At 72.4% G+C, this 113,129-nt stretch carries 98 protein-coding genes, 1 other RNA gene and 1 pseudogene (1 of these 100 running past the window's edge); 51 read left to right on the forward strand and 49 right to left on the reverse strand.

What is annotated here, in order from left to right:
- Positions 1 to 46: 46 nt before the first annotated feature.
- A complete protein-coding gene (glnA, locus tag E6R60_RS03545; protein WP_136324925.1) occupies positions 47 to 1,408 on the reverse strand; it encodes a type I glutamate--ammonia ligase in 1,362 nt (453 codons plus the stop codon).
- Between the two features lie 243 nt (positions 1,409 to 1,651).
- Here glnA and E6R60_RS03550 point away from each other — a divergent pair, with 243 nt between their 5' ends.
- The 6 genes from E6R60_RS03550 (at position 1,652) to E6R60_RS03575 (ending at position 8,304) form a co-directional block, all read left to right on the forward strand.
- The gene (locus E6R60_RS03550; protein WP_168713532.1) at positions 1,652 to 2,329 is read left to right on the forward strand and encodes a DUF3105 domain-containing protein; all 678 of its coding nucleotides are present in this window, start codon (positions 1,652 to 1,654) and stop codon (positions 2,327 to 2,329) included.
- 131 nt (positions 2,330 to 2,460) lie between these two features.
- Entirely contained in the window at positions 2,461 to 3,120 is a 660-nt protein-coding gene (locus tag E6R60_RS03555) for a DUF305 domain-containing protein (protein WP_240802416.1), read from the forward strand.
- A gap of 204 nt (positions 3,121 to 3,324) precedes the next feature.
- Positions 3,325 to 3,750: a CBS domain-containing protein gene (locus tag E6R60_RS03560; protein WP_136324927.1), complete on the forward strand. Its 426-nt coding sequence runs from the start codon at positions 3,325 to 3,327 to the stop codon at positions 3,748 to 3,750.
- Between the two features lie 97 nt (positions 3,751 to 3,847).
- Positions 3,848 to 5,407, forward strand: a complete 1,560-nt coding sequence (locus E6R60_RS03565; protein ID WP_136324928.1) for a multicopper oxidase family protein — start codon at positions 3,848 to 3,850, stop codon at positions 5,405 to 5,407.
- 248 nt (positions 5,408 to 5,655) lie between these two features.
- Positions 5,656 to 7,410: an NAD+ synthase gene (locus tag E6R60_RS03570; RefSeq protein WP_136324929.1), complete on the forward strand. Its 1,755-nt coding sequence runs from the start codon at positions 5,656 to 5,658 to the stop codon at positions 7,408 to 7,410.
- A 249-nt stretch (positions 7,411 to 7,659) separates the two neighbouring features.
- Positions 7,660 to 8,304 (forward strand): hypothetical protein, encoded by a 645-nt coding sequence (locus E6R60_RS03575; RefSeq protein ID WP_136324930.1) that lies wholly within the window; start codon positions 7,660 to 7,662, stop codon positions 8,302 to 8,304.
- A 159-nt stretch (positions 8,305 to 8,463) separates the two neighbouring features.
- On the opposite strand, the gene E6R60_RS03580 is transcribed toward E6R60_RS03575, so the two are convergent.
- Both E6R60_RS03580 and E6R60_RS03585 read right to left on the reverse strand, forming a co-directional pair.
- Positions 8,464 to 9,675 carry an MFS transporter gene (locus E6R60_RS03580; RefSeq protein WP_136324931.1) on the reverse strand — a complete coding sequence of 404 codons (1,212 nt, stop codon included), beginning with the start codon at positions 9,673 to 9,675 and terminating at the stop codon, positions 8,464 to 8,466.
- A gap of 224 nt (positions 9,676 to 9,899) precedes the next feature.
- Positions 9,900 to 10,922: an endonuclease/exonuclease/phosphatase family protein gene (locus tag E6R60_RS03585; RefSeq protein ID WP_136324932.1), complete on the reverse strand. Its 1,023-nt coding sequence runs from the start codon at positions 10,920 to 10,922 to the stop codon at positions 9,900 to 9,902.
- A 332-nt stretch (positions 10,923 to 11,254) separates the two neighbouring features.
- On the opposite strand from E6R60_RS03585, the gene panB reads away from it, so the two are divergent.
- The 3 genes from panB (at position 11,255) to E6R60_RS03600 (ending at position 14,147) form a co-directional block, all read left to right on the forward strand.
- Positions 11,255 to 12,139, forward strand: coding sequence for a 3-methyl-2-oxobutanoate hydroxymethyltransferase (panB, locus tag E6R60_RS03590; protein WP_136324933.1), 885 nt, complete (start codon positions 11,255 to 11,257; stop codon positions 12,137 to 12,139).
- Between the two features lie 134 nt (positions 12,140 to 12,273).
- On the forward strand, positions 12,274 to 13,293 hold the full coding sequence (locus tag E6R60_RS03595; protein ID WP_136325524.1) for an ATP-binding cassette domain-containing protein: 1,020 nt from the start codon (positions 12,274 to 12,276) through the stop codon (positions 13,291 to 13,293).
- Positions 13,290 to 14,147, forward strand: a complete 858-nt coding sequence (locus E6R60_RS03600; RefSeq protein WP_136324934.1) for an ABC transporter permease — start codon at positions 13,290 to 13,292, stop codon at positions 14,145 to 14,147. The genes E6R60_RS03595 and E6R60_RS03600 overlap by 4 nt, the downstream gene beginning before the upstream one ends.
- Before the next feature lie 93 nt (positions 14,148 to 14,240).
- Here E6R60_RS03600 and E6R60_RS03605 read toward each other — a convergent pair whose 3' ends face one another.
- Entirely contained in the window at positions 14,241 to 17,585 is a 3,345-nt protein-coding gene (locus E6R60_RS03605) for a BTAD domain-containing putative transcriptional regulator (protein WP_136324935.1), read from the reverse strand.
- A gap of 211 nt (positions 17,586 to 17,796) precedes the next feature.
- Between E6R60_RS03605 and E6R60_RS03610 the strand changes: the two genes are divergently transcribed.
- A complete protein-coding gene (locus tag E6R60_RS03610; RefSeq protein WP_136324936.1) occupies positions 17,797 to 18,594 on the forward strand; it encodes a site-2 protease family protein in 798 nt (265 codons plus the stop codon).
- Between the two features lie 9 nt (positions 18,595 to 18,603).
- Here E6R60_RS03610 and E6R60_RS03615 read toward each other — a convergent pair whose 3' ends face one another.
- Positions 18,604 to 18,783, reverse strand: coding sequence for a hypothetical protein (locus E6R60_RS03615; protein WP_136324937.1), 180 nt, complete (start codon positions 18,781 to 18,783; stop codon positions 18,604 to 18,606).
- Positions 18,784 to 18,868: 85 nt separating this feature from the next.
- A complete protein-coding gene (gene npdG / locus E6R60_RS03620) occupies positions 18,869 to 19,579 on the reverse strand; it encodes an NADPH-dependent F420 reductase (RefSeq protein WP_136324938.1) in 711 nt (236 codons plus the stop codon).
- A 138-nt stretch (positions 19,580 to 19,717) separates the two neighbouring features.
- Between npdG and E6R60_RS03625 the strand changes: the two genes are divergently transcribed.
- Together E6R60_RS03625 and E6R60_RS03630 are read left to right on the forward strand one after the other, a co-directional pair.
- Positions 19,718 to 20,320: a hypothetical protein gene (locus E6R60_RS03625; RefSeq protein WP_136324939.1), complete on the forward strand. Its 603-nt coding sequence runs from the start codon at positions 19,718 to 19,720 to the stop codon at positions 20,318 to 20,320.
- Positions 20,321 to 20,509: 189 nt separating this feature from the next.
- Entirely contained in the window at positions 20,510 to 21,823 is a 1,314-nt protein-coding gene (locus tag E6R60_RS03630) for an MFS transporter (RefSeq protein ID WP_136324940.1), read from the forward strand.
- Positions 21,824 to 21,882: 59 nt separating this feature from the next.
- Here the strand turns inward: E6R60_RS03630 and E6R60_RS03635 are convergent, their stop codons facing one another.
- The gene (locus E6R60_RS03635) at positions 21,883 to 22,116 is read right to left on the reverse strand and encodes a hypothetical protein (RefSeq protein WP_136324941.1); all 234 of its coding nucleotides are present in this window, start codon (positions 22,114 to 22,116) and stop codon (positions 21,883 to 21,885) included.
- 58 nt (positions 22,117 to 22,174) lie between these two features.
- On the opposite strand from E6R60_RS03635, the gene map reads away from it, so the two are divergent.
- Entirely contained in the window at positions 22,175 to 23,032 is an 858-nt protein-coding gene (gene map / locus E6R60_RS03640) for a type I methionyl aminopeptidase (protein ID WP_136324942.1), read from the forward strand.
- 62 nt (positions 23,033 to 23,094) lie between these two features.
- On the opposite strand, the gene E6R60_RS03645 is transcribed toward map, so the two are convergent.
- Entirely contained in the window at positions 23,095 to 23,790 is a 696-nt protein-coding gene (locus tag E6R60_RS03645; protein WP_136324943.1) for a PhzF family phenazine biosynthesis protein, read from the reverse strand.
- 234 nt (positions 23,791 to 24,024) lie between these two features.
- On the opposite strand from E6R60_RS03645, the gene efeO reads away from it, so the two are divergent.
- From efeO to E6R60_RS03665, 4 genes are read left to right on the forward strand one after another with little or no spacing between them, the layout of a single operon-like run.
- Positions 24,025 to 25,161 (forward strand): iron uptake system protein EfeO, encoded by a 1,137-nt coding sequence (efeO, locus tag E6R60_RS03650; RefSeq protein WP_136324944.1) that lies wholly within the window; start codon positions 24,025 to 24,027, stop codon positions 25,159 to 25,161.
- Positions 25,162 to 25,184: 23 nt separating this feature from the next.
- Positions 25,185 to 26,462, forward strand: a complete 1,278-nt coding sequence (gene efeB / locus E6R60_RS03655) for an iron uptake transporter deferrochelatase/peroxidase subunit (protein ID WP_136324945.1) — start codon at positions 25,185 to 25,187, stop codon at positions 26,460 to 26,462.
- Positions 26,463 to 26,492: 30 nt separating this feature from the next.
- Complete coding sequence (gene efeU / locus E6R60_RS03660; protein WP_136324946.1) at positions 26,493 to 27,476, forward strand: iron uptake transporter permease EfeU; 984 nt, start codon at positions 26,493 to 26,495, stop codon at positions 27,474 to 27,476.
- Positions 27,409 to 28,341, forward strand: a complete 933-nt coding sequence (locus E6R60_RS03665) for a hypothetical protein (protein WP_240802381.1) — start codon at positions 27,409 to 27,411, stop codon at positions 28,339 to 28,341. The genes efeU and E6R60_RS03665 overlap by 68 nt, the downstream gene beginning before the upstream one ends.
- An 86-nt stretch (positions 28,342 to 28,427) precedes the next feature.
- Here E6R60_RS03665 and E6R60_RS03670 read toward each other — a convergent pair whose 3' ends face one another.
- Positions 28,428 to 29,174, reverse strand: a complete 747-nt coding sequence (locus tag E6R60_RS03670) for a bifunctional DNA primase/polymerase (protein WP_136324947.1) — start codon at positions 29,172 to 29,174, stop codon at positions 28,428 to 28,430.
- A 351-nt stretch (positions 29,175 to 29,525) separates the two neighbouring features.
- On the opposite strand from E6R60_RS03670, the gene ddaH reads away from it, so the two are divergent.
- Positions 29,526 to 30,341 (forward strand): dimethylargininase, encoded by an 816-nt coding sequence (gene ddaH / locus E6R60_RS03675; RefSeq protein ID WP_136324948.1) that lies wholly within the window; start codon positions 29,526 to 29,528, stop codon positions 30,339 to 30,341.
- Between the two features lie 59 nt (positions 30,342 to 30,400).
- On the opposite strand, the gene E6R60_RS03680 is transcribed toward ddaH, so the two are convergent.
- Entirely contained in the window at positions 30,401 to 31,399 is a 999-nt protein-coding gene (locus tag E6R60_RS03680; protein ID WP_136324949.1) for a small ribosomal subunit Rsm22 family protein, read from the reverse strand.
- Between the two features lie 288 nt (positions 31,400 to 31,687).
- Between E6R60_RS03680 and E6R60_RS03685 the strand changes: the two genes are divergently transcribed.
- Positions 31,688 to 33,037 (forward strand): hypothetical protein, encoded by a 1,350-nt coding sequence (locus E6R60_RS03685; RefSeq protein WP_206309308.1) that lies wholly within the window; start codon positions 31,688 to 31,690, stop codon positions 33,035 to 33,037.
- On the opposite strand, the gene E6R60_RS03690 is transcribed toward E6R60_RS03685, so the two are convergent.
- Positions 33,019 to 34,371: a multidrug effflux MFS transporter gene (locus E6R60_RS03690; RefSeq protein ID WP_136324950.1), complete on the reverse strand. Its 1,353-nt coding sequence runs from the start codon at positions 34,369 to 34,371 to the stop codon at positions 33,019 to 33,021. The two genes, E6R60_RS03685 and E6R60_RS03690, sit on opposite strands and share 19 nt — an antisense overlap.
- Before the next feature lie 79 nt (positions 34,372 to 34,450).
- On the opposite strand from E6R60_RS03690, the gene E6R60_RS03695 reads away from it, so the two are divergent.
- Complete coding sequence (locus E6R60_RS03695) at positions 34,451 to 35,455, forward strand: Gfo/Idh/MocA family oxidoreductase (protein WP_206309309.1); 1,005 nt, start codon at positions 34,451 to 34,453, stop codon at positions 35,453 to 35,455.
- 22 nt (positions 35,456 to 35,477) lie between these two features.
- Here the strand turns inward: E6R60_RS03695 and E6R60_RS03700 are convergent, their stop codons facing one another.
- The gene (locus E6R60_RS03700) at positions 35,478 to 37,106 is read right to left on the reverse strand and encodes an alkaline phosphatase D family protein (RefSeq protein WP_136324951.1); all 1,629 of its coding nucleotides are present in this window, start codon (positions 37,104 to 37,106) and stop codon (positions 35,478 to 35,480) included.
- A 261-nt stretch (positions 37,107 to 37,367) separates the two neighbouring features.
- Here E6R60_RS03700 and E6R60_RS03705 point away from each other — a divergent pair, with 261 nt between their 5' ends.
- From E6R60_RS03705 to E6R60_RS03715, 3 genes are all read left to right on the forward strand, one after another.
- Positions 37,368 to 38,141, forward strand: coding sequence for an SDR family oxidoreductase (locus tag E6R60_RS03705; RefSeq protein ID WP_136324952.1), 774 nt, complete (start codon positions 37,368 to 37,370; stop codon positions 38,139 to 38,141).
- Between the two features lie 164 nt (positions 38,142 to 38,305).
- Entirely contained in the window at positions 38,306 to 38,773 is a 468-nt protein-coding gene (locus E6R60_RS03710; protein ID WP_136324953.1) for a lamin tail domain-containing protein, read from the forward strand.
- A 101-nt stretch (positions 38,774 to 38,874) separates the two neighbouring features.
- Complete coding sequence (locus E6R60_RS03715) at positions 38,875 to 39,759, forward strand: PhzF family phenazine biosynthesis isomerase (RefSeq protein ID WP_136324954.1); 885 nt, start codon at positions 38,875 to 38,877, stop codon at positions 39,757 to 39,759.
- A 9-nt stretch (positions 39,760 to 39,768) separates the two neighbouring features.
- Here E6R60_RS03715 and E6R60_RS03720 read toward each other — a convergent pair whose 3' ends face one another.
- Together E6R60_RS03720 and E6R60_RS03725 are read right to left on the reverse strand one after the other, a co-directional pair.
- Complete coding sequence (locus E6R60_RS03720; protein ID WP_136324955.1) at positions 39,769 to 40,701, reverse strand: NAD-dependent epimerase/dehydratase family protein; 933 nt, start codon at positions 40,699 to 40,701, stop codon at positions 39,769 to 39,771.
- The gene (locus tag E6R60_RS03725; RefSeq protein ID WP_240802382.1) at positions 40,698 to 41,753 is read right to left on the reverse strand and encodes a ScbA/BarX family gamma-butyrolactone biosynthesis protein; all 1,056 of its coding nucleotides are present in this window, start codon (positions 41,751 to 41,753) and stop codon (positions 40,698 to 40,700) included. The genes E6R60_RS03720 and E6R60_RS03725 overlap by 4 nt, the downstream gene beginning before the upstream one ends.
- 125 nt (positions 41,754 to 41,878) lie before the next feature.
- Between E6R60_RS03725 and E6R60_RS03730 the strand changes: the two genes are divergently transcribed.
- Both E6R60_RS03730 and E6R60_RS03735 read left to right on the forward strand, forming a co-directional pair.
- On the forward strand, positions 41,879 to 42,541 hold the full coding sequence (locus E6R60_RS03730) for a ScbR family autoregulator-binding transcription factor (protein ID WP_136324956.1): 663 nt from the start codon (positions 41,879 to 41,881) through the stop codon (positions 42,539 to 42,541).
- A gap of 144 nt (positions 42,542 to 42,685) precedes the next feature.
- The gene (locus tag E6R60_RS03735) at positions 42,686 to 43,063 is read left to right on the forward strand and encodes a VOC family protein (protein ID WP_136324957.1); all 378 of its coding nucleotides are present in this window, start codon (positions 42,686 to 42,688) and stop codon (positions 43,061 to 43,063) included.
- A 175-nt stretch (positions 43,064 to 43,238) separates the two neighbouring features.
- Here the strand turns inward: E6R60_RS03735 and E6R60_RS03740 are convergent, their stop codons facing one another.
- The 9 genes from E6R60_RS03740 to E6R60_RS03780 form a co-directional block, all read right to left on the reverse strand.
- Positions 43,239 to 45,200, reverse strand: coding sequence for an Ig-like domain repeat protein (locus E6R60_RS03740; protein WP_136325529.1), 1,962 nt, complete (start codon positions 45,198 to 45,200; stop codon positions 43,239 to 43,241).
- 250 nt (positions 45,201 to 45,450) lie between these two features.
- Entirely contained in the window at positions 45,451 to 46,098 is a 648-nt protein-coding gene (locus E6R60_RS03745) for an SGNH/GDSL hydrolase family protein (RefSeq protein ID WP_136324958.1), read from the reverse strand.
- A gap of 68 nt (positions 46,099 to 46,166) precedes the next feature.
- Positions 46,167 to 47,021, reverse strand: coding sequence for a TIM barrel protein (locus E6R60_RS03750; protein WP_136324959.1), 855 nt, complete (start codon positions 47,019 to 47,021; stop codon positions 46,167 to 46,169).
- A 130-nt stretch (positions 47,022 to 47,151) separates the two neighbouring features.
- Entirely contained in the window at positions 47,152 to 48,579 is a 1,428-nt protein-coding gene (locus E6R60_RS03755; RefSeq protein WP_136324960.1) for a polysaccharide lyase 6 family protein, read from the reverse strand.
- 48 nt (positions 48,580 to 48,627) lie between these two features.
- Complete coding sequence (locus tag E6R60_RS03760; RefSeq protein ID WP_136324961.1) at positions 48,628 to 50,058, reverse strand: polysaccharide lyase 6 family protein; 1,431 nt, start codon at positions 50,056 to 50,058, stop codon at positions 48,628 to 48,630.
- 48 nt (positions 50,059 to 50,106) lie between these two features.
- Positions 50,107 to 51,456: an alpha-L-fucosidase gene (locus E6R60_RS03765; protein WP_136324962.1), complete on the reverse strand. Its 1,350-nt coding sequence runs from the start codon at positions 51,454 to 51,456 to the stop codon at positions 50,107 to 50,109.
- 65 nt (positions 51,457 to 51,521) lie between these two features.
- Positions 51,522 to 52,388, reverse strand: a complete 867-nt coding sequence (locus E6R60_RS03770; RefSeq protein ID WP_136324963.1) for a carbohydrate ABC transporter permease — start codon at positions 52,386 to 52,388, stop codon at positions 51,522 to 51,524.
- On the reverse strand, positions 52,385 to 53,356 hold the full coding sequence (locus E6R60_RS03775) for a sugar ABC transporter permease (protein ID WP_136324964.1): 972 nt from the start codon (positions 53,354 to 53,356) through the stop codon (positions 52,385 to 52,387). Before E6R60_RS03775 ends, E6R60_RS03770 begins: the two co-directional genes overlap by 4 nt.
- Positions 53,353 to 54,681, reverse strand: coding sequence for a sugar ABC transporter substrate-binding protein (locus tag E6R60_RS03780; RefSeq protein ID WP_136324965.1), 1,329 nt, complete (start codon positions 54,679 to 54,681; stop codon positions 53,353 to 53,355). The genes E6R60_RS03775 and E6R60_RS03780 overlap by 4 nt, the downstream gene beginning before the upstream one ends.
- Before the next feature lie 391 nt (positions 54,682 to 55,072).
- Here E6R60_RS03780 and E6R60_RS03785 point away from each other — a divergent pair, with 391 nt between their 5' ends.
- Positions 55,073 to 56,083, forward strand: coding sequence for a hydroxyacid dehydrogenase (locus E6R60_RS03785; protein WP_136324966.1), 1,011 nt, complete (start codon positions 55,073 to 55,075; stop codon positions 56,081 to 56,083).
- Positions 56,084 to 56,423: 340 nt separating this feature from the next.
- Here the strand turns inward: E6R60_RS03785 and rnpB are convergent.
- The 4 genes from rnpB to E6R60_RS03805 form a co-directional block, all read right to left on the reverse strand.
- Positions 56,424 to 56,825, reverse strand: an RNA gene (rnpB, locus tag E6R60_RS03790) — RNase P RNA component class A.
- Positions 56,826 to 56,887: 62 nt separating this feature from the next.
- Positions 56,888 to 57,457 carry a Uma2 family endonuclease gene (locus E6R60_RS03795; protein WP_136325530.1) on the reverse strand — a complete coding sequence of 190 codons (570 nt, stop codon included), beginning with the start codon at positions 57,455 to 57,457 and terminating at the stop codon, positions 56,888 to 56,890.
- A 115-nt stretch (positions 57,458 to 57,572) separates the two neighbouring features.
- Entirely contained in the window at positions 57,573 to 58,100 is a 528-nt protein-coding gene (locus E6R60_RS03800) for a TetR/AcrR family transcriptional regulator (protein ID WP_136324967.1), read from the reverse strand.
- 167 nt (positions 58,101 to 58,267) lie between these two features.
- On the reverse strand, positions 58,268 to 59,689 hold the full coding sequence (locus E6R60_RS03805) for an RNB domain-containing ribonuclease (RefSeq protein WP_136325531.1): 1,422 nt from the start codon (positions 59,687 to 59,689) through the stop codon (positions 58,268 to 58,270).
- Positions 59,690 to 59,913: 224 nt separating this feature from the next.
- Here E6R60_RS03805 and yaaA point away from each other — a divergent pair, with 224 nt between their 5' ends.
- Both yaaA and eda read left to right on the forward strand, forming a co-directional pair.
- Positions 59,914 to 60,714 (forward strand): peroxide stress protein YaaA, encoded by an 801-nt coding sequence (gene yaaA, locus E6R60_RS03810; RefSeq protein ID WP_136324968.1) that lies wholly within the window; start codon positions 59,914 to 59,916, stop codon positions 60,712 to 60,714.
- A 71-nt stretch (positions 60,715 to 60,785) separates the two neighbouring features.
- Positions 60,786 to 61,409 carry a bifunctional 4-hydroxy-2-oxoglutarate aldolase/2-dehydro-3-deoxy-phosphogluconate aldolase gene (gene eda / locus E6R60_RS03815; protein ID WP_136324969.1) on the forward strand — a complete coding sequence of 208 codons (624 nt, stop codon included), beginning with the start codon at positions 60,786 to 60,788 and terminating at the stop codon, positions 61,407 to 61,409.
- A 192-nt stretch (positions 61,410 to 61,601) separates the two neighbouring features.
- On the opposite strand, the gene E6R60_RS03820 is transcribed toward eda, so the two are convergent.
- The 4 genes from E6R60_RS03820 to E6R60_RS03835 form a co-directional block, all read right to left on the reverse strand.
- Complete coding sequence (locus tag E6R60_RS03820) at positions 61,602 to 62,876, reverse strand: bifunctional RNase H/acid phosphatase (RefSeq protein ID WP_136324970.1); 1,275 nt, start codon at positions 62,874 to 62,876, stop codon at positions 61,602 to 61,604.
- Positions 62,876 to 63,619 carry a C4-type zinc ribbon domain-containing protein gene (locus E6R60_RS03825; RefSeq protein WP_206309328.1) on the reverse strand — a complete coding sequence of 248 codons (744 nt, stop codon included), beginning with the start codon at positions 63,617 to 63,619 and terminating at the stop codon, positions 62,876 to 62,878. The genes E6R60_RS03820 and E6R60_RS03825 overlap by 1 nt, the downstream gene beginning before the upstream one ends.
- Positions 63,616 to 64,452 (reverse strand): Nif3-like dinuclear metal center hexameric protein, encoded by an 837-nt coding sequence (locus E6R60_RS03830; RefSeq protein WP_136324972.1) that lies wholly within the window; start codon positions 64,450 to 64,452, stop codon positions 63,616 to 63,618. The genes E6R60_RS03825 and E6R60_RS03830 overlap by 4 nt, the downstream gene beginning before the upstream one ends.
- Before the next feature lie 172 nt (positions 64,453 to 64,624).
- Complete coding sequence (locus tag E6R60_RS03835; RefSeq protein ID WP_136324973.1) at positions 64,625 to 65,662, reverse strand: iron-siderophore ABC transporter substrate-binding protein; 1,038 nt, start codon at positions 65,660 to 65,662, stop codon at positions 64,625 to 64,627.
- Between the two features lie 197 nt (positions 65,663 to 65,859).
- Between E6R60_RS03835 and E6R60_RS03840 the strand changes: the two genes are divergently transcribed.
- The gene (locus E6R60_RS03840) at positions 65,860 to 67,194 is read left to right on the forward strand and encodes a hypothetical protein (RefSeq protein WP_136324974.1); all 1,335 of its coding nucleotides are present in this window, start codon (positions 65,860 to 65,862) and stop codon (positions 67,192 to 67,194) included.
- Positions 67,195 to 67,597: 403 nt separating this feature from the next.
- Here E6R60_RS03840 and E6R60_RS03845 read toward each other — a convergent pair whose 3' ends face one another.
- The 3 genes from E6R60_RS03845 to E6R60_RS03855 are packed head-to-tail and all read right to left on the reverse strand — an operon-like array spanning position 67,598 to position 70,590.
- The gene (locus tag E6R60_RS03845; RefSeq protein ID WP_136324975.1) at positions 67,598 to 68,539 is read right to left on the reverse strand and encodes a 3-oxoacyl-ACP reductase; all 942 of its coding nucleotides are present in this window, start codon (positions 68,537 to 68,539) and stop codon (positions 67,598 to 67,600) included.
- A gap of 46 nt (positions 68,540 to 68,585) precedes the next feature.
- Complete coding sequence (locus tag E6R60_RS03850) at positions 68,586 to 69,662, reverse strand: Zn-dependent alcohol dehydrogenase (RefSeq protein WP_136324976.1); 1,077 nt, start codon at positions 69,660 to 69,662, stop codon at positions 68,586 to 68,588.
- A 55-nt stretch (positions 69,663 to 69,717) separates the two neighbouring features.
- Positions 69,718 to 70,590, reverse strand: coding sequence for a MaoC/PaaZ C-terminal domain-containing protein (locus tag E6R60_RS03855; protein WP_136324977.1), 873 nt, complete (start codon positions 70,588 to 70,590; stop codon positions 69,718 to 69,720).
- 316 nt (positions 70,591 to 70,906) lie between these two features.
- On the opposite strand from E6R60_RS03855, the gene E6R60_RS03860 reads away from it, so the two are divergent.
- The 5 genes from E6R60_RS03860 to E6R60_RS03880 all read left to right on the forward strand — a co-directional run bounded on the left by E6R60_RS03860 (position 70,907) and on the right by E6R60_RS03880 (position 75,993).
- Positions 70,907 to 71,815, forward strand: coding sequence for an ABC transporter ATP-binding protein (locus E6R60_RS03860; protein ID WP_136325532.1), 909 nt, complete (start codon positions 70,907 to 70,909; stop codon positions 71,813 to 71,815).
- Positions 71,815 to 72,537, forward strand: a complete 723-nt coding sequence (locus tag E6R60_RS03865) for an ABC transporter permease (RefSeq protein ID WP_136324978.1) — start codon at positions 71,815 to 71,817, stop codon at positions 72,535 to 72,537. Before E6R60_RS03860 ends, E6R60_RS03865 begins: the two co-directional genes overlap by 1 nt.
- 11 nt (positions 72,538 to 72,548) lie before the next feature.
- A complete protein-coding gene (locus E6R60_RS03870) occupies positions 72,549 to 73,739 on the forward strand; it encodes a sensor histidine kinase (RefSeq protein WP_136324979.1) in 1,191 nt (396 codons plus the stop codon).
- A gap of 279 nt (positions 73,740 to 74,018) precedes the next feature.
- Positions 74,019 to 75,173 carry a N(5)-(carboxyethyl)ornithine synthase gene (locus E6R60_RS03875; protein WP_136324980.1) on the forward strand — a complete coding sequence of 385 codons (1,155 nt, stop codon included), beginning with the start codon at positions 74,019 to 74,021 and terminating at the stop codon, positions 75,171 to 75,173.
- A 187-nt stretch (positions 75,174 to 75,360) separates the two neighbouring features.
- Complete coding sequence (locus E6R60_RS03880; protein WP_136325533.1) at positions 75,361 to 75,993, forward strand: response regulator transcription factor; 633 nt, start codon at positions 75,361 to 75,363, stop codon at positions 75,991 to 75,993.
- A 14-nt stretch (positions 75,994 to 76,007) separates the two neighbouring features.
- On the opposite strand, the gene E6R60_RS03885 is transcribed toward E6R60_RS03880, so the two are convergent.
- From E6R60_RS03885 to E6R60_RS03895, 3 genes and pseudogenes are all read right to left on the reverse strand, one after another.
- Positions 76,008 to 77,429 carry an MFS transporter gene (locus tag E6R60_RS03885; RefSeq protein ID WP_136324981.1) on the reverse strand — a complete coding sequence of 474 codons (1,422 nt, stop codon included), beginning with the start codon at positions 77,427 to 77,429 and terminating at the stop codon, positions 76,008 to 76,010.
- 100 nt (positions 77,430 to 77,529) lie between these two features.
- The gene (locus tag E6R60_RS03890; RefSeq protein WP_136324982.1) at positions 77,530 to 78,726 is read right to left on the reverse strand and encodes a lipid-transfer protein; all 1,197 of its coding nucleotides are present in this window, start codon (positions 78,724 to 78,726) and stop codon (positions 77,530 to 77,532) included.
- Positions 78,727 to 78,737: 11 nt separating this feature from the next.
- Positions 78,738 to 80,938 (reverse strand): annotated as a pseudogene (locus E6R60_RS03895) (acyl-CoA dehydrogenase).
- A gap of 269 nt (positions 80,939 to 81,207) precedes the next feature.
- Between E6R60_RS03895 and E6R60_RS03900 the strand changes: the two are divergent.
- The 5 genes from E6R60_RS03900 to E6R60_RS03920 all read left to right on the forward strand — a co-directional run bounded on the left by E6R60_RS03900 (position 81,208) and on the right by E6R60_RS03920 (position 87,206).
- Positions 81,208 to 83,028: an MFS transporter gene (locus E6R60_RS03900; protein WP_136324983.1), complete on the forward strand. Its 1,821-nt coding sequence runs from the start codon at positions 81,208 to 81,210 to the stop codon at positions 83,026 to 83,028.
- Between the two features lie 295 nt (positions 83,029 to 83,323).
- Positions 83,324 to 83,968: a class I SAM-dependent methyltransferase gene (locus E6R60_RS03905; protein WP_136324984.1), complete on the forward strand. Its 645-nt coding sequence runs from the start codon at positions 83,324 to 83,326 to the stop codon at positions 83,966 to 83,968.
- Between the two features lie 149 nt (positions 83,969 to 84,117).
- Entirely contained in the window at positions 84,118 to 85,041 is a 924-nt protein-coding gene (locus tag E6R60_RS03910; RefSeq protein ID WP_136324985.1) for an N-acetylmuramoyl-L-alanine amidase, read from the forward strand.
- A gap of 263 nt (positions 85,042 to 85,304) precedes the next feature.
- Positions 85,305 to 86,081, forward strand: coding sequence for a DUF5336 domain-containing protein (locus E6R60_RS03915; RefSeq protein WP_136324986.1), 777 nt, complete (start codon positions 85,305 to 85,307; stop codon positions 86,079 to 86,081).
- 114 nt (positions 86,082 to 86,195) lie between these two features.
- A complete protein-coding gene (locus E6R60_RS03920) occupies positions 86,196 to 87,206 on the forward strand; it encodes an LLM class F420-dependent oxidoreductase (RefSeq protein WP_136324987.1) in 1,011 nt (336 codons plus the stop codon).
- A 5-nt stretch (positions 87,207 to 87,211) separates the two neighbouring features.
- Here E6R60_RS03920 and E6R60_RS03925 read toward each other — a convergent pair whose 3' ends face one another.
- From E6R60_RS03925 to E6R60_RS03940, 4 genes are all read right to left on the reverse strand, one after another.
- Complete coding sequence (locus tag E6R60_RS03925) at positions 87,212 to 88,012, reverse strand: SAM-dependent methyltransferase (RefSeq protein WP_136324988.1); 801 nt, start codon at positions 88,010 to 88,012, stop codon at positions 87,212 to 87,214.
- 236 nt (positions 88,013 to 88,248) lie between these two features.
- On the reverse strand, positions 88,249 to 89,295 hold the full coding sequence (locus E6R60_RS03930) for a PHP domain-containing protein (protein WP_136324989.1): 1,047 nt from the start codon (positions 89,293 to 89,295) through the stop codon (positions 88,249 to 88,251).
- 91 nt (positions 89,296 to 89,386) lie between these two features.
- Positions 89,387 to 90,166 (reverse strand): maleylpyruvate isomerase family mycothiol-dependent enzyme, encoded by a 780-nt coding sequence (locus tag E6R60_RS03935; RefSeq protein ID WP_136324990.1) that lies wholly within the window; start codon positions 90,164 to 90,166, stop codon positions 89,387 to 89,389.
- A 40-nt stretch (positions 90,167 to 90,206) separates the two neighbouring features.
- Positions 90,207 to 90,758: a hypothetical protein gene (locus tag E6R60_RS03940; protein WP_136324991.1), complete on the reverse strand. Its 552-nt coding sequence runs from the start codon at positions 90,756 to 90,758 to the stop codon at positions 90,207 to 90,209.
- A gap of 142 nt (positions 90,759 to 90,900) precedes the next feature.
- Here E6R60_RS03940 and E6R60_RS03945 point away from each other — a divergent pair, with 142 nt between their 5' ends.
- Positions 90,901 to 91,191 carry a hypothetical protein gene (locus E6R60_RS03945; RefSeq protein ID WP_136324992.1) on the forward strand — a complete coding sequence of 97 codons (291 nt, stop codon included), beginning with the start codon at positions 90,901 to 90,903 and terminating at the stop codon, positions 91,189 to 91,191.
- 32 nt (positions 91,192 to 91,223) lie between these two features.
- On the opposite strand, the gene E6R60_RS03950 is transcribed toward E6R60_RS03945, so the two are convergent.
- From E6R60_RS03950 to E6R60_RS03960, 3 genes are read right to left on the reverse strand one after another with little or no spacing between them, the layout of a single operon-like run.
- Positions 91,224 to 92,297 (reverse strand): prenyltransferase, encoded by a 1,074-nt coding sequence (locus E6R60_RS03950; protein ID WP_136324993.1) that lies wholly within the window; start codon positions 92,295 to 92,297, stop codon positions 91,224 to 91,226.
- On the reverse strand, positions 92,294 to 93,070 hold the full coding sequence (locus tag E6R60_RS03955) for a class I SAM-dependent methyltransferase (protein ID WP_136324994.1): 777 nt from the start codon (positions 93,068 to 93,070) through the stop codon (positions 92,294 to 92,296). Before E6R60_RS03955 ends, E6R60_RS03950 begins: the two co-directional genes overlap by 4 nt.
- 58 nt (positions 93,071 to 93,128) lie before the next feature.
- A complete protein-coding gene (locus E6R60_RS03960) occupies positions 93,129 to 94,469 on the reverse strand; it encodes a glycosyltransferase family 4 protein (protein ID WP_136324995.1) in 1,341 nt (446 codons plus the stop codon).
- A gap of 229 nt (positions 94,470 to 94,698) precedes the next feature.
- Between E6R60_RS03960 and E6R60_RS03965 the strand changes: the two genes are divergently transcribed.
- From E6R60_RS03965 to E6R60_RS03995, 7 genes are all read left to right on the forward strand, one after another.
- Complete coding sequence (locus E6R60_RS03965; protein WP_136324996.1) at positions 94,699 to 95,310, forward strand: TetR family transcriptional regulator; 612 nt, start codon at positions 94,699 to 94,701, stop codon at positions 95,308 to 95,310.
- Positions 95,311 to 95,519: 209 nt separating this feature from the next.
- Complete coding sequence (locus E6R60_RS03970) at positions 95,520 to 96,770, forward strand: substrate-binding domain-containing protein (protein WP_136324997.1); 1,251 nt, start codon at positions 95,520 to 95,522, stop codon at positions 96,768 to 96,770.
- 3 nt (positions 96,771 to 96,773) lie between these two features.
- Positions 96,774 to 97,568 (forward strand): ABC transporter ATP-binding protein, encoded by a 795-nt coding sequence (locus E6R60_RS03975; RefSeq protein ID WP_136324998.1) that lies wholly within the window; start codon positions 96,774 to 96,776, stop codon positions 97,566 to 97,568.
- Positions 97,565 to 98,308 carry an ABC transporter ATP-binding protein gene (locus tag E6R60_RS03980; protein ID WP_136324999.1) on the forward strand — a complete coding sequence of 248 codons (744 nt, stop codon included), beginning with the start codon at positions 97,565 to 97,567 and terminating at the stop codon, positions 98,306 to 98,308. The genes E6R60_RS03975 and E6R60_RS03980 overlap by 4 nt, the downstream gene beginning before the upstream one ends.
- Positions 98,308 to 99,195 carry a branched-chain amino acid ABC transporter permease gene (locus tag E6R60_RS03985; protein WP_136325000.1) on the forward strand — a complete coding sequence of 296 codons (888 nt, stop codon included), beginning with the start codon at positions 98,308 to 98,310 and terminating at the stop codon, positions 99,193 to 99,195. Before E6R60_RS03980 ends, E6R60_RS03985 begins: the two co-directional genes overlap by 1 nt.
- Positions 99,192 to 100,301, forward strand: a complete 1,110-nt coding sequence (locus tag E6R60_RS03990) for a branched-chain amino acid ABC transporter permease (RefSeq protein ID WP_136325001.1) — start codon at positions 99,192 to 99,194, stop codon at positions 100,299 to 100,301. The genes E6R60_RS03985 and E6R60_RS03990 overlap by 4 nt, the downstream gene beginning before the upstream one ends.
- Positions 100,298 to 101,182 carry an alpha/beta fold hydrolase gene (locus E6R60_RS03995; RefSeq protein ID WP_136325002.1) on the forward strand — a complete coding sequence of 295 codons (885 nt, stop codon included), beginning with the start codon at positions 100,298 to 100,300 and terminating at the stop codon, positions 101,180 to 101,182. The genes E6R60_RS03990 and E6R60_RS03995 overlap by 4 nt, the downstream gene beginning before the upstream one ends.
- A gap of 49 nt (positions 101,183 to 101,231) precedes the next feature.
- On the opposite strand, the gene E6R60_RS04000 is transcribed toward E6R60_RS03995, so the two are convergent.
- Positions 101,232 to 102,710 carry a PHB depolymerase family esterase gene (locus tag E6R60_RS04000; protein ID WP_136325003.1) on the reverse strand — a complete coding sequence of 493 codons (1,479 nt, stop codon included), beginning with the start codon at positions 102,708 to 102,710 and terminating at the stop codon, positions 101,232 to 101,234.
- A 259-nt stretch (positions 102,711 to 102,969) separates the two neighbouring features.
- Here E6R60_RS04000 and E6R60_RS04005 point away from each other — a divergent pair, with 259 nt between their 5' ends.
- Both E6R60_RS04005 and E6R60_RS04010 read left to right on the forward strand, forming a co-directional pair.
- Entirely contained in the window at positions 102,970 to 103,791 is an 822-nt protein-coding gene (locus E6R60_RS04005) for a 3-hydroxybutyrate dehydrogenase (RefSeq protein WP_136325004.1), read from the forward strand.
- A gap of 32 nt (positions 103,792 to 103,823) precedes the next feature.
- Positions 103,824 to 105,791 (forward strand): GAF domain-containing protein, encoded by a 1,968-nt coding sequence (locus tag E6R60_RS04010; RefSeq protein WP_136325005.1) that lies wholly within the window; start codon positions 103,824 to 103,826, stop codon positions 105,789 to 105,791.
- A 64-nt stretch (positions 105,792 to 105,855) separates the two neighbouring features.
- Here E6R60_RS04010 and E6R60_RS04015 read toward each other — a convergent pair whose 3' ends face one another.
- Together E6R60_RS04015 and E6R60_RS04020 are read right to left on the reverse strand one after the other, a co-directional pair.
- Positions 105,856 to 106,089 (reverse strand): ferredoxin, encoded by a 234-nt coding sequence (locus E6R60_RS04015; protein WP_136325006.1) that lies wholly within the window; start codon positions 106,087 to 106,089, stop codon positions 105,856 to 105,858.
- Positions 106,089 to 107,552 carry an aldehyde dehydrogenase gene (locus tag E6R60_RS04020; protein WP_136325007.1) on the reverse strand — a complete coding sequence of 488 codons (1,464 nt, stop codon included), beginning with the start codon at positions 107,550 to 107,552 and terminating at the stop codon, positions 106,089 to 106,091. Before E6R60_RS04020 ends, E6R60_RS04015 begins: the two co-directional genes overlap by 1 nt.
- Before the next feature lie 263 nt (positions 107,553 to 107,815).
- Between E6R60_RS04020 and E6R60_RS04025 the strand changes: the two genes are divergently transcribed.
- The gene (locus tag E6R60_RS04025) at positions 107,816 to 108,856 is read left to right on the forward strand and encodes an MBL fold metallo-hydrolase (protein ID WP_136325008.1); all 1,041 of its coding nucleotides are present in this window, start codon (positions 107,816 to 107,818) and stop codon (positions 108,854 to 108,856) included.
- Positions 108,857 to 108,875: 19 nt separating this feature from the next.
- On the opposite strand, the gene E6R60_RS04030 is transcribed toward E6R60_RS04025, so the two are convergent.
- Positions 108,876 to 110,390 carry a hypothetical protein gene (locus E6R60_RS04030; RefSeq protein WP_136325009.1) on the reverse strand — a complete coding sequence of 505 codons (1,515 nt, stop codon included), beginning with the start codon at positions 110,388 to 110,390 and terminating at the stop codon, positions 108,876 to 108,878.
- Between the two features lie 227 nt (positions 110,391 to 110,617).
- Between E6R60_RS04030 and E6R60_RS04035 the strand changes: the two genes are divergently transcribed.
- On the forward strand, positions 110,618 to 112,855 hold the full coding sequence (locus tag E6R60_RS04035; RefSeq protein WP_136325010.1) for a bifunctional glycosyltransferase family 2 protein/CDP-glycerol:glycerophosphate glycerophosphotransferase: 2,238 nt from the start codon (positions 110,618 to 110,620) through the stop codon (positions 112,853 to 112,855).
- 241 nt (positions 112,856 to 113,096) lie between these two features.
- On the opposite strand, the gene E6R60_RS04040 is transcribed toward E6R60_RS04035, so the two are convergent.
- Positions 113,097 to 113,129: the end of a hypothetical protein gene (locus tag E6R60_RS04040; protein ID WP_136325011.1), read on the reverse strand. It continues 807 nt past the right edge of the window; the window shows 33 of its 840 coding nt (coding positions 808–840); its start codon lies off the right edge, out of view; its stop codon occupies positions 113,097 to 113,099.

The raw sequence follows: 113,129 nt of genomic DNA on the forward strand, positions 1-113,129 counted from the left end.
CGGCCCCGAGGGCACGTACCCACGCCTCAACGGCGCTGACCTGCGCCTACAGCACCGGCAGCAGCGCCTTCAGTTCGAAGGCGGTGACCTCGCTGCGGTACTCCTCCCACTCCTGCTTCTTGTTGCGCAGGAAGAAGTCGAAGACGTGCTCGCCGAGCGTCTCGGCGACCAGTTCGCTCTTCTCCATCAGCGCGATCGCCTCGCCGAGGTTCTGCGGCAGCGGCTCGATGCCCATCGCGCGGCGCTCCGCGTCGGAGAGGGCCCAGACGTCGTCGTCGGCACCCGCCGGGAGTTCGTACCCCTCCTCGATGCCCTTGAGACCCGCGGCGAGGAGCACCGCGTACGTCAGGTAGGGGTTGGCGCCGGAGTCGATGGAGCGGACCTCGACGCGGGCCGAGCCGGTCTTGCCCGGCTTGTACATCGGGACGCGGATGAGCGCGGAGCGGTTGTTGTGGCCCCAGCAGATGTACGAGGGGGCTTCGCCGCCGGCGCCCGCGGCGCGGGAGGAGCCGCCCCAGATGCGCTTGTAGGAGTTGACCCACTGGTTGGTGACGGCGGAGATCTCGGCGGCGTGCTTGAGCAGGCCCGCGATGAAGGAACGGCCGACCTTGGAGAGCTGGTACTCGGCGCCGGACTCGTAGAACGCGTTGCGGTCGCCCTCGAACAGGGAGAGGTGGGTGTGCATGCCCGAGCCGGGGTACTCCGAGAACGGCTTCGGCATGAAGGTGGCCTGCACGCCCTGCTCCAGCGCGACCTGCTTCATGACCAGGCGGAAGGTCATGATGTTGTCGGCGGTGGAGAGCGCGTCCGCGTACCGCAGGTCGATCTCCTGCTGCCCGGGGGCGCCCTCGTGGTGGCTGAACTCGACCGAGATGCCCATGGATTCGAGCATGGTGATCGCCTGGCGGCGGAAGTCCATGCCGACGTTCTGCGGGGTGTGGTCGAAGTAGCCGGAGCTGTCGGCGGGGGTGGGGCGGGTGCCGTCGACCGGCTTGTTCTTCAGCAGGAAGAACTCGATCTCCGGGTGGGTGTAGAACGTGAAGCCCAGGTCGGAGGTCTTGGCCAGGATGCGCTTGAGCACGTAGCGCGGGTCGGCGAAGGAGGGCGAGCCGTCGGGCATGAGGATGTCGCAGAACATGCGGGCCGTGCCGGGGGCCTCCGCACGCCAGGGCAGGATCTGGAACGTGCCCGGGTCCGGCTTGGCGATCATGTCGGACTCGTACACCCGGGCGAAGCCCTCGATGGCGGAGCCGTCGAAGCCGATGCCCTCGTCAAACGCCTGTTCCAGCTCCGCAGGAGCCACGGCCACGGACTTGAGGTAACCGAGCACATCGGTGAACCACAGCCGTACGAACCGGATGTCGCGCTCCTCAAGCGTCCTGAGGACGAATTCCTGCTGCTTGTCCATAGCCACATCCTTGCAGTTCAGACGGTCCGTGCACCACCGCCCGGGGTAAGGGGGAAAGTCCAGTATCACGACCCCGGATTTCACCCAGATTACGCACCCGGCGTGAGATGGAGCACTCGGCCACCCACTACGATCGTCGGCCATGGTGCGTAAGGGGTGCGGCGGCCTCGCGACTGCCCCGCGCGCACCGGTTCCCGACCCCGTTCCGTCCTCTCCTCGCCCCTTCGCAGAAGGACCCACGACATGAGCTTCGACCGCAGGACCCGCATAGAGCAGATGCGCAAGGCCGACCGGGCGCGTGACCGCCGTACCCGCGTGCTGGTCATAAGCCTCAGCGCCGTCGTCGTCGCAGGTCTCGTCAGCTTCGGCGCCTACACGCTGGTCGACAAGTCGCAGGCCTCGGCCGACCAGAAGGCGGCCGACGCCAAGAACGCCGAGCAGTCGGAGGCGGAGAAGAAGGAACTCGCCGACGGTCCGATCCGGGGCGAGAAGACGTGGGACGCGAAGAAGCTGACCCGCAACCACGTCACCGAGAACGTCACGTATCCGATGAAGCCGCCGGTCGGCGGTGACCACAGCCCCGTCTGGATGAACTGCGACGGCGAGGTATACGAAAAGGCGATTCCCGACATGAACGCCGTGCACGCGCTGGAGCACGGCTCGGTGTGGGTGACGTACACGGACAAGGCCTCGTCCGCCGACGTGGACAAGCTCGCCGAGCGGGTCGGGAAGACCCCGTACTCGTTGATGAGCCCGTACAAGGACCAGGCCGGCAGCATCATGCTGAGCGCCTGGGGCAAGCAGGTCACGGTGGACAGCGCCGATGACCGCCGGGTCGCGCAGTTCTTCGCGAAGTACGTGCAGGGCCCGCAGACGCCCGAGCCGGGCGCGGCGTGCACCGGCGGACGGGCGGCTCCGTGACGGGGACGACGGAGACGACGGAGACGACGGAGACGACGGAGACAGCGGAGGCCACGGACGCGACAGGGGGCACCGCCTCCGGGCGGACGCGGCGTGTCCGGTGGGCCGCCGGTTCCGCCGTCGCGCTCGCGCTGCTGTTCGCGGGCGCGGCGACCGTCGCCTCCGCGCGGGGCGAGGCGGACCCCCACCCGGCCGCCTCCGCCGCGCGGGTCCCGGAAACGGATTCCGCGGACGCCGGCTTCGCCCGTGACATGGCCGTCCACCATCAGCAGGCCGTGGAGATGTCGTTCATCGTGCGCGACCGCACCGACGACGAGGACGTGCGCCGGCTCGCGTACGACATCGCCAACACGCAGGCCAACCAGCGGGGCATGCTGCTCGGCTGGCTGGACCTGTGGGAGCTGCCGAAGGCGGCCCCCGGGCAGGAGCCGATGGCCTGGATGGAGGCGGGACGGCACGCGGGCCACGACATGGCCGGGATGCCGGGCATGGACGGCGGCGGGTACGAGGCCCACGACGGGTCCCTCATGCCCGGCATGGCGACCCGCACCGAACTCGAACAGCTCCGCCGGGCCGATGGCGAGCAGGCCGCGGTCCTGTACCTCCAGTTGATGACCGACCACCACAAGGGCGGTGTCGACATGGCCCGCGGCTGTGCGGACCTGTGCACGGTGACGGTGGAGAAGCGGCTGGCCCGGGGCATGGTCGACGGCCAGCGGTCCGAGCTGCGGGCCATGGCCGCGATGCTGTCGGAACGGGGCGCCGCGCCACGGTCCGGAAAGGCGTCCTGACGGAGGGGGCCGGGGCCGCGTGCGGCTCCGGCCGGGCCCTGGGGCTCTGCCCACCCCGCTCGATGGCGGGGCCGGATGCCCTGCGGACCGGCCGCCCCCTCACCCGGATGGGTGAGAGCGGTCGCGTGCCCCGAACCGGCCCGTGACGATGGGTGCGCTCGGGGTCGTACGGAAGTGCCCGTCGGCACGCAGGAGGAATTCCCCATGACCACCGCCAAGGACATCATGCACAGCGGCGCCACCTGGATCCCGGCGCACGAGACCCTCGACCGCGCCGCCCAGATGATGCGCGACCACGGAGTCGGGGCGCTGCCCATCTCGGAGAACGGCGGCCAGGACCGGATGGTCGGCATCCTCACGGACCGCGACATCGTCGTCGCGTGTGTGGCGGCGGGCCGGGACCCGTCGAAGGTGACCGCCGGCGACCTCGCGCAGGGCACCCCGCGCTGGATCGACGCGCAGGCCGGGGTGGACGAGGTGCTGGAGGAGATGCAGACCCACCGGATCCGCCGGCTGCCCGTGATCGAGAACAAGAAGCTGATCGGCATGATCAGCGAGGCCGATCTGGCTCAGCACCTTTCGGACGACCAGATCGCCGGCTGGGTGGAGAAGGTCTACTCCCGTAACTGACCGGTACGCCGTACGACCGGACGGCCTGCCGCCCCCGCCGCGCGGAGGGGGCGGGCCCTCACCCACCCCCATGCCCGACATGAGTAATGTGTCCGGTATGCCCGCTCAGCTTACCCGCCGCGCCGTGCTCGGCGCCTCGATCGCCCTCGCCGGTACGGGAGTTCTCGCCGACCGCGCCGCCGCGTCCGCCTCCGTCACGCATCATCCGTACCCCGCCGGCACCACCGTCCCGGAGGGGTACGTCTCCCCCGACGGGCCCGAGGTGGCCGCGGCCGAGCAGCGGCGGGGCGCCGGCCCCGAGCGCAGGGCCGCCCTGACCGCGACCCCGTCCCGGCTCGACCTGGGCGGCGGAATCGCCGTCAGCTCGTGGGCGTACGGGGACCGCCTCCCCGGCCGGGAGATCCGGGTCACCGCGGGTGACACGCTCGCGCTCACTCTCGCCAACCACCTGCCGGCCTCCACCTCCATGCACTGGCACGGGCTCGCCCTCCGCAACGACATGGACGGGGTGCCGGGGCTGACCCAGCGGGCCATCGGGGCGGGCACGGACTTCACGTACCGGTTCGCGGTACCCGACCCGGGCACGTACTGGCTCCACCCCCACTCGGGCGTCCAGCTGGACCGCGGGCTCTACGCCCCGCTGATCGTGGAGGACCCGAAGGAGCCCCTGTCGTACGACAAGGAGTGGGTCGTCGTCCTGGACGACTGGGTCGACGGGGTGGACGGCTCCACCCCCGACGCGGTGCTCCGGGAACTCACCGGGGGCAGTGGCCACGGCGGGCACGCGATGGCGGCGCCGCGCGCAGCCGATGCGGGCGGCGGTCCCTCGCGGATGCTGAGGGGCGCGACCAGTGAGCTGCTGGGCGGCGATGCCGGTGATGTGGACTATCCGTACTACCTGGTCAACGGCCGCGTGCCGGAGGACCCGTCCGCCTTCACGGCACGGCCGGGCGACCGCATCCGGCTGCGGATCATCAACGCGGGCGGCGACACCGCCTTCCGCGTCGCGCTCGGCGGCCACCGGATGACGGTGACGCACACCGACGGCTTCCCCGTCCGGCCCACCGGAACGGACGCCCTGCTGATCGCCATGGGCGAGCGGTACGACGTGCTGGTCACCGCCGGGGACGGGGTCTTCCCGCTGACCGCGCTCGCCGAGGGCAAGAACGCCTCGGCGATGGCCCTGCTGCGGACCGGGAGCGGGGCGGCGCCCGGCGCGTCCGTGCGGCCGAAGGAGCTGGACGGCCAACTGGTGACGGCCGGCCGGCTGTCCCCGGACCCCTCCGTGGCCCTGCCCGCCCGCAAGCCCGACCGCACGGTGATGATGCGGCTGACGGGTTCCATGGAGGCGTACGACTGGGCCTTCGACCGGAAGCCGTACACCGCCGACCAGCGCCACCCGGTGAAGGCCGGGGAGCGGGTCCGGCTGGAATTCCGCAATCCGACGGCCATGTGGCACCCCGTGCATCTGCACGGGCACACCTTCGCGCTGGCCGGCGGCGCGGCCGGGGCCCGTAAGGACACCGCGATCGTGCTGCCCCGGCAGACGCTGACCGTCGACCTCGACGCGGACAACCCGGGTCTGTGGATGCTCCACTGCCACAACCTGTACCACGCGGAGGCGGGCATGATGACGGTCCTCGGCTACCGCAGCTGAGTCCCTTCCGGGCGGGCCCAGCTGGGTGCCGGAGATCCTGGCCGGGCTCGCGGCGCGCGGCACGCACATCCGCGGTCCGCGGCGTTACCGACGCCCTCATAGCTCCGCTATGAGGGCGCTCCGGCGCCTTGCGGCTGCACGCATCGAGCGCCGCTCCCTGACCCGGCCAAGATCTCCGGCTCCCTCCCAGCCACTTTTCGCGCGGCCCGCCAGGACATCGCGTCAGTCAGACGATTACACTGGGCGGCGTGCCTCAACTACGCCTCGCACTGAATCAGATCGACTCGACCGTCGGCGATCTCGCCGGGAACACCGAGTCGATCCTCCACTGGACCCGGCACTCCGCCGAACAGGGCGCCCACCTGGTGGCGTTCCCCGAGATGGCGCTGACCGGCTACCCCGTCGAGGACCTGGCCCTGCGGTCATCCTTCGTCGAGGCATCGCGGGACGCGCTGCGTGCGCTCGCCGCCCGCCTGGACGCGGAGGGCTTCGGGGAGCTCCCGGTCGTCGTCGGCTACCTCGACCGCTCCGAGCACGCCGCGGCCCGCTACGGCCAGCCCGCGGGGTCGCCGCGGAACGCCGCCGCGGTACTGCACCGCGGGCGGATCGCGCTGAACTTCGCCAAGCACCACCTGCCGAACTACGGCGTCTTCGACGAGTTCCGGTACTTCGTGCCGGGCGACTCGATGCCCGTCGTGCGGGTGCACGGCATCGATGTGGCGCTCGCGATCTGCGAGGACCTCTGGCAGGACGGCGGCCGGGTGCCGGCCGCGCGCGCCGCCGGGGCAGGGCTGCTGCTGTCGATCAACGCCTCTCCGTACGAGCGGGACAAGGACGACACCCGGCTGGAGCTGGTCCGCAAGCGGGCCCAGGAGGCCGGCTGCACGACCGCGTACCTCGCGATGATCGGCGGCCAGGACGAGCTGGTCTTCGACGGCGACTCGATCGTCGTCGACCAGGACGGCGAAGTGATCGCCCGTGCTCCGCAGTTCGCCGAGGGCAGCGTGATCCTGGACCTCGACCTGCCGGCCGCCTCGCCCGAGGCGCCGTCCGGTGTGGTGAACGACGGGCTGCGGATCGACCACGTGGTCCTGTCCGAGGAGCCGCTGCCGGCGTACGAGGCGGAGCTGGCCGGAGGCTACGCCGACCGGCTCGACGACGACGAGGAGCTGTACTCGGCGCTCGTCGTGGGCCTTCGGGCGTACGCGGCGAAGAACGGCTTCAGCAGTGTGCTGGTCGGGCTCTCCGGCGGGATCGACTCGGCGCTGGTCGCGGCGATCGCCTGCGACGCGCTGGGCGCGCAGCACGTGTACGGCATCTCGATGCCGTCGAAGTACTCCTCGGACCACTCCAAGGACGACGCGGCCGAGCTGGCGCGGCGCACCGGGCTGAACTTCCGGACCGTACCGATCGAGCCGATGTTCGACGCGTACATGGGCTCGCTGGGGCTCAGCGGCCTCGCCGAGGAGAACCTGCAGTCGCGGCTGCGCGGCACGATGCTGATGGCCGTGTCCAACCAGGAGGGCCAGATCGTCCTGGCTCCGGGCAACAAGTCGGAGCTGGCGGTCGGTTACTCGACGCTGTACGGGGACTCCGTGGGCGCGTACGGGCCGATCAAGGACGTCTACAAGACATCGGTCTTCCGCCTGGCGAAGTGGCGCAACCGTGCCGCCGAGGAACGCGGGCAGACCCCGCCGATCCCGGAGGCCTCCATCACCAAGCCGCCGAGCGCGGAGCTGCGGCCCGGCCAGGTCGACACGGACTCACTGCCGGACTACGACGTCCTGGACCGGATCCTGGAGATGTACGTCGACCGGGACCAGGGCCTCGACAAGATCGTCGCGGCCGGGTTCGACGCGGCGCTGGTGGCGAAGACGCTGCGGATGGTGGACACCGCGGAGTACAAGCGCCGGCAGTACCCGCCGGGCACGAAGATCTCGCCCAAGGGCTTCGGCAAGGACCGGCGGCTGCCGATCACGAACCGCTGGCGCGAGTCCGGCTGACGCCGGGAACGAGGCGGTGACCGCGGGCCCGTCCGGCCGGGGATTCGTCCTCCCTCGCCGGCCGGGCCCGCTTTTCGGGTTCCCTGACCGTTCCGCCTCGCACGGGACTTGATTGCCCCTCACCTACCGTTCCCCGCACGTCACTTGTCGTGACGGACGCCGCGTGGAACGATGACCGCTCCGCGCCGAATCTGGTGTCGGGGGCGGTGGGCGTAGGGGCGCCCGCCCATGGCGGGGGGGGAGTCCAGCATGGCCATCAGGTTCGTGGGACTGTTCGCGAGCGACCCGGTCTACCAGGCGGCGCAGGCCCAACTCACCCTCTGCGACCGGCTTCCCGCCGCGGGCGACGCGGCCTGGGGATTGTGGCCGGCGCCCGCGACCCTGGGGACGACCCTGCTGGGCAAGCTGGGAGCCGTGCCCGGAGCCCACGTCATCGTGCACGGCTCCCAGAAGCGGATGCCGGTCGGTGGGACCCAGCTGATCGGGGTGCCGGCGGGAGAGCAGGAGCAGCACGACCTGACAGGGGAGACGGCGGGTTCGTTGCGGGCGTGGCTCGCGGCGCACCCCGGGGCGGCCCTCAGTATCGTGGTGAAGCTGACGACCAGCCCCAGGACCACCTTCGCGGGAACGATCGTCGAAATCCTCAACCACGAACTGTCGGCACACGCCGAGCCGTACGCCGACTTCCTGATCGCGGAGGCGGCCGCCCCGGGCACGGGTGTCGTAGGAACGGCCGACCAGCAGCACCAGGCCCTGGCCGCCGGCGATCCCCGGTACCAGTTGATCGGAGCGGTGTACGTGACGACCCATCTGGCGGCCGACCAGGCGCCGTGCTACCGCACCCGGATGGCGCAGGACACAGTGGCGAACGCGACGCTGCCGCCGGGCGTCTGACCGAAGAACGGTGAGGCGGCGCCGCGTCCCCGGGACAGGGGATCGGCGCCGCTTCCGTGTCCGCCCGCGTGGCGTGGCGCGCCGGGGTGGGCGCCACGGACGGGCGGCGGCCTCGGCGGTCGCGCGGCCGGCTCGATGTGACGGCGGTCGCGCGGCGGTTCAGTGGACGTCCGCTTCGGACTTCCTCGGGGCCGTCGTCGCCGCCCGGGCCACAATCCTCGACGGGGTGCGGTCGCGGTCGAGGACGCCCGCCGTGACGGCGATCGCCAGGCCCGCGACGGTCAGGGCCGCGCCCACCAGGGCCGGGGAGGTCCAGCCCCAGCCGGCCGCGATGGCCATGCCGCCCAGCCAGGCGCCGCCCGCGTTGGCCAGGTTGAAGGCGGAGTGGTTGGAGGCGGACGCCAGGGTCGGGGCGTCCTTGGCCTTGTTCATGACGAGCATCTGCAACGGCGTGGTCGTCATGAATCCGACCCCGCCCAGCAGCACCACCACCACCAGGGCCGCCCACTGCACCTGGGCGACGAAGGGGAAGGCCAGCAGGACGACGGCGAGGGCGCTCAGTGATCCGTACAGCGTGGGGCGCAGCGCCCGGTCCGTGAGCGGGCCCGCGGCGAGCGCGCCCAGGGTCATGCCGATGCCGAAGAGCGCCAGGACCAGCGTCACGGAGGATTCGCCGAAGCCCATCGCCTCGGTGGTCATCGCGGAGAGGTAGGAGTACACGGCGAAGACGCCGGCGAAGCCGAAGACGGCGGTGAGCAGGCCGAGCAGGACCTGGCGGTTGCGCAGGGCCCTCAGCTCGTGGCGGACGTGGCGGTGTGCCTCCGCCGGGATCCGGGGGACGAGGCGGGCGAGGGCGGCCATCGCGCAGAGGCCGATGGCGGCGACCACGAGGAAGGTGGCGCGCCAGCCGAGGTGCTGGCCGAGCAGGGTGGCGGCGGGGACGCCGACGACGTTGGCGATGGTCAGGCCGAGGAACATCGTCGCCACGGCCCGTGCCTGGCGCCCCTCGGCCGCCAGCCGGGTGGCGACGACCGCGCCGACACCGAAGAACGCGCCGTGGGGCAGGCCGGCCAGCAGCCGCCCGGCGATCAGCCAGCCGAAGTCGGGGGCGAGGGCGGAGGCGAGGTTGCCGACGGTGAAGAGCGCCATCAGCAGCAGGAGCATCCGCTTGCGCGGGATGCGTGAGCCGACGGCCGTGAGCAGCGGGGCGCCGACCACGACACCGATCGCGTACGCCGACACGAGGTAGCCCGCGGTGGGGACGGAGGTGCCCAGATCGTCCGCGACGTCGGGCAGGAGGCCCATCATCACGAATTCCGTAGTACCGATGCCGAAGGCGCTCACAGCGAGTGCGAGCAGAGCCAGAGGCATGAGGAGAGACCTTTCCGAAGTGGGCCCCCGCGCGCTCCGGCCGGACCCGGAGGGCCTGCGGGGAGCGGGAGGGGCAGGGGGGAACGCGGCCGTGCGTGCGCCGGCGCGGCCCGGCCGGGGCCGGATCGCACGGTGACGGACCGGCTTCCTCGCCGGCGGCCTTGTTCCCGTTCGGAACAAAGTCTCTCAGACGTTTGAGGCCCGGAGGTAAACGGGCCGTTGCGTCACAGTTTGACGCGGGCGGCGATCGGGAGGTGGTCGCTGTCCGTGGCCGGCAGCGTCCACGACGACATGGGCTCGACGCCCTTCACCATGATCTGGTCGATCCGGGCCATCGGGAACGAGGCGGGCCAGCTGAATCCGAAGCCGTCACCGGCCGCGCCCTGGGTGGAGCGCATCTGGGCGGTGACCCCGTTGAGCGAGCGGTCGTTCATGGTCCCGTTGAGATCGCCGAGCAGCGCGACCCGTTCCAGCGGTTCGTCGGAGATGGCCTCGCCGAGGGCGTCCGCGCTCTGGTCCCGCTGGTTGGCGGTGAATCCGGCGTGCAGCTTGACCCGTACGGAGGGCAGGTGCGCGACGTAGACGGCGAGCGGGCCCTCGGGGGTGGCGACGGTGGTCCGCATGGCGCGGACCCAGCCCATCTTGATGTCGACCGGGCGGGTGTCGCTGAGCGGGTACTTGCTCCAGACGCCGACGGTCCCCTGCACGGAGTGGTACCGGAAGCGGCCGGCGAGCGCCGACTCGTACGCCGCGACCTTGCCGCTGGGGAGCTCCTGGAGGGCGACGACGTCGGCGCCCGAACCGGCGACCTGCTGGGCGGTGCCGGCGGGGTCGGGATTGTCCGCGTTGACGTTGTGGGTGGCGACGGTGAGGTCGCCGCCCGTGCCCGACTTGTCGGTGAGCAGCCCGCCGAAGACGTTGAACCAGACGAGGACGGGCAGCAGCAGGGCCACCAGCGCGGTCGCCGAGCGGCGCACCAGGCCGAGGACCAGCAGCAGCGGGACGAAGACGGCGCACCACGGCAGGAACGTCTCGGTGAGGCTGCCCAGGTTGCCGATGGTGTTCGGGATCTGGGCGTGGAGGAGCATCACGAGGGTCAGCAGGACGGAGCAGCACGCCAGGACGATGCCCCGCCGCCAGATGCCGGGGTCCCTGGTCAGTCTGTCGCGCAGGTCCCGGAAGCGGGTTCCGGTGCGCTGCGGTCCCGCGCCGCCGTTCCCGGTGTCCGTCCTGTACGCCTGCACCATCGCGCTGTCCTCACTGCCTTGCCGTACACATCGCCGCGCCCCACGACCCTAGGGGATGCGCGCCGCCTTTCCGGCCGTCGGTGACGGCCGTTCTGCCACGAGGACGACGCGGGCGGTGCGGCGGGTTCCGGCCACAGGGGGTCTGTGGCGGCTTGTGACAGAACGCTCACACGCGCCCCGGGCCCGGGCGCGTCAGCACATGACCCGGTTTCACCGGATTCGGCGCCGGTCGTGGGCGGGCCCACTTCCCGGAGACGGCTCCGGGGTGTCACCATGGAACCGATCCGGGGACGCCGTCAGGGCGCCTCGAGATGACGAAGGAGCCGTTGGCAATGTCGCTTCAGGCTGCGCACAACCAGTCCCCCACCCCCGCGGGCGCCCCCGCCGACAGCAGCAAGGCGCTGTACGGCGGGAAGAGCAACCGCCGCGTCACCGTCCACGACATCGCCGCCGCCACCGCGCGCGGCGAGAAGTGGCCCATGCTCACCGCCTACGACGCGATGACCGCGTCCGTCTTCGACGAGGCCGGCATCCCGGTGATGCTCGTCGGCGACTCCATGGGCAACTGTCACCTCGGCTACGAGACCACCGTGCCCGTCACGATGGACGAGATCGCCATCCTGTCCGCCGCCGTCGTCCGGGGCACCAAGCGGGCCCTGATCGTCGCCGACCTGCCGTTCGGGGCCTATCAGGAAAGCCCCGTCCAGGCCCTGCGCAACGCCACCCGGCTCATCAAGGAGGCCGGGGTGGGTGCGGTCAAGCTGGAGGGCGGCGAGCGCAGCCACGAGCAGATCAAGCTCCTGGTCGACGCCGGCATCCCGGTGATGGCCCACATCGGCCTGACCCCGCAGTCCGTCAACGCGATGGGCTACCGCGTCCAGGGCCGCGGCGAGGAGGCCGCCCAGCAGATGCTGCGCGACGCCAAGGCGGTGCAGGACGCCGGCGCGTTCGCCGTCGTCCTCGAACTCGTACCGGCCGAGCTGGCCGCCGAGGTCACCCGCACCCTGCACATCCCGACCGTGGGCATCGGGGCCGGTCCCGACACCGACGCGCAGGTGCTCGTCTACACCGACATGGTCGGTCTGACCGGCGGCAAGGTGCCGCGCTTCACCAAGCAGTACGCCGACCTGCGGCAGATCCTCGGCGACGCCGCGAAGGCGTACGCGGACGAGGTCGTCGGCGGCACCTTCCCGGCACCGGAGCACACCTTCCACTAGGCATTCCGCCGGCCCGGTCACGGGACCCGACCGACCACTGCAGCACCACCGACAGCCCGCCGACTTCCCCCATCGGCGGGCTGTCGCCCTGCTGTCGGCGGCCTGTCGGTGCGTTGTCGGTGGCGGCTGGTCTGATGGTGGACATGACGCGAATCGACAAGAACCCCAGGAGCGGCACGAACGCCGTCGAGGTACGGGGGCTGGTCAAGCACTACGGCTCGACCAAAGCTCTGGACGGCGTGGACCTCGACGTGCGCGAGGGCACGGTCCTCGGCGTGCTCGGCCCCAACGGCGCCGGCAAGACGACCCTCGTACGGGTCCTGTCCACCCTGATCCAGCCCGACGCGGGGCACGCCGTCGTGGCGGGCTACGACGTGGTGAGGCAGCCCCGCGCGCTGCGCCGCACCATCGGCCTGACCGGGCAGTACGCCTCGGTCGACGAGAAGCTCTCCGGCTGGGAGAACCTCTACATGATCGGGCGGCTGCTCGACCTGCCGCGCAAGAAGGCCCGCTCGCGCGCCGACGAGCTGCTGGAGCGCTTCTCGCTCACGGACGCGGCGAAGAAGGCCGCGATGGAGTACTCCGGTGGTATGCGCCGCCGGCTGGATCTCGCCGCCTCCATGATCGGCAGCCCGGCCGTCCTCTATCTGGACGAGCCGACGACGGGGCTCGACCCCCGTACCCGCAACGAGGTCTGGGACGAGGTGCAGCGGATGGTCGCGGAGGGGGCGACCGTGCTGCTCACCACCCAGTACATGGAAGAGGCCGAACAGCTCGCCAACGAGCTCACCGTCATCGACAAGGGCAGGATCATCGCCCGTGGCGGCGTCGACGAGCTGAAGGCCAAGGTCGGCGGCCGCACCCTTCAGATCCGCCCCTCCGACCCCGCCGAGCTGGCCGCGATGGCCCAGGCGGTCAGGGAGGCCGGTCTGGACGGCGTGGCGGGCGCCCAGGCGGTCCCGGACGAGGGACTGCTGTACGTGCCGATCCTCAGCGACGAGCAGCTCACGGCCGTCATCGGTCTGCTCGGCACCCGGGGTTTCTCGCTGGCGCACGTCGCCACCGCGCTGCCCAGCCTCGACGAGGTGTTCCTCGCCATCACCGGCGACAAGGCCTCCGTCACCGACACGATCCCCGAGGAGGTCGCGGCATGAGCACGACGACTCTGACACCCGCCCCCGCCGACACGGCCGCGGCCGCCCCGGCCACGAAGGTCCACGACGAGGGCCGGATCGGTCTGCGGAACAACCTGCGCCACATCGGGGCGCTGGTGCGGCGCAATCTGCTCCAGATCAAGAAGGATCCGGAGTCGATGTTCGACGCGCTCCTGATGCCCGTCATCTTCACGCTGCTGTTCGTCTACGTCTTCGGCGGCTCGGTCGGCGGCAGCATGGGCGGCGGCCGGCAGGAGTACCTCAACTACCTGATTCCCGGCCTGATGGCGATGATGGGCATGAACATCGCCATGGCGGTCGGCTCCGGCGTCAACGACGACTTCCGCAAGGGAGTCATGGACCGGTTCCGTACGATGCCGATCGCCCGCTCCTCGGTGCTCATCGCGAAGATCGTGGTCGAGCTCGGGCGGATGATGGTCGCGACTCTCATCCTGCTGGCCATGGGCTTCGCCCTCGGCATGGAGCTGCAGGAGTCGGTGCTGGGGCTGATCGGGGCGATCGCCCTGTCGGCCGCGTTCGGCGCCGCGATCATGTGGATCTTCATCCTGCTCGGACTCACCATGAAGACCGCGCAGGCCGTCCAGGGGATGGGGATGCTCGTGCTGATGCCTCTCCAGTTCGGTTCCTCGATCTTCGCCCCGACGAAGACGATGCCCGGCTGGCTCCAGACCTTCACGGACTACAACCCGCTGTCCAACCTGGCCGACGCGGCCCGCGCCCTGATGATGGGCGGCCCGCTCGCCCACTCGGTCTGGGTGACGCTGGGCTGGACCGTGGTCATCACGGCGGTCATGGCCCCGCTCGCGGTGTCGAAGTTCCGCAAGAAGTCCTGACCCCAGCGGCGGTCAGCGCCTTTCGTCCGGGTCGAGCCGGAGCAGACCCCCCGCGAGCCCGGCAAGATCCGAACGAAAGGCGCTACGTCCTGCTCAGTTCCGGTACGCGTCGACGAGGGCGGTGGCCTCCTCCAGGGAGAGGCCGCCGCCCTCGGCGTACGCGGCCTCGTAGGCGGTGTCCCCGAGCACGGCGCGCACCAGCTCCTCGGCACGGGCGAAGTTCTCCCGCTCCATCGACGTCAGGAAATGTCCCGCCGGCAGCAGGGCCCGGCCGGCGGCCAGCAGCCGCGCACCGAGTTCCGCACCGCGCTCCGCACCGCGCTCCGCGCCGAGCCCGCCCAGCGCCCAGGCCGCGGTGACCAGGTGGATCACGGCCATCTGCGGCGCCACCATCTGCGTCAACGGGTCGCCCAGACGCAGCAGGGCCTGCCGGCAGCGGTCCAGCGCGTCCGCGTAGTTCCCGTCCTGGTTGTCCAGCCAGGCCAGGCCGCCCAGGACGAAGCCCTCGAAGATCGCCATCGTCTGGGACCTGAACTCTTCGAGCAGTTCGAAGAACTGCTCGCGCGCCTCCGTGATCCGGCCGCAGCGGCCCAGCCACAGGGCCAGGAACAGCCGGGCGGCCGGCCGCGCCTCGTGCCCCGCGTGCTGCTCGTCCGCGATCACCTGGCGCAGGATCACCTCGCCCTCCTCTCCGCGGCCGAGTTCGGTGAGGGCGGAGGCGTAGCGGGTGCGGAGCACGGACACCTGGGCCAGGGCGCCCAGCTTCTCCGCGTAGCCGATCGCGGCCTGGTAGTCCTCGGCCGCCTGCCGGTAGCCGCCCGTCTTCTCGTTCGCCTCGCCGCGTGAGGACAGGGCCTCGGCCATGCCCCAGTCGTCACCGAGGCGGCGGAAGAGCTCCAGGCTCTCGGCCGCGTCCTCGTGGGCGGCGCCCGCCCAGTCGGGGCGGTTGGCCAGCACGTTGGCGCGCATCTGGAGCGCCGCGGCGAGCTCCCACTCGAAGGCGAACTCCCGTGCGGCGCGAACCGTTTCGTCCAGCAGGTGCCGCAGGTCCGCGACTCCCCCGGTCAGCATGACGGCGAAGAACCAGAGCGAGGCGGGGCTCCGGCAGGTCTGGGGCTGACCGGCCCGGTAGGCGGAGGCGATTCCCCGCAGCCGCACCATGCTGGCCTCGTTCGTCCACTCGTCCATCGCGTGGTCCATGCTGACCAGCTGGATCAGCCCGACCTGGCGCCGCGCCTCCTGGAGCAGTTCGGGTCCCATGGGCGGGGGCGCGTCGGTGCAGCGTGCGTGGATCGAGGGTGCGGGCTCCACCGGCGGGGCGAACGGGTCGGGGCCGAGGGCCGCTGCGGCGTCGGCCCAGTGCAGGGCGTCGCTGCGCAGATCGCGGATCTGCCAGTACCAGGAGAGCGAGATCACCAGGCACAGGGCCTCCTGCTCGTCACGCGCGGCGACGGCGTGCCGCAGCGCGGTGCGCAGGTTCTCGTACTCGCGCTGGAACAGCTCGATGGCGGCGCGCTGTCCGGATCCGCGCAGCAGGGGGTCGGTGGTACGGGCCAGCTCCCGGAAGTACACGAGGTGCCGGCGTTCGGCGGTCTCCCGCTCCCCCGTCTCGTCGAGCCGCTCCGCGGCGTATTCGCCGACGGTCTCCAGCAGGCGGTAGCGCATCCCGCCGTCCGCCGCGGGTGCGGCGACGACCAGGGACTTGTCGACGAGGGAGCCGAGCAGCCCGGCGACCTCCCGCTCCTGCCGCGGGCCGTCCGCGCAGACCGCTTCGGCCGCTTCGAGGGTGCAGCCGCCGGCGAAGACGGACAGCCGGCGCAAGGTGGTGCGTTCGTCCTCGGTGAGGAGGTCCCAGGACCAGTCGACGACGGCCCGCAGGGTCTGCTGGCGCGGGAGGACGGTGCGGCTGCCGCTGGTCAGCAGCCGGAACCGGTCGTCGAGCCGGTCGGCGATCTGCTGCGGGGTGAGCATCCGCAGCCGGGCGGCGGCGAGTTCGATCGCGAGCGGCAGACCGTCCAGACGGCGGCAGATCTCGGCGACGGCGGCCGCCGTCGCCTCGTCGGCGTCGACGCGGAACCCCGGCAGGGCGGCGGCGCCCCGCTCGGCCAGCAGGCGCAGGGCCGTCGGCTCGGGCAGCGGCTCCACGGGCCGGACGAACTCGCCGGGTACGCCGAGGGGTTCGCGGCTGGTGGCGAGGACGGTGAGCTGCGGGCAGCGGGCCAGCAGATGGTCGGCGAGGGCCGCGGCCGCCTCGATCACATGCTCGCAGTTGTCCAGGAGCAGCAGCATGCGGCGACGCGAGCAGTGCTCGGTGAGCCGGGACAGCGGCTCACCCGCGCCCCGTTCGCCCGCACCCCGTTCGGCGGCCCGCAGTTCCTCGGCGCCCGCGCCGCGCAGCACGGTCTCGCGGGCGCCGAGCGCCCCGAGGACGGCTTCCGCCACCGCGTCGGGGTCGTCGACGGGCGCGAGTTCGGCCAGCCACACACCGTCCGGCCAGGACGCGGGATCCAAGGACTCCGCGGCCTCCTGGGAGAGGCGGGTCTTGCCGGCCCCGCCGGGCCCGAGCAGGGTGACCAGCCGGGCCCGGGAGAGGTCGCCGCGCAGCGCGTCGATGTCGTGCTCGCGTCCCACGAAACTGGTGAGCCGGGCCCGGAGGTTGCCCGGTCGGACGGCCGGGGCGGCGGGGCGGGGAACCGCCGGGGGCGCAGGGCGGGCCGGTTCCTGACGGAGCAGCTCGGCGTGGAGCGCGGTCAGCTCGGGCCCCGGGTCGGTGCCGAGCCGGTCGGCGAGTACGGTGCGCACCTCGTCGTACGCGGCCAGCGCCTGCGCCGCGCGTCCCGCGTCGCGCAGGGCCCGCAGCCGCAGTGCCTGGAGCGGTTCGTCGATGGGGTGCTCGTCGCAGAGGGCCGCCAGTTCCGGAAGCACCTCGTCGGCCCGGCCGAGCGCGAGCGCCGCGGTGAGCCGGGTCCGGCGGGCGTCGAGGCGGCGGGCGGTCCAGCGGGTGGCGACGGCGTGCCGGTCGGGGAGGTCGGCCAGCGCGGGTCCCCGCCAGAGGCCGAGAGCGTCGTCCAGGACGCTCAGGGCCTTCGTCGCATCGCCGGATTCCAGGGCGCGCGTCCCCTCCGCCGCGAGGCGTTCGAAGCGGTACAGGTCGACGCCGTCGGGTTCGGCGACCAGCCGGTAGCCACTGGAGTCCGAGGCGACCGCCGCATGGCCGAGCGCCCGTCGGAGCCGGCCCACGAGTGCCTGAAGGGCTCCGGGCGCGTCCGCGGGCGGGTCGCCGTCCCAGACCTCGTCGACGAGCACCGCGACGGGCACCGTCCGGCCGGTGCGCAGCGCGAGCACGGCGAGCAGGGCGCGCAGCCGCGCCCCGCCGAGGGCGACGGCCGTGCCGTCGTCGCGAAGTGCCTGGGTGGTGCCGAGGATGCCGTAGCGCACGCGCCCATTGTCCGTGACGGGACCGGGGTCATCCACAGCCGCCCGGCCGTACCCGCTCGCCCCGCCCTTATGCCTGCCCGTCATGGCTCCACCCTTCACGGAACCACCGGCCCGACGCGAGACGTTTTCCCCGTGTCGCCTGTACGGTCGGGGCTCGCCGCCCGCCCGCTCTCGCGGTCCCCGGAGTCCCCGCAGCCACAGGAGCCCGCCGATGACCTCCGCACCATCCCGTAGCGACCGGCGGATCAGCCCGGTCTTCCTCGGCATCGCCGCCGTCACGGCGGTGTCCGGCTGGGCGGTGTGGACGGACTTCGCCGAGCAGCCGGGTTTCGCCACGTTCCTGTTCGTCACCGCGGCCTGGGTCGTCTCTCTGTGTCTCCACGAGTACGCGCACGCGCGCACCGCGCTGCACAGCGGCGACATCTCCATCGGCGCCAAGGGCTATCTGACGCTGAACCCCCTGAAATACACGCACGCGCTGCTGAGCATCGTGCTGCCCGTGCTGTTCGTGATCATGGGCGGCATCGGTTTGCCAGGCGGCGCGGTGTTCATCGAACGGGGCCGGATCCGGGGCCGCTGGCGGCACAGCCTGATCTCGGCGGCGGGCCCGCTGACGAACGTCCTGTTCGCGCTCGTGTGCACCGCGCCGTTCTGGCTGGACGCACTGGACGGCGTCCCGGTCGCCTTCCGGTACGCGCTGGGATTCCTGGCACTGCTCCAGGTGACGGCCGCGATCCTCAACTCCGTGCCGGTGCCGGGGCTGGACGGCTACGGGGTGATCGAGCCGTGGCTCTCGCGCTCGTTCCGGCGCTCGGTGGAGCCGTTCGCGCCGTTCGGGCTGATCGCGGTCTTCGGCCTGCTGTGGGTCCCCGAGGTGAACGCGGCGTTCTTCGACGCGGTCGACGCGCTGCTGAGGTCGCTGGGCGTCAGCGAGTTCGACACGTACTGCGGCCTCGACGCCTACCGGTTCTGGCAGACGCCGAATCCGGTCTGCGCGGTGGACGGGTAGGCGCCCGCCCTACGCCTGGGTGTCCGCGATGCGCTGCCGGCGTACGTAGTACCAGGCCATGTTCGACGAGAGCCCGACGAGCAGCACCCAGACGATGCCGAGGAGCCAGCTGCCCTGTACGAAGGAGATCACGGCCGCTGCGACGGCGAGGACGCAGAGGGCGATGGCGTAGAGAGCGAGGCGGGGCATGGGGGTGGCTCCTGTCGGGGGATGATGCGCGGTCCCGTCCAGTGTCCCCCATGCCCCCGCCGGCCGGGATCAGGGTGGGGCCGGCTCAGACGTCCGTGGCGCGCAGTCCGGCGTGTGCCTTGTAGCGGCGGTTGACCGAGATCAGGTTGGCGACGAGCGACTCGACCTGGTGGGCGTTGCGCAGCCGGCCCGCGAAGATGCCGCGCATCCCCGCGATCCGGCCGGCCAGTGCCTGGACGATGTCGGTGTCGGCGCGGGCCTCGCCCAGCACCAGCACGTCGGTGTCGATCTCCTCGATCGACTCGTCCTGGAGCAGGACGGCCGAGAGGTGGTGGAACGCGGCGGTGACGCGGGACTCCGGCAGCAGGGCGGCGGCCTGCTCGGCGGCGCTGCCCTCCTCGGGCTTCAGGGCGTAGGCGCCCTTCTTGTCGAAACCGAGCGGGTTGACGCAGTCGATGACGAGCTTGCCGGCGAGCTCGTCGCGCAGGGACTCCAGGGTCTTCGCGTGTCCGTCCCACGGCACGGCGACGATCACGACGTCGCTGTCGCGCGCGCAGGCGGCGTTGTCCGCACCGCGGACGCCGTGTCCCAGCTCGTCGGCGGCGGCCTGGGCGCGGTCCGCCGCACGGGAGCCGATGATCACGGACTGTCCGGCGCGGGCGAACCGGTAGGCGAGTCCGCGGCCCTGCGGTCCGGTGCCGCCGAGGACGCCGATGGTCAGGCCGGACACGTCGGGGAGGTCCCAGGGGTCCTTGGCGGGGGGCTTGGGGGCGCTGCCGCTGGCATTCGTAGTCATGGCCCCGACACTACTGCCAGGTACGGCGCCGGGACGCTCTGTCCCCGGCCAGGGGGCGGCCCGCGCGCGGGGCCTCGTACGGATGGTTCTGTCCCGTTCGCCGGTGCGGGTTCCCGGTGTGGTGCATGATGCCGGGCCATGGATGCCGTACGTGTGGCGCTGCTGCGTGAGGTGCTGGCCGGGACCCAGTGGCCGACGGCCACGCGGCAGTTCGCCGCGGCCCTGCGCTCGTCCGTCGTGCCGCACGGCGGCGGGCTGCTGCTGGTGGGGACCGAGGTGTACGAGCCCTGGCACCTGGCGGCCCATCTGGTCGACGAGTCCGCCTGGTCGGGGCTGCCGGAACTGACGCCGACCCTGGTGCGCCACCGGGTGGAGCCGGGCGACCCGGCGCACCTCGCGGTGGGGCTCGGCCGGATCGAGGCGGCCGGGCGGGGCGAGACGCTGCTCGTGGTGGTGCCGGAGCGGCCCGGCGAGGGGCTCCTGGAGCGGGTGCACGACGCCCGCCGGGCAGGGGCGACCGTCCTCTCCCTGGACACCGGTGATCCGGAGGTGCGGGGGCTCGCCCATGAGGCGCTGTCCGTGACGGGCGGCGACGACGTGGACCTCGACACGGTCCAGCACCTGGTCAGCGCGGCGGCAGGGGAGAACGGCGCGCCCGTGCAGCGCGGCCGGCGGCGGTTCCGGGACCGGCTCTCCCGGCTCGCCGACCAGCTGACCGCACCGCCGCCGGCCCGGTGGTGACCGGCAGCACCGTCGGGCCGGCCGACCCGTAGCGGCCCGGCGCGCTCCGGCGGCGGGACGGGGTGCCGGGGTGCGGCAGTGCGGGGCGCGGGGTGCGGCAGTGCGGGGCGCGGGGGCCCCGCGAGCCCCGCGAGGGCCCCTCCGAAATCCGGTTGCACCGGGCACGCACCGGACGGACCATGGCTCCTCGTGACCTCCCGCCCCTCCCTCGCCGCCCGGCTGGCCGCGCTGCTCCCCGATCTCTCACCCTGGCGTTCCTCGGCGGACTTCCGCCTGCTGTGGGTGCAGGGGCTCGTCACCTACTTCGGCAGTTTCATGGCGCTGGTCGCGCTGCCCCTCCAGATCAAGGACCTCACCGGGTCCCCGCTCGCCGTCGGCGCGATGGGAGCGGTCGAGCTGGTACCCCTGGTCGTGTGCGGGCTGTACGGCGGTGCGCTCGCCGATGCGGTGGACCGCCGCAAGGTCATCCTGGGCACCGAGGCGGGGCTGGGGCTGCTCGCACTCGTCCTCCTGGTGAACGCGGCCCTGCCCGATCCGATGCTGTGGCCGCTCTACGGGGTGGCCGGCGGGGTCTCGGCTCTCGCCGGGCTCCAGCGGCCCGCGCTGGACTCGCTGATGGCCCGCATCGTGCCGCACGAGCAGCTGGGCGCCGCCGCCGCGCTGAACTCGCTGCGCTGGCAGGCCGGCGCGATCATGGGCCCGGCGCTGGCGGGCCTGGTGGTGGCCTACGCCGGTCACGCCACGGCGTACGCGGTCACGGTGGCCACGTTCGCCGTCTCCGTCCTGCTCTGCCGACGGCTCGCGCCGGCGCCGCCCGCGGAGAAGGGCATGAGGCCGTCCCTGCGGGGCATCGCGGAAGGCGCGCGGTACGCGTGGAGCCGCCCGGTGCTGCTGGGGACGTACGCGATCGACATGGCGGCGATGTTCTTCGCCTTCCCGAACACCATCTTCCCGTTCCTCGCCGACGAACTGGACGCCGCATGGTCGCTGGGGCTGATGTATGCGGCGGGCTCGGTCGGGTCACTCGTCCTCGGCCTGACCAGCGGCTGGACCGCGCGGGTACGCCGGCACGGGCTGTTCGTGGTGTCCGGAGCGGCCGTATGGGGGCTGGCCATCGCGGCGGCCGGCTGGTTCGACGACGTCTGGCCGGTGCTGATCTGCCTGACGGTCGCCGGAGCGGGCGACATGCTCAGCGGCCTCGGCCGCTCCACCATCTGGAACCAGACGATCCCGGAGGAGCTGCGGGGCCGGCTGGCGGGCATCGAGGTGCTCTCGTACAGCGTCGGCCCGCAACTGGGCCAGGTGCGGGCCGGCGGCATGGCCGGGTGGACGGGGACCCGGACCGCGATCTGGAGCGGAGGCGTGGCCTGCGTCGCCTCGGTGGCGCTGCTGGCGGCGGCCCTCCCGAAGCTCCTCACGTACGACTCCGGGACGGACGAGGACGCACTGCGCAGGCGGGCACAGAGCGAGGAGGCCCTGAGGGCGGCGTCGCCGACGGGCTGAGAGCGGGCGCGGGCCGAGGCCGGGGCGAACGGGCCCCCGGCCCCCGCCCTCAACCGCCCTCAGCCGCCCGGGTTCTCGTCCGGGTCCGGGCGGTCGTGCCACTTGGGGTCGGTCTCCCACTCCAGATTCCGCTCCTGCGCGGTCTCCATCGCGTGCTGCGCCTGCTGGCGGGAGGCGTACGGGCCGAAGCGGTCCTTGGCCGGGCACTCGGGGCCCTCCTCGACCTTCTTGTGCTCCAGGCAGTAGAACCACTCGCCCGGCTTGCCGACCGTGCGCTTCTTGAACAGGGCCATCACCGGCTCCTTTCCTCGCTGCCATGGTGCCCCAGACACAGGCTTTAGACTCGCTGGCATGTCTGGCCAGTCGCTGCTCGTACCAGGGGAGCTCACTCCCGTCCGTTCCGTGCCCGGAAACATCCGGCGCCCCGAGTATGTGGGCAAGCCCGCCCCGACGCCGTACAGCGGCCCGGAGGTCCAGGACGCCGACACCGTCGAGCGCATGCGTATCGCGGGACGCATCGCCGCCCAGGCCATGGCCGAGGCCGCGAAGCACATCGCCCCGGGTGTCACGACGGACGAACTGGACCGGGTCGCCCATGAGTTCATGTGCGACCACGGCGCGTACCCGTCGACGCTGGGGTACCGGGGCTTCCCCAAGTCGCTCTGCACCTCGCTCAACGAGGTGATCTGCCACGGCATCCCCGACTCCACCGTGCTGCGCGACGGCGACATCGTGAACCTCGACGTGACGGCGTACATCAACGGGGTGCACGGCGACAACAACGCCACCTACCTCTGCGGCGACGTGGACGAGGAGTCGCGGCTGCTCGTGGAGCGCACCGAGGAGTCGCTGAACCGGGCGATCAAGGCGGTGCGGCCGGGCCGCCAGGTCAACGTCATCGGGCGCGTCATCGAGTCGTACGCGAAGCGCTTCGGATACGGGGTGGTGCGGGACTTCACGGGGCACGGGATCAACTCCTCGTTCCACTCGGGGCTGATCATTCCGCACTACGACAGCCCGCACGCCACCACCGTGATGCAGCCCGGCATGACGTTCACCATCGAGCCGATGCTGACGCTCGGGTCCCACGACTACGACATGTGGGACGACGGCTGGACCGTGGTCACCAAGGACCGCAAGCGCACCGCGCAGTTCGAGCACACGCTCGTGGTGACGGAGACGGGCGCGGACATCCTCACGCTTCCGTAGCCTGGCCGCGCCCACCCGTTCCACGGCCGCCCCTTCCGGGGCGGCCGTTTCCGTCGGGCGGGCTACCCGTGGACGGCCAGCACCACCCGGCCGCCGATCTCCACCGAGCCGTCCGGCGCCGGCGCCGTGAGGATCTGGGAGCCGCGGCCCTGCCTGATGTTGAGCGCCCGGCCCAGCTGAGCGCTGAGCAGCAGGGCCGCCGCCCCCGTCGCCTCGTCCTCCGCGATACCCCCGGAGCGGCTGACGCCGCGCTCATCGAACCTGCGGGGAAACGCCCGCGCCCGCACCCGGCCCGCGGCCTCGTCCTCCCAGGCCCAGGCGTAGAGCCAGCCCTCGCCGGGCGGCGGGGCGGGCAGCGCCTCGACCTCGGCGACCGTCCCGAACTGCTGAAGCGTCCGCGGCGGCGCCCACTCGGGGCGGCCCGCGATCCAGCTGAACTCCCCGTCCTGGCGGGCGAAGACCTCCCCCACCCCCAGCTCCAGGATCTCCAGATCGAGCAGCCAGGCGGCGCCGACCACGGGATGCCCGGCGAACGGCAGGCGGAGATCCGGGGTGTAGATGTCCAGGTGGCCGCGCTCGGGATCGTCCACGAACACGGTCTCGCTGAAGCCGAGCTTCCGGGCGAGCGCCTGCCGGGTGTCGTCGCCGGGGTAGTGGTGGCCTTCGCGTACGACGCCGAGGGCGTTGCCGTGCCGGCCGTCGGGGCCGCAGAACACGCGCAGGACGTCGATGCCGGCGGGTACGTCGTAATCATTCACGCCCGCATTCAAACACCGGGGCCGGACGACAGGGCCTCTTGACCATTGCTTGACCTTTTGTGGGTTCGCTCATGGGTCGACCGTGATCCTTCCGTTCCTGTGCGTCCGCAGTGAGAGCTGAATCACTGCATGGGTGGGTACGAGCTAGGTAAGCCTCGGTTAAGTTAGGTCCGCCTCACCCGCCTTTGTCCGGCCCTTTTCTCACTTTCTCCTTCGTTCTCAAGTGGAGCCCGCATGCGAGCCGTTCGTTTCTCCGTCGTCACCGCTGCCGCCACCGTGGCCGCCCTGACCGCTGTCACGGGCTGCGCCGAGAAGAGCGACGGCAAGGGCGAGGGGGCCGTTCAGGTCGTCGCCAAGGACGACGCCTGCGAGGTCTCGAAGAAGGAGTTGCCGGCCGGCCACGTCGAGCTGGCCGTGGAGAACAAGGGCTCCAAGGTGACCGAGGTCTACGTCCTGTTCCCGGACGACCGCATCGTCGCCGAGCGCGAGAACATCGGCCCGGGCACCAAGGCCACCATCACCGCCGAGATCAAGGCCGGTTCGTACGAGATCGCCTGCAAGCCCGGCATGAAGGGCCACGGCATCCGGCAGAAGATCGAGGTCAGCGGCGGCAAGGCGGCCAAGCGCAGCCCGGAGATGGACCAGGCCGTCGCCGCCTACCGCACGTACGTCCAGGCGCAGGCCGACGAGACGCTGCCGAAGGTCAAGGTCTTCACGGACGCCGTCGCCGCCGGTGACGTCGAGGCCGCGAAGAAGGCCTACGCCGACTCCCGTATCGGCTGGGAGCGCACCGAGCCGGTCGCGGAGTCCTTCGGCGACATCGACCCGAAGGTCGACGTCCGCGAGGACGGCCTGGAGGACGGTCAGAAGTGGACCGGCTGGCACCGTCTGGAGAAGGCGCTGTGGCAGGACAAGAAGCTGGGCGCCGAGGAGAAGGCGCTGGCGCCCACCCTGTACAAGGACCTGCTCGACTGGCAGAAGCGGGTCGGCACGGCGGAGATCACCCCGACCTCGATGGCCAACGGCGCCAAGGAACTCCTCGACGAGGTCGCGACCGGCAAGGTCACCGGTGAGGAGGAGCGCTACAGCCACACCGACCTGGTCGACTTCAAGGCCAACGTCGAGGGCGCGGAGAAGTCCTACGCGCTGCTCAAGCCGATCGCCACGAAGAACGACGCGGCGCTGACCTCCACCCTGGACAAGCGGTTCGCGGAGCTGAACACGCTGCTGGACAAGTACCGCACCGACAAGAGCTCCTACGTGTTCACCTCGTACGAGAAGGTCGGCAAGGCGGACCGCAAGGAGCTGTCGGACGCGGTCAACGCGCTGGCCGAGCCGCTGTCGCGGCTCGCCGCCGCGGTGACGAAGTAACCGGCCGGAAAGGGGCTCCAGCCATGTCCGAGCAGAACCGCAAGACATCCGACGCCGACGCCGTGACCCCGGGCGGCGCCCCCTCACGGCGGGCCCTGCTCGGCTGGGGCGGCGCCGGGCTCGCGCTCGGCGCGGTGGCGGCCGGCAGCGCCGTGGCCGCGGTGCGTTCCGGGGACACCGCCGTGACGGCCGCGGACAGCGGTGCGGCGGTGCCGTTCCACGGTGCGCACCAGGCCGGGATCGCCACGGCCGTCCAGGACCGGCTGCACTTCGCGGCGTTCGACGTGACGACGAAGGACCGCGCGGAGCTGGTCGCGCTGCTCAAGGAGTGGACCCGGGCGGCCGAGCGGATGACGGCCGGCCACGCCGTCGGCGAAGGCGCCTACGGCGGCCCGGCCGAGGCCCCGCCGGACGACACCGGTGAGGCCCTGGGACTCAAGCCGTCCCGGCTGACGCTGACGATCGGCTTCGGCCCCTCGCTCTTCGCCAAGGGGCGGTTCGGTCTGGAGGACCGTCGCCCCGAGGCGCTCGTCGACCTGCCGAAGTTCCCCGGCGACAATCTCGACAAGGCCCGCAGCGGCGGCGACCTGTGCGTCCAGGCGTGTGCGGACGACCCGCAGGTCGCGGTGCACGCCATCCGCAACCTCGCCAGGATCGGCATGGGCCGCACCGCGATCCGCTGGTCGCAGCTGGGCTTCGGCAAGACGTCCTCGACGACGCCCGACGCCCAGACCCCGCGCAACATGATGGGTTTCAAGGACGGCACCCGGAACATCTCCGGCACCGACACCGCCGCCCTCGACCGGCATGTGTGGGCCGGCGCGGAGGACGGCCCCGGCTGGATGGCCGGAGGGTCGTACCTGGTGGCCCGGCGCATCCGGATGCACATCGAGACCTGGGACCGGACCGGACTCCAGGAGCAGGAGGACGTCTTCGGCCGCGACAAGGGCGAGGGCGCCCCCGTCGGCAAGGCGAAGGAGCGGGACGAGCCGTTCCTGAAGGCGATGCTGCCGACCGCGCACGTACGGCTCGCGCACCCCGACACCAATGACGGGGCGACGATCCTGCGGCGCGGCTACTCCTTCACCGACGGGACGGACGGCCTGGGCCGGCTCGACGCCGGGCTGTTCTTCCTCGCGTACCAGCGCGACACCCGCAAGGCGTTCATTCCGCTGCAGCGACGCCTGGCGGCACACGACGCACTCAACGAGTACATCCAGCACGTGGGTTCGGCGCACTTCGCCGTCCCGCCGGGCGTCCGCGACAAGGACGACTGGTGGGGCCGGGCGCTGTTCTCGTAACGGGACTCGAAGCGGAAAGGGAACCGAAACGTGTTCAGTAACTTCCTGATCGGCCTGCGCGAGGGCCTCGAGGCCAGCCTGGTCGTCTGCATTCTCATCGCGTACCTGGTGAAGACCGGCAACCGGCACAAGCTGCTGCCGATCTGGACCGGTGTCGGCATCGCGGTCGTCGTCAGTCTGGCCTTCGGCGCCGGCCTCGAATTCGGTTCGCAGGAGATGACGTTCAAGGCCCAGGAGGCGCTGGGCGGTTCGCTGTCGATCCTCTCGGTCGGCCTGGTGACCTGGATGGTCTTCTGGATGCGGCGCACCGCGCGGCATCTCAAGGCGGAGCTGCACGGAAAGCTCGACGCGGCGCTCGCGATGGGCACCGGCGCCCTGGTCGCCACGGCACTGCTCGCCGTGGGCCGTGAGGGGCTGGAGACCTCGCTGTTCGTCTGGCGTGCGGTGCACGCCGCGGACGACGGCTGGCATCCCATGATCGGCGCGCTGCTCGGCATCCTCACCGCCGTGGTGCTGGGGTGGCTGTTCTACCGCGGGGCGTTGAGGATCAACCTGGCGAAGTTCTTCACCTGGACCGGCGGCATGCTGGTGGTCGTCGCGGCGGGCGTGCTCGCGTACGGCGTCCACGACCTGCAGGAGGCCGAGTTCATCGGCGGTCTGCGCGACCGGGCGTTCGACATCAGCGCCACGATCCCGCCGGACAGCTGGTACGGCACGCTGCTGAAGGGGACGTTCAACTTCCAGCCGGATCCGACCGTTCTGCAGATCACGGTGTGGGCGCTGTATCTGATCCCCACCCTCGCGCTGTTCCTCGCCCCGGTAGGGTTCGGACGGTCAGAGGGCCCTGCGGTGGGGGCGACGGATCAGAAGGCGCGGAAAGCAACGGATGAGAAGCCTGAGGCCGGTTCGGCCGGCGACGGTGCTCGCGGCAGTGACGATGCTGAGTATGACGGCGAGCGGGTGCGTGACGGTGCACGGCGAGCTGGAAGTCGTCCCGGCGGCGACGCGGTCTGAGGCCGCGCGGGCGCTGGCGGACTTCACCAGCGCGTACAACGCGGCGGACAAGGCCTACGATCCCGCGCTGGACGCGGACCAGGTCACCGGTGCGCTGGGCGCGATCAACCAGGCGGGTCTGCGGGCCCGGCAGAAGAACAACCCGCAGGGCAACGCGAACCACCGGCCGCTGGAACTGACCGACACGCACTACGTCATCCCGAAGAAGGCCGGGTGGCCGAGGTGGTTCCTCGCGGACACGGACTCCAACCGTGATCAGGACGGCGGGAAGCAGGACACCCGCTGGCTGTTCGCGTTCCTCAAGTCCGGTCCCGACGCCGGGTGGAAGGCCGCCTACCTGTCGGTCGTCACCCCGCCCCAGCTCCCCGACTTCGTGAAGGACGGCGAGGGGCGGGCCACACCGGTGCCCGCCGACAGCGGCGGACTCGCGGTGGCCCCGGAGGACTTGGGCGCCCAGTACACGCAGTACCTCCAGAAGGGCACGCCGGACGTGTTCGCCCCGGGAACGTCCACCTCGCTCTGGCGCACCACGCGCCTGAACACCCGGCGGGCCGGGTTCTCGTACCAGTACGTCGACCAGCCACTGAACAGCGGGGCGTTCGGGCCGCTCGGAGTGGAGACGGCCGACGGTGGCGCGCTCGTCTTCTTCAGCAGCAAGCACTTCGAGCAGCAGACCGCCGCGCAGGGTCTGCGGCCGGCGGTCTCCCGGGACGTCGCGGCGCTGATGACGGGCGAGGTACGGACCACGCTCACGAAGGAGCGGGTCTCCAGCCAGCTGGTGTACGTGCCGAAGAAGGGCGCCGGCACCGGCAAGGTGATCATGCTGAACCGGGTGCCGGGCCTGACGGCGGCGAAGGGTTCCTGAGGGCTTCCGTCCGCCCGGCGGACTTCTCGGGCGGCCGTCCGAGGGCTCTCCCCGCGGTGGGGGGCCCTCGCCGGTCCGCGTCCCGGTTACCGGCTCAGCGGCCAGGCCACCGACTCGTGGTCGACGTCGCTCTGCTCCGCGGATCCCACGAAACGCGCGCACGCGTCCGTCAGCGTCTCCAGCAGGGTCAGCGGGTCGGGCAGCGGATTCTCCGGGCCGCGCACCCAGCTGACGTCCAGCTCACCGGGGAGCTTGGCCGGCGGCAGCAGCACATAGCTGCCCCGGCAGTGCCACCGGAGCCCGGGGTGCTCGTCCATCGTCTCGGGGTGGCAGTCCAGCTCGCACGGCCACCACTCGTCCTCGTCCTCCGGCGTGCCGCGCGTCGCGGTGAAGAAGAGCATCCGGTCGTCGCCGGACGTGGCCACCGGGCCCACGTCGATCCCGGCGGCGAGGAGCCGCTCCAGCGCCTGCGTGCCGGCCGACAGCGGGACGTCGAGGACGTCATGGATCAGGCCGGTCGCCGTGATGAAGTTGGCGTGCGGCTGGCTGCCGGCCCAGCGCTCGATCTGGGCGCGGTCCGTCGTGGACTGCGTCTGCCAGGCGAAGGAGAGGGGGTGCCTGGCGGGGGTGGGACATCCGACGCGTTCACACGAACATCGGTAACCGACGGGGTGGGCGGCGGGCGCGATCGGCATCCCGGCCTCGGCGACCGCCAGGAGCAGCTCCACTCGCGCGGTGCCGTCGGCATCACCCTGCTGCGGCTTGGGCCGTCGGCGCAGCCAGTGGGAAATCCTGCTCTCTGAGCCGCGAGCACGGCTGAAATCGGTGCCCATCTATCCCCTTACCTCAAGCGTTGCCCCTGCCCATGGTCCCACCATCCTGCGCTCGGGGTGGCCAGAGTCCTGAAGCGGGGTACCGTGACCGATGACCCGACGTGTCCGTTATCGCACTTATTGCCAGGAAATGGCGGGCGAATGTGCGGTGATCGGAGGCCCGGAAGGGGGTGTCCCCCACCCTCAGGGGCGACGGGCCGGTCACACGTCACACAGCTGTACGGAACCACCCGATCGGTCCACTGTGCCCGCGGCCCCGGACGGCGCACCATGGGCTCACGCACACACCCGTGCGACGCACCGGCCGCAGCGGCCACCAATGCCGCCGCGACGATTCGTGAGGAGCCCTCGTTGCCTCGTGAAGCCACACCCCGCCGCTACCTGATGTGCCCCCCGACGCACTTCAAGGTGACGTATTCCATCAACCCGTGGATGGACCCCACCAAACCCGTCGACCTCCCGCTGGCGCAGACCCAGTGGGAGGACCTGCGCGACCGCTACCGTGCCTTCGGCCACACCGTCGAGCTGCTCACGCCCGACCCGGACCTGCCGGACATGGTCTTCGCCGCCAACGGGGCCACCGTCGTCGACGGCCGGGTCCTGGGGGCCCGGTTCGCGTACCAGGAACGGTTCCCGGAAGCGGCCGCCCACCGCGACTGGTTCCACGGCCACGGCTTCACCGAGATCCAGGAGCCCGCCCACGTCAACGAGGGCGAGGGCGATTTCGCGGTCACCTCCTCGTACGTGCTGGCGGGGCGCGGCTTCCGGTCCAGCCCGCTCTCGCACGGCGAGGCGCAGGAGTTCTTCGGGCGGCCGGTGATCGGGCTGGATCTGGTCGACCCGCGCTACTACCACCTGGACACGGCGCTGAGCGTCCTCGACGAAGCGGCCGGCGAGATCATGTACTACCCGGGCGCCTTCTCACCGGGCAGCCGGGCCGTGCTGGCACGTCTCTTCCCGGACGCGCTGATCGCCGACGAGGCGGACGCCGCCGCACTCGGGCTGAACGCGGTGAGCGACGGACTCCACGTCCTGCTGCCGCAGGCCGCCACGGGCCTGTTCGACCCACTGCGCGAGCGCGGCTTCGAGCCCGTCCCGATGGATCTCGGGGAACTGCTCAAGGGCGGCGGCAGCGTGAAGTGCTGCACGCAGGAGCTGCGGCCTTAGGGCGTGTTTTGAAAGTCCCGCCCGCCCTTCGGGCGGACGGCGCTACTTTCGAAACACGCCTAGGGCATCTCCTGCGGGGGCGGCCAGGCGTCGCCCCAGTCGGCGTCCCGGGCGGCGCGGTACAGCTCGCCGTGCCGCTTGGTGACCGTCGCGCGCCGCAGCGCCTCGTCCCGGGTGCAGAGCTCCAGCAGTACCTGGCCCTTGCGGATCTGCGGCCGGCGCGTGACCCGCGCCTCCACGGGCCGGGGGGTGAAGCGGGTGGCGACGACGTAGCTGAACTTCTCGTCCTCGTACGGCAGTGAGCCGCCCTTCACCTTCCGGTGCAGCGAGGAGCGGCTGACCCGGGCCGAGAAGTGGCACCAGTCCGTGCCCGGCTCGATGGGGCAGGCGTCGCTGTGCGGGCAGGGCGCGGCGACGGTGAGCCCTGCGGCGATCAGCCGGTCCCGGGCCTCGATGACGCGGGCGTAGCCGTCGGGGGTGCCCGGCTCGACGACCACGACGGCCTGCGCGGCACGGGCCGCGGCGTCGACGAGCGCGGTCCGGGCCTCGGGCGTGAGCTCGCCCAGCACGTACGAGACGGTCACCAGGTCGGCGGCGTCCAGAGCGAGGTCCTTACCGATCCTCGCCCGTTGCCACTGGGCGGCGCGCAGGCCGGGGAGGCCGGAGACCCCGGCCAGTTCCCGGCCCAGCTCCAGGGCCGGCTCGGCCCAGTCCAGGACGGTGGTCCGGGGCCCGTCCCAGGCCCCGGCGACCGCCCAGCTCGCCGCGCCGGTGCCACCGCCGACGTCGGTGTGCGTGGCCGGCGCCCACTCGGGGGCGGCGTCGCGCAGGGCGTCGAGGGCGGATCGTACCGCCTCGAAGGTCGCGGGCATCCGGTACGCGGCGTACGCGGCGACGTCCGAACGGTCGCGGAGCAGCGGGGCGCCGGTGGGAGTGGTTCCCCGGTAGTTGGCGATGAGCCGGTCGACGGCCTGGGTGGCCTGCTTGGGCGGCAGCCCGTCGAGGAGTGCGGCCAGGGCGGCGCGCAGGGCTTCCGCGGTGGGGAGGGTGGCGTTCACCGAGGAATTGTAGGCGCACGCGTGCGGCCCGGGGTCCGTACGGCATCGCGACAGAACGGCGACGGAACGAGCGTCACATGGGGGGTGGATGCAGGAGCGGGGCCCGGTGCGTGCAGCGGCGCGGCGGCGGTCGGGAGCGGGGAGGAGCCCGGGTGAGGGACCACAACGCCGCAGGTGCGCGTGCCCGGCCCCGCGACGCCGCCCCCCGGGGGCCGGTCGGCCTGGGGCCTCCGCACCAGTTGCTACGCTGACCGGCGCGAGGACGGGGCACGGCTCACCGGGGGGACCATGAGACTGAAGTTCGCGCGCCTGGCTCCGGCCGGCGGCGGGTCCACGCGGCAGAGGGCGGTGCGCCTGGCTCTCGTGGGCGGGGTGCTGGTACTGGCCCTGCTGCTCCTGCTCGCCACCTGCGGAGGCGGCGGGAAGGACGCCGCCCCGCCGGCGAAGCCGAAGAAGAGCACGGGCCCGGCGACGCAGCTGACCGTCCCGCCCGCCTACACGACCCGGCGCGGCTGGGAGCTCGTCGACACCTCTCCCGACTACGCGCTCTCGCGGACCACGGGACGCCTCGGCTATCTGGTGCGGACGGCCGAGGGCGAGTACCGGCTGCGGACCATCGACTCGGAGACCGGGCGGGCCGGCTGGAGCGGGGACGCCTGGCGCCCGCCGGCCGCCGCGCACTTCCCGAAGCTGCTCACCGTCACCGCGGACGGCCGGGAGTACTTCGTGACCTGGTCGTACGGAAAGGTGGGCGAGGACGCGCCGGCGCCCGCCGACCGGATCGTCTCGCTCGACGTGTACACCGTGGAGGACGGCGGCCGGCAGCGCGTCGAGGTGCCGTGGGCCACGGCGCCGACCGTCACCGCCACCGGCCCCGGGATCGTGATCGGTGACGGCGGGACGACGAGCGCGGTGGTGGACCCGGCGACGGGGAGGATCACCAGGGTCCCCGCCAAGGCGCTGAAGTACCCCAAGGGCTGCGCGTCCTGCAAGCAGCTCACGGAGGTGCGCGGGCTGACGTCGAAGGGCCTGCTGGTGAGCGGGGCCCGGGAGTTCTGGGTGCAGGGCGGCTGGTTCAGCCGGAACGTGGCGCCCGCGGGCGCCGACCCGCGGAGCGGCGTCCCCACGTCCGTGTCCCCCGGCGTGCTGCTGGCGAAGTGGCAGCTCGCCAAGGGATCGAAGCGCGCCGCCACCCACGACCTGTGGACCGTGCACGACACGGAGACGGGCAAGGCCCTGGTCTCCGTCCAGTGCCACAAGCCGGCGATCGCGCCGGGCCAGTACCCGCAGGCGGTGGTCTCACCGTCGGGCGGCTATCTGGTGGCCGGGAACCTCGCGTTCGACCTGGAGGCCGGGAAGGGCTTCTGCTTCGAGGACACCGAGGGGTCCAGGACGCTCGCCCTGGCGTCCGTGACCGACAGCGGAACGGCGTACGGGGCGACGAGGGTGCGCAACGCGGCGGACGCGCTGGCCGGGGGCGGCTTCCCCGTCGAGGCCGACGTCTCGACGGGGTCGACCGAGATGCTGGCGCCGAACGTGCGGATGCCCGGCGCGGAGGGCGCCGAGGGGATCGGGCTGTTCCGCTGGTCCGACGACAAGGACCGGCTGCACCTGATCGGCTACCCCCGGGCGGACTGACCCCCGGAGGCGGACGGACCGGCCGTTCGGTCTCCGGCCCGCTGCCAGGGCCGGCACAGACCGAGGAAGCACGCCATCGCGCCCACGGCGCACACCAGCTGCACCACGGCCATCGGGACGGCCGTCGCCTCCCCCGCGATGCCGACGAGCGGCGAGGCCACGGCGCCGATCATGAACTGCGAGGTGCCGAGCAGCGCGGAGGCGGAACCGGCGGCGTGCTTGGTGCGCATCAGCGCCTGGGTGTTGGTGTTCGGCATCGCCAGGCCCATCGCCGACATCAGGACGAACAGGCCGGTCGCCACCGGCACGAGCCCAACCTTCCCGAAGACCCCGGACGTCATCAGCAGCAGCGCCGTCGCGGCGAGCACGATGACCGCGAGCCCGAAGCCGAGCGCCTTGTCGAGGCTGACCCGGCCGACGAGGATCTTGCCGTTGATCTGGCCGACGGTGATCAGCCCGATGGAGTTGATGCCGAAGAGCAGGCTGAACGTCTGGGGCGAGGCGCCGTAGATCTCCTGCACGACGAACGGAGAGGCGCTCACGTACGCGAAGAGCGCGGCGAAGGCGAGGCTGCCCGCGATCATGTAGCCGCTGAAGACGCGGTCGGCGAGCAGCCCGCGCATGGTGCGCAGCGCCTCCCCGATGCCGCCGGTGTGGCGTTCCGCGGGCGGCAGCGTCTCGTGCAGCCACTTCCGGACGACGAGGGTGAGCAGGAGGCCGATGACGGTGAGGACGGCGAAGATGCCCCGCCAGTCGGTGATCCTCAGGACCTGTCCGCCGATGACGGGGGCGATGACGGGCGCGACGCCGGAGATCAGCATCAGCGTCGAGAAGAACCTCGCCATGTCCTCGCCCTCGTACAGGTCGCGCACGACGGCCCGGGCGATGACGATGCCGGCCGCGCCGGCGAGACCCTGCAGCAACCGGAAGCCGATGAGGAGTTCGGCGGTCGGGGCGAAGACGCAGATCGCCGTGGCGAGTACGTAGACGATCATCCCGAGGAGCAGCGGGCGGCGCCGGCCCCAGCGGTCGCTCATCGGGCCGACGACGACCTGGCCGAGGGCCATGCCGGTGAGGCAGGCGGTCAGGGTGAGCTGGACCGTGGCGGCGGGTGCGTGCAGCGAGTCGGTGACGGCGGGGAGCGCCGGGAGGTACATGTCCATGGACAGCGGCGGGAGCGCGGTCAGTCCGCCGAGGACCAGGGTGACGAGGAGTCCGGTGCGCCGGGTGGTGGCGGCGGGGCCGGGAGGAAGGGGGACGGGCGTGACGGGAAGTCCGGCCCCGGTGTCGGGCGTGGGTATCTGCTGGGCTCGGCTGACGCCGCTCTCCGGCATTCTCATCTCCATAGTTGTGGAATCCGCCTCTATGCTCTCAGCTCAGCCGGAATGGTCGACACCTTTTGTGGGAGCGTGCATGAGCAGGACTGTCCGTTGGGGCGTGCTGGCGACAGGTGGGATCGCGGCGACTTTCACCGCTGACCTGCAGGCGATGCCCGATGCGGAGGTGGTGGCCGTGGCCTCCCGTACGGACGCCTCGGCGCAGGCGTTCGCGGAGCGGTTCGGGATACCTCGGGCGTACGGGAGCTGGGCGGGGCTCGTCGCCGACGAGGAGGTCGACGTGGTGTACGTGGCCACACCGCACTCCGCGCACCGGGAGGCGGCCGCCCTCGCCCTGGAGGCCGGGAAGCACGTGCTGTGCGAGAAGGCGTTCACGATCAACGAGCGCGAGGCCCGGGAGCTCGTGAAGCTCGCCCGGGACCGCGGTCTCTTCCTGATGGAGGCGATGTGGACGTACTGCAACCCGGTCATCCGGCGGATGACGGAGCTGGTGCGGGACGGGGCGATCGGTGAAGTCCGCAGCGTGCAGGCCGACTTCGGCTTCGCGGGTGACATCGACGCCGGGCACCGGCTGCGTGACCCCGCGCTGGGCGGCGGGGCGTTGCTGGACCTGGGGGTCTACCCGGTGTCGTTCGCGCACCTGGCGCTGGGCGAGCCGGACCGGGTGCAGGCCGACGCGCTGCTGTCGCCGGAGGGCGTCGACCTGAACACCGGCATGCTGCTGGGCTGGGAGTCGGGCGCGAACGCCCTGCTGTCCTGCTCGCTCGTCGGGCACCACCCGACGGCCGCCACGGTCATCGGGACGGCCGGCCGGATCGACTTCCCGCAGAGCTTCTTCTATCCGCAGAGCTTCGTCCTGCACCGGGCGGGCGCGGAGCCGGAGGAGATCAGCTCCGGTCCGGGGCCGCAGGGTCTGACGGGGATGCAGTTCGAGGCGGCCGAGGTGATGCGCGCGGTCCGGGCCGGCGAGACGGAGTCGCCGCTGGTGCCGCTGGACGGTTCGCTCGCGGTGATGCGGACGCTCGACGCGGTACGTGAGCGCATCGGCGTCCGCTACCCCGTGGACGGCCTGGCGTCCTGAGGCCCTGAGGACCAGGCCGGGGTCAGGCAGGGGTCAGGCCCTGGTTGCCCACCTCCGTGACGAACGAGGCGGCCGTCGTTACGGGGGCGCCGGGCGTGGTGACGGCCGGCACCGTGCGGTAGTCGGCGCGCGCCTGGCCCTCCTGGAGCGTGACGAGGGCGTATCCGCGCCGCCCGTTGTAGAACTTCATGTGCGGGTTGGCGCTCGTGAGGGCGGCCCAGTTGGCCGGCTTCTCGGAGCCGTTCTTGCCGCTGGCGATGGACGTGGCGACGATCTCGGTGCCGACGGTGCGGGAGGCGGGGTCGTCGAAGTCCCGCTTCAGGTCGAAGGCGTAGCCGACGTGCACGTCGCCGGTCAGCACCATGAGGTTGTCCACCCCGGCGGCCTCGGCGCCCTTGAGGACGCGGTCCCGGGACGCCGGGTAGCCGTCCCAGGAGTCCATGGACAGCTTGTACGCGTCGGTCGGGACGTCACGCCGCCGGGCGAAGGTCACCTGCTGCGGGACGACGTTCCACGTGGCCTTCGAGTGGCGCCAGCCGTCGATCAGCCAGCGTTCCTGGGCGGCGCCGGTCAGGGTGCGCGAGGGGTCCTCGGACTCGGGACCAGGGGTCTGCCAGCCGTCGCCGTACGCCTGGTCGCTGCGGTACTGACGGGTGTCCAGGATGTCGAACTGGGCGAGCCGGCCGAACTGAAGCCGCCGGTAGAGCTTCATGTCCGGTCCGTCGGGCCGCTGCGGGGTGCGCAGCGGCTGGTTCTCCCAGTACGCGCGGTAGGCGGCGGCCCGGCGGATCAGGAACTCCTCGGGCGGCACGCTGTTCTCGGGGGTGTCGCCCGCGTAGTTGTTCTCGGTCTCGTGGTCGTCCCAGGTGACGACGAAGGGGTGCGCGGCGTGGGCGGCGCGCAGATCGGGGTCGGACTTGTAGAGGGCGTACCGCAGCCGGTAGTCCTCCAGGGTGGTCGTCTCCCGGTTGAAGAGGGCCGGCAGGGTGCGGTCGGTGTAGTTGCGGGCGCCGCCGGTCGCGGTGACGGCGTACTCGTAGAGGTAGTCGCCGAGGTGGAAGACGACGTCGACGTCCTCCTGCGCGAGGTGCTTGTACGCGGTGAAGTAGCCGTCGTGGTACGCCTGGCAGGAGACGGCGGCGAGGCTCAGCTCGCGCTTGTGGGCGCCCGGGGCGGGGGCGGTGCGGGTGCGGCCGACGGGGCTGGTCCACTGTCCGGTGCGGAACCGGTAGTACAGGACGCGGTCGGGGGCGAGGCCCTTGACCTCCACGTGGACGCTGTGGTGGAACTCGGGGTGCGCGGTGGCGGTGCCCCGGCGCACGACGCGCTGGAAGCGTTCGTCGCGGGCCAGCTCCCAGCTCACCTGGATGCGGGCGGCGGGCAGTCCGCTGTCGGGCTCGAACGGGCGGGGGGCGAGCCTCGTCCACAGGAGGACGGATTCGGGCAGCGGGTCACCGGAGGCCACACCGAGGGTGAACGGGTCCTCGCCGATCCGACGGGAGTCGAGCTCGGCGGCGCTCGCCGCTCCCGCGGCCGGCAGGCCGACGGAGAACGCGAGTGCGGCGGCGGCTCCGGTGACGGTGAGAAAGCGGCGGCGACCGGTGTGCCGGGCCGCGTCGCGCAACTCCTGCTGGTGCGATGAGTGCGTCATCTGTCCCTCCCCTGACTGGTGATGTGGGGGAAGTCCACCGGGCCGGCGCATCCAGGGGTTGGCGTGCTCACGTCGCACGGGCGTCGCCTGGATGAGGAATGCGGCAGGAATGGATCCCCAGGGGCAAACTCCGCGTACGCGGCAAAACCATGATCATCAACTTTGGGCGCGATCCCCGGGGAATCGCCGGTGCCGCACCGGGAATCACCCCCCGGGACGCGAACGCACCGGGAGGACCGCCGGGGCGTACGCTGCCGCACCATGAGCAACAAACTGTTGAACTCCGCGACGAAGACGGCCGTAGTGACGGGCGCGGGCTCCGGTATCGGCCGCGCGGTGGCTCTGGCGCTGACCGGCGCCGGCTGGTCGGTGGCGCTCGCGGGCCGCCGCCCCGGGCCGCTCACCGAGACCGCGGCACTGGCCGGGGCGGACGCCCGGGTGATCACCGTCCCCGCCGACGTGTCCCGCCCGGACGACGTGTCCGCCCTGTTCTCCTCCGTACGCGAGTGCTTCGGCCGCCTCGATCTGCTCTTCAACAACGCGGGCACCTTCGGGCCGCCGGCCGTGCCCGTCGAGGACCTGGCCTACGACGACTGGCGCGCGGTGGTCGACGTGAACCTGACGGGGGCGTTCCTGTGCGCGCAGGCGGCGTACCGGCAGATGAAGGAGCAGGAGCCGCAGGGCGGGCGCATCATCAACAACGGCTCGGTCTCCGCCCACGCGCCGCGCCCGCACTCCATCGCCTACACCGCGACCAAGCACGCGATGACCGGCCTGACGAAGTCGCTGTCGCTGGACGGCCGCCCGTACCGGATCGCCTGCGGACAGATCGACATCGGCAACGCCGCGACCGAGATGACCGAACGGATGCGGACCGGCACGTTGCAGGCCAACGGCGAACTGGCCGTGGAGCCGGTGATGGCGGCCGCGGACGTGGGGCGGACGGTGGTCCACATGGCGGAGCTGCCCCTTGAGGCGAACGTCCAGTTCGCCACGGTGATGGCGACGGCGATGCCGTACGTGGGGCGGGGCTGACGACGACCGGGGCACGGAACCGGCTTGCTCGACACAAGAACTGACCGCCCCTCACCTTCGGGACGACCGATGCGCGCCGGACAGGCACCCACCCGGTCCGGTAAGCGCGTGCTGCCCTATGCTCGGTTCCTCTTCACCGGAACTCCACAGGAGGAACACACTCCATGCGCATACGCACCGCCGCGCCCCTCGCCCTGGCCGCCACCACCGCCCTCGCGGGCTCACTCCTGCTCGCGGCCCCCGTATCGGCCGCCACGCACCAGGGCGGGGTGCACCTCGGCAGGATCCAGTACGACAGCCCCGGCAAGGACACCCGGTCCAACACGTCGCTGAACGCCGAGTGGGTCGAGATCCACAACAACACCCGGGCGAAGGTGCAGCTGAAGGGCTACAAGCTCAAGGACAACACCGGGTACACCTACACCTTCCCCTCCTACAGCATCGGCGTGGGCAAGACCGTCAGGGTCCACACCGGCAAGGCCAAGAACAGCGCCGGTCACGTGTACTGGAACCGCGGCTCGTACGTCTGGAACAACACCGGTGACAAGGCGCGGCTGATCAAGCCGAGCGGCAAGCTCCTGGACTCCTGCTCCTGGACGAAGTCGGGCACGGGAACCAAGAACTGCCACTGAGGGCTGTCCCGGTCCGGGACATTCCTCCCGTCCCGCCCGGGCGAGGGGGCGGGCGGGATGACGGGGGGAATGCCCCGGGCCGGGGCTCGGTTGTGGTCGGCATGACTGATCTTTCCGCGACAGCCGTCCTGCGCTACACAGCCTTCTCCGCCGACCCGGCGGGCGGGAATCCGGCCGGGGTGGTGCTGGACGCCTCCGGTATGGACGAGGCGGACATGCTCGCCGTCGCGGCGGAGCTCGGCTACAGCGAGTCGGCCTTCCTGACCGGGCCGGCGGAGGCCTCGGAGCCCGGTGCGCGCGGTTACGCGATCCGCTACTTCAGCCCGAAGGCCGAGGTCCCGTTCTGCGGTCACGCCACCGTCGCCACGGCCCTGGCGCTCGCCGACCGGGACGGTCCCGGGGACCTGGAGTTCGCCACCGCTGCGGGCACGGTGCCGGTCACCGTCGTCCGCGAGGGGGGCGAACTGCGGGCGACCCTCACCAGCGTGGAACCGCACCTCGCGGACGTCGCTCCGCAGGACCTCGCCGAAGCGCTGGCCGCCCTGGACTGGCCGGCCGCCGACCTCGACCCGGCCCTGCCGCCCAGGATCGCCTACGCGGGCGCCCGGCACCTCGTGCTGGCCGCCGCGACCCGGGAGCGACTGGGCGACCTCTCCTACGACTTCGCGCGTCTCGAAGCGCTGATGCACCGACTGGACCTCACCACGCTCCAGCTCGTGTGGCGCGCCTCGGACACCGTCTTCCACGTCCGCGACCCGTTCCCGGTGGGCGGTGTGGTCGAGGACCCGGCGACGGGCGCGGCGGCGGCCGCCTTCGGCGCGTACCTGCGCACCCTGTCCCTGGTCCCGGAGACCGCCGCGCTCACCCTGCACCAGGGTGAGGACATGGGCCGCCCGGGCACGCTGACCGTCACCTTGCGGGCCGGGGACCCGCGGGTCCGGGTCAGCGGGACGGGGACGCGCATCCCCGGCCCGGCGGGCGTGTGAGGGCCGGCCTCAGCGGCTGAGGAACTCCCGGTACCAGGGGGCGTGCGCCGCGAAGGACGTCCGGAAGTCCGGGCCCGGCGCACAGCCGAACTCCTGCCCGACGCGTTCGTCGGCGAACCAGTGGTCGAGGGTCAGCATCTCGAAGTGGTGCGTGGCGTACGGGACTCCGGCCAGCCGGCGGCGGGCCTCGTCGAGGCCGATCTCCGTTCCGGCCCAGGGCAGCCGGAGTTCGCCGAGCACCGTGGAGAGCAGGTCCGAACAGGTCACCGGCTCGGGATGGTTGACGTGGTAGACCCCGGACGGCGGCTTCGCGGCGAGCGCCGCCCCGAGCAGGGTGCGGCCCAGCGTCTCCACGTCGATCAGCGAATGGCGGGCGTCGCAGCCGGCCGGCGCCGCCGCCAGGTACCGCAGCAGGGCGACGAGGCCGGGGATCGCCCACCGGTCCCCCGGCCCGTGCACGATGTGGGGGCGCAGGACGGCGCCGCCGGCCGCCAGGACGTGCTGCTCGGCGGCGACCCGGGTCAGGCTGGTGGTGGAAGCGGGGGCCGGCTCGGCCATGCCCGGAAGCAGTCCGGTGAAGGGGCCGCGGCCGTAGACGGAGGCGGTGCTCAGCTGGACGATCCGGCCGACTCCGCTGCGTACGGCCTCGTCGACCAGCGCACGGGTTCCGTGGTCGTTGACGACTCGGGCGGTCTGCTCGTCGGAGCCGATCAGGGAGGCGCAGTGGATCACGGCGTCGACGCCCTCGCAGCTTCCGCGCAGCGATCCGGGGTCGGCGAGATCCCCGTGGACCGTCTCGTGGCCGGTCCCGTCCGCGGGGACGTCGAGCGCGCTCCGGTGGGTCATCAGCCGCAGCCGGACCCCGGGCGTCGCGCGCGCGGCGGCGGCCACCCGGCTGCCGATGAAGCCGGTCGCGCCCGTGATGAGGATGCGGGGGGTCATGAGACGTCCGTTCTGGGTTCACCGCTGCGCGGCGAGCGGAGGGTGCAGGTGAAGGCCGGTTCGCCGTCCTGAACAGCGCGCACGAACACTCCGGCGGGCGAGCCGGGGCCGGCCGGGAGCACGGTGGCCTCGAGGTGGCAGGGGCGGTCCAGCTCCACGTACTGGAGGAAGTCGGCCTGCATCTCCGTCGGCAGGAACACCGAACCGGTGGCGGCGTGCGCGGCCTGCCGGGCCGCTTCCAGCAGGAGGATGCCCGGAACGTGGTCGTTGGGGCGGCCGAAGAGTGTCGTGTGCCGGGTGTCGAGCCGCAGCAGCCACGTGCCCGGGTCCGTGCCGGGCGAAAGGACGACGTCGTTCTCGGAGGTCCTGCCGACCGTGCGCGGTGCGACGGCGGGCAGGAGGGGTATGGGGGTGTCGAACACGGCGCTGCGGTGACCGCGCAGCCGCTGGTACGCCCCGGCGGAGGTGCAGCTGATCCGGCCGCCGCCGGTGGCGAGCACGGTGCCCTGGCGGTGCAGGAGGAGTTCGAGATGCATGGAGCCCAGGCTCCGGCCCCGGCGGCGGATCCGGGAGCAGGAGACGTCCACCGTGACGTCCCAGCGGTCCTCGCCCAGTTCGAGCCGTTCCGACGCGGTGGTGTATCTCAGCTCCCACATCACGAACGCGTCGCCGACCGGCACCCCGAACTGGGCGTGGGCGATCAGCATCGTCGTCTGCCGCATGGTCTCGGCTATGAGCAGGGGGTCCTGGTGGCGGCCGTCGACGGGGGCGAAGAAGCGGTGGGACCGAGGCCAGTGGGCGGGCACCGAGAACTGGGTGTCGGTGAGCCGGGTGAGCCCGGTGGGGAAGACGTCGAGCGGGTCGGTCCGGTGGACCAGCTGTCTCAGCCGGTCGGGCGGTCCATCCCTGCGGACGGGCTCCTCGCCGGCGGAGGCGGCGGTCGCCTCCGGGCCGCCGGGGGCGTCCTCGGCACGGCCGGCGCCCGCGGCGTGTACGGCCCGCTCGACGCTCTCCACCGACATCGAAGCGCTGCGTGAGGTGAGCTGAACCATGAAGTTCCCCCAGGAGGATCCGAGTGAATGGGCCGAGCCGCCCCGCAGTAAGATACTGACAGCCCGGTTTTCCTTTCCAGCCAACCCCCTGTGGCGCCACCCACGCCACCTTTAGAGAGAAGCTGATGGCACAGCAGGCGCGCGCGATCCAGACCCGCAGGTCGATCCTGGTGGCGGCCGCCGACGTGTTCGACGAGCGCGGCTACAGCAGCGCGACCATCAGCGAGATCCTGGCGCGCGCCGGGGCCACCAAGGGGGCGCTGTACTTCCACTTCGCCTCGAAGGAAGACCTCGCGCTCGGGGTGATGGACATACAGCTGCACAGCGATCCGCTGCCGCCCCAGCTGACGAAGCTCCAGGAGCTGGTGGACCAGGGCATGCTCCTCGCCTATCGGCTGCGCCATGAGCCGCTGGTGCGGGCCAGCGTGGGCCTGGCCATGGACCAGGCCGTGGAGGGCCTCGATCGTGGCACACCGTTCCGTGGCTGGATAGACCGGCTCGAAAACCTCCTGGTGGCCGCCAAGGGGCAGGGCGAGCTGCTGCCCCACGTCGATCCGGGCGAGGCCGCGGAGATGCTGGCGGGATCCTTCTCGGGCATCCAGGTGATGTCCCAGGTCCTGTCCAACCGTGAGGACCTGGGCCGGCGCATCTCGGTCCTGCTGCATTACGTGCTGCCGAGCATCTCGACGCCGGCCGTTCTGGCCACGCTGGATATGGCCGAAGATCGCGGTGAGCGTCTGCTCCGCAGCCTCGAAACCGTACCGAGCCAGGCCGAAACCACCGACTGAACTCCGGTGACCTCCGGCGTCCCCCTCATGATCACCGGAACCAGACCGCACGGTACGCAACCGCCTTGTCCGTGGCAGTACTGCGGACGGCAGCCCGCTCCGTAAGCTCGATGGCTCAGCGTCCGTCGCCGACAGGAGCCGCCGATGTCCGTACGCCGCGTAGTCCCGAACATCCCCACCGGTACCGGTGACGCATCCGGGGACGCCCCCGCAGCGATGCGGGCCAACGCCTCCTTCTACGAGCTGCTGGGCTTCGAGGAGGTCATGAACCAGGGCTGGATCATGACGCTCGCGTCGCCCTCCCACCCCACGGCCCAGATCAGCATCATGACCACCGACCGGACCGGCCCCGTCACCCCGGACCTGAGCGTGGAGGTCGAGGACGTGGACGCGGTCCACGCGGCGGTGGTCCGGAGCGGCGCGGAGATCGTGTACGGCCCGGCCGACGAGGAATGGGGCGTGCGCCGCTTCTTCGTACGCGATCCGAACGGGCGCGTCGTCAACGTCCTGAGCCATTCCTGACCCGAGACGCACGGGCGGCCCGCTCGCCGGGTCGACCGCGCTCGGCGAGACGTCACGCAGCCCGATCACCCCCTGCTCCGGAGGCGGAGCGCGCAAGAGGGGACAGCAGTGGGGCGCGTCCCCGGGTGGGAAACGCGCCCCTGACGTCAGCGTCTCGCAGGACGCCGGCCGTGCATCAGCTGGTGAACATGAAGTACGTCCAGCTCCCGTGCGTCGTCGAGTTGATGGTGTCTCCGGAATCGGAGTTGACGTACGAGGAGCGCACGCGGGCGCGGATGCCGGACTTGCCGGAGTGGCCCAGGTTGACGGCCGACTTTCCGTTGGTGCCGAGCTTGAAGTACTCGGTGGCCCCGTCGTACCACTTGCCCTGGTAGTACACCTGGAGTTCGAGCCGCTGCTTGCGGCCCTTGTAGTAGCTCATCGTCGTGGTGGAGATGACGTCGGTGTTCTTGTGGAAGTACCGGTACGTCGTGGAGCCGATCTTGCCGGTCCTGTAGTACTTGGACAGCGCGGTCGAGACCTTCACCCGGGCGTACGCGGTGGACTTGACCGATTTCGGGGCGTAGCGGGCGTCGCCCTTGAATACGGCGGTGACCGCGGTGTCCCGGGTCATGGCCAGGGTGACCGACAGGTTGCCCCGGGAGTTGACCTGGCCGGTCTTCACCCGCCTCTTCGGCTTGTCCGCCCCGAACGGGTCGGCCCAGATCTCGACCGTGCGGTTCTTGTACGTCGTGCCGAGGTGCGCCGTGAACGCGACCTTCTTGGCGTAGCCGTACACCTTGCCGTTGTTGTTCAGCGTCAGTGTGGGCGTGGCGCGGGAAACGTTGACGGTGTCCGAGGCGGTGGCCGGCGTGTGCGTGGCGTCACCGGCGTACCTCACCGTGTACGTGACCTTGCTGCCCACCGGCGGGGTGTCCGTGAAGGAGAACTTGCCACCCGCTCCGAGCCGCTTGGTGCCGAGCGACTTCCCCTTCGGCGACTCCATGTCGGTGCGGGTGACGGCCAGGGGCGTCCCGGCGGGCAGCGCGAGGGCGGCGGTGAGCGAGCCCTTGACGGTGAGCGACTTCGCGCGGGTGGCGCTGGCGGGGGCGTCGACCTTGAGCGTGCCGACGTACTTGCGGGGCTCGTCGATGGCGTGGAACTGGGTGGACTCGGAGGACCCGGTCAGCACGAACAGCTTCCGGCCATCGGCCGACCAGTTCATCGAGTGCCCGAACCAGGGCATCCACTGGTGCGACAGGTTGCGGACGCTGGCGGGCTTGCCGCTGCCGGCGGCGAAGACGTACGTGTCCCCGAGGTCGTCGGTGTCGAGGACGGTCGCCGCGACCGTGCCGTCCGGAGCGACGCTGACCGTCTCCGGCTGGTCGGGGACGGGATAGGTGCGCACCTCTTCCAGGTCCGAGAGCCGGTACTCGGTGAGCGCCCTGCTTCCGGGCCCCGCCACGACGACGTTCTGACCGTCCGGCGTGAGGGCCGCGTCCCTGTAGAAGCCTCCCTTCTCGGCGGACGCGCGGATGACCGGGGTACCGGAGGAGATGTCGTAGACGACGATCGGGCCGGAGCTGATGTGCGCGTCGAGGGCGAGCAGCGTGCCCGGGTCGGCGGGATTCGCGTAGAGCCCGGGCGGGCCTGCGAAGTCGTGTCCGGCCGCCAGGTCCAGCATCACCGTGGGCGTCTCGGCCGTCAGGTCGACGGAGCCGAGCCCGGAGTCCCACTGGTCCCCGTATCCGAACCACAGCTTGCCGTCGGCATAGGCGAGGCGGGAGGGGATGGTCTTGTCGCCGGTCGGGTACTCGGCGGTCTGCGTGAGGGTCGCGGTGTCGAGGGCGACGATCTTGTCGGCGCCGTAGACCGCCGCGTACAGCGTGCCCGAGTCGGGGCTCAGTTCGAGGTCACGGACCCCGGGCAGGCCGGTGAGCGTGGCGACGGCCTTCCCGCTGTAGTCGGTGACGACGATCTTGTCGTTGTACCGGTCGCTGAAGTACAGCCGCTGGTGAACGCCGTCGACGACCGTGTCGTCGGCGTCCGAGACCGCGAGGGGCCTGGTGGTGTCGGCGGACGCCGGTGCGGCGGTGAGTACCGCCGAGCTGAAGAGGACCGCCAGTGCGGTGGCGGCCGGGAGAGTGCGTATACGCAGGATGGTTCGAACCCCCGGAGCGAGTATGGGGCCACTACGTGCGCTATCAGGCGACAGTCGATGTGTGCGACGTGTGCTGCACGTGTGACGGATGAGCGAAGAATAAGTCATGCCACCGACAACATGCGCAGGGGCCCGCCCCAGGAGTCCGTGATCCGCTGGGGGCCCCGCGGACACCCTTCTCACTGCGGACGCGGGCGAGTTCGCGGCGCTGGGCGCCCAGGACGCCGGGGTGCCGGGCGGCGTGATGCTAGCGCTGCGCCGCCGGAGCGCCGGCGCCGACCGCGGCGAGCCAGGCGTCGGCGATCAGCCGGTGCCCCAGGGGGCTCGGGTGGACACCGTCCGGGGCCAGCTCCGCCGCCGGCCGGTCCTGGGCCGCGCGGGGCAGGACGAGGTCGGCACGGACGATCTGGGCCCCGTGGTGCGTGGCGGTCCGCAGGACGGCGTCGGTGCGGGGCGAAAGGTCCTCGAACCAGCCCTCCTGGTCCGGGGTGACCGGGAGCAGGAACGGCGTGATGACGACCAGCCGGGCGGAGAGCTGCCGGACCGTGTCCGCGAGCAGCCGGTCGAGGCACGCCTCGAACTCGTGGACGGGACTGACGAGTCCGCTGTCGTAGAGCCGCCAGGTGTCGTTGATGCCGATCTTCACGGTGACCACGGTGGGCCGGTGGCCGATGACGTCGGCGGCCCACCGTGATTCGAGGTCGTAGACGCGATTGCCGCCGATCCCCCGGTTGACGACCCGGGGGCCCGGTCCGTCGTGCGCCCGCTCGCGCAGGGTCCGCGCGATCTCGTGGACGTATCCATGACCGAGCGAGGTGGAATCCGCACGGTCGCGGCCCGCGTCGGTGATGGAGTCACCGATGAACAGGAGGGTGTCGTCGTCGTTGATCTGCATGTCTGCCGTCCTGACGTCTGGGTGGGGCGGGGCGGGACATCTTTCGAGGCCCGCGCCCGTACAGTCAACTACGTCCGGCCGGAGACGCTTTGCCCGGCCGCCCGCCTCAGGGTCGCGGCCTCGCGTGTCAGCACCTCCGGGTCGTCGCCGGGCACGAACTCCAGGAGCGCCTCGACGCCCCGGCCGTCCAGCATCCCGAGGGCGGCGGTCCAGAGGTCCTCGCGGTCCGCCAGCGGCAGCCGGGTGTTGCCCGGCCACCAGGAGAAGGCGTGCACGGCGGCGACCCGGTCACCGAGTTCGGCGAGTCCCGCCAGCGCCTCCTCGTCGGGGGTGTCGAGCGGCGGCTGCCAGTACGTACGGACATGGTCCGCGTCCACCTCGTCCAGCAGCCGGACGGTGGAGGCGACGGAGTCGGTGAGGGTCCCGCCGTGGAACTCCGTGGCGAGTCCGAGGCCGTGGTCCGCGGCGATGCGGGCCGCCTCCCGCAGACAGCGCACGGTCGCGTGCCGCTGCTCGGGCAGGGTGTACCCCGATCCGGTGGCACCCGCCCACACCCGGACCCGCTCCGCCCCGAGCAGCGTCGCGGCCCGGGCGACGGCGGGGAACCCGGCCAGTTCGCCCGGGGTGGCGCGGAAGTACGAACCGTAGGAACAGCAGGCCAGCCCGTAACGGTCGGACGCCTCCCGGACCGCACGGACGGTGCCGGGCTCCTCCGCGGGCGCGTGCACGTCCGCCCCCCACTCGATCACCTCCAGGCCCGCGTGGGCGGCATACCGCGCGACCTCGATCGCGGGCAGCCGGCGGTAGGTGACCGAACACAGGCCCAGCCCGGTCCGGCCCGCGTCGGACCCGGCCGGGGCGCGGCCCGCCTCGGACCCGGCCGGGGCGCGGCTCGCCCTCTTCCGGCCGCTCTCCTCGTTCATGCCACTGCCTTCCTGCGAGGGGCCCGCCGTGGTGTCATACGGTCCCCCCGGGCGGACGGACGTTCGGGCGGACGGGTCGTACGGTCCGCCCGGACGGGGCGGGCGGACCGTAGCCGGTGGGATGCGCCGCTCAGGCGGCGTTCGGGCCCACGTCCGCGGCCGTGAGAGGGCGCCGGAGCGGGGACGCCGTCGCGTACTCGTCGGCGCCGATGTCCCGGGTGCTGCCGCGCAGGTCCCCGTCGATGTCGTCGGCGACGGCGGCGCCGGCGAACGTGGCGGCCCCGATCGCCGGACTGGCCGACGTCAGCCGCATCACCCCGTCCGCTCCCGCGGCGAGGCGGGGGTCGGCCCGGGTGAAGCCCCCGGCGGGGACGTTGCCGTTCGCGGCCGCGCCCCACAGCAGGTTGCTCTGCCACGTGAAGCCGGAGGTGGCTCCCATCGCGACGAGGCTTCCCGCGTCGCCGACCAGCAGGTTGTCAGCGACGACGACGCCCTGCGGCTCGTACGTCCGGGTCTCGCCTTGGATCGTGCCGGTGTTGCCGATCAGGGAGTTGTGCACGATCACGGCGCGGTCGCAGGCGTCGTTGCCCCGGCGCTCGTCCTCCGTCTCGCCCTCGTGGTGGTCCCGGGTGGTGCCGCTGCCGACCACCAGGGCCCGGCCGGACAGACCGCTGAGGTAGTTGTTGACGATCCTGTGGTCGTTGCCGTAGATCCGCACCCCGTCGGTGCCGTCGATCAGGTAGTTGCCCTCGACCGTGGACCGGTTGCCGTGCCGCAGCACGATGCCGCCGCGGCTGTCGCGGACGGTGTTGTACCGGATCGTGTTGTCCGAGGACTTCACGGAGACGGCCTCGGGGTCGCCGTCGCAGCGCTCGAACAGGTTGTACTCGACGACCGCGTGGGCGCCGGACAGGGCCCGGCCGCTGACGCCGAGGCGGATGGGCTCGCCGCCGTTGGACCCGGTGAAGCTGTGGTCGGAGAAGTGGTTCCGGAAGATGTGGAGGTTCTGGGCCATGGCGGTCGAGCCGGGCCCGTCGACGACGATGAAGATGCCGGCCGTGGTCTTGTCGTGGAAGTGGTTGCGGTCGATCTTCGTGTCGTCCGCCCGTACGACGACCCAGTACGGATCGCCGCTGTCCGCGAGCTGGAAGTCGTTGCGCGTCAGCCGGATCGACGAGCAGTCCGCCGGGATCTCCAGCGTGGTGCTCTGCCGGAAGGAGAATCCGCTGAGGGTGATGTGGCTCGACCCGCTGAGCACGAAGCCGCGTTCACCGCGCAGCACGGCTCCGCCCCGGCTCTTGGAGACGATGGTGATGGGCGCGGCCTCGGTGCCGTTCTTGCCGGTGATGGTGAGGGCGCTCCCCGAGGGGACCGTGTAGGTGCCGTCGGCGACGACGATGCGGTCGCCGGGCGCGGCCCCGTTGATCGCGCTCTGGAGTGCGGCCAGGGAGGAGACCGGGATGTCGGCCGCCGACGCGCTCCCCGTCAGAGAGGTGGTGAGGGGGACGGCGGCGAGTGCGGCCACGGCGGTGCTTCTGAGGAACGTGCGTCGTTGCATGATGCCTCCTGCGTCGGGGGGGAAACGGGGTGGGACGGAACGGGTTGCTCAGGCGGCCCCGGGGCCTACGTCGGCCGGGGTCAGGGGTCCGCGCCTCGGCGCCCGGCGCGCGTGTTCGTCCGCGCCCACGTCCCGGACCCGGCCGCGCGGCTGGCCGTCGATGTCGTGGGTGACGGGCGGCCACCGCAGGGTGCCCGCGTCGATCGCCGGGCTGTCGGCGGCCGGCCGGGCGATGCCGTGCGCGTCCGTCACCAGCCGCGGGTCGGTCCGGGTGCCGCCGCCCGCGGGGATGTTGCCGTCGTCGGCGGCGCCCCACAGGAGGTTGCCCGACCAGGTGAAGCGCACGGTGTCGGCCATGTCGACCAGTCGGCCGGTGTCCGCGACGAACAGGTTGTCGGCGATGGTGACGTCCCGCGGTTCGTGCGGGCGATGGCTCTCGCCGGAGAGGGTGCCGTCGTTGTTCACCAGGGTGTTGTAGGCGATGAGGACGCGGTCGGGGGCGTCGTTGCCGCGGCGCGTCCCGGCCGGCTCGCCGGGCAGGTGGTCGCGCTCCGAACCGCTTCCGACGACCAGGGCGCGCCCGGACAGGCCGGCGAGGTAGTTGTTGACGATCACGTGGTCGTTGCCGTAGATCCGCACCCCTTCCGTGCCGTCGATCAGGTGGTTGGCCTCCACCCGGTTGCGGTTGCCGTGCCGCAGGACGATGCCGCCGGTGCTGTGACGGATGGTGTTGTGCCGGATGACGTTGTCCGAGCTCTTCACCATCGCCTCGGGGTCCCCGTCCGCGCGCTCGAACAGGTTGTACTCCACGACCGCTCGGGCACTGGACAGCGCCCGGGGGCTGACGCCGAGCCGGATCGGCTCGCCGCCGTTGGACCCGGCGAAGGTGTGGTCGGAGAAGTAGTTGCGGTACACGTGGACGCGCTGGGCCATGTCCTCCGTACCGGCACCCTCGATGCCGAGGTAGATGCCGAGCGTGCTCTTGCCGTGGAAGTGGTTGTGGTCGACCGTGCTGTCGTCGGCGCGCACCATCACGTAGTGCATGCCCTCGATGTCGGCCAGCTGGAAGTCGTTGCGGGTGAGCCTGATGTGCGAGCAGTCCGGGGGGATGTCCAGGGTGCTGCTCTGGCGGAAGGAGAAGCCGCTGAGGGTGATGTGGCGGGACGCCTCGATGACGAAGCTGTGGGGGCCGTCCAGGACGACGCCGCCGCGGGTCAGGGCGGCGATGGTCACGGGGGCGCGCTCGGTGCCCTGCTTGTCGCGGATCAGGAGGGGGCGGTCCGGAGGGACGGTGTAGGCGCCGTCGGCGACGACGATCCGGTCGCCGGGCCGGGCCCGGTCGATCGCCGCCTGGAGTTCGTCCAGGGTGCGGACGGCCGCCGGGGCCGGCGTCGCGCCTGCGGTCAGCGGTCCGCCGAGGGGGACGGCGGCCAGCGCCGCCCCTGCTGCGGTGCCCATGAGGAACGTGCGGCGTTGCATGGTGCCTCCGTGAGTGTGGTGGACGGGCGGGCCCTGCGCGGCCGCGGCTCAGCCGTCGGCCGGGCCGGCCGCGCTCTCCAGGAACAGTTCGATGACGGGGACGGGGGTGTCGGGACGCCGGACCGGGATCTGGAGCGTGAGCGTGCCGGCGGGCTGCCCGCCCATCTCGGTGTTGACCGCGGGCCTGCCCGGTTCGATGTGGACCGGGATGATCTCGGAGGCGTCGTTGAGCAGCTGGGCGTACCGCACCCGCCCGGCGAGGCCCGGCAGGTGCAGGTGACGCAGCGGCCAGGCGAACAGGTGGACGTAGAGCCGGTCGCCGCGCTGGGTGTAGCGGCATTCGGCGGGTGCGGTGTACGGGGACGGGCCGCAGCCGCGGATCGACCGCTCGTGCAGCTCCGTCCACCGGCCGATCTCGCCCAGGACCTCGGTGTCGCGCGGGTCGAGATCGCCCCGGCCGGTGGGGCCCACGTTGAGCAGCAGGTTGCCGCCCTTGGACACCCCGTCGACGAGCATCCGGATCAGCAGGTCGGCGCTCTTGCGGTCGAGGTTGTCGCGGTCGTAGCCCCAGCTCCCGTTGAGCGTCTGGCAGGCCTCCCACACCACGGGGCGCCCGTGCTCGGTCATGGGGCCGGAGGGCTGGTACTGCTCGGGCGTGACGAAGTCCCCGGGGAGCCCGGTCCGGTCGTTGACGAGGACGTGCGGCTGGAGCGCGCGGATCATCTCCAGGAGTTTCGGGGAGTCCCAGTCGTCGGGTCCCTTGCCGCCCCACCAGGTGCGCCCGGCGTACGAGAAGTCGAAGAACAGGTAGTCGACGCGTCCGAACGACGTCAGCAGTTCCCGGACCTGGCCGTGCAGATAGCGCTGGTAGTCGTGGATGTCCCGGCCGGCGTGGGCGGCCTTGAACTCCTCGTCGTCGCGCTGCGGATGGGTGCCGTCGACGGGGAAGGAAGGGTGGTGCCAGTCGATCAGCGAGTAGTAGAGGCCGACCTTGAGCCCTTCGGCCCGGCACGCCTCGACGAACGGGCCGACGAGGTCCCGGCCGTACGGGGTGTTGGTGACCTTGTACGAGGTGAGGGCGCTGTCCCACAGGCAGAAGCCGTCGTGGTGCTTGGCGGTGAGGACGACATAGCGCATGCCGGCCGCTTTGGCCGCCCTGGCCCACTGGACGGGGTCGTACCGGTCGGGGTCGAAGTGGTCGAAGTAGACCTGGTACTGCTCGTCGGTCAGCTTCTCCCGGTTCTTGACCCACTCGTGCCGTGCGGCGAGGGAGTACAGGCCCCAGTGGACGAACATGCCGAACCGGGCCGCGGTGAACCAGGCCGTGTCCGGGGCCCCTTCGGGAACCGGGGTCACGGGCGGGTGCGCGTGAGGAGTGGCGCCGGCGCTCGGAGTCATGGGGCATCGCTCTTTCTCGTACGGGGGTTGTCGCACTCGGGTCTCGTACACGGGGCCGGAAGGGCTCAGCCCTTCAGCGCGCCGGAGGACAGGCCGCTCACGAAGGAGCGCTGGAAGAACAGGAAGACGATCACGGAGGGCAGCAGGGCCAGCAGGGAGGCGGCCATCACCACGCCGGGGGTGACGGCGGGGTCGATCCGCAGGGTCCGCAGCGCCAGCGGGAGCGTGTACGAGGAGGAGTCGGTGGACACGAGGAGGGGCAGCAGGTACTGGTCCCAGATCATGGTGAAGCCGAACACCCCGATGACGCCGAGGGCGGGCTTGCACATCGGCAGGATGATCTGGGCGAAGATCCGCAGGTCACCGGCGCCGTCGATGCGGGCGGCCTCTTCGAGTTCGCGGGGGACGTCCTTCATGAACTCGGTCATCACCAGGATGGAGAACCCCCAGGCGCCCAGCGGGACGATCATTCCGGCCAGGGTGCCGATGAGGTTGAAGTGGACGACCGGGAGGTCGGCGAGGATCAGGGACAGCGGCAGGGCCAGGATCTCCTCGGGCAGCATCAGCGTCGCCAGGATGGCGACGAGCACCAGCGCCATCCCGGGGAAGACCTTCCGGGCCAGCGCGTAGCCGGCCAGGACGGAGACGGCCACCTGGAGCAGCAGCCCGAAGCCGACGACGAAGAACGAGTTCAGCAGGTACGTGAGCACCCCCTGGTCGAAGGCGATCCTGAAGTTGTCCAGCGTGACGCCCGACGGGATGACGCTCAGCTGGGTCGGGTCCTTGACGTGGCCGAAGGCGCTGACGAGCAGGGCCAGCAGGGGCCCCGCGAAGACGATCAGGACCAGCAGGTAGATGACGGCCTTCAGGATCCGTCCGCCAGCGCTCCGGCTCTCGGTCAGGCCGAGCGCGGTCTCGGTCCGGGTACTCATTTGCTCTCCCTCCGCCTCAGCAGCTGGACGACGACGGTCAGGATCAGCGTCGCGACGAACAGCAGGACCGCTCCCGCCGCTCCGACGCCGAGCCGGTTCTGCTCGAGCCCGAGCTTGTAGATGAGGGTCATGACGACCTCGGTGGACCCGTCGGGCCCGCCGTTGGTGAGGAGGAACACCTCGGTGAACACCCGCAGTCCGCGGATCGCGGCGAGGATGAAGAGGATCGAGAAGACGGACCGCAGCCCGGGCACGGTCACGTGCCACACCCGCTGCCGCCTGGACGCGCCGTCGACCTTGGCGGCCTCGTACAGGCCGCGGTCCACGCTCGTCAGACCGGCGAGGATGATCATCATGTCGTAGGGGGCGCCCCGCCAGATGCCGGTGAGCATGATCGAGGCCATCGAGGTGTCGGGGTCGTTGATGAACCCCGACGGACCCAGCCCCACCAGCCCGAGGAAAGAGTTGAGCATGCCGTCCCCGGTCGGGTGGTACATGATCCGCCACAGTTCGGCGACGACCGCGATGGGCACCACGACCGGGAGGAACGCCGCCGAACGCACGAATCCCAGGCGGCGGCTCTGTCCCTCCATCAGCAGGGCGAGGGCGAGGCCCAGCGCCATCGAGCCGGCCGTCTGACCGGCGGCGAGGACGACGGTGTGCCACGCGGCTTCGCGGAACCCGTGGGACTGGAGCACCGTGGCGTAGTTCTCGGTGCCGACCCACTTGTTCCCCAGGTAGGGCTGAACCTCCTGGAAGGACATGGTCAGTGCGCTGGCCATGGGGATGAACTTGAAGTACAGGAAGAGGAGCAGAGCGGGGGCGAGGAAGAGCCAGGGCGTCCACCACCGGCCCGATCTGCGGCTGCGTCCCGGTCGTCCGGTGAGCCCGCCGCCCTGGCGGCCCGGTTTCCGGGGGGCGGAACCGGCCGTCGGCAGGGCAGCCGGCTCCGCCTGGTCGAGGCTCATGACGCGGCGATCCCCTGCTCCTCGAGGATGTCGGCGAGCTGCTTGTCGAGCTCGCCCAGCTTCGCCTCGGTGTTCAGGCCGCAGTCGGCCATGAGCGCGTTCACGGTGTCCGCCGTCGCCTGCCGCACCGGGGTCCAGTTCGGGATGGACGGCGCGTAGCGTCCGGAGTCCTCGTACGCCTGGGCGTAGGTCTTCCAGCGGGGGTCGGAGCGCACCTGGGAGACGTCGACCGTCTTGTTGACGGGGAGCTGCACGGTGTAGCCGGTGGCGCCCGCCATACCCGTCTTCTGACCCTCGGCGGAGACCGCGAAGCCGGCGAAGGCGTCCTGGCCCGCCTGGTTGTCGGAGCCGGCCATCAGGTAGACCGAGCCGCCCTCGGCGAGGACGGTGGCGTCCTTGGGTCCCTTGGGCATCGGCACGACTTCGTACGTGTCCTTGCCGAGGGTCTCGTCGAAGCGGGGCAGCAGGTAGGGGCCGACGACGAACATGCCGGTCTTCCCCGCTTCGAACGTCTCGTTCGTCGGCGGGGTGTCCATGGTCACGGCACCGGGCTGGATGGCCTTGTCCTTGCAGCCCAGATCGCGGAACCACTGCATGGCCTTGACCGACGCCTCGCTGGTCATCGCCGGCTTGTACGTGCCCTTGCCGGCCTCGGTGATGAAGTCGCCGCCCGCGGCCCAGAGAAAGTTGGAGAAGTACCAGGAGGCGTACCCGCGCTTGGTGGACAGCGGGGCGGCGAGGCCGGCGGTGTTCTTCCTGCCGTCGCCGTCGGGGTCCCGGGTGGTGAAGGCCTTGGCCATCGCGGCGAAGTCGTCCCAGTTCTCGGGCACGTCGAGCTTCAGCTTCTGCCGCCAGTCCTTGCGGATGAGCAGCGCGGACGCCTGCGCCGAGTACGGCAGTCCGTACTGCTTGCCGTCGACGCTCTTCCCGGAGTCCAGCCCTTGGCCGATGATCTGCCCGCTGTCCTTGATCTTGTCCAGGTCGATCTCCCGGAGCAGACCCTGGCTGTGCATGGCTCCGAGCTGCGTCACGTCGTTCATGACGATGTCGGGGAGCTTCTTCTGGGCCGCGCGCTGCTGCAGCTTGGTCTCGAAGTCGTCGAAGATGGCGGTGACCTCGACCTTGTAGCCCGTGGCCTTCTCGAAGGCGGCGGCGAGTTTGAGCGCGCCCTGCTCCCCCGGCCCGCCCGGTGTCGTCCTGGTCCACAGCTCCAGCGGCGCCTTGGAGTTCTGCTTGGCGTCCACTCCCGCGGGCCCGGAGGAACAGCTGGTGAGAACCAGTGCCGAGGCGAGAACACCGGCACCGACCCATCGTGATCTCTTCATGACAACTCCTGTTTCGCCGCATCACAGTTGGCCGGGAAAGCGCTTGCTGGGACCGTAACGGGGCCTGAATCGGCGGTCAATAGTCCGATGAATACAAAACGCTTCGGGCTTTCATCGAGCCCGCTGCCCCGGAGTGCGCGCCCACCGCCCCCTCAACACCCTTCACATGAGGGATGAACTACCCGGAATCGCCAGTAACGGACATCCGAGCTTTACGCAGACTCCCTTCAGTGATCCGATGTATGGTCCGGGCGGGCCTTCGATCCGAGGAGCGAACAGGCCACACCAATCCCCACCATCCAGTCCGACATTCGTCCCCACGTCCGAGCAGGTACCGCGGCCGCCCGGCCGCCGGTCCGACTCCGGACGGGCCCGAGGAGACCGCCCCGACATGAACGAACCGGCCCCCGCCCCGGCAGCCCTGCTGGTCATGGAGGAAGAACGCCGGGCGGACGTCTATCCGCCCGAGGTGCTGACCGGGATCGACCGGCTCGTGCGCCTGCAGGGACCGCCCCTCACCCGGCAGGAACTCGCCGAGCGCCCCGAGGTGCTCGGCGGGGTCGACATCCTGCTCACCGGCTGGGGTGCGCCCGTCCTCGACACCGCCCTCCTGTCGCACGCCCCCCGGCTCCGGGCCGTCTTCGTCGCGGCGGGATCCGTCCGGCACCTGACCACTCCCGCCTTCTGGGCGCGCGGCATCCCGATCGTCTCGGCCGCCGCGGCCAATGCCGTCCCGGTGGCGGAGTTCACCCTCGCCCACGTCCTCCTCGGGCTGAAGCAGACCCACCGCATCGCGCGGGAGGTGGCGAGCAGCCACCGCTTCCCCCGCGATCCCGACGTCCCGGGCGCCTACCGGTCACGGGTGGGCCTGCTGGGGCTCGGCCACATCGGCCGGCTGGTCGCCGCCCACCTCGCCCGCTTCGACGTCGAGGTCCTCGCCACCGACCCCGTCGCGTCCCCGGACACCGCCCGGCAGGCGGGCGTCCGGCTGGTCCCCGTCGAGGAGCTCTTCGCCACCTGCCACGTCGTCAGCCTCCACGCCCCGCTCCTGCCCGAGACCCGCGGCACGATCGGGGCACGGCTGCTGAACGCGATGGCGCCGGGCGCGACTCTGATCAACACGGCGCGGGGCGCGCTGATCGACGAGCCGGCCGCCGCGCGGGTCCTGCACGCCAGGCCGGACCTCACGGCCGTACTCGACGTAACGCATCCCGAGCCCCCGGCCCACGATTCGCCACTCTTCACCCTTCCCAACGTCATCCTGACCCCGCACCTCGGCGGCGCACTGGGCGCCGAACGCCACCGCCTCGGACAGCTCGTGCTCGACGAACTCGCCCGTTTCACCCGGGCCGAGCCACTCCGGCACGCCATCGACCCCGCACACGCCGCATCACTGGCCTGACCCCACCCGACACTGCACGCGGCTCCCTTCGGCCGGGGACTTCCGGTGTGCGGACGTCCCGCGAGGCGGCCATGCTGTACCGAATCCGAGGCCCGGGCAAGGCCCGCCCGGGAGCCTTTTCGCAGGCACGCAGTCCAGGGGCGCCACGTAAGCGAAACGTCAGCGAAACGTGAGCGGGACGTCAGCCGGACGTAAGCGGAGAGAGGGAAGGTTCACCGCAGACGACACCCTCGACGTCCCGTTCGCCCGGTGCGTTGCCATGGTCCGGCGGCCGTCGCGCGGACGAAGAGGAGACCGGCCGTGGGCCGGAAGGACACCGGGGCAAAGCCGCAGGTGGCGGCAGACGAGTCGGGCTGTACGCCGGGTTCTGTCGCCCGGTCGCCTCGCGGCGGCCGGGGAGACGGCCATCCATCTAGGACCGGCATTGCTGCCGGTCTCGTGCGGTCTACCCGCGAACTCGGGCGGGCCGCCCTCGAACGTTCGCGCAGAGCCGTCTTGCGACGGCTCCTCTTGACCTTGCTCCGGGTGGGGTTTACCTAGCCGCCTGAGTCGCCTCATGCGCTGGTGGTCTCTTACACCACCGTTTCACCCTTACCGGGGACCGAAGTCCCAGGCGGTCTGTTTTCTGTGGCACTGTCCCGCGGGTCACCCCGGGTGGCCGTTAGCCATCACCCTGCCCTGTGGAGCCCGGACGTTCCTCGGGAGGGTCCGAAGATCCTCACGCGGCCGTCCGCCCGGCTCGTCTGCCGTGGGGCCCATGCTACCCGGCCGGGCGGGGCGGGCCCCACAGGGCGGGTGGACGGCTCAGATGAACGCCAGGGTCTCCAGGTCGAGCGCGAAGGGTGCCGGCAGGCGGATCGACTTGCCGAACGGGATCGTGCAGTGCTGGCGGTAGTCGTCCCCCTGCGGATCGCTGAACAAGGTCACCGAGGACTGCTCGCGGTCCACCAGGAGGTACAGGGGAACGGGTCCCCGGGCGTAGCAGTGCCGCTTGCCCGTGCGGTCGGCGGTGGGCTTGGACGAGGTGACCTCGACGACCAGGGCCACTCCCTCGCACGGCATCCAGGGATCCGCTCCGCGGTACAGGCGCAGTTCGGTGGGGGCGAAGGTGCCGTCGGGGATGACGTGGTTCTTGGGGCACCCCCCGCCACTGCGCAGTTTCAGCCCCTTGTTCCCGGAAAACTGCATCCTGGTACGGGAACGGGTGATCACCTGCTCAAGAATCAGGCCGATGCAGTCCTCATGATCCCCGTCCGGCGGCGGCGTCACGACAATCTCCCCCTCGATCAGCTCGGCCCGGAAGCCCTCCGGCGTGTCCAGCGCCAGGAAGCCCTCAAGCAGGACCTCCGCCTGCGAGAGCGGTTCGTGCGGCATGGCAGACATGTCACGCCCCTTCCTCGGTCGCTCGCCGGAGTGGGACATCGGGGGATCCGCCGTCCGTGAGATGGGAGTTGTACCCCCGATCGTGGCACAGGACCGCACGCGGTTGTCAGAGGCGGACCGAGGCGAAGGCCGCGATGCCCGCCGTCCAGGCCGCCGCGATATCGGAGTCCGTGGGGAAGCGGCCGTTGAGCTCCATCACGACCATGCCGTGGGCGAAGGCCCAGGCCGCCCTGGCGCGTGACTCGTCGCCGGCCAGGGCGCGGAGGAGCGGGGCCGCGGCATCCTCCTCCAGGTCCTGCGGGAGGGGCCGGCCGGTGGTGAGGCGGTAGAGGTGGGGGTGGGCCAGGGCGTGGGCGCGGTAGGCGGCGGCCAGGGCGGGGAAGGAGCCGGGCGCCGCGGACTCGGCCGCCTCGAGGACTCCGGCGGTCTCCCTGAGCATCGCGTCGGCCAGGGCGTCGACCACGGACGACTTGTCCGGGAAGTGCTTGTAGAGCGAGGGAGCCGTGATGCCCACGCACCCGGCGAGGCGGCGCATGGTGAGGGCGTCCGGGCCCTCGTGCTCCAGCAGGGCGCGCGCGGCGGCGAGGATCTGGCGGGCGCGGTCGGTGGCAGGCAGGGCCGGGGGATCAGTCATGACGGTCCTCCTCTTCCCGCAGTCTCGGGGTGCGGGCTCGAAGGCGCGATCGTACGAGATGGGGCGGGTGGCGGCGGGGGCCAGGGTTGCCGGGCCCTCGCCCCGGCCCCTGCCGCGGCGTCGGTGCGTCCTTCAGGCCGAGGGTCCGCGCACCGTCGTGGCCGCGCTCACGCCGGGGCGAACAGCACCTTCGAGGATCCCGGGTCCGCCTGGGTGAGCCGGACCCGTAGCCGTCGGCCCAACGGGAGCGCGGCGGTGCCGCCCTCGACGCGGGCGACGATGGCCGGGTCGTCGATGTGGACGGTGCCGGTGGTCGGGTCCTGTTCCTTCACGTCCACCACGTACGCCTCGAAGACCGCGCCGACCCGGTCCTTGAGCAGTGCGGCCTCGACGAGGTCGACGCACTCGCGCTCCACCGTGTTGGCGCGCCGGGTCCCCTCCGCCATCTCCTTGGGCAGGGCGGGGAGCGCGGTCAGGGCCCACTCGGGCGGCTCGCGGTCCGCCGCGGCCGCGAGGCAGAGTTCGCAGGCGTAGCGGTCGACGAGGCGGCGCAGCGGTGCGGTGCAGTGCGTGTAGAGGTCGGCGACCGCGGCGTGGACGGCCGGGGTGGGCAGCTCGCCGTTCTCGAAGACCGTGTAGCCGGCGCCGCGCAGCAGCGTCGTGCACTCCTGGAGGAACGCCGCGTGGCTGGTCCGCCTCGGATCGAGGGAGCGGACGACCTGCGCGTACGGGACGTGGTGCGGCCAGTCGATGTGCAGGGCCTCCGCCGAGCGGCGCAGGCGGGCCACCGCGCCGTCGGGGGCGACCGGGAGCGTACGCAGGATGCCGGTGCCGGACTCCTTCATCAGCCGGGCCGCGGCCATGCCGGTGAGGAGCGAGATCTGGGCGTTCCAGCCGTCGGCGGGGAGCGGAGCGCGGTAGGCGAGTCCGTATGTCCCGGCGCGCTCGATGATCTCCTGCTCGGGCACGTCGAGGGAGATGCCGCCTCGGACGGTCTCCTGCTTCTCGCGCAGGGTGCCGATGTCCTTGAGCAGGGCGAGGGACGTCTCGGCGGTGCCGTTGTCGATCTGCCGTTGCACGCCCGCGTAGTCGAGTCTGGCGCGGCTGCGTACCAGGGCCCGGCGCACCCGGGTGGAGACGGTGCGGCCTTCGGCGTCGAGGTCGATCTCCCAGAGCACGGCGGGGCGGGTCTCGCCCGGCAGGAGACTGGCGGCGCCCTCGGAGAGGGACGCGGGGTGGAGCGGCACCCTGCCGTCGGGGAAGTAGAGCGTGTTCACCCGGCGGTGGGCCTCGGCGTCGAGCGCGCCGCCGGGGCGGACGAAGGCGGCGACGTCGGCGATCGCGTAGTGGACGCGGTAGCCCTGGGGCCGGCGTTCCAGGTGCATCGCCTGGTCGAGGTCGGTGGAGGCGGGCGGGTCGATGGTGAGGAACGGCAGGTCCGTGGCGTCCTCGTGCCCCGAGAGGGCCGGCTTCCGCGCCGCGTCGGCCGCCTCGGCGAGCACGCCGGCGGGGAAGTCGGCGGGGATCCCCAGTTCCGTGCGCAGCGCGCTCAGGGCCGCCCGCAGCGGGGTGTCGGCCGGACCGGTCATGCGGAGGTGGCGGCGGGGCATGGACCGAGCGTAGGGCGGGGCGGTGCGGGTGGCATCCCGGGTGAGGGGAGAGGGCGTCACGGGGCGCCGGCCCGAGTACGGGGAGGGCGTCACGGGTGGTGGGAAGGGGCGTTGGCGGTGACCCGTACGCTGGCGAGAGGGTGGTGAGCCGCTGCCGTGCCGAGCGCGCCCCCCCTTTTCCGTACGTACGAAGGAGAACCGCCGTGCTCGTCCTGTTGCCGCCCTCCGAAGGAAAGGCCGCCTCGGGGCGCGGAGCACCCCTGAAGCCCGAGTCGCTCTCGCTGCCCGGCCTGGCCGAGGCGCGGGCCGCCGTGCTGGACGGGCTGGTGGAGCTGTGCGTGGCGGACGAGGAGAAGGCCCGCGTGGTGCTGGGGCTCAGCGAGGGGCTGCGCGGCGAGATCGCGAAGAACGCCGAGCTGCGGACGGCGGGTGCGCGTCCGGCCGGCGAGCTCTACACCGGGGTGCTCTACGACGCACTGGACCTGACGTCCCTGGACCCGGCGGCCCGTCGCCGGGCCGCGAAGTCGCTGCTCGTCTTCTCCGGGCTGTGGGGCGCGGTGCGGGTGGGCGACCGCATTCCGCCGTACCGCTGCTCGATGGGGGTGAAGCTGCCCGGGCTCGGAGCCCTGGGTGCGTTCTGGCGCGCGCCGATGGCGGAGGTGATGCCGGAGGCGGCGGGCGACGGGCTGGTGCTGGACCTGCGGTCGTCCGCGTACGCCGCCGCGTGGAAGCCGAAGGGTGAGGTGGCGGAGCGCACGGCAAGCGTGCGGGTGCTGCACTCCCAGCTGGTGGACGGGGTGGAGAAGCGGTCGGTGGTCAGTCACTTCAACAAGGCGACGAAGGGGCGGATGGTGCGTGACCTGCTGCGGGCGGGGGCCCGGCCGAAGCGGCCGGCGGAGCTGGTGACGGCTCTGCGGGATCTGGGGTACGTGGTCGAGGCCGAGGCGCCCGCGCGGTCCGGGCGGACCTGGGAACTCGACGTGGTGGTGACCGAGATCCACTGAACGGCCGCCAAGCGTTGCACCCTGCGCAACGCTCGTTGCGCGTGGTGCGGCCTGCGGGGCAGGATGAGGGCATGACCTCCTCGTCCGTGCTGGACCTTGCCCCCGTCGTGCCCGTCGTCGTCCTGGAGGACGCCGACGACGCGGTGCCCCTCGCCCGGGCCCTGGTGGCGGGAGGACTCCGGGCGATCGAGGTGACGCTGCGGACGGCCGCCGCCCTGGACGCGATCGAGGCGATCGCCGCGGAGGTCCCGGACGCGGTGGTCGGCGCCGGCACGGTGATCTCGGCGCGGAACGTCTCCGACACGGTGGCCGCCGGCGCCCGGTTCCTGGTGAGCCCCGGCTGGACGGACACCCTGCTGGACGCGATGAGGGCGTCGGGGCTGCCCTTCCTGCCGGGGGTCTCGACGACGTCCGAGGTGGTCGCGCTGCTGGAGCGCGGGGTCACCGAGATGAAGTTCTTCCCGGCGGAGGCGGCGGGCGGCACGGCGTATCTGAAGGCCCTCTCCGCCCCCCTCCCCCGGGCCAGGTTCTGCCCGACCGGCGGCATCTCGCTCGCCTCGGCGCCCTCCTACCTGTCCCTGCCGAACGTCGGCTGCGTGGGCGGCAGTTGGATGCTCCCCGGCGACGCGGTGGCGGCCCGGGACTGGTCCCGGGTGGAGCGGCTCGCCGCCGGGGCCGCGGCCCTGCGCGGCTGAGGGGGCACCGCGGCGAACCGTCGCGCTCCGCGATGCATACTCCCCGGCGGCCGGGGCACGAGACCTGTAGGCACGTGACCCGGACTCCGGGATCCCGGGTTCCGGCGGGCGATCCCCCGGTCTGCCGGAACCGCCTCGGCCCCATCGGCCTCCCCCCGCCGATGGGGCCGAGCGCTGTTCGGGTGGACGGCCCTACCGCAGGTGGGACGTGTCGTTGAGCAGCCGTACGGAGGCGTTGCCGTCCGCGTAGTAGGCGACGGCCGACACGGATGCCGCCGAGAGCTCCATGCGGAACAAGGACTCCGGCGGTGCGCCCAGGGCCAGCCTGACCAGTGTCTTGATGGGCGTGACGTGGGTGACCACGAGGACCGTTCGGCCGGCGTAGCGGGTGACGAGGCGGTCGCGGGTGGCGGCGACGCGGCGGGCGACCTCGGCGAAGCTCTCGCCGCCTCCGGTGGGGGCCGCCTTCGCGGAGGCGAGCCAGGCATCCAGATCGGCGCCGTACCGCTCCCTGACCTCGCCGAACGTCAGCCCCTCCCAGGCGCCGAAGTCCGTCTCGCGCAGCCCTTCCTCGATCCGGACCTCCAGGCTCAGCCGGGCCGCGACCGCGGCAGCCGTCTCGCGGCAGCGGCGCAGCGGCGAGCTGACGATCTCCTGCACCGTCCCCCGGGCGGCGAAGGCGTCGGCGGCGTGCTGGGCCTGCCCGCGGCCGACGGCCGAGAGCTCGGGGTCGGTGCCGCCGCTGCCGGAGAACCGCTTCTCCGGGGTGAGGGCCGTCTCCCCGTGGCGGAGCAGCAGGAGCGTGGCGGGCGCCCCGAGGTCCGGGGCCGCGCCCCAGCCGACCTGCGGGGTGGCCGTGGTGGACGGTGAGGCCGGGGCTGCCGCGGCGGGGCGGTTCAGCGCGGCTCTGGCCCTCGCCGCCCCGGCCGCCGCGTCGCCGGGCGGCCCGGAGACGGGAGGCAGGGCGGCGGCCACGGAGGATCGCGAAGTGTCGAGGTCCGCCGTCGAGGACGACGGCTCCCACTGCCTGCCGCGCCTGCCCGCGTCCATCGCCTCGTTGGCGAGCCGGTCCGCGTGCTTGTTCTGCGCGCGCGGGATCCACTCGTAGGTGACGGCGGACGCCGGCAGGATGCCTGCCGCCTCGGCCGCGAGGGGCTTCATGCCGGGGTGCTTGATCTTCCAGCGGCCCGACATCTGTTCCACGACCAGCTTGGAGTCCATCCGGACGCGGACCTGGGGGCCGTCGTCCGCCGGACCGTCCGGCATCAGTGCGCGCACGGCGCGCAGCCCGGCGATGAGGCCCTTGTACTCCGCGACGTTGTTCGTCGCGACGCCGATGTACTCGGCGGCCTCGGCCAGGGTCTCCCCCGTCGCCGGGTCGATGACGACCGCGCCGTATCCGGCGGGCCCCGGGTTGCCCCGGGAGCCGCCGTCGGCCTCGACGACGAACCGGCGCGGCCGCGTCATTACAGACCCGAGTCCGCGGTGCGGACCAGGATGCGGTGGCAGTTCTCGCAGCGCAGCACCGTGTCGGGGGACGCGGCCTTCACGTCGTTGACCTCGGTGATGTTGAGCTCGAGACGGCAGCCCTCGCAGCGGCGCTGGTAGAGGCGGGCGGCGCCCACCCCGCCCTGCTGGACGCGGAGCTTCTCGTACAGCTTGAGCAGGTCCGCGGGGACGGAACCGGCGACGACCTCGCGCTCCTTGGTGACCGTCGCGGTCTCCGAGTCGAGCTCCTCGGTCGCCGTGTCCCGGCGGGCGGTGGCGTCGTCGACCTTGGCCTGCACGGCGGAGACCCGGTCGGTCAGCTCGGCGACCCGCTCCTGGGCGGACTCGCGGCGCTCCATGACCTCGAGAACGACGTCCTCCAGGTCGCCCTGACGCTTGGCGAGGGAGACGATCTCGCGCTGGAGGCTCTCCAGGTCCTTGGGCGAGGTGACCGCGCCGGAGTCCAGGCGCTGCTGGTCCCGGGCGGCGCGCTGGCGCACCTGGTCGACGTCGTGCTCCGCCTTGGTCTGCTCGCGGGCGGTGTCGCTCTCCTCGGTCGTCGAGGCGACGAGGAGGTCGCGGAGCTGGGCGAGGTCGGCCGTGAGCGACTCGATCTCGGCGTGCTCGGGCAGGGACTTGCGCCGGTGCGCAAGCTGCGAGAGGCGCTGGTCGAGGGCCTGGACGTCGAGGAGTCGGATCTGGTCGGCGGGCGCGGCGTTCAGTTGGGGGCTCCAGAAGAGTGGTGGGTGGTCCAGGGGTCGGTGACCTGCTTCGAGACGTGGACCCGCAGGTCCCATCCGTGGCGGTCGGAAATCGCGTCGAGCTGTGCCGCGGCCTGCTCGCACCACGGCCACTCGGTGGCCCAGTGTGCGGCATCGACCAGGCCGAGGGACGAGTGCTGGACGGCCTCGGAGGCCGGGTGGTGGCGCAGGTCCGCGGTGAGGAAGGCGTCCACTCCCGCGGCGCGTACGGCGTCGAAGAGGCTGTCGCCCGATCCGCCGCTCACCGCGACGGTCCGCACGAGGGACTCCGGGTCGCCGGCGAGGCGGATGCCCTGCGCGGTGGCGGGCAGCCGGGCGGCGGCGCGGGCGGCGAACGCGCCGAGGGTCTCGGGGTGGTCGAGTGCGCAGATCCTGCCGAGGCCGCGGCGGCCGGCGGGGTCCGTGGGGTCCGGGACGAGGGGCCGCTCGACGCGCAGGTCGAGGGCGCCGGCCAGGGCGTCGGAGACGCCCGGGTCCGCGGAGTCCGCGTTGGTGTGGGCGACGTGCAGCGCGATGTCGTGCTTGATGAGGGTGTGCACGACCCGGCCCTTGAAGGTGCCGGCCGCCACCGTCGTCGTGCCGCGCAGATAGAGCGGGTGGTGGGTGACGATCAGCTGGGCGCCGAGTCCGACCGCCTCGTCGGCGATCTCCTGTACGGGGTCGACGGCGAAGAGCACCCGGCCGACCTCGGCGTCCGGATCACCGCAGACGGTGCCGACCGCGTCCCATCCCTCGGCTCGCGCGGGCGGCCACAGGGCGTCGAGCTCGGCGATGACTTCAGACAGACGGGGCACGGAGGAAAGGCTACCTGGCCTCCGTGCCCCGCATCCCATGGCCGGCCGACCCGTGACCTCGGGCCGCCGGCCGGTCATGAATCGTTACGCCCGGACGCGCCCCCGTCCGCGCGCCGGGTCGCCGGCGCCGCGCCGGACGGCCGGCGCGGCCCGCCGGCCCTCGTGGCCGGGGTCACTGCTTGACGAGGTCCGCCCGCAGGTCGTCGAGGACCAGGTTCGCGGCCGTGACGCCGAGACCGAGGTACCAGGTCTCGTCGGAGACGTTCTTGGCCCGGCCCTCCTTGACGGCCTCGAGGTTCTTCCACAGCGGGTTGGCCTGGGTGGTGTCGCGCTTGGTGGCCTTCACATCGCCGTACACGCCGGTGAAGATCCAGTCGGCGTCCGCCTCGTCGATCTTCTCCGGGCTGATCTCCGCGGCGAGATCGTTGATCTGCTGGTTCTCGGGCCGCGGCAGGCCGGCGTCGTCGAGGATCGTGCCGATGAACGAGGCCTTGGCGTAGAGGCGGATCTTGTCCGGCAGGTAGCGGACCATGGAGATGGTCGGCTTCTTCGGGCCGATGTCCTCGCCGAGCTTCTTCGCGTTCGCCTCGTAGGCGCCCAGCGCCGACTTCGCCTTGGCGGTCCTGTCGAGGGCGGCGGCGTTGAGGAGGTAGTTCTCCTTCCAGGTGAAGCCCGGGCGGATGGAGAACACCGTCGGCGCGATCCTGGACAGCTCGTCGTACTTGTCCGCGGCGCGCAGCTGGCTGCCGAGGATCAGGTCGGGCTTGAGCGCGGCGATCGCCTCGAGGTTGAGGTTGTTGATCGTGCCGACGCTCTTGGGCTCGCCCGCCTCCTTCTTCAGGTACGAGGGAATCGCCGCGTCGCCCTCCGAGGGGGCGTATCCCACCGGCTTCACGCCCAGGGAGACGACGTTGTCGAACTCGCCGACGTCGAGCACGACGACCCGCTTCGGGGCGGCCTTGAGCTCGGTCTTGCCCATGGCGTGCGTGAGGGTACGGGGGTACGTGCCGGCCGGGGCGTCGGTCCCGTACGCCGCCGTCTTCTTCGCCGCGTCGCCGAAGTCCTTGCCGCCCGTGGCGACCGCGGCCTTCTTGTCGCCGCCGGCCTCGGGCTTGCCGGACGCCCCTTCGTCGCTCCCGCAGGCGGAAAGGGACAGGGCGGCCACTACGGCCAGGCCGACTGCGGCGGTGCCGCGGCGACGAAGGGACATCACTTGCTCCAGTCGAGGGTCACACAGGTAACACTTAGGAATGCCTTACCTTAGCCACCCTCACTCAGCAGAGCACAACCACCCCCACGCCCTCAGGCGAATCCGGGCATCGCCACCCTTATGTGTGAAGTGGTGAGGCTCGTGGTGTTCGGCAGCCCGTACGAAAACTAGCTTCGGTGGCCGGAGGTGACGAGTCGATGACTGCCTGTGCGATCGAGGACGGGACCGCTGAGGCGGCGCCCGGGACCGGCGGGACGGTGGAGCCGGAGTCCGACGAGCCGGAGGGGGCCGAGGAGGCCGCGGGACCACAGTCCGGCGAGCCGGGCGGGGCCGCCGAGGCGCCGGACCCGGCCGGAAGCGCCGCCGGCCCGCCCGGGCCGGCGGCCCCGGCCCCCGGCGAAACGGTCCTGCCCCCCTTCATCCTCACCGCCGACGGGGCCTACGCGGCCCGGCTCACCGCCCCCCGTGACCACACCGGCGGGACGGAGGCGGGCGCCTGGTACCCGGAGCGCTGGACGCTGGACGGCCCCGAGCCGTACGCCGTACCGCTCCCGCTGGACCAGCCCGAGGAGGCCGACGCGCAGGTGCTGCCGCTCGCCGACGGCCGGGTGCTGATCGGGCGACGGGTCGCCGGCCGGTACGCCTTCTCGCTGCTCTACCCGACCGGCCCCGGAACCGGCGAACTCCCGCTGGGCGCCGTCGAATGCGCCGGCATGACGCTGCTTCCCCCCTCCCCGGACGGCGTCAGCGCGTACGCCCTGTCGGTGGGCGCGTACTCCACCGGGCTGTGGCTGGTGGCGGGGGGCGCGTACGGTCCGGAGCACCTCGCGGACCTGCCGGGGCGCTGTTCCGGCGGGGTCTGGCTGGACCGGGCGGGCCGGCTGCTGGCCCTGGACCGGGAGCCCGCGGGCGGCGGCCCGGTGAAGGCGGTCGTGGTGGACCTCGGGCGCGGGGCGGAGATGACCCCCCTCCTCCAGATCGTGCCGGAGAGCGACGACCGGCTGCTGCTCGCCGATCCGGACAGCGGTCTGCTGCTCATCCGTTCCGACGCGCCGGGGCACGACCGGCTCGGCTGGGGGGTGCTGGGCAGCTGTCTTCCGGTGCGCTTCCCGGAGTGTCTGCGCCTGCCGGACGCGGCGGTGACGCCCTTCGCCGTGCAGCCGGGTCAGATGCTGATGCCGGAGAGCTGCGCGGTGGCCCTGCGGATCGACGGGGCGGCGGGCAGCTGGGCCGGGATCTGGCGCCCGTCGGGGCGCCGGCTGCACCAGCTCCCCGTGCCCGAGGGCTGGCTGGCGGGCAGCGGGGTCTGGTCGCGCGACGGCGTGCTCAAGCTGCCGTACGCGAACGGGGACACGGCCTGCGCGGTGGCGTACCTGACGGCCCCCGCCGACGCGGAACCGGCCGTGGCCGGGGCCCCGTCGGGCTGCCCGGTAAGCGGTACGCAACCCTCCGCCGCCGTGGCGCCTCCTTCTGTGTGTAGACCCGTTCCGCTGGGGCAGGCGCCCTTCGTGGGACGTACGGCACCTGACTAGAGTGATCCGGGGCCTCACGCAATCGCGCATCACGGTCGCCGACGGTGACCGTTTCCGAGCGGTGGTGCGGGGATCTCGGAGACCACACACAAACGATCACAACGGGGTGAATTCCCAGATGTCTGAGGCGCGATCCGACACGACCCAGATGCGTCCGCCGGGGGCGGACGCGCGACGGGGCGGAGCCGGCGGCTCCGGAAAACACCGAGGGGGCGTGGCAGCGGACGACTCGGCGGCACAGCCGCAGGGCCGCCACCGCCGCCCCCTGGAAGGTGGCAGCAGGGCGGCCTGACCGCCGGGAGATGTGAAAAGGGCGAGTGGTGAGGGAGGAGGGCCCTCGCGGCCGGGCGGCCGCGGGGGCCCTCCTCCGTGCACCGGGACTCCGTGTGCGCCGGGGCGGTGGTCAGCCGCGCTTGAGGCCGAGCACCTCCGCCGCCGCGAACGTCTCGTTCGGCGGGCGGTCCTCGTAGTACGGAGTGATCAGCCCGTCCAGTTCGTCGAAGGTGAACGTCTCCTTCGACGAGTCGAACTTCGCCGCCACTCTGGGGCGTTCGACGATCGCGACCATGCCGCCGTGCACCACGAGCAGCTGTCCGTTGACCTTGGCGGCCGCCGGCGAGGCCAGATAGCCGACGAGTGGTGAGACGTGCTCGGGTGCGAGCGCGTCGAGCCGCCCGTCCTGCGGTTCCTGGAAGCCCGCGAAGACGTCCTCGGTCATCCGGGTCCGGGCGCGCGGGCAGATGGCGTTGGCGGTGACGCCGTACTTGGCCAGCGCCAGCGCGGTGGACGTGGTCAGACCGACGATGCCGCCCTTGGCCGCCGCGTAGTTGGGCTGGCCCGCCGAGCCGGCCAGGAACGCCTCCGAGGAGGTGTTGACGATCCGGCCGTACACCGGGCCGCCGGACTCCTTGGACCTCGACCGCCAGTGCGCGGCGGCGAAGTGCGTGGTGTTGAAGTGACCCTTGAGGTGGACCCGTATGACCGAGTCCCACTCGTCCTCGGTCATCGAGAAGACCATCCGGTCGCGCAGGATGCCCGCGTTGTTGACCAGGACGTCGAGCCGGCCGTACGTCTCGACGGCCAGCGCCACCAGGGCGCGGGCCTGCTCGTGGTCGGCGACGTCGCCGAGGTGGGCGACCGCCCGGCCGCCGGCGGCGCGGATCTCCTCGGCGACCTCCTCGGCGGGAGCGGCGGACGCCTCGCCCGAACCGTCGCGGCCGGGCTGCCCGTAGTCGTTGACGACGACGGCCGCGCCGAGCCGCGCCAGCTCCAGCGCTTCGGCCCGGCCCAGGCCGCGGCCCGCGCCGGTGACGATCGCGGACCGTCCGTCCAGGGGAAGTGACATCGGTTCTCGGGGTCCTCTCGGGAGGGGCGGGCTGTGCCGCGGGCGGTCAGAGTTCGATGCAGGTGCGCAGCGACTCGCCGGTCCGCATCTGGTCCAGGGCGTCGTTGACGCCGTCGAGCCGCACCCGGTGGGTGATCATCGACTCCAGGTCGATGCGGCCGGCCCGCCAGAGGGCGATGGCCCGCTCGTACGACCGGAGGACGTCCCCGCCTCCGTACATGGAGGGCAGGATCCGCTTCTCGTCGAAGAACAGCTCGAACATGTTGACCTGGAAGTCGTCGTCCATGGCGCCCGCGCCGACGATGCAGAGGGTGCCGCCGCGCCGGGTCTGTTCGTACGCGGTGCGGGCCGTGGCGGACTTGCCGACGACCTCGAAGACGTAGTCGAAGCCCTCGCCGGCGGTGATCCGCTGCTTGGCGTCGGCGAACCCGTCGGGCGGGACCGCCTCGGTCGCGCCGAACCGCAGCGCGGCCTCGCGCCGGGAGGCCACCGGGTCGACGGCGACGATCTGGGCGGCGCCCTGTACCCGGGCGCCCTGGATGGTGGAGATTCCCACGCCGCCGCAGCCGATCACGGCGACCGACGAACCGGCTCGCACCTGCGCGGTGTTGATGGCGGCACCGAGGCCGGTGGTGACCCCGCAGCCGATCAGCGCGGCGATCTCGAACGGCACGTCGTCGGGGATCGGTACCGCGCAGCCCGCGCCGACGACGACCTCCTCGGTGAAGGTGCCGGTTCCCGCGAAGCCGAAGACGTCGGCGCCGGGGCGCTTGAAGTTGGGGGTGCCCGCGTTCATGAAACCGGCGAGGCACAGGTGGGTCTGGCCGCGTTTGCAGGCCGGACAGGTGCCGCAGGCGGGCAGCCAGCAGACCAGCACCCGGTCACCCGCGCTCAGCCCGGTCACCCCGTCGCCGACGTCGAGGACCTCGCCGGCGCCCTCGTGGCCGGGGATGAAGGGGGCGGGCTGCGGCAGGACCCCGCTCATCGCGGAGACGTCCGAGTGGCACAGCCCGGTGGCCCGGATGCGGAGCCTGACCTTCCCGGGGCCGAAGCCCACCGCCTCGACGTCGTCGAGGACCTCGAGTTTGTCCTGGCCTATCTCGTGCAGTACGGCTGCGCGCATGGTGCGGCTCCCCTCACGGGCCTGCGGTGTCTGTCGGGTGGGTTCGGATGCGGGTTCAGGAGTGCTCGACGAAGGTGTCGTCGAGGACCGGGGCGTTGTCCCGCTCCACGGCTCGCACCTCGACGCGCACCTGGTCCGGGGAGGTCCACATCTCGATGCGGAGGGTCTCGCCGGGGAAGACGACCCCGGTGAACCGGGTGCGGTAGGAGCGGATACGGGTCACATCGCCACCGAGCACGGTGTCGGTGACGGCCTTGAGCGTCATGCCGTAGGTGCACAGGCCGTGCAGGATCGGCCGGCCGAAGCCGGCCTTCGCCGCGAAGTCAGGGTCGGCGTGGAGCGGATTCCAGTCCCCGGAGAGGCGGTACAGCAGTGCCTGATCGGGGCGGACCGGCCGTTCGACCACGTGGTCGCCCGTGACGGCGGGGTAGGCCGTGCGCGCGGACGGGCCGCGCTCGCCGCCGAATCCGCCCTCCCCGCGGACGAAGATCTGGGAGTCGCTGGTCCACAGCGGCCCGTCGTCGTCGGCCGCCTCCGTACGCAGCACCAGCACGGCCGCCTTCACCTTGTCGTAGACCGCGGCGACCTTCGAGGTGGTCACGGCACTGCCCCTCACCGGGACCGGCCGGTGCACCCGCACGCTCTGCCCGCCGTGCAGGACGGCCGCGAGGTCGACGTCGACGCCGGGTACCGAGAGGCCGCCGGCCAGGGCCGCGCCCGCCCCCGCGACCGTGGCGAAGGACGGCAGCACCTGGAGGCGGGACTCCAGGGTGTAGCGCAGCTCGCCGGGGTCGACGGCGGGGTCGGCCAGTCCCGGGCGCGCGCCTGCTCCGATCCCGAGGTGGTAGAGCTGAACGTCCTTGTGGTCCCAGCTGATCCGGCTGGTCCGGGGTTCGGCGGCGAGAGCTTTTTCGGCATCAATGGGCATGGGGAAGCTGCTCCTCGACGGTGAGAGACCTCGGTGCGGCCGTCCGCACCGTCGGCCGCACCGAGGTCGTGCGGGGACCGGAGCCCACGTCCGTTCTAGAACGCGTTCTAGCCGGTTGGCCTATGTATAACGCAGCGCCCAGGAGTTGGGAAGACTGCTGACGTATCGTCAGTTCGACTGTGCGACAGGCTCTCTGCCGCCCCTCGCGGGCCGATGACATTTGTCATCGCCGACTGCGTACATGCGCCTCTGCCCCGGCGTATCCGGGCTCCGTAGCGTCGTACGCATGACGCAGACAACGGGGAACGGGGCCGCGGTGGTCTTCACCGGGGCGGTGAAGACCTTCGGCGGACCCGGACAGCGGGTACGGGCCGTGGACGGGATCGGGCTGACCGTCGGACGGGGCGAGACCGTCGCCCTGCTCGGGCGGAACGGGGCGGGCAAGTCCACCGCGATCAGCCTCCTGCTCGGGCTGAACGAGCCGGACGCGGGCAGCGTGCGGGTGCTCGGCCTCGCCCCGGCGCAGGCCGTGCGGGCGGGCCTGGTCGGGGCCATGCTCCAGGACGGGCGGCCCATCCCGCGGGTCAGCGTCCGGGAGCTGGTCGCCTTCGTCGCCTCCACCTACCCGCGGCCGCTGCCGGTCGCCGAGGCACTGGCCCTGGCCTGCGTGACGGAGTACGCGGACCGGCGGATCGACAAGCTCTCCGGCGGCCAGATCCAGCGGGTCCGGTTCGCCGTGGCGCTGGCCGGGAATCCGGAGCTGATCGTGCTGGACGAGCCGACCGCGGCGCTGGACGTGGAGGGGCGGCACGCGTTCTGGGAGTCCATGCGGGCCTACGCCCGCCGCGGCAACACGGTGCTGTTCTCCACCCACTACCTGGAGGAGGCCGACGAGAACGCCGACCGCATCGTGGTCCTCGACCGCGGCCGGATCGTCGCGGACGGAAGCGGCGATGCCATCAAGTCCGCGGCCGGCCACAGCCAGGTCTCCTTCGACCTGGCGGCCCGGCCCACCGAGGGCCTGGACCTGCTGCCCGGAGTCGTGACGGTCGAGGTGACCGGCGACCGTGCGGTGCTGCACACGGACGACTCGGACGCCACCGTGGTGGAACTCGCCCGGCTCGGCCTCGTCCGCGGCCTCCAGGTGTCCCGGGCATCGCTGGAGGCCGCCTTCCTCTCCCTCACCGCGCCCGCCGCCTCCCGTGCCGAGAAGGAGTCCGTCTGATGTACCGCTACATCGTGCTCGAGATCCGCCGCACCCTGCGCGACGGCCACTTCCTGGTCTTCGGAACCGCCATGCCCGTGATGATGTACCTGATCTTCACGAACATCGGCGGCGGCGACGGGGCCGACGGCTGGAGGACCGCCTCCATGGTCGGCATGGCCGCGTACGGGGCACTGGGCTCCGCCATGTCGATCGGCACGGGCGTCGCCTCCGACAAGTCCCTGGGTTGGCTCCAGCAGCTGCGGATCACCCCGCTGCCACCCACGCACGCGGTCGTGGGCCGGGCCGTCAGCGGCTCGGTGACCGTCCTGCCGGCGATCCTGAGCGTGCTGCTGGCCGGCGGCCTGGTCAACGGGGTGCGGATGGCGGCCTGGCAGTGGGCCGCCCTGCTCCTGCTGCTCTGGATCGGCGCACTGCCCTTCACCCTGCTCGGCCTGGGCAACGGCTACCGGCTCACCCCCCAGGGCACCGGAGTCGTCAACATCGCCTGCCTGATGGGCTTCGGCGTCGTCGGCGGGCTCTGGTTCCCGCTGGAACTGCTTCCCGAGTGGCTGCGCTCGGTCGGCAGGTTCACCCCCGCCCACCGGTTCGCCGACCTGGGCCGGGCGGTCACGGAGGGACACGCGCCGGGAGCCACGACCGTCGCCGTGCTCACCGCGTGGCTTCTGCTGTTCGGTGCGTACGCCGTCATCTCGTACCGTCGGTCCGCGAGGACGGTGTGACGGGAGTGAACATGTTCGGGAGCGGAAGAGCGGCACGGAGGGAGCGGCGCCGGCTGCGCAAGGAGGACCGCCGCCCCGGCCCCCCGGGGCCGTACGCCCTGCTGCCCTGGCTGCTGATGGGCCTGGGCTCCTTCTCCAACCTCTTCCAGGGCGAGACCCCCAACCCCTGGGTCGGCGGCCTCGGGCTGCTGGCCTTCAACTCCCTCTACGTCTCCGTGGTGTTCCGGGGCTTCGCCAAGGAGAAGCGCGAGAGCCCGGTGTCGTACGCCCTGCTGGGCGCGATGGCCGTCATCACCTTCGGCCTGGCGATCGGGTACGGCGGCAGCTGGCTGCTGTTCTTCCCGCTGCTCTCGCTGGCGTGCGGAACCATCCTGCGCCACCGCCTGCTGGGCGCCGGGCTGTTCGGCCTCGCCGTGGCCGCGTGCCTGATCGCCGTGTGGCGCGACGACAGCACGTCGACCCCCTGGACCCTGGGGTACGGAACGTTCATCTCGGGCGCGGTGACGGCGGCGATCCTCACCCTGTCGGAAACGGTGATGGAGCTGCGCTCGACCCGGCAGGAACTGGCCCGCACCGCCGTCGAGAAGGAGCGGCTGCGCTTCTCCCGCGATCTGCACGACCTGCTGGGCCACACGCTCTCGGTGATCGTCGTCAAGTCCGAGGCCGCGCGCAGGCTCGCGCCGCGCGACATCGACGCGGCGCTGTCCCAGGTCGCCGACATCGAGTCCGTCGGCCGGCAGGCGCTCACCGAGATCCGCGAGGCGGTCACCGGCTACCGCGAAGGCAGCCTGGCCACCGAGCTGGACCGCGCGAGGTCCGCGCTGAGCGCCGCCGGGATCGAACCGTCCGTGCGCCGCTCGGGCCCGCCGCTCGCCCCGCAGACCGAGGCGCTGCTGGGCTGGGTGGTGCGGGAGGCCGTCACCAACGTCGTCCGCCACTCCACCGCGACCACCTGCGCGTTCGTCATCGAGGGGACCCCGGGGCGGGTGCGCCTGACCGTCACCGACGACGGCCGCACCCCGGCCGCCCCGCCCGCCCCCGGCATCGGCGGCACCGGGCTGAAGGGCCTCACCGAACGCCTCGCGGTGGCCGGCGGTTCCCTGGAGGCGGGCCCCGGAGCGGCCGGCGGCTTCGTGGTCACGGCCGAACTCCCGGCGGACGCGGCGGGAGCGCCGGAGGGCGGTGCGGCCGTGGACCGCTGAACGGTGGCGGGACTCGCGCCGCAAGAGGGCGAACGCCTCGGCACGAAGGCCCGGCGTGGGGCCGCTCAGCGCTCCGGCCGACCTTGCCCGCGGTTGCGGAGCCCGCCCCGAATGCGACGGTGCGTGCCTGCGTGCGGCTGCCGCGGGTGGTGCGGACGGCGCTTGTCAGCTGAAGGGCCTGGGGTGGGCGCCCCTCACGGCACCCGGCCCGAAGGAGCGCTGCCGACCACGTCCGCACGCTTCGGGGTGTGTTAGACAGGTGGTAATCAGAGGGGTATTTTGCAACAGCTCAGGCTCGGAATCATGTCGCAGGCTCGCAAAGAGAACGAGCACCGCCTGCCGATCCACCCAGCTCACTTCGAACGCATCGACGGCGACCTCCGGTCCAGCATCTATCTGCAGACCGGTTACGGAGAACACTTCGGCGTTTCGGACCGTCAGCTTGCACCGCTGGTCGCCGGTTTCCGCTCACGCGAGGAACTGATCGCAGAGTGTGACGTCATCCTGCTGGCCAAACCCCTGCACGAAGATCTGGCGGAGCTGCGGGACGGCCAGGTGCTGTGGGGCTGGCCGCACTGTGTGCAGGACGAAAAGGTCACGCAGGCAGCCATCGACCGCAGGCTCACCCTGATCGCCTTCGAGGCGATGCATCACTGGACCCGGAAGGGCGGATTCGGCCTGCACGTGTTCCACAAGAACAACGAGCTGGCCGGCTACTCGTCGGTGTTGCATGCCATGCAGCTGACCGGGACGACCGGTGACTACGGGCGCCGGCGGCGTGCGGCGGTGATCGGTTTCGGCGCCACCGCCCGCGGCGCGGTGACCGCCCTCAGCGCGCTGGGCGTGCACGACGTGGACGTGCTGACTGCCCGCGGCACCACAGCCGTCAGCTCACCGATCCACTCCGCGCGGATCGTGCGCTTCGACCACGACGTGGCCGACGACACCCAGGACCCCCGACGCAGCATCGCGCTCACCGAGGACGGCCCGGAGCAGCTGGCCGACTTCCTGGCCGGGCACGACATCATCGTCAACTGCGTGCTCCAGGACACCGCTGCACCTCTGACGTTCCTCATAGAGGCGGATCTGCCGAAGCTCGCGCCCGGCACCCTCGTCATCGACGTCTCCTGCGACGAGGGCATGGGTTTCACCTGGGCTCGGCCCACTACCTTCAGCGAGCCGATGTTCACCGTCGGCGACAACGTCCACTACTACGCCGTGGACCACAGCCCCTCCTACCTGTGGGACGCGGCCACGTGGGAGAACAGCGAGGCGCTGATCCCGTTCCTGCGGCCTGTCCTCGAAGGGCCCGCCGGCTGGGAAGGTGACCGCACCATTCGCCAGGCGATCGAGATCCGTGACGGCACCGTCCAGAACCCCGCGGTTCTGGCCTTCCAGCACCGCGCCGAACAGTACCCGCACGCGCTGCTCTGACCGCCGCCATCTGGTCGACGGCAGACCCACGCCGGGTCCACCGTCGACCAGACGCGCCGGACGAGGCACGCTGTCATGCGGCGTCGCTGCCCGGGAGTGGCGTGGCCGCCGGCCGGCGCGGCCCCGGCCGGCCTTGCCGGGACGCGCCCCACCGCCTCACCCGCCCTACCCTGTTCCCGTGAACGAGATGCCGCAGGACCACCGCCCGGCCAAGTCCGTACGGGTGCTGCTCGCCGAGGACCAGGGCATGATGCGCGGCGCGCTCGCCCTGCTGCTCGGCCTGGAGCCGGACATCGAGGTGGTCGCGCAGGTGGGTGCGGGCGACGAGATCGTGGCCGCCGCGCTGACGTCGCGGCCCGATGTGGCGCTCCTCGACATCGAACTGCCGGGCCGCAGCGGGCTGGACGCGGCCGCCGACCTGCGGGAGGAGGTGCCGGACTGCCGGGTGCTGATCCTCACCACCTTCGGCCGGCCCGGCTATCTGCGGCGCGCGATGGAGGCCGGGGCGGCGGGTTTCCTGGTGAAGGACGGCCCGGTCGAGGAGCTCGCGGCGGCGATCCGCCGGGTGCTGGCCGGGGAGACCGTCATCGATCCGGCCCTGGCCGCCGCGGCGCTGAGCGCCGGCCCGAGCCCGCTGACCGCGCGCGAGCGCGACGCGCTGGTCGCCTCGGTGGACGGGGCGACGGTCGCCGACATCGCGCTCAAGCTGCACCTGTCGGAGTCGACGGTCCGCAACTACCTGTCCTCGGCGATCGGGAAGACGGGCACCCGCAACCGGATGGAGGCGGTCCGGGCGGCCCGTCAGCAGGGGTGGCTCTGACGGGTGCCCGGCCCTCAGCTCTTCGCCGACCCGTGGCGCGGCAGCCAGAAGACCATCAGCAGCAGCCCGCCGAGCAGGACGCCGCCCGCCGTCCGGAAGGCCAGGGCGTAGCCGGCCGTGAGTTCCACCGCGTCCGTGGAGCCGGCCGTGCGGGCGGCGGCGACCGTGGAGAGCACGGCCAGGCCGAGCGCGCCGCCCATCGTGCGGGAGGTGTTGACGAGACCGGAGACCAGGCCCGCTTCGCCGGGGGCCGCGCCGGAGATGGCGAGGGAGGCGAGCGGGGTGGCCGCGAGGCCGGTGCCGGCCATCATCAGGACGCCGGGCAGGCAGACCGCCGTGAGGTAGGAGCCGTCGGCCGTCATCGTGGACTGCCAGCCGAAGCCCGCGGCGGCCATCGACGTGCCGATCAGCGCCAGGTTCTTCGCGCCGGTACGGGCCATCAGCCGCGGCGCGCACTTGGAGCCGACCACGATGGCCACCGAGGTGGGCATCAGGGCGAGTCCCGCCCTCAGCGGTGAGTAGTCCAGCACGTTCTGCGCGTACACGGTCATGAAGTACCACATCGAGAACGTGGCCGAGCCGATCACCAGCATCGCCGCGTTCGCCGACGCGACCGCCCGCACCCCCAGCACTCGCAGAGGCATCAGCGGCTTCGCCGTCCGGGCCTCCACCAGGGCGAACAGCGCGAGCAGGGCCACGCCGCCCAGCAGCGGCACCAGGGTCGCGGCGGCGGTCCAGCCCGATTCCTCGGTCTGCACGATGCCGTACGCGACCGAGGCCAGGCCCGCCGTGACGAGCAGGGCCCCCGGGAGGTCGATCCGGCCGCGGTCACCGGCCCGGCCCTCGGCGAGCCACAGCGTCGCGCCGATCAGGACGAGCACCCCGACGGGCACGTTGATGAGCAGGACCCACCGCCAGGACAGGGCGTCGGTGAGCGCCCCGCCGATCAGTCCGCCGGCCGCGCCGCCGCCCGCGCCGACGGCCATCCAGGTGCCGATGGCCCTGGCCCTGGCGGGCCCCTCGGGGACGGCCGCGGTGAGCAGGGTGAGCGTCGCGGGGGCGAGCACCGCCGCGCCGAGTCCCTGGGCGGCCCGGGCGGCGAGCAACTGCCAGCCCTCCTGGGCGAGCCCGCCGGCGAGGGAGGCGGCGGTGAACAGGCCGAGGCCGACGAGGAACATCCGCTTGCGGCCGTACAGGTCGGCGGCCCGGCCCCCGAGCAGCATGAACCCGGCGAAGGCGATGGAGTACGCGTTGAGCACCCACTGCAGCCCGGCGGCGCTCAGCCCGAGGTCCGTGCGCATGGACGGGAGGGCCACATTGACGACGGACACGTCGAGGACGACGAGGAACTGGCCGGTGCAGGCGGCGAGCACGACCGCCCAGGTGCGGGTCCGGGTGCCGCCGGTACGGCGTGTGGGCGTCGAGACGTCAACCATGGGCGTCATACTCGCAGCCGCCCCGCGCCCCGTACATCGGTTTCCGGACCGTTCCGGCCTCGGTCCTGGGGCGTAGGCCCCGGACCGGGCCCTCACCGCCTCAGCGCCGCAACAGGGTCACCACCGCCGCGCCGCCGAGGCCGATGTTGTGGGCGAGCCCGGTCCGGGCGTCCGGCACCTGGCGGGGCCCGGCCTCGCCCCGGAGCTGCCAGGTGAGTTCGGCGGCCTGGGCGATCCCGGTGGCGCCGAGCGGGTGGCCCTTGGAGATCAGGCCGCCGGAGGGGTTCACCACCCACCGGCCGCCGTGGGTGGTGGCGCCGGACTCGACGAGCGCTCCGGACTCGCCCTCGCCGCACAGCCCGAGGGCCTCGTAGGTGAGGAGTTCGTTGATGGAGAAGCAGTCGTGGAGCTCGATGACATCGACGTCGTCGGCGCCGATGCCGGCACTCTCGTACACCTGCCGTGCCGCCTCACGCGACATGGGCAGGCCGACCGCGTCGATGCAGGTTCCGGAGGCGAAGGAGTCCTCGGTGTCGGTCGTCATGGCCTGGGCGGCGATCTCGACGGCCCGCTCGCCGAGTCCGTGCCGGTCGGCGAAGCGCTCCGACACGACGACGGCCGCCGCCGCACCGTCGGAGGTCGGCGAGCACTGGAGCCGGGTGAGGGGGCGGTGGACGGTTTTGGCAGCGAGGACCTCGCCGACCGTGTACGGGTCCTGGAACTGGGCGTACGGGTTGCCGGCCGAGTGACGGTGGTTCTTGGCGGCGACGGCGGCGAGCTGTGCCTCCGTGGTGCCGTAGCGCTCCATGTGCTCCCGGGCGGCGTTGCCGAAGATCTGCGCGGTGGGCGGGGTCGTCTCGAAGCCGTGGGCGGCGGCCATGATGCCGTAGTGCCGGGCCACCGGGGATGTCCTGAAGTCGCCCGCACCGCCGTCGGACCCGCCGTGGCCGAGTGGTCCGCGCGCCATCTTCTCGAAGCCGAGCGCGAGGACGCAGTCGCTGCCGCCCCCCTCGACGAACTGGCGGGCCATCATGAGGGCGGTGGAGCCGGTGGCGCAGTTGTTGTTGACGTTGTAGACGGGTATGCCGGTCAGTCCGAGTCCGTAGACGGCGCGCTGCCCGGCGGTGGAGGGCTGGAAGCAGTAGCCGACGGCCGCCTGCTCAATGTCCTGGTACGTGACCGAGGCATCGGCGAGCGCGGCGGTCCCGGCCTCCTCCGCCATGTCCCAGTACTGCCAGTCGCGGGTCTCCGGCTTCTCGAACTTCGTCATGCCGACGCCGACTATGTAGGCCTTCATATCGTGTCCCTTCAGTCCCGCGGGAGGCCGAGGATGCGCTCGGCGACGACATTGAGCTGGACCTGGGTGGTACCGCCCGCGATGGTGAGGCAGCGGGACATCAGGAAGCCGTGCACCGCCCGCTCCCCCGCCCCTTCGCACACCGCTCCGTCCGGCCCGAGGAGTTCGAGGGCGAGCTCGGCGACCTTCTGCTGGTGGACGGTCTGGACGAGCTTGCGCACGGAGGCTCCGGCGCCCGGCTCGACGCCGGAGACCTGCTGGAGCGTGGTGCGCAGGCCGATGCAGGCCAGGGCGTGCGCCTCGGCGGCCAGGGCCCCGATCCTCGCCCGGCAGGCGCCGTCGAGTCCGGCCGCGCGCTCGATCAGGGCCTCCAGGCCGGTGTCGAAGGCCACCTGGTCGGCCATGTGGACGCGTTCGTTGCCGAGGGTGTTGCGGGCGACCTGCCAGCCGCCGCCGGCCTCGCCGACGAGGGCGTCCGCGGGCAGCAGGACGTCGTCGAAGTACACCTCGTTGAAGAGGGAGTCGCCGGTGATCTCCTTGAGGGGCGGATGTCGATGCCCTCGGTGTTCTTCATGTCCACGAGGAAGTAGCCGAGCCCCTGGTGTTTGGGGGCGTCCGGGTCCGTCCTGGCCAGCAGGATGCCGTGATCGGCCCACTGGGCGGCGCTCGTCCACACCTTCTGGCCGTTGATCCGCCAGCCCTCGGGGGTCCGCTCGGCGCGGGTGCGCAGCGAGGCGAGGTCGGAGCCGGCGCCGGGTTCGGAGAACAGCTGGCACCACAGGAGGTCGCCGCGCAGGGTGGGCAGGAGGTAGCGGTCCTGCTGCTCGGGCGTCCCGTGGGCGATGAGGGAGGGCACGACCCAGGTGGCGATCCCCAGGCCGCTCAGCTTGACGCCCTGCTCACGCAACTCCTGCTGCACGGCCAGCTGTTGTACGGGGCCGGCGCCCAGTCCGTACGGCTCGGGCAGGTGCGGGGCCGCGTAGCCGGCGGGGGCGAGGGCGCGGCGGGCGGCTCCCGGGTCGAGGCCGCGGGCGGCGGCGACGGCGTCGCGGGCGGCCGAGCGATACGCGGCCGCCGTCTCCGGCAGTTCCAGGATGAGTTCGCGGCGCACTCCGCCCGCGGCCAGGCGGACGGCGCGCTGCCGGTGGTCGTCGCCGGGGCCCAGCAGCTGCCGGGCCACCAGGGCGCGGCGCAGATGGAGATGTGCGTCGTGTTCCCAGGTGAAGCCGATGCCGCCGAGTATCTGGATAGCGTCCTTGGCGCAGCTGTACGCGGCGTCCAGGGCGGTCGCCGCGGCGAGCGCGGCGGCCAGACCGCGTACCTCCTGGGGCTCACCGGCCGCGCGGGCGGCGTCCCAGGCCAGGGCACGGGCCTGTTCGACGCGTACGAGCATGTCGGCGCACAGGTGCTTCACGCCCTGGAACCGCCCGATGGGGCGGCCGAACTGTTCGCGGACCTTGGCGTGTTCGGCGGCGGTCTCCAGCGAGCGGGCGGCGGTGCCGCAGGCCTCGGCGGCGAGGAGCACGGCGGCGAGGTCGCGGACGAGGCCGGAGTCGGCGGGCAGGGCCCGTCCGGCGGGGACCAGGACCCGGTCGGCACGGACCGCGGCGGTGGGCCGGGTGGGGTCGGCGCTGCGGTGCGGGCGCACGGTGAGGCCCCGAGTCGCGGTGTCGACGGCGAACCACCGGGTGCCGGTGGCGGAGGCGGCGGGCAGCAGGAGCAGGTCGGCCTCGACGCCGGAGAGGACCGGCGGCGGTTCGCCGTCCAGGAGGTGGCCGTCCTCGCGTGCGACGGCGGTGAGGGTGCCGGGACCGAGCGCGACGGCCCCGATGCGCCTCCCCGCCGCCAGACCGCGGACGAGTTCGCCGGCGCCCGGGGCATGGAGGGCGTCACCCGCGCCCGAGGCGTGCAGGACGGCGGAGGCGAGGGCGCTCGCCAGGTAGGGGCCGGGCAGTGCGGCGCGGCCCGCCTCTTCGAGGACGACGGCGAGGTCGAGGAGATCGCCGCCCCCGCCCCCGTACGCCTCGGGCAGATGGATGCCGAGCAGCCCCTGTTCCGCGAGGCCGTCCCAGTGCGCGGGGCGCGCGCCGGGGCAGGCGGGGGCATCCGCGTCGAGCAGCGAGCGGACTTCGCCGGGCGGTACGGCCCGGGCCAGCCATCCCCGCACGGCCCGTGCGAGCTCTCTGTGTTCTTCGGTGATTCCGATGCCCATGCGGATCCTCGCCGGTCGCAGCCACTGGAACGGCGCAAGAGTAGAACACGTTTCAATCTGACGGAAGGTCAGATGAGGTTCCGGCCGGACCGGGCCGGTCGTCTTGACCTGTTCTTGCCCTGGCCACCGGAATACCGCGGACCCCGCGGAAGGTTCACCCTGCACCTACGTGGCGGTCAGCGCTGACCGCCGGGATCGCAGCCCTGCCCGCCGCAGGGTCCGCACTCCGCACCCGCCCCGCCCTCTTCCGCCGCCCGGAGGCCGCACGCATGCCACAGACGACGTACGAACAGCCCGCCGCGGAGCTTCCCGATCCGGGGGTGTCGAAGGGGGGCCGCGGCATCGTCCCCGTGCTCGCCTTCGCGGGCATCACCGTCGCGGTGATGCAGACCCTGCTCGTCCCCGTCATCAAGGACCTGCCGGCCCTTCTGCACACCGCCCCGTCCGACGCGACCTGGGTGATGACGGCGACCCTGCTCGCCGGCGCCGTGGCCACGCCGATCATGGGACGGCTCGGCGACCTCAACGGCAAGCGGAAGATGCTGCTGGCCAGCCTCGCCGTGATGGTGATCGGCTCGCTGATCTGCGCGTTCACCGACGATCTCGTGATCATGATCGTGGGCCGTGCGCTCCAGGGCTTCGCGATGGGCGCCATCCCGCTGGGCATCGGCATCATGCGCGACGAGCTGCCGCGCGAGAAGCTCGGTTCGGCGATGGCCCTCATGAGTTCCTCGATCGGGGTGGGCGGCGGACTCGCCCTGCCCGCCGCCGCGCTGGTCGCCCAGCACGCCGACTGGCACACCCTCTTCTTCGGCTCGGCCGGTCTCGGCGTGCTGGCCATGGCGCTGACCGTGCTGGTGGTGCCGGAGACCTCGCTGCGCGCTCCCGGACGGTTCGACGTCACGGGCGCGCTCGGCCTCTCGCTCGGCCTGGTCCTCCTGCTGCTGCCGATCACCAAGGGCAGCGACTGGGGCTGGACCTCGGGCACCACGCTCGGCCTGATAGCCGCCAGTGTGGTGGTCCTCGTGCTCTGGGGCGTGTTCGAGCTGCGCAGCGAGGCGCCGCTGGTCGATCTGCGGACCACGGTCCGGCGCGAGGTGCTGCTCACCAACCTCGCCTCGATCATGGTCGGCGTCGCGTTCTACGCCGTCTCGCTGGTCCTTCCGCAGCTGCTCCAGCTGCCGACGTCGACCGGCTACGGCCTCGGCCAGTCCATGGTCGTCGCGGGCCTGTGCGTCGCCCCGCTCGGCCTGACGATGATGTTCGTGGCCCCGCTGTACGCCCGGATCTCGGCCCGGTACGGCCCCAAGGTGTCGCTGATGCTCGGCATGCTGGTCATCGCGATCGGTTACGGGGCCGGGCTCGGTCTGATGAGCGCCGCCTGGCAGACCATCGTGATCGCGGTGCTGCTCGGGGCCGGCATCGGGCTGGCGTACTCCTCGCTGCCCGCGCTGATCATCGGTGCCGTCGACGCCTCGGAGACGGGCGCGGCCAACGGCCTGAACACCCTGATGCGCTCGATCGGCACCTCGGTGTCGAGCGCGGTCATCGGGATGGTGCTGGCGAACACCTCGGTGCGGATGGGACCGGTCACCGTCCCCAGCATGGAGGGTTTCCGGACCTCGTTCATGATCGCGACGGGTGCGGTGCTGGTCGGTCTCGTCCTGGCCGCGTTCCTGCCGTCGCCCCGGAAGGCCGCCGCACCGGTGCTCCTGGCGAGCAGCGCCGCCGACGCGGCCGCGCGCGATGCCGGAGAGCCGCTGCCCCCCGTCCCGCACCCGTTCGCCGACTCCGACGGCTTCCGCGGCCGGGTGCTGGAGGACGACGGGACGCCGGTGGCCGGCGCCAATGTCACCCTGATCGACCGGCACGGCCGGCAGGCCGGGCTCACCACGACGGACGCGCAGGGCCGCTACGCCCTCGCCGCCCCCGGCCACGGCAGCTTCGTCCTGGCCGGATCGGCCGCCGGGTACGCGCCGCGGGCCCGTCCCGTGTCCTACCCGGCGGACGGGCCTCACGGACCTCGGGGCGAGAGCGACCTGGTGCTGTCGGTCAGCGCGCCGGAGCGCCGGACCGCGGCGCGGTCGTGAGCGGATGAGAGAGGTCCGTCCCCGCCGGGAGTTCCCGCGGCTGCGCGCCGCCGGCGGACAGCCGGGCGGGGCGGGCGCCCTGGACCCGCCTCCGTGACACCACCCGGCAGGCCGGTCCGGCAGAGCGCGCCCGGCAGCCGGAAGGAGCTGCCGCCCCCGTGTCCGTGTCATGACCGGCCCTGGCGGAGCTGCCGACCTGTCTCCCGCGGCCGCACACCCCCGCCGACCATGTCGGCGGGGGTGTGCGGCACGATGGGGCGCCGTCGACACGACCCGTCCCACCAGGAGGAACCCCATGGCCGCCGAGCCCAAGCCGGAGATTCTCGCCGCGTTCCAGGCCGCCAAGGGCTTCATGCCGGTGGGTGAGGGGCTCGCGCTGTACGCGGCCGCCGCCGAAGCCGCCGCGCTCGGTCTGCCGCTGCTGGAGGTGGGAACGTACTGCGGGCGCTCGACCATCCTGCTCGCCGACGCGGCCCGTGCGGCGGGGGTCACGGCGCTCACCGTCGACCACCACCGGGGCAGCGAGGAGCAGCAGCCCGGCTGGGAGTACCACGACCCGACGGTGGTCGACCCCGAGGTGGGCCGGATGGACACGCTGCCCACCTTCCGCCGGACGCTGCACGCGGCCGGCCTGGAGGAGCACGTGGTGGCGCTGGTGGGGCGGTCCCCGCAGGTCGCGGCCGTGTGGGGCGGCCGTCTCGGCCTCGTCTTCATCGACGGCGGCCACACCGACGAGCACGCGGGCGGCGACTACGAGGGCTGGGCGCCGCATGTCGCCGACGGCGGGCTGCTGGTGATCCACGACGTCTTCCCCGACCCGGCGCACGGCGGCCAGGCCCCGTACCGGGTGTATCTGCGGGCGCTGGAGTCGGGGGCGTTCACCGAGATCTCCGTCACCGATTCGCTGCGGGTGCTGCGGCGTACGGGAACGGGGATCTGAACCTCTCGGACGCCCTGCGGCCCCGCGGACGCCTTCGTCCGGAGCGGACCGCGATCTCTCCGGACACCGTGCGGCCCCGCGGGCGGCTTCGTCCGGACCGGACCGCGATCTCTCCGGACACCGTGCGGCCTCCCCGATAGCATCGCCGGGTGCGTCACGACGAGAGTGCTCCCCCCACCCACCGCCGCCCGGCCCTCGCGGCCGCCGCGGGTCTGACCCTGCTCTGTCTGGGCGCGGCCGGCTGCGGCGGTGGCGGCGCCGCGCAGGCACAGCCCGGGAAGGGCGGCGACGCGGTTCCGTCCTCGGCGGCCGCGTCCGCGCCGGCCTCCCCGGCGTCGCCGTCACCGGCGCGTACGAGCACGCCCCCGTCGAAGAAGCCCCCTGCCCCCTCACCGTCGGGGCCGCTGTCCGGGAAGACGGTCGTCGTCGACCCGGGCCACAATCCGGACAACCACCTGCACACCGCCGAGATCAACCGCCAGGTCGACATCGGCACCGGGCACAAGGAGTGCGACACCACCGGCACCTCCACCGACGCCGGTTACGCGGAGGCCCGGTTCACCCTCGATGTCTCGCACCGCCTGCGGACGCTGCTCCGGGCGCAGGGGGCGAAGGTGATCCTGACGTACGACGGCGACCGGGCGTTCGGGCCGTGTGTCGACGAGCGGGCGCGGATCGGCAACAAGGCCGGGGCGGACGCGGTCGTCTCGGTCCACGCGGACGGTTCGGCCGTGGGGAACCGCGGCTTCCATGTGATTCTTCCCGCACTGGTGCACGGCGGCGCTGCGGACACCTCGGAGATCGTGGGTCCTTCGCGCGATCTGGGGACCCGGATCGCCGGACTTTTCGTACGCGCTACCGGAAGTGCGCCTTCCAATTACGTCGGCGGCCATACCGGTCTGGACATCCGCAAGGATCTCGGCGGACTGAATTTGTCGACCGTCCCCAAAGTCTTCATCGAATGCGGCAATATGCGTGATCCGAAGGACGCCGCCCTTCTGACGAGTGCGGGCTGGCGCCAGAAGGCCGCCCAGGGCATCGCGGACGGCATCACCAGCTACCTCAAGGGGTAGAACGACCTCGTCCGCACGGGCCGGCGCCTTGCGCGGGCAGGCCTCACGAGGGGGTTCTGCGGTGAATTCGGGAGGATGCCCGCCCAAGGACCGGGCAGGGGCACAACCCGCCCGGGCAGACGATAGATTCATCCGTACGATGGGGGGCCGCTCCCGAGCTTCGCGCCGTACCCGCCGTACCGGTGGCAGCGACGACCGCCCCGACGAGACGACCGACTAAGGACCTTCACGTGAATATCCGCTCCCTCACTCGAGGCGATGGCGTGGTGATCGGAGCAGCGGTCGTGCTGTTCATCGCCTCTTTCCTCGACTACTTCGACTACGGAAGCACCAGCGTCGACGCGCCCAACTCCTGGGACTCCCTGGGCAACGCGATCGGCGTCTACATGGTCGGGGTGATCGGCGCCGCCCTGATCGTGCTGTCCCGCTCGCAGCCCCAGCCGCGCAAGGTCGCCGGTCTCGATCTCGCCCAGTTCGGTGTCGCCGCCACGGTGTTCACCGCGTGGAGCCTGTTCTGGACCATCATCGACCTCGGCCAGATCGACGCGGGCGCCGGCCTGATCCTCGGCCTGATCGCCTCGCTCGCACTGGCCGCGGGCGCGGTCGCCTCCCCGCTGGTGCCGGCCCTCAAGGCCCCGCTGGCAGGCGCTCCGAAACCGCAGGCCGTGCAGCCGCCGTACGGTGGGCAGCCGGGCCAGGGCTATGGCTACCCGGGTGCCCAGCAGCCGTCCTACGGCGGCCAGCCGCAGGGCCAGGCTCCGGCGTTCGGCGGTCAGCCGCAGCCGGGCCACCCCGAGCCGCAGCAGGCCCAGGCGCCCGCCCAGCAGGCGGCGCCCGCCGGTGACTTCACCCCGTTCTGGTTCGCGGTGCCGGTGGCGCGTCCGCTGTACGGCGAGGACGGTTCGCCGGCCCCGATCGCCGAACTGGCGCCGGGCACCTGGTACCTCGCGGTCGAGCAGCGCGGCCCGGGCCTCATCGCCCAGACGCAGGACGGCCGTCGTGGTGTGCTCCAGGACACCACGGGCATCCAGCGGGGCTGACGCCCCGGCGCACGACCCCTCGACAGCGGCCCTCCGCCCCTTCCGGGCGGGGGGCCGCTGCCGTACCCTCCGACTGCGTCTGATGTACCGTCAGTAACCCTTGGAGGCGGCGCGATGCGGCTCGGACTCGCTCTCGGATACTGGGGCCGCGGCCCGAACCCGGCCCACCTGGATCTCGCCCGTCGGGCGGAGGAGCTGGGCTACGCCTCGGTGTGGACGGCGGAGGCCTGGGGCTCGGACGCCTTCACCCCGCTGACCTGGATCGCCGCCCACACCTCCCGCATCCGGCTGGGCACCGCCCTCGCGCAGATGGCGGCCCGCACCCCGACCGCGACCGCGATGCACGCCCTGACCCTGGACCACCTCTCCGGTGGCCGGATGATGCTCGGCCTCGGGCTGTCCGGTCCGCAGGTGGTGGAGGGCTGGTACGGGCGGCCCTTCCCCCGCAGCCCGCTCACCGCGACCCGCGAGTACGTCGACGTGGTGCGTCAGGTGCTCCGCCGGGAGGCGCCCGTGGCCCTGGACGGCCGCTTCCACCCGCATCCGTACCGCGGCCCGGACGCCACCGGCCTCGGCAAGCCGCTGAAGCCGATCACGCATCCGCTGCGTGCCGACCTGCCGGTGCTGCTGGGTGCGGAGGGGCCGAAGAACATCGCCCAGACGACCCGGATCGCGGACGGCTGGCTGCCGCTGTACTGGTCGCCGCTGCGCACCGATGTGTACGAGGCATCGCTGAGCGGCCTCCCCGAGGGGTTCATGATCGCGCCGATGGCCCGCGCACAGGTCTGCGACGACGTGGCGGAGGGACTGCTGCCGGTGAAGGCGATGCTCGGCTTCTACATCGGCGGCATGGGCGCCGCGGCCCGCAACTTCCACGCGGACCTGATGGCGCGGATGGGGTACGAGGAGGAGGCGCGGCGGATCCAGCGGCTGTTCCTCGAGGGCCGGAAGCAGGAGGCGGTGCTGGCCGTGCCGGATGCGTTCGCCGACGAGATCTCGCTCGTCGGCCCCCGCGAACGCATCGCGGAACGGCTGGAGTTGTGGCGCGAGGGCCCGGTGACCGACCTCCTGGTGACCGCACCGGACCCGCACACCCTGCGGGTGCTGGCGGAGCTCAACCGGTAGGACGGCTACCGCTTGGCGGCCACGAATCCCCACTGGTCGACCGGCTCACCGACGACGGGCTCCTCGGGGCGCCACAGACTGATCGAGCCGAAGCCCGGCTCCACCAGTTCGAGTCCGTCCGCGAAGGTCGCCATGATCTCCTTCGGGCGCGAGATGTACGGCATGGCACCGCCACTGGCGTACTCCTCGGACCCGGCCTCGGTCTCCGGAGTCCCGATGGTGTCGCACAGCATCAGGTAACTGCCCGCGGGCAGCGCGTCCAGGTAGCTGCGGAGCAGCGCCGCGGCCTCACCCGAGTCGGCGACGTGTCCCAGGGTCGAGAGCACCATCACGGCCACGGGCTCATCGAGGTCCAGCGTCCGGGCTGCCTCGCGCAGCACCGTCTTCGCGTCCGTCAGGTCCGCGTGCACGTAGTCCGTCGCCCCCTCGGGACGGCTGGTCAGCAGGGCGCGCGCGTGCGCGAGGACGATCGGGTCGTTGTCCACGTACACGATCCGTGCCGTCGGCTCGACGCCCTGGGCGACCTCGTGCGTCGCGTTCGCCGTCGGCAGGCCGGTGCCGAGATCCAGGAACTGCCGTATCCCCGCCTCACCGGCCAGGAAGCGCACCGCCCGGGCCTGGAACGCCCGGGAGGCGCGCGCTATGTCGATGATCTGCGGGTACAGCTCCTCCATCGTCGCCCCGAGCCGGCGGTCCACCTCGTAGTTGTCCTTGCCGCCCAGCCAGTAGTTCCACACCCGCGCCGAATGCGGCGTACCCGTGTCGATCCCGTCCACCGGCGTCGGGGCTCCGTGCCTGTCAGTCATCGGCCCTCTTCAAGTCGTACCTCGGCTGCGCGGACGACCCCCCGTACCGCGCACGCCCATGCTTCCTCACCAGCAACATCCGCACCAGCCCCGCCCGAGCCCAACTCCCCCGCGAGGCGCGACGGCAGAGCCGGAGGCCGCCGCGGGCCGGGCCGGAGGCGCGCCGAGGAGGGCTGCCCGCCGCCCGTCCGGGCCGGGCCCTTGAGGCGTGACGCCGCGTTCCAGTCCGACGAGGCTCAGGAATCCGCCTGCGGGCCGGCGGGAATCCGGCCCTCCCGCGTCCAGCCGAGGAGTTCGTCCGCCGTCCAGGTCGTGACGACCCGCTCCGCCGGGACGCCGCACTCCTCGGCGCGGGCGCAGCCGTAGATCTGCCAGTCGAGCTGTCCGGGGGCGTGGGCGTCGGTGTCGACGGCGAACAGGGTGCCCGCGTCCACGGCTTGGCGCAGCAGCCGCCGGGGCGGGTCCAGTCGCTCGGGCCTGCTGTTGATCTCCACCGCCGTGCCCGCCTCCGCGCAGGCGGCGAAGACCTCGTCCGCGTCGAACCGGGACTCCGGGCGGCCCCGGCCGGTGACCAGGCGTCCGGTGCAGTGGCCGAGGACGTCGGCCGGGGGGTTGCGGACGGCGGCGACCATGCGCCGGGTCATCGGGCCGGGGTCCATCCGCAGCTTGGAGTGCACGGACACCACGACGAGGTCCAGCCGTTCCAGCAGCTCCTCCTCCTGGTCGAGGGTGCCGTCGAGGTGGATGTCGCACTCGATGCCGGTCAGCAGCCGGAAGGGGGCCCACTGCTCGTTGAGTTCGGCGACCAGATCGAGCTGGTGCCGCAGCCGTTCGGGCGAGAGCCCGTTGGCGACCGTCAGCCGGGGCGAATGATCGGTGAGCACCGCCCACGCGTGGCCGATCTCCGCCGCCGCGCGGCCCATCGCCTCGATCGGGCTGCCGCCGTCCGACCAGTCGGAGTGCAGGTGGCAGTCGCCGCGCAGCAGGGCCCGCAGCCGCTCACCGCCCCCGGCGAGCGGGCCGCGCTCCTCGGCCTCCCTCTCCAGCCGCTCCAGATAGGCGGGGGTCACTCCGGCGACCGCCTCGCGGATCACCTGGGCGGTGCGGGGGCCGATGCCCTTGACCTGTTCCAGGGAACCGTTCGTCACCCGCTGCACGACCTCGCCGTCGGGCATCGCCGCAACGGCGTGGGCCGCGGTCCGGAAGGCCTGGACGCGGTAGGTCTCGGCCCTGTCCCGCTCCAGCAGGAAGGCGATCCGTTCCAGGGCCCGGACCGGGTCCATGGGCACCTCCTGGCAGAGCGGCACGGACGTCCCCTCCAGCTTGGCGCAGCCCTGCCCGGCCCGCACACCGGCAGCGCCGCCGCGCCGCCGGTCAGCCGAAGGAGGACCGGGCCAGCCAGAAGTCCAGCAGTTCCGCGTCGCCCAGCACCTCGACGCGGTCGCTGTCCGGGGCCAGGCGGCGGTTGAAGACCAGCATCAGGTCGGTGAGCGGACCGCGCAGCGCCACGGTCGCCTTCCCGTGCGCGTGGCGCCAGGTGAAGCCGTCCGCGCCGAACTCGACGAGCCACTCGGCGTCCGGTACGTCGGTGGCGTGCAGATGGAGGGAGCGGCCCTCCCCGCGCAGCTCCGCGGCCTCGGGGTCGCCCTCCGCCTGGGCGTAGGCGACGATGTCCAGCCACTCGTCGATCGTGTCGGCGGCGAGGTCGGGCGCCATCGTGTAGGGAACCTTCGCGGTCAGGGCCGCGTCCGCCAGATGGACGACCGTCTCGATCGCCATGCGCCGCGCCCAGAAACCGGTGCTGCGATCCCGGCCGTACCAGGACCACACCTTCTCTGCGGGGCCTGCGTCCCGCAGCGCCGCCGCGGTCCCGGCCGCCCCGTCGGCCAGCCAGGCGTCGAGCACGGCGGGGTCGTCGCCCTCGGGTGCGAAGGCCGGCACCTGCTCGTCCGGGAGCTCCTCGGTGGCCCGGGTGCGGACGATCTCGCCGGCCCAGCGGTGGGCGCGGCCGACGTGGATGGCGAGGTCCCGCAGCGTCCACTCGGGGCAGGTGGGGACGGCCGCGTCGAGGTCCCCGGCGCCGACAGCCGCCCTCAACGCGTCGGTCAGGCCGACGATTTCATCGCAGTAGCGCGCGTGCGCGAGAGGAGCCATGCCCGCACCCTAGTGCGGCCACGGTCCTCCTCACATGCGGTTATCCGCCGAGCTGCGAAGCGGAGGGGACCTTGTCCTTCACTTCGGCGCCCGCGCTCTTCCCGGCTTCCTTGACGCTGTTGATGACGTTCTCGAACGCGCCGACGTCCCCTGCGCCCGCCTCGCCCTTGCGGAGCTTGGCGGCCATGCCCTTGAGGGACTCGATGCCCGCCGTCAGCGGGGCGACGGCCTTCGACAGCAGCGGGTCGCCCTTGGCGTTGACGGTCGCGGCCTTGAGCCGGTTGTAGGCGAAGCCGCCGGCGAGCCCGGCCTTGACGAGCGCGAAGGTCCGCCCGTCCGCGCCCTTCTTGAACGTCCCCGCGCGGTAGGGCTTGACGATCCACTGGTACGTCGCGCCGGCCGCCAGGCCCGCGTTGGCGACGAACCGCGTCTTGGCGAACTTCTGCGCCTCGGCCGACGACGTGCCGGTGGGCGATGCCGAGGTGCTCGCACCGCTGTCGTCGTCGCCCCCGCACGCGGTGGTGCCCACCAGCACCGAGCAGGACAGCAGCAACGCGACGAGGAGTCGGCGGAGCGGTACGGAACGGGGCACGGCGGGCCTCCCTGACCGGGGACGTCACGGCGGGTGCCGGGGCCCGGCACTCCCCCCGTCAGGCTGGCCGCGGCGGCCCGGTCCCGCCACCCCGGTGCCGCCGTCCGGGTTTCACCTGGCCGAAAACGGCAATCCGGAATCCATGTCCTACAGCAGAGGCAAGGGAAGCAGCACCGCTGCACGCGTCATAGCCGTGGTGGCCGACGTCATGGCCTTCATCATCGGCCTGTGGATTCTGATGTACCTGCTCGACGCCAACCGGGGCAACGATCTGGTCGAGTTCGTACAGCACACCGCCAGGTGGCTCGCCGGCTGGTCGTACGACCTCTTCACGTTCGACGAGGCGTGGGCCAGGGTCGTCGCCGGATACGGCCTCGCCGCCGTCGTGTACCTGTTCGTCGGTCACGCGGTGGCCGGTCGCATCCGGCACTGAGCACCGAGCCCACCGGAGGATCAGCGCACCGCTCAGCCGCAGCAGTCCGGCTCCAGGCCCTTCGGCAGCCGTTCCCCGCTGAAGACCGCGGTGGTCGCCTCGTCCCCGCCGAGCGCGGCCACCGCCAGCAGGAGCGATCCGGCGGTCCACGCGGTGTGCTCCTCGGGCCAGAACGCCCGGTTGCCCTCGAAGACGTACCCCGTCCAGTACATCCCGCCCTCGGCCCGCAGGTGCTGGATGGACTGGAGGATCTCCAGCGCGCGGTCGGACTCGCCCATCACCCAGAGCGCCAGGGCGAGTTCGCAGCTTTCACCGCCGGTCACCCAGGGGTTGGGCAGCACGCAGCGCACGCCGAGGCCGGGGACGACGAAGCGGTCCCAGCCCTCGTCGATCCGCTGCTGGGCCGCCGGTCCGACGATCGCGCCGCCGAGGACCGGGTAGTACCAGTCCATCGAGTAGTGGCTCTTGTCGAGGAAGCGCTCCGGGTGGCTGCGGATCGCGTGCCCCAGCGCCCCCGTCGCCAACTCCCAGTCGGGCTGCGGTTCTTCGCGGCGCTCGGCGATGGCGAGCGCGCAGCGCAGGGCCTGGTAGATGGAGGAGGAGCCGGTCAGGAGCGCGTCCGTCACCGGGGTGCCGTCGGCCTCCCGCTTCCAGCCGATCTGCCCGCCGGGCTGCTGGAGCCGCAGGACGAACTCGACGGCGGCGAAGACCGTCGGCCACATCCGGTCGACGAACGCGTCGTCACCGGTGGCGAGGTAGTGGTGCCAGACGCCGACGGCCACGTAGGCGCAGAAGTTGGTCTCCAGGCCCCGGTCGGTCGGCTGCGAGGGGTCACCGTCGTGGTAGGCCGCGTACCAGGAGCCGTCCTCGTTCTGGTGGCGGGCGAGCCACTCGTACGCGCGTTCCGCGGCGGCGTGCTCACCGGCCGCGTCCAGGGCCATGGCGGCCTCGGTGTGGTCCCAGGGGTCCAGGTGGTGTCCGCGGAACCACGGGATCGCGCCGTCGTCGCACTGCACGGCGAGCACGGCGGCGACGGTCTCCGCGGCCTCCTCGGAGGTGAGGACGCCGGGCAGGACGAGGTGTTCGGTCCGCTCGGGAAGACTCACGCCTCGGCCTTCGCGGAGTCGCCGGCCGGCGCGGGGGCCGCGGCCGTCACGGTGGCGGGCAGGTGCGGTTTGGTCGCGTACGCCACGAAGCTCTTGCCGACGACCGGGTTGAGCAGCTGTTCGGCGACCCGGGTCGCCATCGGCTTCTTCATGATGTCCCAGACGAGCAGCTTGTGGTACGCCCGCACCGGCAGCGCCTTGTCGTTGTCGACGCCGAAGGCGCACTTGAGCCACCAGTAGGGGGCGTGCAGGGCGTGCGCGTGGTGGGTGCCGTACGGCTTGAGGCCGGCGCCGCGGATCTTCCCCAGCAGTTCGTCCGCCTTGTAGATGCGGATGTGGCCGCCCTCGACCTCGTGGTACGCGTCGGAGAGCGTCCAGCAGACCTTCTCGGGGCCGTAACGCGGCACGGTGATCGCGATGCGGCCGCCGGGCCTGAGGACCCGGACCATCTCGGCGAGCACGCCCTTGTCGTCCGGAATGTGCTCCATGACCTCGGAGATGATCACGACGTCGAAGGACGCGTCGGGGAACGGCAGGTTGAGCGCGTCGCCCTCCATCGCGGTGGCGGTGGCGCCCTCGGGCGCCTCCCCCGCCTCCTTCATCGCGGCGAACCACTTCGCGACCTCGCGGATCTCCTCGGCGTTCCGGTCGAGGGCCACGACCTGGGCGCCACGCCGGTAGCACTCGAAGGCATGGCGTCCGGCGCCGCAGCCCAGGTCGAGCACTCGGTCGCCTGCGGCGAGCGGGAAGCGGGTGAAGTCCACGGTCAGCACGAAGGCCTGCTTTCGCGGTCGAGGGGGCAAAGGGGGAGGGTGCGCGTGAGGAGCGGTGTCACCGTCGGCCGCCGGGGCCGGTGACGGCGCGGGCCGCGATCGCCTCCCGGTAGAGCGCGGCCGTGCCGATCGCCGCCTGCTTCCAGGTGAACCGGGCGAGGACCCGTTCCCGGCCCGCGGCCCCGAGCCGCGCGCGCAGCTCCGGGTCGCCCAGCAGCCGGCCGAGCGCGTCGGCGAGGGCCCCGGCGTCGGCGGGCGGGACGGCCAGACAGGTCTCGCCGTCCGGGCCGGCGACCTCGGGGATCGCACCACCGGTGGTGGCGACGAGCGGGGTTCCGGTGGCCATGGCCTCGGCGGCGGGCAGCGAGAACCCCTCGTACAGCGAGGGGACGCAGGCGATCTGGGCGCTGCGCACCAGGTCGACGAGTTCGGTGTCGCTGATGCCCTTGACGAACTCGACGGCGTCGCCGAGTCCGTGACGGTCGATGGCCTGGGCGACCGGTCCGTCCTCGGCCCGGCGGCCGACGACCACGAGGTGCGCGGCGGGATTCTCCGTACGGAGCTTGGCCAGCGCGTCGACGAGATGGACGAGGCCCTTGAGCGGGACGTCGGCGCTGGAGGTGGTGACGATCCGGCCGGGCACCTCGGCGACGGCGGGGTCGGGCGACCACAGGTCGGTGTCGGCCCCGATGTGCACGACGCGGACGCGGTCCGGGCGCACGCCGAGGTGGTCGACGATCTCCTGACGGGAGGAGCCGGAGACGGTGAGCACGGACGGCAGCTTGCGCGCGACCCGCTTCTGCATCCGGGTGAACGCGTACCAGCGGCGTACGGAGGCGCGCCGGCGCCGGGTCGGGGCGGCGGCCAGGTCGAGCTGCCGGTCGACGGTGATGGGGTGGTGGATCGTGGTGACGAGCGGGGCCCCGAGGTCGCCGAGGAGCCCGTAGCCGAGCGTCTGGTTGTCGTGGATGACGTCGAACTCGCCGCGCCGGAACCGGAGATGGCGGCGCGCACGCAGGCTGAAGGTGAGCGGTTCGGGGAAGCCGCCGGTCCACATCGTGGCGACCTCGGCGGCGTCGATCCAGTCCCGGAACTCGCCCGCCCGTGGGGTGCGGAACGGGTCGGGCTGCCGGTAGAGGTCCAGGCTCGGCAGTTCGGTGAGTGGGACGCCCTCGTCGAGCACGGGGTAGGGCTGGGCGCCGATCACCTCGACGCTGTGGCCGAGGCGGGCGAGTTCCCGGGCGAGGTGGCGTACGTAGACGCCCTGGCCGCCGCAGAAGGGGTTGCCCTTGTAGGTGAGGAGCGCGATGCGCAGGGGCCGGCCGTCAGCGGGGACCGAGCCCGTGTCCGACGTGCCGACGCCCGTACGGGGGCCCGAATCTATGGCCTCAGCGGTCACACTCGGCCCCCTTCTCACTGCGTGTTCGCCGGAGCGTAACCGCTCACGCTAATCTAGAACAAGTTACAGACCGGATCGTTCAACGAGCTACGAATCTACCGGCAGGTAGCACCGGTGCAACGGCCGGATCAGGTGATTCGCGCCACGACACACACCCTGGCATGCTGTGCGCCGCCGGACCGGCCGCCGCAGCTCGCGGTCGCGGACAGAAGCCTGGGGATGGGGACACATGACAGCGGAAGCCAGACCGGCATCGCCGCCCCTGACGGAACGCCAGGAGGCCCGCCGCCGCCGCATCCTGCACGCCAGCGCCCAGCTCGCCAGCAGGGGCGGCTTCGAGGCCGTCCAGATGCGCGAGGTGGCGGAGGCCGCCGGGGTGGCCCTGGGCACGCTGTACCGCTACTTCCCGTCCAAGATCCATCTGCTGGTCGCCACCATGCAGGACCAGCTCCAGCACATGCACGGGACGCTCCGCAAACGGCCGCCGGCCGGGGCAGGCGCGGCCGAGCGGGTCGCCGACACGCTCATGCGCGCCTTCCGCGCGATGCAGCGCGAACCGCACCTGGCCGACGCGATGGTGCGCGCGCTGACCTTCGCGGACCGCAGTGTGAGCCCCGAGGTGGACACGGTCTCGCGGCTCACGACGGCGATCATCCTGGACGCCATGGAGCTCGACCGCCCGACGCCCGAGCAGCTCTCGGCGGTCCGGGTCATCGAGCACACCTGGCACTCGGCCCTGATCACCTGGCTTTCGGGGCGGGCGTCGATCGCGCAGGTGAAGATAGACATCGAGACGGTCTGCCGGCTGATCGACCTGACGGCGGAGGAACCGGCCGGCTGAGACCGGCGGGCACGGGGCGGGGGTGAAAAGCCCCGCGACGCCGCCTCGTGGGGCGGCCGGTCCGAGGCGCTCCGGGTTCCCGGCATCCGCCCATGTACGGCGCCCACATGGGTCACCGGCCAGGTGGGGCGCCCTGCACCATATCGACGACGGCACGGTCTTCATACGGTTCGGCGACATCACAGGAACACGCCGAGGAGCCGGTCCCCATGCGTCGCAGAGCCAACAGGGCCAGCAGAGCCCGCCACTCCCCCACCGACATCCGCACCTTCGCCGTCCTGGCAGCCGCCGGTCTGCTGCTGACCGGCTGCACCGCCGCCGGCACGGCGGGCGGCTCCGGCTCCGGCGAGGCCGCCGACGACGCGGCCGTGAAGGTCGGCCTGGTCTACTCCCGGACCGGGCTGCTCGCGGACTACGGCAAGCAGTACCGCGACGGCTTCATGGCGGGCCTGGACTACGCGACGAAGGGCACCGGCAAGGTCGCCGGCCACCGCATCGAGGTCACCGAGCAGGACGACGCGGGCGACCCCGGCAAGGCGGTCTCCGCCGCCAAGAGCCTGATCGGCAAGGGCTACAAGGTGCTGGCCGGCACCACCGACTCCGGGGTCGCCCTCCAGATGGCGCCGCTGGCCGCGCAGAACAAGGTGCTGTACGTCAGCGGCCCGGCGGCCACCGACGCGGTGACCGGCATCAACGACTACACCTTCCGCTCGGGGCGCCAGTCCTACCAGGACATCCTGACGGCGGGCACGATGCTCGGCGACGCGAAGGGCAGGAAGGTCACGGTCCTCGCGCAGGACTCCACGTTCGGGCAGGCCAACGTCGCCGCCGTGAAGGCGGTGCTCGGCGCGAAGGGCGCGCAGGTCGGCTCCGTGCTGGCGCCGCCCGGCGCGACGGACCTGACGCCGTTCGCCCGGCAGGTCAAGGCGGGCGGGCCGGACCTGGTCTTCGTCGCCTGGGCCGGGTCCACCGCCCCGGCCCTGTGGACCGCGCTGGACCAGCAGGGCGTGCTGGGCGCGGGCAAGGTCGTCACCGGACTCGCCGGCACCGCCTCCTACCCGGTGTTCGGAGCGGCCGGGTCCAAGGTGTCGTTCCTGGCGCACTACTTCCCGGGCGCGGGCGGCGGCAACGCCGTGGAGAAGGCGATGCTCGGCGCGGTGACGAAGGCGGGCGGCACGCCCGATCTGTTCACCCCGGACGGCTTCACCGCCGCCCAGATGGTGGTGCACGCCGTCGCCGAGGGGAGCGCCACGGATCCGGCCGCGATGGTGAAGGCCCTGGAGGGCTGGACCTTCGAAGGGCCCAAGGGCGAGCAGCAGGTCCGGGCCGAGGACCACGCGCTCCTGCAACCCATGTTCGTGGCCCGGCTGACCGGCAAGGGCGCCGGCGCGAAGCCCGGTCTGCTGGACACCGAGGCGAGGGACGCCGTGGCGCCGCCCGTGAAGCCCTCGGCGGGCTGACCCGTGACCGCACCCTACACACCCGGGCGTCCGGGAGGCGCCCCGCCCGACGTCGCGGCCCCCGTGCTCCGACTGGACGGCATCGGCTGGAGCGTCGGCGGCGCGACCATCGTCGAGGACATCACGCTGAGCGTGCGCGAGGGCGATTTCCTCGCCTTCATCGGGCCCAACGGGGCGGGCAAGACGTCCCTGTTCAACCTGATCAGCGGTCTGACGCTGCCCACCGCGGGCACGATCGCGCTGGACGGGGCGGACCTGACGGACCGGCCCGCCCACGTCCGTGCCCGGCGCGGGATCGGCCGGACGTTCCAGACGTCCAGCCTCTGGCCCGCGATGACGGTGGCCGACCACGTCCGGCTGGCCGCGCAGGCCGCCCGGGGCGGCTCGTACCGCCTCTGGCGGCGCGCCGACCCGTTCACCGCCGAGGTGGCCGGGGTCCTGGAGCGCACCGGTCTCGGCCACCGGGCCCGGGCCACGGCCGCCGAACTGTCGCACGGCGAGAAGCGGAAGCTGGAGCTCGCCGTGCTGCTGGTGGGCGAGCCCCGGCTGATGCTGCTCGACGAGCCGATGGCCGGGGTGAGCGCCGAGGAGGTCCCGGCGCTCACCGAACTGATCCGCACCCTGCACCGGGAGGAGGGCCGCACCGTCCTCATGGTCGAGCACCACATGGACGTGCTGCTGGGCCTCGCGGACCGGCTCGCCGTGATGCACCACGGCCGGCTGCTCGCCCTGGACACGCCGGAGGCCGTGACCGCCGACCCGACCGTGCAGCGGGCCTACCTCGGGGAGGGGCTGTGACCGGGCGCCCCCTGCTCGACGTACGGGATCTGCGCGTTCTCATCGGCGGCCGCCACATCCTGCACGGCGTCGGCCTGGACGTCGCGGCCCACGGCGTGACCGCGCTGCTCGGCCGCAACGGGGCCGGGAAGACCACGACCGTACGGGGCATCCTCGGTCTCGTCCCGCGCGAGGGCAGCGTCCGCCTCGACGGCGAGGAGACCGTGTCCCTGCCGACGCACGCACTGGTCCGGCGCGGCATCGGCTACGCCCCCGAGGACCGGGGCGTCTTCGCCGGGCTGACCGTCGCGGAGAACCTGCGGCTGGCGGAGCGGCGCGGCGCGGGCGAGCCCGCGTACGCCCTGGTCCATGAGCTCTTCCCCGAACTGAGGCAGCGGGCCGGGCAGTTGGCCGGGACGCTGTCCGGCGGACAGCAGCAGATGGTCGCCATCGGCCGCACCCTGCTCAACGCCAACCGGCTGATCATCGCGGACGAACCGACCAAGGGCCTGGCCCCGAAGGTGGTCACCGAGGTCGCCCAGGTGCTGGAGCGGGCCGCCGAAGCGGTGCCCGTCCTGCTCGTGGAGCAGAACCTCGCCGTCGTGCGTCGCCTCGCCGCGCACTGTGTGGTGCTGGCCGACGGGCGGACCGCCCACCGGGGCCCGGCGGCCGAACTGCTCGAAGACGCGGAGGCGGCCCGCAGACTGCTCGGCGTGGGCCACGGCCCGCCGGCCCCCCACCCCGCGGAGGCGGATCACTGATGTCCACCCTCGTCCTGCTCACCCTGACCGGTCTCGGTCTGGGAGCCCTCTACTTCCTCATCGCGTCCGGACTCTCGCTGATCTTCGGTCTGATGGACGTCCTCAACTTCGCTCACGGGGCCCTGCTCTCCATCGGTGCGTACGGCACCTGGTGGGCGGCGTCCGGCCATCTGCCGGGCGCGGGGCCGGGCGGGGCCGGCTTCGGCCTCGCGGTCCTGTTCGGTACGGCCGTGGGCACCGCGGCCGCCGTGCTCCTGGAACTCGCCGTCGTCCGCCCGCTCTACACCCGGCCGCGCGAACAGGTGCTCGCCACCGTCGGGGTCGGGCTCGCCGTCCCGGCGCTGCTGTCGGGCATCTGGGGCTCGGACGCCCGGACCTTCCCCGGGCCCGAGGCCCTGTCCGGCACCTTCGGACTGCTGGGCGCGCAGGTCCCCGTCAACCGCCTGGTGCTGATCGCGGCGGCCGTCCTCGTCCTGGTGGCGCTGCGGCTGTTCCTGGGCCGGACCCGGCACGGACTCGTCGTACGGGCGGGTGTCGAGGACCGGGCGATGGTCACCGCGCTCGGCGTCGACGTCCGCAAGGCGTTCACGCTCGTCTTCGCGATCGGGGGCTGCGCGGCGGCCCTCGGCGGGGCGCTCGGCGGGCTGTACTTCGGCTCGGTCGACCCCCGGCAGGGCACCTCGCTGCTGATCTTCGCCTTCGTCGTCGTGGTCACCGGAGGCATGGGCTCGGTGACGGGCGCCGCCGTGGCGTCCGTCGTCATCGGCCTGGTCCAGCAGTTCGCCAACTACTACACCGCTGCGGGCCTCGGCGACCTGGCGGTCGTCGTCCTGCTCGCCGCGCTGCTGCTGATCCGCCCGCGCGGACTGACGGGGAGGCTCGCGTGAGCACCGCCACCGAGACACATGACCGCACCGACGGCCCCGCCGCCCCGGCGCGGACGTCCGACGGACCCCGCCCGCTGCGCTGGTGGCCGGCCGGCGTCCTGCTGCTCCTGGTGGTCGCGCCGTTCAGCGCCGTGCCCGTGCCGGGCGTACTGGACGGGCCGCTCGGCAGCGCGGGCAGCCTCCAGCTCCTCGCGACCTGTCTGCTGTTCGGCGCTCTGGCCACGGGGTACGACCTCCTGCTCGGGCGCACCGGGCTGCTCTCGTTCGGCCACGCCCTGTACTTCGCGGCGGGCAGTTACGCCACCAACACGTTCCTGCTGGAGGCGGGGCTGCCCTTCGCCCTCGCCGCGGTCCTCGGCCTCCTCTTCGGGATCGCACTGGCCCTGGTCCTGGGGTCGGTGAGTCTGCGCGTCACCGGGATCGGCTTCTCCATGGTGACCCTCGCCTTCGCCCAGGCGGGCTCGATCCTGGTGTCCCGCGACCCCGGCGGTGTCACCGGCGGCGAGGAGGGGCGGGCGGCTCCGGCGGACCTGCTTCCCTCCTGGCTCGTCGGCATCGACCACACCGCGAACCTCTACTGGATCGCCCTCGCCTACCTCGTCCTCACCCTGGCCGTCGTGACGTGGGCGGTCCGCTCCCCCACCGGGCGCGTCTGGGAGGGCATCAAGGAGAACGAGCGCCGGGTGGAGGTGCTGGGCCTGAGACCGTACGGCTTCAAGCTGACGGCCTTCGTCGTCGCGGGCGGGCTCGCCGCGCTCGGCGGCATCGTGCACCTGCTCCTGACCGGCGGTTCCACCCCCCGGACCACCACGTCCGACTTCACGCTGTCGCTGCTGGTGATGGTGGTGCTGGGCGGCTCGGGCACCCGCTGGGGCCCGATGGCGGGCGGCATCCTCTACACCTGGGCGGACCACCGGCTCGGCGATCTGGCCGGTTCGGGCGCGGTCGCCGATCTGCCCGCGGTGCTCCGCGTCCCGCTCTCCCAGCCGTTGTTCCTGCTGGGCGTGCTGTTCGTGGCCGTGGTACATCTGCTGCCGGGCGGCCTGGCCCGGCTGCCGGGCCGGCTGGGAGCCGTGCCGCACCGGAAGGAGACCGGAGCCCTGTGATTCCGTACGAGGAGATCGAAGTCCCCGTCCCGGGAGGCGGGTTGGCCGCACTGCGCTGGCCGGCCGCCGATCCGGACGCACCGGCGGTGGTGGCCCTGCACGGCATCACGGCCAACGCGCTCTCCTGGGGCACGGTGGCCCGGCTGCTGGCCGGCCGCGTCACGTTGATCGCCCCGGATCTGCGGGGCCGGGCCGGGAGTTCGGCTCTCCCCGGCCCGTACGGCATCGCCGCGCACACGGACGACGTGGTGGCGCTGACCGAGGCCCTGGGCCTGGACCGGGTGGTGCTGGCGGGCCATTCGATGGGCGCGTTCGTGGCGGCGCTGGCCGCGGTGCGGTATCCGGACCGCTTCGGCCCGCTACTGCTCGTTGACGGCGGTATCGGCTTCCCCGCGCCCACGCACCTGACCCCGGACGAGCTGATGACGGCCGTGATCGGTCCGGCGATGGACCGCCTGTCGATGACGTTCGCGGACCGGGCCGCCTACCGCGCCTTCTGGCAGGCCCATCCGGCGTTCGCGGGTGCCTGGTCGGACGAGGTGGACGCGTACATCCAGCGCGACCTGACGGGCGAGGAACCGGCCCTGCGCTCGACGTGCCGGATCGAGGCGGTCCGCACGGACGGCGTCGGCCTGTTCGACGACGAGGTGCTGGGCGCGGTACGGAAGCTGCCGGCCGAGGCGACGCTGCTGTGGGCGGCGCGCGGCCTGATGGACGAGGAGCAGGGTCTGTACGACGAGCGCCGGCTGGCGGCGGCCGGCCTGGCGGGGACCCGGGTGCGGCCGGTGGCGGTGGAGGACGTGAACCACTACACGGTGCTCACGGGCGAGCGGGGCGGGCAGGAGGTCGCCGACCGCCTGGTGGCGTTCGCGTACGCCTGAGGGGCGGGCCGGGTCCGGCGGCGGACCGCCGGGCCCGGCCCGCCACGCGTCAGCCGGTGGCGCAGCCGCCGTCCGCGATCACGAAGTACCCGGCGGGTGACTCCTTCAGGGTGTGGGTGACGAAGACGTTGTACAGGCCCATGTTCTGGTTCGAGCCGTTGGCGTACGCGTACCCGCCGGACGTGTGGGCCCTGCCCGCCGTCACGTGCGCGTAGTTGGTGGCCGAGTGGCACGTGGCCGGTGCGCCGCCGCCGGTGGTGGTGGCCGTCACCTGGACCGAGGCGGCGCCTGCTCCGCCGGACGCGTCGACCGCCGCCACGGTGTAGCGGTAGGCGGTCCCGGCGGTGAGGCCGGTGTCCGTGTACGCGCCGGCGGTGGGAGAGGCGACCTTCGTGCCGTTGCGGAGCACGGCGTACGAGGACGCGCCCGGCACCGCGTTCCAGGACAGGGACGCGGTGGTGTCCGTGGTGCCGGTGACGGTGAGGCCCGTGGGGGCCGGGAGCCCGTCGCCGCCCCCGCCGGGCGCGCCGCCGTCCAGGCCCCAGAAGACGCCCGTGTAGTACGTCGAGCACACGGCGTTCAGGAAGTAGGCGGCCGTCGTCCCGCACTGCTGGGCGCCCGTTCCGGGGTTCACGGGCAGTCCGTGGCCCATGCCGGAGACGGAGTACGTCTCCACGGCCGGCCGGCCCGAGGCGTCGTTGTAGACGCTTCGGGTGGTGTTCCCGGGCAGGGCGTCCGTGGAGGCCGGCGTCTGGCCGATGCCCCAGACGTCCGTCCACTGGTCGCGCAGGGCCGTGGCGTTCGCCGGGTAGACCGTGTAGTCCGCGGTGCCCTGCCAGATCGCCACGCGGGGCCAGGGGCCCGTGTACCCGGGGTGGGCGGCCCGCACCTTGTCGCCCCACTGCGCGGGGGTGAGCTTCTGCGGGCCCGTCTGGCAGCCCGACGCGGCCGCCTGGCTCGTCGCGCACTGGGCGGGCAGCCCCGAGGACACGGAGCCGCCGGCGAACACGTCCGGATAGGCGGCCAGCAGGTCCGCGGTCATGCCGCCGCCGGCGGAGAGCCCGGTGACGTACACCCGGCGGCCGTCGGAGCCGTACGTCTGCTTCGCGTACTCGACCATCTGCACGACGGAGGCGGCCTCGCCCCTGCCCCGGGTGTCCTCGGCCGGATCGAACCAGCCGAAGCAGGACAGGGAGTTGTTCGCCGACGTGGTCTGGGGGAAGACCACGGCGAAGCCCCACTCGTCGGCGAACTTCGGCCAGCCGGAATTGGTGTAGTACGCGTTCGCCGTCTGGGTGCAGCCGTGCAGGGCGACGACCAGGGGCGCGTTCGCCGGGAGGCCGGCGGGCGTGTACGCGTACATCTGCAGGTTGCCGGGGTTGGAGCCGAAGCCGGTGATCTGCTGGAGACCGCCCGCGGCGGCGGCCGGCTGCGCGGCGGTGGTGGTGCTCAACGTAGCGGCGAGCAGGCCGAGGACGGCCGTGGACGCGACGCGGCGGAAGAAGCGTCTCAGGATCGATGGGCGCACGGGGGCTGCCTCCCTGGTCGGTACGTGGGGGATCGGGTTGCTGCCGGAACCTATGAGCGGCGCGTCGCCGCGCCCATGTGCCAGGCGGACACCGGCGGGTGCGGGCTGTGTGCGGCGGGGCTCTTGTGCGGTCCGGAGCACCACGGCGACGCCTCCCCCGCGCCGTACGGCACCACGTACGCCGCCACCATGCCGGAGCGGGAGGCTGTGTGCACCGCCGCCATGTGACACGGGCCGCCGCGTACCTACGGTGACGGCCATGGAGACTTCCCGCAGACCCGATCACGAGCCCGCCACTCCCTCCCCCGGCGGCGGATCACCGCAGGCGCGCGCGGAACCGGTCCTGGCCGGGCGCACCGCGCTGGTGACTGGTGCGGCCGGCGGGATCGGACGGGCCTGCGCGCTGGCGCTGGCCGCGGCGGGCGCGCACGTGCATGTGGTGGACAGGGCGGGCGAGGCCGCGAAGCGCCTCGCGGAGGAGATCGGCGGGACGCCCTGGGTGGTGGACCTGTCCGACCCGGCGGTCGTCGACACGCTGCCGGCCGGCGCGGACGTCGTGGTCAACAACGCGGGGCTCCAGCACGTGGCCCCGGTCCACGAGTTCCCGCCGGACCGGTTCGCCCTGATCCAGCGCGTCATGGTGGAGACCCCGTTCCGCATCTTGCGCCGGACCCTGCCGGGCATGTACGAACGCGGCTGGGGGCGCGTCGTCAACATCTCGTCGGTGCACGGGCTGCGCGCGAGTCCCTACAAATCGGCCTACGTCACGGCCAAGCACGCACTGGAGGGGCTGAGCAAGGTGGTCGCGCTCGAAGCGGCGGAGCACGGGGTGACGAGCAACTGCGTCAGCCCCGGCTACGTACGCACGCCCCTCGTCGAGAACCAGATCGCCGACCAGGCCCGGGCCCACGGCATCTCGGAGGCGGACGTGGTGGGGCGGGTGATGCTGGAGCGCAGCGCCGTCAAGCGGCTGATCGAGCCCGCGGACGTCGCCGAGGCGGTCCTGTGGCTGTGCGGCCCGCACACCGGGCACATCACGGGCACCTCGCTCTCCATGGACGGCGGCTGGACCGCCAACTGACCGACCGAACTCCTACGAACGCTGGTTGCCCGATGCCTGAACCGCTCCCCTCCGCCGCGCCCCACCTGCGGCGCCTGTTCGACCTGCTGGCCGACGACGCGCCCGCCGAGGCGCTGGGGGCGGTCTCCTCGCAGGCGCGGGGGGACGGCGTGCCCGCCGAGGAGCTCGCCGAGGTGGAGCGGGCCACGGCGACGGCGCTGCGGATCAGGGGCGCCCTGCGCCAGCACCGGCGCCGCGAGCTCCAGCTCACCGCGCTGTTCGACACGGCGGGCGACCTGGCGGCCTCCCGCGACCTGGACGACGTGCTGAAGGCGATCGTGCGGCGGGCCAGGATGCTCCTCGGCACGGACACGGCCTATCTCACGCTTCCGGACGAGGAGGCGGGCGACACCTACATGCGGGTGACCGACGGGTCGGTGTCGCTGCTCTTCCAGCGGCTGCGGCTGGAACTCGGCGAGGGGCTCGGCGGCCTGGTGGCCCAGACCGCGAGCCCGTACGCCACCCCGGACTACCGCACCGACGAGCGCTTCCACCACACCCGCAACATCAACGCCGGGGTCCTGGACGAGGGCCTGGTCGCCATTCTGGGCGTGCCCCTGCTGCTCGGCTCCAGCCGCGGCGGTACGGGGAAGGTCATCGGCGTCCTGTTCGCGGCCGACCGGGCGCCCCGGGTCTTCAGCCCGGACGAGGTGGCCCTGCTCTGCTCGCTGGCCGCCCATGCGGCGATCGCCATCGACACGGCCCGCGCCCTCGCCGACACCACCGCGGCCCTCGCCGAACTCGCGGAGGCGAACGCGGAGCTGGCCGAGGCCAACGCCTCCGTGCGGGCCCACTCGGCGGCCATGCGGCGGGCCGAGGAGTCCCATGACCGGCTGACGGACCTGGTCCTGCGCGGCCGGGACGTGAGGGACGTCGCGGCGGCCGTCGCCGGACTGCTCGACTCCCCGCTGACCATTCACGACCCGGGCGGCCGTCCGCTGGCCGCGGTGCGCCCGGACGGTACGGGCTTCGCCGCCGACAGCATGGACGCGGGCTGGCTGGCGGAGGCGGCCGAGGAGTCCCGTGCGGGGGCGCGTGCCGTGCACCGCGACGGGCGGGTCGTCTGCGCGGTGCTCGCCGGGCAGGAGCTGCTGGCCGGGCTGGTCCTGCACCGGGGCAGGCCGCTGGACGACTCCGACCGCCGGCTGTTCGAGCGGTCGGCGGTGGTGACCGGGCTGCTCCTGCTGCTGCGGCGCACGGTGGCCGAGACGGAGAACCGGATCCGCGGCGAGCTGATCGCCGACCTGCTGACGGATTCCGGCCGCGACCCGGCGGGGCTGGCCGAGCGCGGGCGCCGCCTGGGCATCGACCTGGACCGGCCGCATCTGCTGCTGGTGGCGGAGACGGCGGCACGGGAGCGGCTGGCGCCCGCCGCGCTGCGCTATCTGTTCGGCGGGGACATCCACGGGGTGAGCGCCGAACACGCGGGCGCGGTGGTGCTGTTGGTCGAGGGCGACGACCCGGCCGCGGGACGCGCGGCCCGCTCGGCGGCGGCGCAGCTCGGCCAGCTGGCGCAGTCCCCCGTCACCGTGGCGGCCGCCGGTCCCGCCCGGGGCCCCCGCGAACTCGCCGCGGCCTACGGCGAGGCGGCGCGCTGCCTGCGGGCGATGCGGGTGCTGGGCCGCACGGGCCAGGGCGCCTGCGTGGAGGAACTCGGCTTCCTGGGCGTGGTCCTGGGCAACGCGCAGGACGTCGACGGCTTCGTGGCGGCGACGCTGGGGCCGCTGCTGGAGTACGACGCGCAGCGCGGCACGCACCTGGTGCGGACGCTGAGCGCGTACTTCGGCGCGGGCGGCAGCCTGATCCGGGCCAAGGACGAGCTGCACGTGCACGTGAACACGGTGGTGCAGCGGCTGGACCGGATCCAGGTCCTGCTGGGCCGCGACTGGAACGAGCCGGACCGGGCCCTGGAGCTTCAACTGGCTTTGCGGCTGCACCTGCTGTCGGGCGCGCGACCCTGACCCGCCGGAGACCGCGCCCTGGTGATGGCCCTCTCCCGACCCGCCCGGCGCGAGCGTGATGGCCCTACTCCTCCGGCGGGAACACCGCCTCTCCCGACCCGGCCAGCGCGAGCGTGATGGCCTCGACCGGGCAGCCCTCGGCCGCGGCGAGGATCTGCTCGTTGGCGTCGGTCTCCGGGTCGGCGGGGTGGGACTGGCGGGCGGAGTCCAGCCGGAAACCGCCCGGAGCGTGGTTCACGCACATCCCCGATCCGATGCAGACGCCCCGGTCGACCTCGACGCTCCAGCGGTCGCCCATCAGACCTCGCCCCCGTAGCCGGCGGGCAGGTGGATCATCTTGTGCTCGAAGTACTCCCCGTACCCCTCGGGCCCGAACTCCCGCCCCAGGCCGGAGTTCTTGTAGCCGCCGAACGGGCCGAGCATGTCGAGGCTGAAGGTGTTGACGCTGTACGTGCCGGTCCTGACCCGGCGGGCGATGTCGATGCCGTGCCCGGTGTCGGCGGTCCAGACGCTGCCGCTGAGTCCGTACTCGGAATCGTTGGCGATCTTCACCGCCTCGTCCTCGTCGCCGTACGGCAGGAGGCAGATGACCGGTCCGAAGATCTCCTCGCGGGCGACGCGCATGGAGTTGTCGACGTCGCCGAAGAGCGTCGGCTCGACGTACCAGCCGCGCTGCTGCGACGCCGGACGGCCGCCCCCGGTCAGGACCTTCGCGCCCTCCTCCTGGCCGATCCGGATGTAGTCGAGGGAGCGCTGCTGCTGGCGCCGCGCGACGAGCGGGCCGAGTTCGGTGGCGGGGTCGAGGGGGTCGCCGATCCTCAGCGCTCCGGCGGCGGCGGCGAAGGCCTCGGCGATCTCCTCGTACCGGGAGCGGGGGACGAGGATCCGGGTCTGGGCCACGCAGGCCTGGCCGTTGATCATCCAGGCGAAGGGCACGATGCCGGCGACGGCCGCGTCCAGGTCGGCGTCGGGGAGGATCACCGCGGCGGACTTCCCGCCGAGTTCGAGGGTGACGCGGGTGAGGTTGCGCGAGGCGACCTCCATGACACGGCAGCCGGCGGCGACGGATCCGGTGAAGGAGACCTTGTCGACGCCCGGATGCCCGACGAGGTACTCGCTCACCTCGCGGTCGGCGGGCAGGATCGACAGCACGCCCTCGGGCAGCCCGGCCTCGGCGACGATCTCGGCCAGGATGTAGGCGTCGAGCGGTGATTCGGGCGACACCTTGAGGACGGCCGAGCACCCGGCGAGCAGCGCGGGCGCGAGCTTGGCGGCGGCGGTGAACTGGGGCACGTTCCACGGGACGACCGCGGCGACCACCCCGACCGGCTCCCGCCGCACGAGCAGCGGCCCGAGCGCCCCGTCCCGGCGTTCCTCGTACGGGAAGGTGCGGGCGACGGTGACGGCCGCGTCCCACACCATCATCGCGGCGAGGGCCTGCACCATGACGCTGGAGGTGTACGGGGTCCCGTTCTCCGAGCTGATGACCCGGGCGATCTCCTCGTACCGCACGGCGAACGCGTCCTTGATGCGCGTGACGACGGCGATGCGCTCGTCCAGCGGCATCCGCGGCCAGGGCCCGTGGTCGAACGCCTCCCGGGCGGCGGCGACGGCCCGGTCCACGTCCCCCTCGGCGGCGTGCGGGACGCGGCCGATGACCTGCTCGGTGTGCGGGGAGACGACCTCGATGACGTCCCGTCCGGCCGGATCGACCCACTCCCCGCCGATGAACAGTTTTCCGTGCTCGACAAGCTCGCTCATGGCTGCTGCCTCCCGCGACGCGGCATGGGGCCCGTCCGACTGACTGGTTGACCGAGCCCTTGACCTGACTTCGTGTCAGAACTGATACCAGTTCCAGTTCCAGGAGTCCACGGCCGGGGCAGGGCCCACCGGACGCGCGCACGGCCTCGACGGCGGAGATGGTCGACCGGGGCTACCACTGGAACAAGTTCTCGTTACAGTGGACGGGGCGCGTCGTGGCCGTACCCCGCACGCCGCCGAGGCCGCGCAGAGATGGGGCGTTCATGACGCAGGTGATCAACCACGGTGGGGGCGTCCACAGCATCGAGGTCCCCATACCGGACAACCCCCTGGGTCACACCCTGGTGCATCTCCTGGACACGGACCGGGGCCCGGTCCTGATCGACACCGGCTGGGACGACCCCGAGGCGTGGGACACCCTCACGGCCGGGCTCGCCGGCGTGGGCGTGGACGTCGCCGAGGTCCACGGCGTGGTCATCACCCACCACCACCCCGACCACCACGGCCTCTCCGGTCAGGTCCGCGAGGCGTCGGGGGCCTGGATCGCGATGCACGCCGCCGACACGGCGATCGTCCGCCGCACCCGCGCGTCGCGACCGGGCACCTGGCTGGCCTACCTGGCCGCGAAGCTGGCGGCGGCCGGGGCGCCCGAGGACCACATCGCCCCGCTGCTGGCCGCCCGCGAGAAGGGCGGCCGGATGCGCACCCTGCCCGGACTGCGGGCCGCGGTCCCGGACCGGGAGATCGTGCCCGGCGAGCTCCTCGACCTGGCGGGCCGCACCCTGCGCGCGATCTGGACGCCGGGCCACACCCCGGGCCACGTCTGCCTGCACCTGGAGGAGGACCACCCCGCCCGGCTTCCCGGCCGCGGCCGCCTCTTCTCCGGCGACCACCTGCTGCCCGGCATCAGCCCGCACGTCGGCCTGTACGAGGACCCGGACGACGCGACGCCCACCGACCCGCTGGGCGACTACCTCGCCTCCCTGGAGCGCATCGGCCGCCTCGGCGTCGCCGAGGTCCTCCCGGCCCACCAGCACGCGTTCACGGACGCGGCAGGGCGCGTACGGGAACTCCTGGTGCACCACGAGGACCGTCTGGCGGGCCTTCTCGCCCTGCTCGCCGCACCGCTGACGCCGTGGCAGCTGGCCGAGCGGATGGAGTGGAACCGGCCCTGGGAGCAGATCCCCTACGGATCACGGAACATCGCCGTCTCGGAAGCCGAGTCGCACCTGCGCCGCCTGGTGAAGCTGGGGCGCGCGGAAGCGGTGCCGGGGAGCGAGCCGGTGACGTACGTGGCGGTCTGACGGAGGCCGAAGGCCCGGGTCATCCGGCAGCGCCGGCGCCCTCGCGCGGTCCGGCCGGGGCGGCTTCGGCCCGGCCGGCCGGCAGTGCGGCGGGGCGGGCGTCCGGCTCACCGGCGGCCGCCGCGCGGCGACGTGCCGCGAAGGCCGTCGCGACGAGGGTGAGCGCGACGGTTCCGGAGAGCGCGGGCCAGTACACGTAACGGTAGTTGGACTCGGGCGCCGTCGGCAGGTAGGCGAGGATGTACAGCAGGGAGCTCGCCCCGAGGAGCCGCAGTTCCCTGCTGTACGGGCCGGGCCACCAGCGGCGCAGCACGAGCACCAGCGAGACGGCCAGCCAGAACCAGCCCTGGAAGAGCATCGGCAGGTCGCGGGCGAAGCCGGTCACGTAGTTCTGCAGCGCGAACCTCAGCGTGTCGTTCAGCGGCTGCTCGCGCACTTCCGGGTGCAGCCGGGCGCCGGCGTTGACGCGGGTGCCGTTCCAGAAGACCTGGTTGCTCCGGAAGAGCAGCTTGGTGAAGACCCTGGTCCGGTACTCGGCGTACCCCTTCCAGTGCTTGGGCATCTGCTGCGTCCACATCCGGACGATGACGTCGGCGCGCCGGTCCAGATACGTCACGTCGAACGGGCGGCGCTGCGGGAAGCACTGGAGGTACGCGTCGGAGGCGATGTTCCGCTGCCGGCAGGTGACGGCGGCGGCGACCAGCCCGTCCCGCAGGTCCGCGCTCGCGCCCGCCTGCTCGGCGGCGGCCCGCACCTGGTCCGGCGTGAGGACGTGCACGAGATCGTCCACCGGGATCACCGCGTACACCTTGGTGGCCAGCGGATGGGTCGCCGCGGAGACCCCGGCGCCGCCGGCGAGCACGGCGGCGGCGAAGACGGCGGTGGCGGCCTGCCAGCGGCGCCGGCCGGGAACGGGCCATGCCGCGAGGACGAGCAGGGCGAAGACCGGGATCGCGGCGGGGATGCCGTTCTTGCGCACGAGGGCGGCGTACGTGAGGAACAGCACACCCGCCACCAGGAGGGCCCACCGGGTCCTGACCCGGTCCGGCGGCAGCTCACGCACGGTGAGCGCGATCGCGAAGACGGCGAGGAGCGCGTACGCCAGGTGCACGTCCTTCCACACCACTCCCGTGAGGTTCATGATGTGCGGCGCGAAGCCGACGGCCAGGACGGCCAGGGAGAGTCCGCGACTGCGCGTCTTCGTCCACACCAGCCGGGCCAGGACCCACAGCGTCCCCCACAGCACGGCGGCCTGGACGGCGGCCATGACCGAGAAGTTCCCCGTGACCGCGATGAGGACCCGCCAGGCGAGCGCCATCACGGGCGGATGCCAGTCGTTCACCGGCTCGTCCCCCAGCGCCTGCCCCAGCTGCGTGTTGCTGTCGGCGCTGAGATATCCGGGGTGGAAGACGGTGGCCACGCCGTAGCCGCAGGCCGCCGCGACGGCCGCAAGGCACCACGGCCACAGCGTGCCGTCCTTCCAGGCTCCGCGCACTGCGATGGTCCACCGGCGATCACTACGTACGGACGGCACGGGCGGGAATCTATAGGTACCGGACTCCGAGGACAAACCGGAATGATTAGCCTTCCGGTGGGGCCGCCGCCGCAGGGACCAGTGCGCGCCGCCGCCCCTCATGAGGATCACCGTCCGCTCGGAACGAGCCACTCCGCTCATGGGGAGAGCGCACACCCGGCACCTCGCGGGGATCGGTAGTCTTCCTGTTCAGCCCCTTCATCTGTACGCCCTCTGGAGCTCCTCCCATGCCTCGTTTCAGTGTCGTCATCCCCGTGTACAAGGTGCAGGGATACCTCCACGAGTGCCTGGACTCCGTCCTCGGACAGTCGTTCACGGACGTCGAGGTGATCGCCGTCGACGACTGCTCACCGGATTCCTGCGGGGCGATCATCGACGAGTACGCCGCCCGCGACGCACGCGTGCAGGCCGTGCACCTGCCGGAGAACGTGGGCCTGGGCCGGGCGCGCAACGCCGGACTGGAGCGCGCGACGGGTGACTACGTCCTCTTCCTCGACAGCGACGACAGCTACACCCCCGGCCTGCTGAAGGCGATGGCCGACCGGCTCGACGCGGTCGGGGACCTGGACATCCTCGCCTTCGACCACATACGCACGTACTGGCACGGCAAGGGCGGCCCCAGCCAGTCCGCGGAGCTGTTCCAACGGGCGGGCACGGACGTCTTCCGTCTCCAGGACCGGCCCGAGTACGTCCATCTGTTCCTGGTGGCCTGGAACAAGGCGTTCCGCCGCGCGTTCTTCCTGGAGCAGGGCTTCCAGTACGCGCCCGGACTGTACGAGGACGCGCCGGTCAGCCAGATGGCGATGATCACGGCCGAGCGCATCGGCTGCCTGAACAGGGTGGGCGTCGAGTACCGCCAGCGCCGCCACGGTGCGATCACGAAGACGCCGGGCCGCAAGCACTTCGACATCTTCCCGCAGTACGAGGGCCTGTTCACCTTCCTCGACGGACGCCCCGAGCTGGCCTGGTCCCGGCCCCTGATGTTCGAGCGTGCCGTGCAGCACCTGCTGTTCACGCTCAAGCGGCCCGAGCGGGTCAGGCCCTCCGACCGCAAGGAGTTCTTCGGCCGCGCCGCGGACTTCTACGCCGCGCACCTCCCGGCCGGCTACACGCTGCCCGGCGGATCGCTCGGGGTGCACATGCGCGCCCTGGCCAAGCGGTCCTTCCACGCCTACCGGACGACCGAGTTCGCCGCCCGGGTCAAGAGGAAGGCGCCGACGAGGGTCCTCGGCGCCACGAACAGGGTCGGCAGGCACGCGGCCGCGAACCTCCACGCGCTGCACCGCCGGCGCTCCCTGGATCCGAACCTCGCCGTCTACACCTCGTACGAGGACCTGCTGCCCTCCGGCAATCCGGCCGCGGTCTACGAGAAGGCCAAGGAGCTGGCGCCGCACGTGCACGGTGTCTGGGTGGTGCGCCAGGAACTCGCCGGCCAGGTGCCCGCCGGCGTCGACTACGTGGTGCCCGGCTCCCGCCGCCACGGGGAGGTCACGGCGCGCGCCACGTACTTCGTGAGCAGCGCCGGCTTCCCGGACGGCATCGCCAAGCGCCCGGGCCAGATCCACCTGCAGACGCACCACGGCACCCCGCTCAAGCGCATGGGCATGGACCTGAAGGAGTACCCGGCCGCCACCCGGAGCATGAGCTTCGACCGCCTGCTGGCGCAGGTGAGCCGCTGGGACCTCAGCCTCTCCTCCAACCAGCACTCCACGGAGCAGTGGCAGCGGGTGTACCCGGGGAGGTTCGAGTCCCTCGACGCGGGCTACCCGCGCAACGACCGCTTCTACACCGCCGGCGCGGACGACGTCGCCGCCGTGCGCGAGCGGCTCGGCATCCCCGAGGGCAGGACCGCCCTGCTGTACGCGCCGACCTACCGCGACTACCGCAAGGACTGGACGCCCACCTTCGACCCGGCCCGCGTGGCCGAGGCCCTGGGGGACGACTTCGTCCTCCTGATCCGCACCCACCCCCTCGACGGCCGGAACACGCGGCTGAGCGACCTCGCGGGACAGGGCAACATCATCGACGTGTCCGGCCACCCGTCCGTCGAGGACCTCTGCCTGGCGGCGGACGCGCTGATCGCGGACTACTCGTCGCTCACCTTCGACTACGCCAACCTGGACCGCCCCATCGTCATCGACGCGGCCGACTGGAAGGTCTACACCCAGGTCCGCGGCGTCACGTTCGACCTCCTCTCCGGCCGGCCGGGCGACACCCCCGGGCCGGTGGCGACGACGGAGGACGAGCTCGTCGACATCTTCCGCAGCGGCCGCTGGTCCGATCCCGAGGCCACGGCGCTGCGGAGCGCCTTCCGCGAGCGCTTCTGCCCGTACGACGACGGCCACGCCGCCGAACGCGTCGTCCGCCGGCTCTTCCTCGGCCAGGACGCCGAGCCGGCGATCGTCCCGCTGCCGCAGCGCACCCCCGCGCCGAAGCCGGCGGCGAGGCGCCATGCCGGGCTGTGACGACCACGGCTTTCTCGCGTGCCCATCGGCCCGGTGATCGCGGGAACCGCCGTCCTGGGCCGTGGCCGCGACGGGGACGGGCCGCCGATGCCGGGACGGGACCGTACGCGACGGACGCCGGACGGGCGGGAGCGCGCGCCCGTGCAGGCGGTCCGGCGTCAGACGGCTCCGGCGGTCAGGCGGCTCCGGCGGTCAGGCGGCTCCAGCGGTCAGGCGGTCAGGCGGTCAGGCGGTCAGGCGGTCAGGGTGACTTCGGCCACACGTAGAGCGTGCC

The sequence above is a fragment of the Streptomyces sp. A0642 genome (genome assembly GCF_004795105.1).
Lineage (GTDB): Bacteria > Actinomycetota > Actinomycetes > Streptomycetales > Streptomycetaceae > Streptomyces.

Bases quoted from the DNA above. Each gene is read 5' to 3' on its own strand.
- glnA (WP_136324925.1), bottom strand. From the start codon at position 1,408: ATGGACAAGCAGCAGGAATTCGTCCTCAGGACGCTTGAGGAGCGCGAC.
- E6R60_RS03550 (WP_168713532.1), top strand. From the start codon at position 1,652: ATGAGCTTCGACCGCAGGACCCGCATAGAGCAGATGCGCAAGGCCGAC.
- E6R60_RS03560 (WP_136324927.1), top strand. From the start codon at position 3,325: ATGACCACCGCCAAGGACATCATGCACAGCGGCGCCACCTGGATCCCG.
- E6R60_RS03565 (WP_136324928.1), top strand. From the start codon at position 3,848: ATGCCCGCTCAGCTTACCCGCCGCGCCGTGCTCGGCGCCTCGATCGCC.
- E6R60_RS03575 (WP_136324930.1), top strand. From the start codon at position 7,660: ATGGCCATCAGGTTCGTGGGACTGTTCGCGAGCGACCCGGTCTACCAG.
- E6R60_RS03580 (WP_136324931.1), bottom strand. From the start codon at position 9,675: ATGCCTCTGGCTCTGCTCGCACTCGCTGTGAGCGCCTTCGGCATCGGT.
- E6R60_RS03585 (WP_136324932.1), bottom strand. From the start codon at position 10,922: ATGGTGCAGGCGTACAGGACGGACACCGGGAACGGCGGCGCGGGACCG.
- panB (WP_136324933.1), top strand. From the start codon at position 11,255: ATGTCGCTTCAGGCTGCGCACAACCAGTCCCCCACCCCCGCGGGCGCC.
- E6R60_RS03595 (WP_136325524.1), top strand. From the start codon at position 12,274: ATGGTGGACATGACGCGAATCGACAAGAACCCCAGGAGCGGCACGAAC.
- E6R60_RS03600 (WP_136324934.1), top strand. From the start codon at position 13,290: ATGAGCACGACGACTCTGACACCCGCCCCCGCCGACACGGCCGCGGCC.
- E6R60_RS03610 (WP_136324936.1), top strand. From the start codon at position 17,797: ATGACCTCCGCACCATCCCGTAGCGACCGGCGGATCAGCCCGGTCTTC.
- E6R60_RS03615 (WP_136324937.1), bottom strand. From the start codon at position 18,783: ATGCCCCGCCTCGCTCTCTACGCCATCGCCCTCTGCGTCCTCGCCGTC.
- npdG (WP_136324938.1), bottom strand. From the start codon at position 19,579: ATGACTACGAATGCCAGCGGCAGCGCCCCCAAGCCCCCCGCCAAGGAC.
- E6R60_RS03625 (WP_136324939.1), top strand. From the start codon at position 19,718: ATGGATGCCGTACGTGTGGCGCTGCTGCGTGAGGTGCTGGCCGGGACC.
- E6R60_RS03635 (WP_136324941.1), bottom strand. From the start codon at position 22,116: ATGGCCCTGTTCAAGAAGCGCACGGTCGGCAAGCCGGGCGAGTGGTTC.
- map (WP_136324942.1), top strand. From the start codon at position 22,175: ATGTCTGGCCAGTCGCTGCTCGTACCAGGGGAGCTCACTCCCGTCCGT.
- efeO (WP_136324944.1), top strand. From the start codon at position 24,025: ATGCGAGCCGTTCGTTTCTCCGTCGTCACCGCTGCCGCCACCGTGGCC.
- efeB (WP_136324945.1), top strand. From the start codon at position 25,185: ATGTCCGAGCAGAACCGCAAGACATCCGACGCCGACGCCGTGACCCCG.
- E6R60_RS03665 (WP_240802381.1), top strand. From the start codon at position 27,409: ATGACGGCGAGCGGGTGCGTGACGGTGCACGGCGAGCTGGAAGTCGTC.
- E6R60_RS03670 (WP_136324947.1), bottom strand. From the start codon at position 29,174: ATGGGCACCGATTTCAGCCGTGCTCGCGGCTCAGAGAGCAGGATTTCC.
- E6R60_RS03685 (WP_206309308.1), top strand. From the start codon at position 31,688: ATGAGACTGAAGTTCGCGCGCCTGGCTCCGGCCGGCGGCGGGTCCACG.
- E6R60_RS03690 (WP_136324950.1), bottom strand. From the start codon at position 34,371: ATGCCGGAGAGCGGCGTCAGCCGAGCCCAGCAGATACCCACGCCCGAC.
- E6R60_RS03695 (WP_206309309.1), top strand. From the start codon at position 34,451: ATGAGCAGGACTGTCCGTTGGGGCGTGCTGGCGACAGGTGGGATCGCG.
- E6R60_RS03700 (WP_136324951.1), bottom strand. From the start codon at position 37,106: ATGACGCACTCATCGCACCAGCAGGAGTTGCGCGACGCGGCCCGGCAC.
- E6R60_RS03705 (WP_136324952.1), top strand. From the start codon at position 37,368: ATGAGCAACAAACTGTTGAACTCCGCGACGAAGACGGCCGTAGTGACG.
- E6R60_RS03710 (WP_136324953.1), top strand. From the start codon at position 38,306: ATGCGCATACGCACCGCCGCGCCCCTCGCCCTGGCCGCCACCACCGCC.
- E6R60_RS03715 (WP_136324954.1), top strand. From the start codon at position 38,875: ATGACTGATCTTTCCGCGACAGCCGTCCTGCGCTACACAGCCTTCTCC.
- E6R60_RS03720 (WP_136324955.1), bottom strand. From the start codon at position 40,701: ATGACCCCCCGCATCCTCATCACGGGCGCGACCGGCTTCATCGGCAGC.
- E6R60_RS03725 (WP_240802382.1), bottom strand. From the start codon at position 41,753: ATGGTTCAGCTCACCTCACGCAGCGCTTCGATGTCGGTGGAGAGCGTC.
- E6R60_RS03730 (WP_136324956.1), top strand. From the start codon at position 41,879: ATGGCACAGCAGGCGCGCGCGATCCAGACCCGCAGGTCGATCCTGGTG.
- E6R60_RS03735 (WP_136324957.1), top strand. From the start codon at position 42,686: ATGTCCGTACGCCGCGTAGTCCCGAACATCCCCACCGGTACCGGTGAC.
- E6R60_RS03745 (WP_136324958.1), bottom strand. From the start codon at position 46,098: ATGCAGATCAACGACGACGACACCCTCCTGTTCATCGGTGACTCCATC.
- E6R60_RS03750 (WP_136324959.1), bottom strand. From the start codon at position 47,021: ATGAACGAGGAGAGCGGCCGGAAGAGGGCGAGCCGCGCCCCGGCCGGG.
- E6R60_RS03755 (WP_136324960.1), bottom strand. From the start codon at position 48,579: ATGCAACGACGCACGTTCCTCAGAAGCACCGCCGTGGCCGCACTCGCC.
- E6R60_RS03760 (WP_136324961.1), bottom strand. From the start codon at position 50,058: ATGCAACGCCGCACGTTCCTCATGGGCACCGCAGCAGGGGCGGCGCTG.
- E6R60_RS03765 (WP_136324962.1), bottom strand. From the start codon at position 51,456: ATGACTCCGAGCGCCGGCGCCACTCCTCACGCGCACCCGCCCGTGACC.
- E6R60_RS03770 (WP_136324963.1), bottom strand. From the start codon at position 52,388: ATGAGTACCCGGACCGAGACCGCGCTCGGCCTGACCGAGAGCCGGAGC.
- E6R60_RS03775 (WP_136324964.1), bottom strand. From the start codon at position 53,356: ATGAGCCTCGACCAGGCGGAGCCGGCTGCCCTGCCGACGGCCGGTTCC.
- E6R60_RS03780 (WP_136324965.1), bottom strand. From the start codon at position 54,681: ATGAAGAGATCACGATGGGTCGGTGCCGGTGTTCTCGCCTCGGCACTG.
- E6R60_RS03785 (WP_136324966.1), top strand. From the start codon at position 55,073: ATGAACGAACCGGCCCCCGCCCCGGCAGCCCTGCTGGTCATGGAGGAA.
- E6R60_RS03795 (WP_136325530.1), bottom strand. From the start codon at position 57,457: ATGCCGCACGAACCGCTCTCGCAGGCGGAGGTCCTGCTTGAGGGCTTC.
- E6R60_RS03800 (WP_136324967.1), bottom strand. From the start codon at position 58,100: ATGACTGATCCCCCGGCCCTGCCTGCCACCGACCGCGCCCGCCAGATC.
- E6R60_RS03805 (WP_136325531.1), bottom strand. From the start codon at position 59,689: ATGACCGGTCCGGCCGACACCCCGCTGCGGGCGGCCCTGAGCGCGCTG.
- eda (WP_136324969.1), top strand. From the start codon at position 60,786: ATGACCTCCTCGTCCGTGCTGGACCTTGCCCCCGTCGTGCCCGTCGTC.
- E6R60_RS03820 (WP_136324970.1), bottom strand. From the start codon at position 62,876: ATGACGCGGCCGCGCCGGTTCGTCGTCGAGGCCGACGGCGGCTCCCGG.
- E6R60_RS03835 (WP_136324973.1), bottom strand. From the start codon at position 65,662: ATGTCCCTTCGTCGCCGCGGCACCGCCGCAGTCGGCCTGGCCGTAGTG.
- E6R60_RS03840 (WP_136324974.1), top strand. From the start codon at position 65,860: ATGACTGCCTGTGCGATCGAGGACGGGACCGCTGAGGCGGCGCCCGGG.
- E6R60_RS03845 (WP_136324975.1), bottom strand. From the start codon at position 68,539: ATGTCACTTCCCCTGGACGGACGGTCCGCGATCGTCACCGGCGCGGGC.
- E6R60_RS03850 (WP_136324976.1), bottom strand. From the start codon at position 69,662: ATGCGCGCAGCCGTACTGCACGAGATAGGCCAGGACAAACTCGAGGTC.
- E6R60_RS03855 (WP_136324977.1), bottom strand. From the start codon at position 70,590: ATGCCCATTGATGCCGAAAAAGCTCTCGCCGCCGAACCCCGGACCAGC.
- E6R60_RS03865 (WP_136324978.1), top strand. From the start codon at position 71,815: ATGTACCGCTACATCGTGCTCGAGATCCGCCGCACCCTGCGCGACGGC.
- E6R60_RS03870 (WP_136324979.1), top strand. From the start codon at position 72,549: ATGTTCGGGAGCGGAAGAGCGGCACGGAGGGAGCGGCGCCGGCTGCGC.
- E6R60_RS03880 (WP_136325533.1), top strand. From the start codon at position 75,361: ATGCCGCAGGACCACCGCCCGGCCAAGTCCGTACGGGTGCTGCTCGCC.
- E6R60_RS03885 (WP_136324981.1), bottom strand. From the start codon at position 77,429: ATGGTTGACGTCTCGACGCCCACACGCCGTACCGGCGGCACCCGGACC.
- E6R60_RS03890 (WP_136324982.1), bottom strand. From the start codon at position 78,726: ATGAAGGCCTACATAGTCGGCGTCGGCATGACGAAGTTCGAGAAGCCG.
- E6R60_RS03900 (WP_136324983.1), top strand. From the start codon at position 81,208: ATGCCACAGACGACGTACGAACAGCCCGCCGCGGAGCTTCCCGATCCG.
- E6R60_RS03905 (WP_136324984.1), top strand. From the start codon at position 83,324: ATGGCCGCCGAGCCCAAGCCGGAGATTCTCGCCGCGTTCCAGGCCGCC.
- E6R60_RS03920 (WP_136324987.1), top strand. From the start codon at position 86,196: ATGCGGCTCGGACTCGCTCTCGGATACTGGGGCCGCGGCCCGAACCCG.
- E6R60_RS03925 (WP_136324988.1), bottom strand. From the start codon at position 88,012: ATGACTGACAGGCACGGAGCCCCGACGCCGGTGGACGGGATCGACACG.
- E6R60_RS03930 (WP_136324989.1), bottom strand. From the start codon at position 89,295: ATGGACCCGGTCCGGGCCCTGGAACGGATCGCCTTCCTGCTGGAGCGG.
- E6R60_RS03935 (WP_136324990.1), bottom strand. From the start codon at position 90,166: ATGGCTCCTCTCGCGCACGCGCGCTACTGCGATGAAATCGTCGGCCTG.
- E6R60_RS03945 (WP_136324992.1), top strand. From the start codon at position 90,901: ATGTCCTACAGCAGAGGCAAGGGAAGCAGCACCGCTGCACGCGTCATA.
- E6R60_RS03965 (WP_136324996.1), top strand. From the start codon at position 94,699: ATGACAGCGGAAGCCAGACCGGCATCGCCGCCCCTGACGGAACGCCAG.
- E6R60_RS03970 (WP_136324997.1), top strand. From the start codon at position 95,520: ATGCGTCGCAGAGCCAACAGGGCCAGCAGAGCCCGCCACTCCCCCACC.
- E6R60_RS03985 (WP_136325000.1), top strand. From the start codon at position 98,308: ATGTCCACCCTCGTCCTGCTCACCCTGACCGGTCTCGGTCTGGGAGCC.
- E6R60_RS04005 (WP_136325004.1), top strand. From the start codon at position 102,970: ATGGAGACTTCCCGCAGACCCGATCACGAGCCCGCCACTCCCTCCCCC.
- E6R60_RS04010 (WP_136325005.1), top strand. From the start codon at position 103,824: ATGCCTGAACCGCTCCCCTCCGCCGCGCCCCACCTGCGGCGCCTGTTC.
- E6R60_RS04015 (WP_136325006.1), bottom strand. From the start codon at position 106,089: ATGGGCGACCGCTGGAGCGTCGAGGTCGACCGGGGCGTCTGCATCGGA.
- E6R60_RS04020 (WP_136325007.1), bottom strand. From the start codon at position 107,552: ATGAGCGAGCTTGTCGAGCACGGAAAACTGTTCATCGGCGGGGAGTGG.
- E6R60_RS04025 (WP_136325008.1), top strand. From the start codon at position 107,816: ATGACGCAGGTGATCAACCACGGTGGGGGCGTCCACAGCATCGAGGTC.
- E6R60_RS04035 (WP_136325010.1), top strand. From the start codon at position 110,618: ATGCCTCGTTTCAGTGTCGTCATCCCCGTGTACAAGGTGCAGGGATAC.